The sequence below is a fragment of the Neobacillus paridis genome, assembly GCF_016765675.1.
Lineage (GTDB): Bacteria > Bacillota > Bacilli > Bacillales > Cytobacillaceae > Neobacillus > Neobacillus paridis.
This window is the reverse complement of sequence record NZ_JAESWB010000181.1, coordinates 173,014-288,356: the sequence shown is the minus strand read 5'-3', so window position 1 is coordinate 288,356 and position 115,343 is coordinate 173,014. Positions and strand designations below refer to the sequence as shown.

The window sequence follows — 115,343 nt, the reverse complement described above, 5'->3', positions numbered from 1 at the left end:
ACTCCCTCTTTAGTTGTGAAGAATAAGAACCAATCATCGACAAATTCCTCAACAGGAATAATCGCATTGATCCATTCATCCTTGTCAATTTCCAGCAGGTTAACGATTGGTATTCCTTTAGCCGTTCGGCTAAATTCAGGAATTTCATACCCTTTGGATCGATATACTTTTCCTTTGTTTGTAAAAAATAGAATCGTATCATGGGTAGAAGTCGTCATTAAATGTTCGACAAAGTCATCGTCATGTGTACCCATTCCTTGGATTCCCCGTCCGCCACGCTTCTGGGCGCGGTAGGTTGAAACCGGCAGACGTTTAATATATCCATTATGAGTAAGGGTAATAACAATATTTTCTCTTGGAATCAGGTCTTCATCATCGATATTCTCAATTCCGCCGGCAGCAATTTCTGTCCGCCGCTTATCATTAAAGCGTCCCTTAATTTCCAGCAATTCCTCACGGATGATATCAAGCAGTTTTTCCTCGTCGGCTAAAATTCCCTTCAACTCGGCAATCAATTTTACAAGCCCTTGGTACTCTTCTTCAATTTTTTCTCTTTCCAAACCGGTTAAGCGTTGCAGACGCATATCGAGAATCGCTTGCGCTTGTTTCTCTGAAAGATTAAATTGAGTCATTAAACCTTCCCGGGCAATATCCGTTGTGGCGGAATTACGAATGAGATTAATGACAGCATCGAGATTATCCAGGGCAACCCGCAATCCTTCTAAAATATGGGCACGAGCCTCTGCTTTGCGCAGCTCGAATTCTGTTCTTCTGCGAATGACGACTTTTTGATGATCCAGGTAATGGACCAGCAATTGCTTTAGACTCAATACCCTTGGGTGTCCGTTAACGAGCGCCAGATTATTGATTCCAAAGCTAGTCTGCATCGCTGTTAATTTATATAAGTTATTTAAAATGACATTGGCATTGGCATCTTTACGAACCTCAATTACAATTCGCATCCCTCTGCGGTCCGATTCGTCGCGAAGGTCCGTAATCCCTTCAATTTTTTTCTCACGGACCAGTTCAGCGATTCTTTCAATCAGTTTCGCTTTGTTCACCTGGTAGGGGATTTCATGAACAATAATCGTCTCTTTACCGTTCGATTTCTGTTCAATTTCGACCTTAGCTCTTAATGTGATGGAGCCTCTGCCGGTTTCGTATGCTTTCCGGATTCCGTTGCGGCCGAGGATGATTCCTCCCGTTGGAAAGTCCGGTCCGGGGATGATTTCCATCAATTCCAAGGTAGTAATGTCAGGATCATGGCTGAGAGCCAGCACTCCTTCAATCACTTCACCGAGCTGGTGAGGGGGGATATTGGTTGCCATCCCGACAGCAATTCCAGATGTTCCATTCACCAAAAGGTTAGGAAATCTAGATGGAAGTACAACAGGTTCTTTTTCTTCACCATCATAGTTATCTTGATAATCAATCGTATCTTTGTTAATATCTCTTAATAATTCCATTGAAATTTTCGACATTCTTGATTCGGTATAACGCATGGCGGCTGCAGAGTCGCCATCCACTGAACCAAAGTTTCCGTGGCCGTCTACAAGCATGTAACGATAGTTAAAGTCCTGTGCCATCCGTACCATTGTTTCATAAACGGCTACGTCACCGTGAGGGTGGTATTTACCGATTACATCTCCAACAATACGGGCTGATTTTTTATATGGTTTGTCCGCATGAATGCCAAGATCATGCATGGCATAAAGAATACGGCGATGAACCGGCTTTAGACCATCGCGGACATCCGGAAGGGCACGGGAAACGATAACACTCATCGCATAGTCAAGAAAAGATGTCCTCATTTCCTGACTGATATTAACTTCTTTTATTTGAGAATTTGGTGTTTCAGCCATATTTGGTACCTCCTATTGGGATTCCCTTACTAAAAAAGAAAAGGAGGATAGTGGTCACCCCTCTACCCTTAACCTTTTTATATCCATTCTCAAGCTTCTACGCACTAAATCACTAAGGAAGGTTCCTTAGAAGGATCAATGCAAAAATAAGCTTTTCTTGTTTCAAGGATATATACACTATCCTTATACATCCAGATTCTTTACATATTGAGCATTCTCTTCGATGAAATTACGGCGGGGTTCTACTTTTTCACCCATTAGCATTTCAAAGGTTTCATCAGCTTCGATGGCATCTTCAAGGCTTACTTGGAGCATCGTTCTGGTTGACGGGTCCATGGTTGTTTCCCATAATTGTTCAGGATTCATTTCTCCCAAACCTTTATAGCGTTGAATATTCGGCTTTGGCTGGCTTGGCAGCTGGGCAAATATCCGATCGAGATCTTTATCGTTATAAGCATATTCAATCCGTTTACCTTGCTGAACTTTATATAATGGCGGCTGGGCAATATACACATAACCTGCTTCTAAAATTTTTCTCATATAGCGATAAAAGAATGTTAGCAGCAGGGTGCGAATATGGGCACCGTCAACATCAGCATCCGTCATAATAACGACTTTATGATATCTGGCTTTGGAAATATCAAAATCCTCGCCAATCCCTGTTCCAATCGCCGTAATCATCGCTCTCACTTCATTATTAGAAAGAATTCTGTCAAGGCGTGCTTTTTCCACGTTGAGGATTTTCCCCCGAAGCGGCAAGATCGCTTGGAAATGACGGTCACGTCCTTGCTTTGCTGAACCTCCCGCAGAGTCCCCCTCAACGATATATAATTCACTTTCTGCAGGATCCTTGGAAGAACAATCTGCCAGTTTCCCAGGTAAACTCGACACTTCAAGCGCACTTTTCCGCCGGGTTAATTCCCGGGCCTTTTTGGCAGCAACCCGTGCTCTGGCAGCCATTAAGCCTTTATCAACAATTTTCTTCGCAACCACTGGATTTTCTAATAAAAATTTCTCAAAGGCGGCCGAAAAAATCGTATCCGTAATTGCTCTCACTTCAGAGTTGCCAAGCTTCGTTTTCGTCTGTCCCTCAAATTGGGGATCTGGATGCTTAATTGAAATAATCGCTGTCAGCCCTTCACGAACATCCTCGCCGGAAAGGTTCGTGTCGCTTTCTTTAATTAAACCGTTTTTTCGAGCATAATCGTTAATCACCCTGGTTAACGCCGTTTTAAACCCTGCTTCATGAGTTCCGCCTTCATACGTATGAATATTATTGGCAAAGGAGTAAATACTTTCCGTATAGCCCTCATTGTATTGCAGGGCAACCTCGACACTGATTCCGTCTCGTTCTCCCTCGACATCAATCGGCTCCTCATGAACCACTTCTTTGGTGCGGTTTAAATGCTCAACATAGGATTTAATACCGCCTTCATAATGATATTCATTACGTTTATTTTCGACACGTTTATCTTCAATCGTAATTTTAAGACCACGGTTAAGAAAGGCCAGTTCACGAATACGAGTAGCCAGAATGTCATAATCATATTCTAGTGTTTCCGTAAATATTTCTGGATCTGGCTTAAAATGGGTAATCGTCCCAGTTTTATCTGTTTCCCCAATTATTTTTAAATCGGCAACCGGGACACCGCGTTCATACTTTTGATAATGGATGTGACCATCCCGGTGCACAAACACTTCCAAAAATTCGGATAGGGCATTCACAACCGAAGCCCCGACACCATGCAGTCCGCCGGAAACTTTATAGCCTCCGCCACCAAATTTACCACCGGCGTGGAGGATTGTCATGATGACTTCAACTGCCGGCCGGCCCACTTTTTCCTGAATGCCAACCGGAATACCACGGCCATTATCCTTTACGGTGATGCTGTTATCCGCTTCAATCGTGACATTGATTTCAGTACAGTAGCCTGCGAGTGCTTCGTCAATGCTGTTATCGACTATTTCCCAAACGAGATGATGGAGACCTTTGCTGCTTGTTGAACCGATATACATTCCAGGTCTTTTCCGAACTGCCTCCAGCCCTTCTAAAACCTGTATTTGATCGGCGTCATATGCTTGCTCCTGAACTGCTTTTTGATCCATTGTCACTAGATTCACCTGCACTTTCTAAACGTAAGTAACTCTATATTTTTGAAAAAATTTAAATCTATCCTAATCGTTTATATTGACGTCTTTTTAAAGTACCTGAAGCAATTGACGATAAATAAATGTATTGATCGGTGACGATGACTGACTTATAGGGGTTCTTTGATAAATTCATCAGCTTTTGTTTGTGGCGGTCGATAAATTCCCTCAGCATTTCTGAATTCTGGACACTTTCTTTATCCAAAATGGCAATAATATCCTTTATCCTAATATTAAGGTTTTCGCCAATATGAATAAACATGTTCCACCTCAGTTCACCCTTCGCATTGTACCGGAAGTGACTTCAAATGCAGAAGCCTCTTTCAATGTTTGATGGTCAATCCCGTCAACGCTTGTTGTTGTAACGAATGTTTGAACCTTGCCTTGAATCGTATTTAATAAGTGTGATTGCCGGTAATCGTCCAATTCGGACAAAACATCGTCTAAAAGCAAGATCGGATATTCACCAATTTCCGCGTGGATTAATTCAATTTCCGCGAGTTTGACGGATAACGCCGTAGTTCGCTGCTGACCTTGTGAGCCAAAGGTTTGCACGTCGCGGTTATTCACGAAGAACAGCAAATCATCACGATGGGGGCCAAATAATGTAGTCCCCCTTTCTATTTCTCTACTTTTTACCTTTTCGAACTTTTCTTGATAGCTTGCTACCATTTTCGACAAGTCAAGCCTATCTAATACATCAACCGATGGTTTATATTGTATTTCAAGCGTTTCAAGTCCCCTTGAAATCCCTTGATGAATCGGTTTTGCCCAATTTTGCAGCAGCCGCAAGAATTCGAATCTCTTGGTAATAATCTTCACAGCCGTTTGAATGAATTGCTCTGTTAAGATTTCAAGCATTGTTTCGTCCGTCTGCTTCTTGATCTGCAACATTTTTAAAAAATGATTACGCTGCTGGAGAATTTTTTGATATTGACTCATATCATGTAAATAAATAGGGGACACCTGGCCTATTTCCATATCAATAAATCTTCTGCGAACTTGAGGGCTTCCTTTAACCAAATTAAGGTCTTCAGGGGCAAACATAACGACGTTCATATTACCAACGTATTGGCTTAATTTCCGTTGTTCTATATGGTTGCATTTTGCCTTTTTACCTTTTTTCGATATGACTAATTGAAGGGGTAATGAACCGTGCTGTTTTTGAACCCTACCTTCTATTTTAGCATAATCTTGATCCCAACGGATAAGATCTTTATCATTTGACGTTCTGTGCGACTTCGCCATCGCTAAAACATAAATGGACTCCATCACGTTTGTTTTCCCTTGGGCATTTTCCCCTAAGATGACATTTACTTTATTTTCAAATTCGATCAATAATTCTTCGTAATTGCGGTAGTTGGTTAAACTAAGCGATTCAATATACATGCAAACGTCATCCTCTTCAGAAATGCGTAAGCGCCGCAGTCAGGGGCGTGGAGCCAGTCAATCCGGCGGCGATATGATGTTTTTAGCCTTTGAAACATGGGCTGTAGATTATAGAGCTCCCAGGAGATGCAGCTAGACAAGGTTATTTGGTAATCACAAACTCACCAAAGCCGGGAATTTGGAGCTTATCACCGTCACGAAGCTTTCTTCCTCTCCGTTGATCCAATTCACCATTTATAAAAACTTCATGTTCACTTAAAAACCATTTGGCCATGCCGCCTGATTGAATTAGCTCAGCCAGCTTTAAGAATTGGCCTAATGTAATAAATTCTGTTTCCAGTTTTATTTTTTTAGGCAAATCATCACTCTCATTTCCCAAAAATATCAGTTAGGTGTTTTTAACAGTCTTTTTCCCAGACAAATTGTCTCAATACTTTATTTTACTAAAAATTTGCTTCTGTTTCAAAGATTACCTTGGAATGAAAGGACCGAGAAAAAAGCCACCTGAAAATAGTGGTGGCTTTGGATTATTAATACGTTCTAACCGGTAAAATCAACTGTAAAATCGTTTCGTCATTTAATGGACGAATGACAAACGGACGCATCGCGCCAGTAAAGCTAATGGTTATTTCGGTTCCTTCCAATGCTTTTAAAGCATCCATCATATATTTGGCACTAAAGGAAATTTTTAATTCTTCCCCGACGATGGACTCACTTTGAACTTCTTCTACTACCTTTCCTATTTCCGGTGTATTCGAGGTGATTTCAATAATGCCGCCCTCTTGTGTGGAAAATTTAACGACATTATTTCTGCCTTCACGGGCAAGTAAAGATGCACGGTCAATCGCTTGTAAAAATTCCTTCGTATTAACTGTAATTTCCGTCTTGCTATCGGCTGGAATTAATCTTGAAGTATCAGGATAATTGCCCTCTAACAATCTCGAGAAAAATAACAAATGCTTTGCTTTAAATAATATTTGATTTTCTGTAATCACGATATCAATCGGTTCATTTGAATCATCAATAATCTTACTTAATTCATTTAAACTTTTTCCAGGAATAACAATATTGTAACTAGCCTCATGGTCCGTTTCGATTTTCGCCTTGCGAAGAGCGAGACGATGGCTGTCTGTTGCAATACAGCTTAACTCACCGTTTTCTATCTTCCAGTTGACACCTGTCAAGATCGGGCGTGTTTCTGAAGTTGATACAGCAAAATGAGTTTGCCTGATCATTGCCTTCAAAAGATCGCCGGCAATTTGAAATTTATTATTTTCCTCAATTTGCGGCAGGTGAGGGTATTCCTCAGCATCAAGACCGATTAAATTAAATTCAGATTTACCAGAACGAATGACGGTTTGCAAATGATTTAAGACTTCAAGTTCAACAAAATCAGTTGGCAGCTTTTTCACGATTTCACTAAAAAATCTGGCTTGCAGAACAATCGCACCCGGCTGCTTTATTTCGACAATTTCATCCCCGGCTTCTTCTTTAGGGATAAATGACTCAATCGATATATCCGAGTCACTTCCCGTTAAGGTTACTCCCTCATTTGTTGCGGTTATTTTTATTCCCGTTAAGATCGGAATGGTCGTTCTTGAGGTAACTGCCTTCATAACATCTTGGACACTTTGAACAAGTCGGTCTCGTTGGATAATAAATTTCATTTTTTAATCCTCCGTTTTAGGCATATTTTTTTAGCATCAGCATATATTATTATTTTATAAAAAATAGGAGAAGTATTAGTAGGAGTTGTTAACATGTGGATAACCTATTTTTACAATGGAAACACAGCCTATCCACATGTGGACAGACTGTGCATATGTGTTTGAAAGTTATTCACAACTTCAACAACTAAGGATGTCCCGGTAAGACCAAGGCTGCCTTGGTTTCTTTAAATTTTCAATTGTTCATTGATTTCCTTCAGTTGCTTTTGCAGCAGTGAATCGGTTTGAAGCAGCTTGGAAATTTTTTCGTGGGCGTGAATCACCGTGGTATGATCACGGCCGCCAAACTCTTCTCCTATTTTGGGCAAGGAATAATCGGTTAATTCACGTGACAAATACATCGCAATTTGCCTTGGAAAAGCGACTGATTTTGTCCGTTTTTTGGCCTTAAAATCCTCAAGTTTTACGTTATAGTGCTCCCCGACAACTTTCTGGATTTCATGAATGGTAATGACTTTAGGCTTTGAGCTGGGAATAATATCCTTTAGGGCTTCAGCAGCTAAATCTGCGTTAATATCCTTATTAATTAGCGACGAATAGGCGACAACGCGAATTAATGCTCCTTCTAGTTCACGAATGTTGGAATCAATTTGATTGGCAATATAAAGCATGACTTCATTAGGAATGTCTAGGCCATCTGCCTTTGCTTTCTTTCTGAGGATGGCAATTCTAGTTTCCAAATCTGGCGGAGTGATATCGGTAATTAATCCCCATTCAAACCTTGATCTAAGGCGGTCTTCAAGCGTCGGAATTTCCCTTGGGGGCCGGTCGCTGGAAATGACAATTTGCTTGCTTTCCTCATGGAGGCTGTTAAACGTATGGAAAAATTCCTCCTGCGTTGATTCTTTCCCCGCTAAAAATTGAATATCATCAATGAGCAGGACATCAACATTGCGGTATTTATTGCGAAAGCTTTCCGCCCGGTTGTCGCGGATTGAGTTGATAAATTCATTGGTAAATTTCTCAGAAGACAAATATACCACCTTTGCCGTTGGATTGTGCTCCAATACATAATGCCCAATGGCATGCATTAAGTGGGTTTTTCCTAGTCCTACACCGCCATAAATAAAAAGCGGGTTATACGCTTTTGCCGGCGCTTCCGCAACAGCAAGGGAAGCAGCATGAGCAAAGCGGTTCCCGGAACCAATGACAAAGGTATCGAAAGTGTATTTGGGAATTAATACGCTTGTCGGAAAATCGTTGTGATCGTCATCCTTTTTCATCTTCTTTGGCGGCGTTCGCAGTTCTTGCTCTTCCTCTGGTTGATCCTGCGGAATGATAAACTTGGCCGTTAAGCTTTCTCCGGTGAGTTCATACAAAATCTCAGTTATTAAATCGGAGTACCGTTCCTCCAGCCAATCACGTGCGAATTCATTGGGAACATTGATGACAAGCTGATCGCCTTGAAGAGACTGGGCTTTCGTTGATTTAAACCATGTCTCAAAACTAGGCTTGCTTATTTTCTTTTCAATATTGGAAAGAGCTGCCTGCCAAAGGTCCGCAATATTTTCCAACGATTGTCCCTCCCTTATAAAAGTATTTATGTTGACATCGTCGTCTTTTCCCATAAAAAATAACTATAAATTTATTAATATATGAAAAGGTATTTTGTGGATAACATATAATAAGGATAGAATGCAGGATTTCGACAATATCCACTACCTGTGGACAAGATTTTACAGAACCTTGGGATAACATGTCCACAGGTTATCCACAAAATGTGGATAATTATTTTTTGGGTAGAAGTTATTCAGAGTGAAAACACAAATATAATAACAAATAATAGCAGGCTACGCAATGGTTTTTCTAAACTTATCCACAAGACGAACGATGTGTGTATAATAATTGTCCACAGGTTGATAATTTGTGAAAAACCTGTCAATATCTTGTGTGGATAGCAGAAAAATGTCGATTAATATCCACAATTAAATGTAAACTGTTCGCTAAAGAACACTATGATAAGAAATTGGAAATTTAGGTTAATGGTTGAAGGACAGTTGACAATATAATGAGGACATCTTTATAATAAATAAGACTGTCGTCTGAAATTGAAATGAGGACTTTTCCTTTTGGGAGGTGTCATATATGAAAAGAACGTATCAACCAAATAAACGGAAACATAGCAAAGTTCACGGTTTTCGCAGTCGCATGAGCTCCAGTAATGGACGTAAAGTTCTAGCTCGTCGTCGTCGTAAAGGTAGAAAAGTATTATCAGCTTAGACCACTGAAACGTCTCAGTGGTCTTTTTTCTAAGCAAAAAGTTTTCATACTGATTGAAGGTGTTAGGTAATGAAAAAGGAACTGCGGATAAAAAAAAATAAAGACTTTCAGACAGTATTTCAACAGGGCAGATCGTTTGCCAATCGCCAATTTGTGGTTTATTCATTGCCGAAGGAGGACCAAGACTTTTTTCGCATTGGTTTATCCGTTAGTAAAAAGCTTGGTAATGCGGTTACGCGAAATAAAATTAAAAGATATATTCGACAGTCCGTTTTTGAACTGAAGGATCAATTATTGCCGGGGTATGATTATGTAATTATTGCCAGGAAACCGGCAGCCGAAATGGACTTTTTTATGATAAAAAAAAGTTTAACGCATGTTTTTAAGGTAGGAAAGGTATTAAAGAACCGATAAAAAATGATCAAATTTACCGTTTTGTTAAAGCAATTTTAATAAAAAGATGTTAGAATTACCTTTGAAACCCATTACAGAAAAATATACATAATTTTTATAAATATCTATATTAACTCCGAGGAGGAAAAACTGGTTGAAAAAAAGAATTTTACTTGTATTTGGGATGCTTTCGATTTTCCTGCTGCTAACGGGGTGCAGCGAAGTAAACAAGCCGATTACCCCGGAAAGTAAAGGCTTTTGGAACGAGTATATTGTCTATCCCTTGTCCTGGCTGATTAAAGAAGTAGCTCATATTTTTGGCGGCAACTTTGGGATATCCATTATAATCGTAACAATTATAATCCGTCTGATTATTTTACCGCTTATGATTAAACAGACAAAAAGCTCAAAAGCGATGCAGGCCCTGCAGCCGGAAATGCAGGCACTGAAAGAAAAATATAGCTCCAAAGATCAAAAGACCCAGCAAAAACTGCAGCAGGAAACCATGGCGCTATTCCAAAAACATGGCGTCAATCCAATGGCAGGCTGTTTCCCGGTATTGATCCAAATGCCGATTTTAATTGGATTTTATCACGCGATTATGCGGACGAGAGCGATTGCCGAGGGCAGCTTTTTATGGTTTGATCTTGGTGACAAGGATCCATGGTATATTTTACCGATTGTCGCTGGTATCACAACGTTTATCCAGCAAAAAATGATGATGGCTGGCACGGCAAACCAAAATCCGCAAATGGCAATGATGCTTTGGATGATGCCGATTATGATTGTTATTTTTGCCATTAGCTTCCCATCAGCGCTTTCCTTATATTGGGTGGTCGGTAATATTTTCTCGATTGTGCAAACCTATTTTATTAAAGGGCCGGAGATAAAGGTGCAAGCAACCGGTAAAATGGGAGGAACTAAAAAGTGAAACAGGTAACTGCTACAGGACAAACCGTCGAAGAAGCAGTAGAGTCAGCTTTAGCCCAATTAAATGTAACAAAAGATCAAACAGATATTGATATAATTGATGAAGGAAAAAAGGGGATTTTCGGAATTTTTGGCTCACGTCCCGCTGTTGTCAAAGTTTCCGTGATCATGAACCCAATTGAAGAAGCAAAGAATTTTTTGAGTCAGGTCAGCGAACAAATGGGTTCTCCTGTTGATATTGATGTAAAACAGGAGGGCAAACTGGTGTATTTTACCTTAACTGGTGAAAAGATTGCATTGTTGATTGGAAAACGAGGACAAACCCTTAATTCGCTGCAATATTTAACCCAGCTGGTGATGAATCGGTTTTCGCAAAACTATGTGACCGTCATTTTAGATGCGGAGAATTACCGCGAGCGTCGGAGTGAAACATTAATTCAACTGGCCCAACGCTTGGCCCAAAAGGCTGTAAAGACGGGAAAAGAAGTAACCTTAGAGCCGATGCCTTCCTATGAACGAAAGGTCATCCACACCGCTTTGGCTGAAAATAGACGAGTAAAAACGAGTTCTGATGGCATAGAACCACACCGTTATATCGTTATTTCACCAGTAAGAAAATAAGTCAATCGTATTTTAAGACATCCTTCCGATTTGGGAGGATGTTTTTTTCTTCCCTTTTTTTGAATAGGTACTTGTTGATAACATTGCTTGAGTCATTCTGTTTGTTTTATTGTTATTCACATGTGGATAAGTTAAAATAGTACAAGATTCTTATTAACCTGTGGATAAAAGTATAAAAAACGGGTTTTTTTGTGATAAGCTATTCTTTTGGATAAATAATCGATTACTTTATATAATTTTTTTAATGTGAGGTGAAACGGAATGGACTTTGATACGATAGCAGCCATCTCAACGCCGATGGGGGAAGGAGCGATCGCTATTGTTCGCTTAAGTGGAGAAGCAGCCATCCTGATTGCCGATAGGCTTTTTAAAGGGGTGAATGGAAAAACACTTGCGGAACAAGGCAGCCATACGATCCATTATGGCCATATCCTTGACCCCAAAACCGGGGACGTAGTCGAAGAGGTCATGGTTTCCGTGATGAAAGGACCAAAAACTTTTACAAAAGAGGATGTAGTGGAAATCAATTGTCACGGTGGACTTGTCTCGGTGAATCGAGTGCTTCAGCTGGTATTAAGTCATGGTGCACGGCTTGCGGAACCGGGGGAATTTACCAAGCGTGCTTTCTTGAATGGGAGGATTGATTTATCACAGGCGGAAGCAGTCATTGACCTGATTCGGGCGAAGACAGATCGAGCGATGAATGTCGCTCTCGGACAAATGGAAGGAAGACTCTCGAGGCTGATACGCCGATTACGGCAGGAAATCTTGGAGATTTTAGCGCAAATTGAGGTAAACATTGATTATCCCGAGTATGATGATGTTGAAGAAATGACTCATTCATTGTTGTTGCCAAAGGCCGCTTATGTTCACGAGGAAATCAAAAAGCTGCTGCAGACATCGCAGCAAGGAAAAATTCTCCGTGAAGGTCTCTCCACCGTTATTGTCGGCAGACCGAATGTCGGTAAATCCTCGTTATTAAACAGCCTTGTACAGGAAAATAAGGCGATTGTGACGGATGTTCCTGGTACAACAAGAGATGTTATCGAAGAATATGTCAATGTCCGCGGTGTGCCGCTAAGACTATTGGATACGGCCGGTATCAGGGAAACTGAGGATATCGTCGAGCGAATCGGTGTCGAGCGTTCCCGTCAGGTGTTAAAAGAGGCGGATTTAATTTTACTTGTGTTGAATTATTCGGATCAGCTGACAAAAGAGGATGAAAATCTGTTCGAAGCAGTGAAAGGGATGGACACGATTGTCATTATCAATAAAACAGATCTGCCGCAGCAAATTGACCTCGAGCGGGTTCATGAGTTAGCAAAGGAACACCGGATTGTGACAACCTCATTGTTGCAAGACCGCGGGGTGGATGAGTTAGAGGAAGCGATTGCCTCGCTGTTTTTCAGCGGCTCTGTTGAGGCAAAGGACGCAACCTATGTATCCAACAGCCGGCATATTGCCTTATTGAACCAAAGTTTGCAGGCGATTGAGGAGGCCATCGCCGGCGCCCAAATGGGAACACCGATTGACATCGTTCAAATAGATTTAACGCGGACTTGGAATCTGCTAGGTGAAATTATCGGCGAAAGTGTCCAAGACGACTTAATCAACCAGTTGTTCTCGCAATTCTGTTTAGGAAAATAATTGGTTCAATTTTCTTGATTTCATGACTGGAAAAGGGAACCCATGGCCAAATACGGTCAATGAAGCAGGGGTTCATAGCCCGAAAAGAGAGATCCGCGGCCGCAAAGCTCAATGAAACACAATATTTTTCAGATAGGTACAAAGATGGACAACATAAATGAAATGATATTTAGTTTTCCGTGTAGCGGAAAAGGAGGAACACATCAATATGCAACAATATGAAGCAGGAAATTACGACGTTGTCGTCGTTGGGGCCGGACATGCCGGCTGTGAGGCAGGCCTCGCGGCGGCACGCATGGGTGCCAATACTTTAATGATTACAATCAACCTCGATATGGTGGCCTTCATGCCCTGCAACCCTTCTGTCGGCGGTCCAGCCAAGGGGATTGTCGTTCGGGAAATAGATGCTCTTGGTGGGCAAATGGGTAAAAACATTGATAAAACGTATATCCAAATGCGGATGTTAAATACCGGTAAAGGCCCCGCAGTGCGTGCCTTACGGGCTCAGGCGGATAAAAATGAATACCAGCGCGAAATGAAACGAACGCTGGAAGAAGAGCCCAACCTTACGTTAATTCAGGGAATGGTCGAAGAGCTGATTGTCGAGGATGGCGTCTGCAAGGGGGTTATCACAAAAACCGGAGCGATTTATCGTTCCAAAACCGTCGTCATTACCACCGGTACCTTCCTGCGCGGCGAAATTATTATCGGTGAATTAAAATACTCAAGTGGCCCGAATAATCAGCAGCCATCGATCAAACTGTCAGAACACCTGGAACGGCTTGGCTTCGAGCTTGTCCGCTTTAAGACAGGTACACCGCCAAGGGTAAACGGGAACACGGTTGATTATAGCAAAACGGAAATCCAGCCTGGTGACGAGGAGCCAAGAGCATTTTCCTACGACACGACCCAATTTATTACCGACCAGCTCCCATGTTGGTTGACTTATACGAATGAACATACCCATCGATTAATTGATCAGAATCTGCATCGGTCACCGATGTATTCCGGGATGATTAAAGGCACGGGTCCGCGCTACTGTCCATCGATTGAGGATAAGGTTGTCCGATTTAACGACAAACCGCGCCACCAGATCTTTCTTGAACCGGAAGGCCGAAATACGAAAGAGGTCTATGTTCAAGGCCTGTCCACCAGCCTCCCTGAAGATGTACAGCACCAGCTGGTGAAAACCGTCGCCGGTTTAGAAAACGCTGAAATCATGAGGCCTGGCTATGCGATTGAATATGATGCCATCGTTCCTACACAGCTGTGGCCGACGTTAGAAACAAAGGTCGTCAAAAACCTTTATACAGCTGGTCAAATCAACGGAACATCCGGTTACGAAGAAGCGGCGGGACAAGGGATCATGGCTGGAATTAACGCCGGTCTTAATGCCTTAGGCAAGGAAGAATTGGTGTTAAGCCGCTCTGAGGCCTACATTGGGGTGTTAATTGACGATTTAGTTACCAAAGGGACAAATGAACCATATCGCCTGCTTACATCGAGAGCGGAGTACCGTCTGTTGTTAAGACATGATAATGCCGACTTACGTTTAACGGAAATAGGTTATAAAATTGGCTTAATTGGTGAAGAACGCTACCAAGCATTTTTAGCCAAAAAAGCGGCAATTGATGCGGAGAAGGAAAGACTCCGATCAACCATCTTAAAACCGTCTGATAAAAATGTTCAAGAGCTAGTTCGCAGCATCGGCGGCAGCGAGCTAAAGGATGGAATCCGTGCCTCCGACTTGTTAAAACGGCCGGAAATGACCTATGAATTACTGGAGACTATCGCTAAGCCGGATTCTCCATTAAGTAATGAAATGAAAGAGCAAGTTGAAATTCAAATTAAATATGAGGGCTATATTGAAAAATCAATGCAGCAAGTGGAACGATTGAAAAAAATGGAGGATAAAAAAATTCCGGAAAATATTGATTATGATGCCATCTCCGGGCTTGCTACCGAAGCGAAACAAAAGCTTAAGAAGATTAGGCCATTATCGCTGGCCCAAGCATCAAGAATTTCTGGAGTTAATCCAGCCGATATTTCAATTTTACTTGTATACCTTGAGCATGGCCGAATTGCCAGAATTGCCAATGATTAAGTGAGTGAGGAAATTTACCCAATGAATAGTGAACAATTTACCACGATCCTGAAGGAAAAGGGAATCAGCTTGACAGAAAAGCAGCTTGATCAGTTTGAACAGTATTATCTGACCCTTGTTGAATGGAATGAAAAAATGAATCTGACGGCCATTACTGCCAAAGAAGATGTTTATTTAAAGCACTTTTATGATTCGCTGACGGCAGCATTTTACTTTGATTTTTCCAAGCCTCTTCGTCTTTGTGACGTTGGGGCTGGTGCCGGGTTTCCGAGCATTCCGCTAAAAATTGCTTTCCCGGATATTGAGGTAACGATTGTCGATTCGTTGAATAAGCGAATTTCCTTTTTACAACATCTTGCCAATGTATTAGGGTTGGAAAATGTCCGGTTTATGCATGACCGGGCGGAAACCTTCGGGGGCAATCCTAGCTATCGCGAGAGCTTTGATGTTGTTACGGCAAGGGCTGTTGCGAGAATGTCTGTATTAAGTGAGCTCTGTCTACCGCTTACAAAAGTGGGCGGTTACTTCATCGCCTTAAAGGCAGTCAATGCTGATGAGGAATTAACTCAAGCCAAAAAGGCGATCACCACGCTCGGCGGCAGGCTTGAAAACAAATTCACCTTTACTTTACCAATTGAGCAGTCAGAACGGAATATGATCATCCTTAAAAAGGAAAAGCCAACACCTAAGAAATACCCAAGAAAGCCTGGTACCCCGGCAAAGGCCCCCATTCAGTAGCACTCTAAAACAGCTATCGCTCTTGATAGGGAGTTGCTGCGGGACGAACGGTCAGAAAAACTGTTTGCGGTACTAACATATTTTTTGTAAAAATGGTATTCTATGCAGGAAGAATTATTTTGAAAAGAGAATAAGTAATAGGGAGTTTCGAAAGGTGGTGTTGGGGATGAAGAGTTCGTTTAGCCGCTTTTTTGGCCTCGGAGATAAAGGGGAACAGACGGTTGAGCTTGAGCAAGAGCTGGACGGTGAAAAAAATGAAGAAATCAAAAAAATTCCAATAGATCAAATTGTTCCTAACCGCTTCCAACCGCGTACTGTTTTTGATGAAGAGAAAATTGAAGAATTATCACGAACCATTCATATACATGGGATTATCCAGCCAATTGTTGTCAGGGAGTATGCTGCTAATCAATTTGAAATCATTGCCGGAGAGCGGCGCTGGAGGGCAATGAAAAAGCTGGGTTGGACTGAGGTGCCGGCAATCGTAAAAGATATGACGGATACGGAAACCGCCTCGATTGCCTTGATCGAAAATTTGCAGCGGGAAGAATTATCTCCGATTGAGGAAGCGATTGCTTACGGCCGACTGCTGGAACTGCATAATTTAACGCAAGAGGCATTAGCGCAGCGTCTCGGAAAAGGGCAGTCAACCGTGGCGAACAAACTGCGCCTCCTTAAATTACCGCAGCCGGTTCAAGACGCTTTATTAAATAAGGTGATCACTGAGCGCCATGCGCGTGCTCTTATCCCACTCAAGGATCCGGAAAAACAGGTAAAATTACTTGAGGAAGTCATTGAGAAAAATTTCAATGTCAAACAAACGGAAGATCGTGTAACCAAGCTGCTGCAGGAAAAGACGGCCAAACCGAAACCGAAGCGGAAGGCCTTTAGCAAGGATATGAGAATTGCCGTCAACACGATTCGTCAATCGCTATCAATGGTTACCGATAACGGCATTAAGCTGGATGCTGAAGAAGAAGAATTTGACGATTTTTACCAATTTACCATTCGGATTCCAAAGAAAAAATAATAGATTGAAATACATAGAGAGGCTGACTTTTGTGACAGTCTCTTCATTTTTTTTCTGCCTCCCTCAAAAGATTCCTCTCTTTCAGCGGATTATTTTTTGAAAAAAACCAACAACCCATCCATTTCGTGATAAAATAGAGAAATGGGAATTTTACTTTTTACACGGCATAGCAGATAATGGCGTGAATCGAGAAAATATTTGCTAGAGTGTAAGAAACATATTTTTTGAGAAATAAGGGTGGGTGACATCGTGGGTAAAATTCTTTCCATTGCGAACCAAAAGGGCGGAGTTGGCAAAACGACGACCGCTGTCAACCTAGGCGCCTGCTTAGCACATATCGGTAAACGAGTCTTAATGGTAGATATTGACCCGCAGGGGAATGCAACAAGCGGGATTGGAATTGAAAAAGCCGTGGTCGAACAGTGTATATACGATGTTTTAGTAGACGATGTTGAGGCAAAAGAAGTCATCAGGCCAACGGCAATTGACAATTTATATGCGATCCCGGCAACCATTCAACTGGCAGGGGCAGAAATCGAACTGGTACCAACTATTTCTCGCGAAGTACGGTTAAAACGGGCGCTTGAAGAGGTGAAAGATCAATTTGATTATATTATCATTGATTGCCCGCCGTCACTGGGGCTGCTCACACTCAATGCTTTAACCGCTTCTGACTCGGTGATCATTCCTGTCCAGTGTGAATACTATGCTTTGGAAGGGCTAAGCCAATTATTAAACACAGTTAGGCTGGTGCAAAAACATTTAAATCAGGATTTGAAAATTGAGGGCGTCTTATTAACAATGCTCGATGCCAGAACAAATCTTGGAATTCAGGTAATAGAAGAAGTTAAAAAGTATTTTCAAGATAGGGTTTATAAAACCATCATTCCTCGCAATGTGCGTCTAAGTGAGGCGCCAAGCCATGGGGAACCGATCATCACCTATGATGCCAAATCCCGTGGAGCTGAAGTGTATATAGATCTGGCAAAGGAAGTGGTTGCAAATGGCTAAAGGATTGGGAAAAGGCCTGGATGCTATCTTTTCCAACATGGAAGCCGGAAAAGATGAAACAGTTCAAGAGATTAGACTCAAAGAGCTTCGTCCAAACCCCTACCAGCCGCGAAAATCCTTCAACCAAGAAGCGATTGATGAATTAAAAGCATCAATTTTGGAACATGGAATCCTGCAGCCGCTGATCGTTAGAAAAAGTATTAGAGGCTACGAAATTGTGGTTGGGGAACGTCGTTACCGGGCCGCCAAGGAAGCAAAGCTCGCTAGTGTTCCGGCAGTTGTCAGGGAATTTTCGGAACAGCAAATGATGGAATTGGCGGTAATTGAAAACCTGCAGCGGGAGGATTTAAACCCGATTGAGGAAGGACAAGCTTACCAAACCTTGATGGAAAAACTAGACTTAACACAAGAGGAAGTAGCCAAACGTTTAGGAAAAAGCCGTCCGCATGTGGCCAACCATATCCGTTTACTATCACTGCCGCCGAAAGTTCAACAACTTATTTCCGATGGGAAAATTTCCATGGGCCATGGACGGGCCTTGTTAGGCTTAAGGAAAAAGAGCCATCTTCCAACGGTAGTAGAAAAGGTCATCAAAGAATCGATGAATGTCCGTCAGCTGGAAAAATGGATTCAACAATTAAATGAAAATGTTCCACGTGAAACAAAAAAGCCGGGAAAGAAAAAAGACGTTTTTATCGTCGAACGGGAGCATATGCTGCGGGAACGGTTTGGAACTACTGTAACAATTAAACAGAATAAAAATAAAGGGAAAATAGAAATTGAGTTCTTTTCCCAGGATGATTTAGAACGAATTTTGGAAATTCTCGAACAAGAGCATGATTCATAGTAAGCCATCTGTCGGATGGTTTATTTTTTTTCAATAATCCTTTTCTTTAGCAAGAAAACATGTTAGGTTTAAACTATTATTATTTTGACAAACAAGTTCAGGTGAATGTTGATGTTTTTATTAGGTACGATGGTGAATGGTTTATTGATTATTATTGGGACAGTCCTTGGAAGACTATTAAACCGCATTCCTGAGGGCATGAAAAATACCGTTATGTATGGAATTGGATTGTCGGTTATGGTTTTAGGGCTGCAAATGGGTTTGAAAAGCGATAATTTTTTAATTGTGATTCTCAGCCTTGTCTTCGGGGCAGTGATTGGAGAATGGCTGAAATTGGAAGATAAATTAAATGATGTTGGCAAATGGCTTGAACATAAGGTTGGAAACAACGGGAAAGGCAGCGTATCAGAAGGGTTTGTGACGGCTACATTAATTTTCGTGATTGGAGCAATGGCGATTCTTGGTGCCCTGGACAGCGGGATCCGCGGCAACCATGATATCTTGTACACCAAATCGCTGATAGACGGTTTTACCGCTTTAATCCTCTCCACTACACTTGGAATCGGTGTCATTTTTTCGGCCGTCCCTGTGGTCTTATATGAAGGTTTGATTGCAACATTTGCGACACAAATTAATCAATTAGTTCCGAAGCTGTTAATGCAGCAGTTTATTACCGAGATGACGGCAACGGGGGGAATTATGATTTTTGCCATCGGGCTCAATATGATTGGTTTAACGAAGGTAAAGGTTGCTAATCTTCTTCCAGGAATAGTCGTCGTCGCAATTATTGTCACGATTTTATATCATGTTAAAATTTAACAGGGACCTTTAACGGGTCCCTGTTTCATTGGTCTTTTCTTCTTGAATCATAGTTTTTTGATAAAGCAGTCCTGTCAGGTAGATCCCGTCAGCGATGGTTCTGGCCATTTTCATGACCAGGTTGAGACGGGTATTTTGTAAAACGAAAAATTCCATAAAACCGCTGACATTGACGATCCCTGTGATATGGATGTCGCCAACAGCCGGAAGTTCTTTATTGACACCGGCACCTGGCTTAACCGGACCGTTACCAACCTGGATCATGCCCACATTTTTCATCCGCCCGAGGCAGGCGTCAATACCAACAATAAAAGGGTTCGCGTGCTTCATTTGAATTTCCTTTAGTCTATCCTCAAGATTAACGGCATGAATCGGTTCATCAAGTGTTCCATATACATAAAAGGATGGCAGCCTTTTTTCCTCCAATAATGTGCCAATTAACGGACCTAATGAATCTCCTGTGGAGCGGTCTGTTCCGATACATAAAAGGACAATTGGACGGCTGGTGATTGTCGGGATATTGGCAAGTAATTCAGTGGCAAGACTTTGAACAGCATAGACATCATCATGGAGGATATATGTTTTCGCTTTTCGATCGAACAAGTGCGCTTTCAGATTCATTACGTCCACCCCTTAACAACGAAACATTTACATTTGCTTTAACATTATACGGAAAATTTAGAATTTCTATACGTAGCCAAGTTAAAAATGTTAAAAACACTTCACTATTCTCTGTTTAGAAAAATTGTTAAAATAGATGGGGAATGAAAGCTTTGAAAGTTGGTGTATAAATGGAGGATTTTACTACAGAAAAAGGATTTAAAAAAAATATCATTGATAAATTACAAAATGAAGATACATGGATAAGTCTCGGTCAAGGATTATTAAAGATTATTCTCATTATGGCCATTGCCAATATCATTATCCGAATCGGCAAAATAGCGATCCATAATGTTTTTAAACTGCGGAATCTTTCCCCGCTTAAAAATTCAGAGCGCAGGGAAGAAACATTGGCGAAGCTGTTGGATAATACGATTACCTATGTGGTCTATTTTATCGCCTTTATGATGGTTCTTTCCGTTTTTGGGATTAATGTTGAAGCGCTGATTGCCGGTGCAGGAGTTGTCGGTCTGGCAGTCGGGTTTGGCGCCCAAAGCCTGGTGAAGGACGTGATTTCCGGATTTTTTATCATTTTCGAGGACCAATTTTCGGTTGGCGATCATATTAGGGTAGGAGAATTTGAAGGGAATGTCGAAGCAATAGGATTAAGAACGACTAAAATAAAAAGTTGGACCGGAGAAGTGCATATATTGCCTAATGGCAGCATTACCCAGGTTACTAATTTTTCGATCAATAATAGCATCGCTGTTATCGATATTGCCATTGCTTATGGTGAAGATATTGAAAAGGCGCAAAAGGTAATTGAAGAGGCGCTTACAAAGATGCCAAACGAGTATGAAGAGTTAGTCGATACCCCGCAGCTGCTGGGGATTCAATCAATGGGCCAGGCAGAGGTGGTGCTCAGGATAATCGCCGAAACATTGCCAATGCAGCATTCCACTGTGGCAAGAATGATTCGCAAGGATATTAAAGTCATTTTAGACGATAATGGAATCAAGGTTCCGGCACCTAAATTTGTCATGTACCCTGATAAACAGCCAAAATAGAAAGGAGAATGCAAGATGGAGGAAAAGGTGTTTGCCCTAAATGATATTGTTGAGATGAAGAAGCAGCATCCATGCGGAACAAATCGCTGGAAGATCATCCGCATGGGTATGGATATCCGGATTAAATGCGAGGGCTGTGGCCACAGCGTGTTGATCCCCAGAAGAGAATTTTCCCGGAAAATGAAAAAGGTTTTAGTCAAGCATGAAGAATAAAATAAACTTCATGCTTTTTTTATTGTTCTTATGATTCGCCGATAAAATTACTTTTTCGCTGATAAAACTGACATATCGCCGATAAAAGGTCTCGTTTCACCGTTAAATACGAAAAATTCGCCGATAAAATTATAGAATCTATTTTTATAGTATTGAATACGAAAACAGCTCTATAGTTTTTCTAGATTAACAAGACAGTCATAGAGGGTGCTGCCTAAGCCATTATCCGATTCACGGCTGGAAGTTAAATTATTTACCGGTCCGCCAAACCTGCGCCAAATTCCCTCTTCGATATTAATCGTATTAGGGTGGGCTGCTGCTAGGATGGAAACAAATCCTTTAATTTCTCCGCGCTCATTCCAAACTCTGACTTGGTCGCCATTTTGCAGGCCTAAACCAGCCGCAATATTTGAGGCAATCTCGACTTTAAGCTTCACATTTCCTCCCAGTAAATGATAATGTTGCGAATGGTTGGAACGCAGAGGGTGAATCGTTAGTAGGCTATATGGATATTTCTGCGCCAGCTCCGGATTAGACCACTTCGATTCATCGGGAACCGAAAGCGTTAATAAGCCGGTACCCCCTTTTTGTTGAGCCAATTGCGAAGTAAATTCAAATTTACCTGATGGCGTTGCGAACTTCCTGTCCTGCCAAGGAATTTTTATTACCGGCAGTTCCAAAGTGCCTTTTTCCTTTAATTTTTCCAGGGTAAGGCCTTTTTCCTTGAGTGGTTTAAGCGTCATATTCAACCATTCATCCCGGGTAAAATGAAAATCCGCTCCAAACCCGAGCCGCTCGGCTAATTGCGTCCAAATCCACAAATCTGATTTCACTTCACCTGGGAGTTCTGTTACCAGCTGTGGGCCGTAATTGACATAATGGTGATACATCGAGGAATAATAAAAATCTTCTTCCTCAAAGGCCGTTGTTGTCGGTAAAACATAATCCGCCAGCTTGGCCGTATCAGTCATAAATTGCTCGATAACCACTAACGTCTCGACTGAAGAAAAAGCCCTTTCTACCACTGCTGAGTCGGGAACCTGCGTCAGCGGGTTGCCACAGGTTACGAAAATCATTTTGATTTCCGGATCCTTTGCGGTTAAAACTCTCTCGGCCTGTTTCATGATTGAAAACTGCCGCTCACTTTTGCGCCGGTTGGGAAGAGTCAAGTCCGCAAACGCAAAGCTTTGGCCAACTTGGATATTGGCATAATTGGCGCCGCCGCCGGGGATACCGATATTGCCGCTGACCGCGACAAGGGCATCGATCAGGCGGATGGTATTACCGCCGTTTTTATAGCGCTGCAGGCCCAGCCCCATAAAAGTTGCCGTTGGTTTGTCAGCATATAGATAAGCTAATTTTGTTATCGTTGCGGCTGGTACCTCTGTCATATCCGTTATTTTTTCAAGTGAAATCCCGTCCAACAGCTTCACTAAATCAGGAAATCCATAAGTGAATTGTTCAATAAACGCCTGGTCTTCGAGACCCAAACGCAGCATTTCTTTGATGACACCGGCTGCTAAAATTCCGTCCATTCCCGGTTTAATGGTAATATGCTCATCGGCCATTTTAGCGGTTGCGTTAAACAGCGGGTCAATCACATAGAGTTTTGCGCCTAGTTTTTTAACCTCTAGTAGCTTTTCATAAAAATGCATATTAGTACGGGCGGCATTCCGGCCCCAAATGATAATATTTTTACTGTTATAAAGATCATTCGGCTCATGGCTTAAGGCATTGCCAAAATCCCATTTTTGCGCTTCGATCCCGGAGCCCCAGCATAGTGAACCATATAGCTCGGTCACACCTCCATAGCAATTAAAGAAGCGCTGATCGAGATTTTTTAAAATCCCGTTATTGGCGTAATCATGGCTGTGCAGCACTGCTGTTGTACCATATTCTTCTTTGATAGCTGTTAATTTAGCGGCAATTTCATCGAGTGCCTGTTCCCAAGAAATCTGTTCGAATTGACCGTTTCTCTTTTTTAAAGGATATAGTAAGCGATCGGCTGAGTTGGCCCTTTTTTCCAGCATGCGGCCGCGCCCGCAAATTTTCCCTTTTGTAATCGGATGATCGGGGTCGCCTTCAATTTTTGCCACCCGACCGTCTTCGATGGTCACATGAAATCCGCAGCTATCCCAGCAATTTAACGGGCAGGCTGCCTTTATTACTGTCGCCAACATGTTCACCCCCGAAACGTTAACTTTTTAAATAAGGATAATACAATTTTTTTTAAAATACTATGATATTTTACTAGGACAGGTTCCTATGGGACAAAGTAGGAGGTATATCTGGAGTAAATGTCCCATAGAGCGGTGCTGTGGGACAAATGGAGCAGCTAAACAAGAGAAATTGTCCCATAGTGCAAAACTATGGGACAACGCTAAAATTACTTATTTATATTTCGGTATTTCCAGAACAAGTTTATAAGAATCTACTAAACTATATAAATTATACATTTGCGTAACTTGTTTTGCGGCCCAGCCAATATCTGAGGCGTATTGATGGGTTGCCTTGCCCGTAGCCACGGCCCCGCCAGGATTCCACCTCATTTTGTAAAGTGTGTCCTGTCCGGCATTAATATAGCCGTTAGCGATAAATTGTGCTCCGCCAATTATCGCCGCTTCTGGTGTAAACCAGCCGGCATTATAAGCAAATTGAGCACCGCTGTTAATGGCATCAGCATCATAAGCCCCGACTCCATACATATTGTAAACGGTTTTACCATTTACTTTAATTCCTTTGGCAAGTTCAGATTTCCCATTATTTGTTTCTAAGAGAGCATGGGAAATTAAATACATCTCGTTAACCCCGTATTTCTCTCCGGCAGATATAAAGGTTGCTGCTGTTCCTTGTAATACACCTTTCCCGGATAAAACACGCTGATTTACCTCATTGGCATTTAAGTTGGTTGTCACTGATAATTTAAGGAATTGCAGTGAATTTGCGGTGGTCCCAAGGAAGTTATTCGGATTCAAATAATAGGCAATATCCTCCGGACTGGCATTAACCCATGTTTTATTATAGGTGACTTTATACCAATCCTTATCGTCTTTGCCCTTTACAGTGGAGAGAATCTTGAAGGTTTCCTTGTCTTTTACCTGTCCCACATTCCAATAATCTGGACCTGCACCGCCTTTTACATTCCAGCTGGCTCCATTTACGATACCGCTTTCAGGATTCGTTAAAGTTAGAGCATCGGCCTGTAGAAACGTATCGTATTTTTTATCTGTTTGTGGATGGCTGGCGATCTCAAATTTGAGCATTTCAGACAAGCTTATATTGTAATTTTCATACACCTTTTCGATGTTCCCGCTCGTTGTATTGGGATTAAATGGTGCGGTTTTTGATAAAAATTGCGAGCTGACATAACCGGTTTTCCCATTTGCAGTTACCTTTGCCCAGCCGTCTTTCTCTGAAATAACAGTGACCATTGTTCCCCGCGCCAGTTGTGTAATAATCTCCGCATTTGTCGAAGCTTGAGCCCTCATGCGCAGGCTGGCTCCGTATTCAACATCTACATATTTAACATCTGTTTGAAAGTTATTTTGACTCGCTCCGTTATTGGTTGAAGGAGCAGAGCCAGAACCGGTATTCGTCCCGGAAGCCGGTTTTGTTGCGCTCAGAAAATCAGAACTGACATAACCAGTTTTTCCATATGCTCCAATTTTAGCCCAGCCTTTTGCTTCAGAGTAAACAGTGACCTGTACCCCCCGGGCCAATTTTAACAAGACAGATGCTGTGGTGGAGGCACTTTTTCGCATATTTAACGAGGAACCAAGGTTCACATTAACATATTTGGTAACTGTTTTCGGTTTTTTAGGCGTTTTCGCTGGTGTTCCAGTCACCTTTTTTTTAGCAATCAAAAAGGAAGAACGAACGAAACCTTGTTTTCCATTTACCTCAATTTTGGCCCAGCCATTTGCTTCTTGACACACCTTTACACTGGTCCCATTTCTGAGTCTCGCAATAATCACTGAATTTATCGAAGCACTTTTCCGCAGATTTAACGAACCGCTGGCTACATTGACATATTTCGTTAATGGAAGGCTATTTACTTGAGTTGTTTTTTGTGCAGCCTGAACAGCATTGTGAAAAGCAACTGTTGATATGACGACAAAGCAAAATGTGAAGATAATGGTTTTGTTTAAAAAATTACCAAGTAATGGAGGTCGTCTTGTACATTGTTCATTTGTCTCTCTCATAGTTCCCTCTTCAATAAATGACTTAAGTAAGGATAAAATTGTTTATTTTTGGCGATGATAAGAATTGCTTGTCTTAAATTTTACCATATTTGATAGTTAAATAGAAAACATTGTTGGAAATTGCTGAAAAATGTTAACAAACTCAGTAGATTGAGAGTTTGATCATTTCTTGTCTTTTTCCTGACAAATGCCTATAATTGTGAAAGGTATTTGTAAAGGGTGGGGCAAAACTTTTGTAAAGGGTATTTTGCTGCGAATGATGCTTTGACTAATCACACCGCCTTGATAAAAATTAACAGTATTTAAAATAGATAAAAATTTCTTGAGGAGTGAACGTGAATGGCTTTAACTGCTGGGATTGTCGGCCTGCCGAATGTCGGAAAGTCGACGTTATTTAACGCAATTACCCAAGCTGGTGCGGAATCAGCAAACTATCCTTTCTGTACAATTGACCCCAATGTCGGGATAGTTGAGGTGCCGGATTACCGGCTGCAAAAATTAACAGAGTTGGTCCATCCAAAAAAGACTGTTCCTACCGCGTTTGAATTTACTGATATCGCCGGAATTGTCAAAGGCGCCAGCAAGGGGGAAGGTTTGGGGAACAAATTCTTATCGCATATCCGCGAAGTAGATGCTATTTGCCAGGTGGTCCGCTGCTTTGCTGATGAAAATATTACCCATGTTTCCGGTAAAGTGGATCCGATTTCCGACATCGAAACGATTAATTTGGAGCTCATTCTTGCCGATATGGAAACAGTTGAAAAACGGATTGGCCGGGTGGAAAAAATGGCCAAGCAAAAGGATAAGGATTCGGTAGCCGAATTTGAAGTTCTAACGCTGTTGCGTGAGGCCTTTGAAGCGGAGAAACCGGCGCGTTCGGTTGCTTTTACCGAAGAGCAAATGAAGATAGTCAGACATTTGCATTTATTAACGATTAAACCTGTGCTCTATGTCGCTAATGTCAGCGAGGATGATGTTGCTGATCCATCCGAAAATGACTATGTAAAGCAGGTTCGTGAATATGCAGCAAAAGAAAATGCCGAAGTTATTGTCATTTGTGCCAAGATAGAAGAGGAAATTGCCGAATTGGAAGGCGAAGAAAAGCAAATGTTCCTGGAAGAACTGGGCATTGCTGAATCAGGGCTTGATCAGTTAATTCGCGCCGCTTATCATTTACTTGGGTTGGCAACTTATTTTACCGCTGGTGTGCAAGAGGTGCGCGCTTGGACATTTAGAAAAGGGATGAAGGCACCGCAATGTGCGGGAATTATCCACTCTGATTTCGAACGCGGTTTTATTCGCGCAGAAGTTGTTTCCTATGAGGATCTTGTAGCTGCTGGAAGCTATAATGCTGCCAAGGAAGCTGGTAAAGTCCGCTTGGAAGGGAAAGATTATGAAGTACAAGACGGCGATGTTGTCCATTTCCGTTTTAATGTATGATGAGAGTGTCAGGTGTGGTGCCTGACACTTTTTCGTTATTGAAAAAAGACTTATTAGCGATTTTGTCCCACTTATTAGCGAATTTAGCTGTTTAATTAGCGCTTTTCCAAAGTATATTAGCGTTTCGGAAAACAAATTGCTTTTCCATCCAGCCTATGTTATAATTTGAATTCGTGAGTAATGAATAATTGCTCCTTGCCCTTTTAAAAAAGAGGGGGCCGTTTAGACCAAAAGGAGGTGTAACCGTGATGAATAAGTACGAAATTATGTACATCATCCGCCCAAACATTGAAGATGAAGCAAAGAAGGCTCTTGTGGAGCGCTTTAATAACATTCTTCTTGAAAATGGTGCGGAAACAGCTGAATCAAAAGATTGGGGTAAGCGTCGTTTAGCTTACGAAATCAATGATTTCCGTGATGGATATTACGAAATCGTGAATACAACTTCCCCAGCAGCTGCAGTGCAAGAATTTTCTCGTCTTGCAAAAATTAACGAAGATATCATTCGTCATATCGTAATTAAAGAAGAAGACTAAGATTAATTTTATGATAAATTTTTTCCAAGCTTACATGTTTCACGTGGAACATATTGGAAAGAAAGGGAGTTGATTCCGATGATGAATCGTGTCGTGCTAGTTGGCCGTTTAACGAAGGATCCAGAATTGCGTTATACCCCTAGTGGAGTAGCTGTTGCTACCTTTACTTTGGCTTGCAATCGTCCATTTTCCAATCAGCAGGGTGAGCGCGAAGCAGACTTTATTAACTGTGTTGTTTGGCGAAAACCGGCGGAAAATGTCGCTAACTATTTGAAAAAGGGCAGCTTGGCTGGAGTTGATGGGCGCATTCAAACGCGAAACTACGAAGCTCAGGATGGACGCCGCGTCTATGTGACGGAAGTCTTGGCTGAAAGTGTGCAATTCCTTGAACCTAAAGGGTCATCCAGCAACAGAAACGGCAACGATTTTTACGGCACACCACCACGGGAGCCTCAAGGGTCTTCATATGGCGGCGGCAATCAGAATCAACAACGTCAAAATGCTAATCAAGGGTTTACAAGAGTGGATGATGACCCATTTGCAGGAAGCGGTCAAATTGATATTTCTGATGATGATCTCCCATTCTAATGTAACCTATAACGAACGGATTTATTAACTTCTAAAGGAGGGAATTTTCATGGCAGGAGGACGTAAAGGCGGACGTGCAAAACGTCGGAAAGTGTGCTATTTCACAGCTAATGGCATCACTCATATCGACTACAAAGATGTGGATTTACTTAAAAAGTTCATCTCTGAACGCGGAAAAATTTTACCACGTCGTGTAACCGGCACAAGCGCTAAATACCAACGCAAATTAACCGTTGCGATCAAACGCGCTCGTCAAATGGCATTACTACCATTTGTTGCAGGCGAATAAGAAAAGCGAAAGCGACCGTTTGGAGCTTGATAAAATAAATTAAAAAAAGGCACCCAATCAAGGGTGTCTTTTTTTGGCCGATAGCCAATAGGAAAGCATATAAACCTTCCCATTAAGCACATAAGCCCAACTCGCCTCTGTCGTCGCCTTAAAGGGTAGTCAATCGGCGAGTTGTCATTAACTAAGACTTTGTAAAATGAACGCACAGCAGCATAATAAAGGAAATGGCGATCATGCTGATTGCCCACAACCAGGCAAGCTGCATATTGCCTGAATCTATGGCGATATAAATGGCAGTAGGAATCGTTTGCGTTCTTCCGGGGATGTTACCGGCAAACATTAATGTCGCACCAAATTCGCCCAGCGCCCTGGAAAAACTTAATATTGCACCGGAAATGATCGCTTTAAGAGCAAGCGGAATTGAAATGGTGAAAAAGAGCTTTAGCTCATTAGCCCCGTCCACCCGGGCGGCATTTTCAATATCCTCATCAATGGCCTCAAATCCGGCTTTTGCTGATTGATACATCAGTGGAAAGGCAACAACTGTTGAGGCAATTACAGCGGCCCATTTTGTAAACATCAACGGCTGGTGCATGAGCAATTCAATAACTTGTCCAATCGGACTATTTCGGCCAAAAATTACGATTAATAAAAAGCCGACAACCGTTGGCGGCAATACTAACGGCAGAAGGAATCCTGTCTCCAGTAAAACCTTTCCTTTGAAATTCTTTCCAGCCATAATTTTTCCAAAAAATAGTCCAAAAATAAGTACCAAGATACCTGAAATAGATGCAATCTCGACAGAAAGTTTAATCGGTGACCAAAAGTTTGCTGACATTTCGTTATTTCAATCCCTTAAAGCCGTACTTCTTAGCATGATGAAACAAAATAATAAAGATTGTTTTTTCATCCATTTCTTCCTTTCCCGGTAAACCTATACTTCATTATAACCTGTTATCATTTCATTTTATAAGTTTATTCGTTAAGGAATGATGAAAGTTTCGAAAAATAGTTAAAATAGATAGGTTGAATAGAGTTTTAGATGTCGATAAAATAAGGATTAGGTTTCCAAATCATTTAGGGGTGAAGAAGTGAGAAATGCAGGTAAATTAACGGAAGGTGCCATTCTATTGGCAGCCTTCACAGCCATATTATTAATTACGATATATATACCGCTGGTTGGCTCGATCTTGAATTTTGTTTTGCCACTGCCATTTATGATGTTTGCGGCAAAAAATAATTTAAAAAATATTATCGCCTTTTTTATCGCCGCGGTGTTTATTTCATTCATCGCAGGCTCCTTTATGGGCCTAGGGTTCATGCTACTATATGGCATGATTGGTTCAAGTATAGGCTATTTATTGCAAAAAAATAAGAGCCGGACAACTATATTGATTTCCAGCTCCCTTATTTTGATGGCCGGATTGGTGATTACCTATGCGGTCAGCGTCGCCTTTTTTAAATTTGATATTATTCATGAGTTGACGGAGGCCTATAAACAATCGTTTAAAATGTCAGAGGATCTGTTAAGGTCAATGGGACAAGAAAGCCAATTGGCGCAAATCCATAAACAATATACGACGATGATTAAAACGCTGCAAGCGCTTGCCCCGAGTTTGTTGATTATGGTCTCAATTATATCCATATTTATCATTCAATGGATTTGTTTTCCGATTATTAAAAGATTCGGCATCAAGGTGCAGCCGTGGGGCAGCTTCCGGAACTTAACCCTGCCGCGCAGCCTGTTATGGTATTACATTATTGCAATGGCCATTCATCTCCTTGCCCACCCGGCAGAAGGCACATTTTTATATACTGCTGTCATCAATGCGAGATATATATTGGAAATGTTTATGGTGATACAAGGGCTGTCATTTCTCTTTTTTATCTTCTATCAGCGGTCTGTGACAAAAGGGCTGGGGGTCTTTATCGCAATTCTCGCTTTTATGTTTCCAACTATTCATTATATAATAATGTTATTGGGTATTACCGATTTGGGATTTGATTTTCGAAAGCGGTTTGAAAAAAAACAGTAAGACTTTCAAATAGGAGCTGAAAACGTTGCCGGCATTTATAGAAAAGAGGTCAATCCGATACCCTTTTTACGGTTTACTGGGCGTTGTAGTCATACTGCTTCTCGTCCTTTTCTTATATAATTGGATCTTGAGTCTGGCAGGGCTGGTATTAATGATCATCCCGGTCTATTATATGTTTATCGTAGACCGGCGCCAAAGACAGGAAATGGAAGAGTATATCGCCACTCTTTCTTACCGGATCAAAAGGGTTGGCGAGGAGGCATTGCTGGAGATGCCGATCGGGATAATGCTCATCAATGATGAATATTATATCGAATGGGCCAATCCTTTTTTGGCTTCTTGCTTTGATGAGGACACCCTGATAGGAAGATCACTTTATGATGTGGCCGACGATCTGATTCCGTTAATAAAACAAGAAATAAAGTCGGAAATTATCACTCTTCGTGAGCGGAAGTTTCGTGTTATTCATAAACATGAAGAGCGGCTGCTATATTTTTTTGATGTAACGGAGCAAAAAGAGCTGGAACAAATCTATCAGAATGAACGAACCGTGATTGCCATCATCTTTTTAGATAATTATGATGAGCTAACCCAGGGTATGGATGATCAAATGCGTGGAAGCATCAATAATTTGGTCACTTCTATTTTGAATAAATGGGCAAATGATAATGGGATTTTCCTCAAGCGGGTTTCATCAGAGCGCTTTATTGCGGTATTTAACGAGGAAATCCTCCATTCCCTGGAAAAGGGGAAATTCACCATCCTGGATGATATCAGGGAAATGACTTCAAAACATAATGTTTCCTTTACCTTGAGTATTGGAGTGGGAACAGGGGTCTCCTCGTTGCCGGAATTAGGCGTGTTAGCTCAGTCGAGCCTTGATTTGGCATTGGGTCGGGGCGGTGACCAAGTGGCAATTAAACTGCCAAACGGTAAGGTGAAATTTTATGGTGGGAAAACCAACCCGATTGAAAAACGAACAAGGGTAAGGGCACGGGTCATTTCTCATGCCATAAAAGATCTAATAACCGCAAGTGATAAAGTGATCATTATGGGCCATAAAAATCCGGATATGGATTCGATCGGTGCCAGTATTGGCATTTATAAGGTAGCCCAGATGAATCAAAAAGATGCCTATATTGTCGTGAATATGCAAGAGGTCGATAATGGTGTCAAACGCTTAATGGATGAAATCCGCACCCAAGAGAGGTTATATTCCCGGTTCATCGGCCCGGAAGAAGCGCTGGAAATTGCCACAGATAAAACCCTGTTGGTTGTCGTTGATACCCATAAGCCTTCAATGGTCATCGAAGAACGGCTGCTAAATCGCATTGACCATGTTGTCGTCATTGACCATCATCGCCGTGGCGAGGACTTTATTAGTAATCCATTGCTGGTTTATATGGAACCATATGCTTCCTCTACGTCGGAACTGGTGACTGAGTTCCTTGAATATCAGCCAAAACGCGCTAAAATAGAGGTAATTGAAGCGACTGCTTTGCTAGCTGGAATTATTGTCGATACAAAAAGCTTTACGCTGCGGACGGGCTCGAGGACATTCGATGCGGCATCCTACCTTCGGGCACATGGAGCTGATACGATCCTTGTTCAGAAGTTTATGAAAGAGAGCATAGATACATTTAAACAAAGATCAAAATTAATTGAATCTGTTGTTTTTTATCGTAACGGCATTGCCATTGCCAAAGGCGGCGAATTTGACGTACATGACCAAGTGATCATTGCCCAGGCGGCCGATACGTTACTATCGATGGATGGCGTCCTGGCCTCCTTCGTGATTGCCAAACGGAATGAAGATGTTATTGGCATCAGTGCCCGCTCCTTAGGAAATGTCAATGTTCAAATTATTATGGAAAGCTTAAAGGGCGGCGGGCATTTAACCAATGCCGCAACGCAGCTATCAGGATTAACCATAGCTGAAACAGAAGCGAAATTAAAGCAGGCAATTGACGAATATTTTGAAGGGAGCAAAAAAGAATGAAGGTTATTTTTCTAAAGGATGTCAAAGGAAAAGGAAAAAAGGGTGAAATCAAAAATGTTGCTGATGGCTATGCTCATAACTTTTTGTTAAAACAAGGCTTGGCAATTGAAGCAACAAAAGCTAATATCAGTTCTTTAGAGGCACAAAATAAAAAGCAGGAAAAGCTAGCTGCCGAGGAGCTGGCTGAAGCCAAGAAATTAAAGGAAAAATTGGATCAGATTACAGTGGAATTATCAGCTAAAGCAGGTGAAGGCGGCAGACTGTTCGGCTCCATTACATCGAAGCAAATTGCTGAAGAACTGCAGAAAAAGCATGGCATTAAAATTGATAAACGGAAAATGGAAATGTCCGATGCTATCCGCTCCCTGGGCGTTACCAAGGTTCCGGTGAAACTTCATCATGAGGTCACCGCTACCTTAAAAGTACATGTTAAAGAAGTGTGATTTTCCAGTTCAAATTTGGACAAATCATGATAGAATAGAGATAGACTCTTATCCATGTGATCGGTTTTAACTGGTCACTTTTCTTTTTGCAAGGCTTTGTTAAAACTTGTTTGCTGACTGCCGACTCATTCTATTTGACGACATCGGCGACAAAAGCCTTCACAGATCCCTTTTAAAAAATAATCCTTCTTCCAGGAGGTTTTGCTATATGAGTGACTTATTTGCTGACCGCATGCCTCCGCAGAATATTGAAGCCGAGCAAGCGGTTTTAGGAGCCATTTTTTTAGAACCGTCTTCTTTAACATTGGCTTCTGAAATTTTGATGCCTGAAGATTTCTACCGGGCTGCTCACCAAAAGATCTTTAACGTCATGTTAAAGCTGAATGATGAAGGCAAGGCAGTCGACCTAATAACCGTCACCGAGGAATTATCAGCCACGAACTTGATTGAAGATATTGGCGGTGTCAGCTATTTAAGCGAGCTGGCCGGCTCTGTTCCAACGGCTGCAAATATCGAATATTATGCTAGAATCGTAGAAGAAAAGTCTTTATTACGAAGATTGATCCGCACCGCCACAAACATTGCAACGGATGGATATACACGTGAAGACGAAGTGGAGACAGTTCTAAATGAAGCGGAAAAAAGCATTCTCGACGTGGCCCAAAGAAAGAACGCCGGGGCCTTCCAAAATATTAAGGATGTTCTTGTTCGGACATACGATAATATTGAGCTGATGCACAGCCGTGTTGGCGATATCACCGGGATTCCGACGGGATTTACCGAACTCGACCGGATGACCGCAGGATTTCAGCGCAATGATTTAATTATTGTCGGGGCTCGGCCATCTGTTGGTAAAACCGCGTTTGCCTTAAATATTGCCCAGAACGTCGCCATTAAGGCCGGTGAGAATGTTGCTATTTTCAGCCTTGAGATGGGGGCAGAGCAGCTTGTCATGCGGATGCTCTGCGCCGAGGGAAACATTGATGCTCAAAGGCTTCGTACTGGTTCCCTGACCGATGATGACTGGGGCAAGCTGGTCATGGCAATGGGCAGTCTGTCGAATGCGGGGATTTATATCGATGATACCCCTGGCATCCGGGTAAATGAAATTCGTGCTAAATGCCGTCGTCTCAAGCAGGAACATGGTTTAGGAATGATTTTAATCGATTACCTGCAGCTGATTGTTGGAAGCGGCAGGCCGGGTGAAAATCGCCAGCAGGAAGTTTCGGAAATTTCCCGTGCCCTGAAACAGCTGGCCCGTGAACTTGAAGTGCCTGTCATTGCCCTTTCACAGTTGTCCCGTGGTGTCGAGCAGCGCCAGGACAAGCGGCCGATGATGTCTGATATTCGTGAATCCGGAAGTATCGAGCAAGATGCTGATATTGTTGCCTTCCTCTATCGCGATGACTATTATGATAAGGAATCGGAGAATAAAAATATTATTGAAATCATCATTGCCAAGCAGCGTAATGGTCCGGTTGGGACGGTACAGCTGGCATTTGTAAAAGAATATAATAAATTCGTAAACTTAGAGAGACGTTTTGATGATTCCATGGTACCGCCTGGTGCTTAATACCTTAATACGAATGGTTTAGGGATAGCCGTCATTGGCTGTCCTTTTTTGTACGCAAATTTTGCAACGGGAGTGAACCGCCCTAACGGACTCGCTAATCGGGCAGGTTTCCATTTAGTGGGCATAATTTTCCTACGTGTGTGATCCGCTTTACCAAAGCCGTCGGTCATCAATAGGTTGCTATTTTAAAAGATTGTACGAACGAATTTAGCATTTATTATACAAAATGTTCGTGTTTTATTGATTTTTGCAGTTTATATTGGTACACTATAGGGGTGGAAAATATTAAATTACCTAAAAGCGAATATTTCGGAGGTGCCTTTCATGTCATCAGTTGTTGTTGTTGGAACACAATGGGGAGACGAAGGAAAAGGGAAAATTACCGATTTTCTGTCAGAAAATGCAGAGGTTATAGCTCGTTATCAAGGGGGAAATAATGCAGGTCATACGATTAAATTTGATGGTGTAACGTATAAATTGCATTTGATCCCATCAGGTATTTTTTATAAAGAAAAGATAAGTGTGATTGGAAATGGAATGGTCGTCGATCCTAAAGCGCTTGTTGAGGAACTGGCCTATTTACATGAGCAGGGCATTTCAACCGATAATTTGAGAATTAGTAACCGGGCCCATGTAATTCTGCCATATCATATCAGACTGGACGAAGTCGAAGAATTACGCAAAGGCGCCAATAAGATTGGTACAACGAAAAAAGGCATTGGTCCGGCTTATATGGACAAGGCTGCCCGCGTCGGCATTCGCATTGCCGATCTGCTTGACTATGAAGTTTTCGAAGCAAAATTGGAACAAAATTTGGCTGAGAAAAACCGCTTATTTGAGCGGATTTATGAAGTGGAAGGCTTTAAAAAGGAAGATATTCTTGATGAATACTATGAATACGGTCAGCAATTTAAACAATATGTTTGCGATACATCGGTTGTATTAAATGATGCTTTGGATGAAGGAAAACGCGTCCTATTTGAGGGGGCGCAAGGCGTAATGCTGGATATTGACCAAGGCACCTACCCATTTGTAACGTCATCAAATCCAGTTGCTGGCGGTGTGACTATTGGTTCTGGTGTAGGCCCTTCAAAAATTACCCATGTAGTTGGTGTTTGTAAGGCCTATACTTCCCGCGTTGGAGACGGTCCGTTTCCTACAGAACTGCATGATGAAATCGGCCAGAAAATTCGGGAAGTGGGTCGTGAATATGGTACAACAACTGGGCGTCCGCGCCGGATTGGCTGGTTTGACAGCGTTGTTGTCCGCCACGCACGCCGTGTCAGCGGTTTAACCGACCTCTCTCTCAATTCGATTGACGTCTTAACAGGAATTGAGACGCTAAAAATATGTACTGCCTACCGTTATAAGGATGAAGTGATTACCGATTATCCGGCAAGTCTGAAAGTTTTATCGGAATGTGATCCGATTTACGAGGAGCTTCCTGGCTGGACAGAAGATATTACTGGTGTTAAATCTTTAGATGAACTGCCTGTCAATGCCCGCCACTATGTGGAGCGCATCACCCAGCTGACAGGTATTCCACTGTCGACATTCTCTGTCGGTCCCGATCGGACGCAGACAAACGTTGTCCGCAGCGCCTGGAGACAGATCTAATTGTAATGAAGAGTTAAGAAACCTTCCGCGTTCGGAGGGCTTCTTTAACTTTAATTGGATGCTAAGAGGTAAAGTTGAGTTGCTAACGGACAGCAGCAGATTGTTTTCCGAAGCTTTGAAGGATAAAATAAGGTCGGTAGATGGGGGAAATGTCTTTCATCGGGGTAATGAAGGACAAAGCGTGTTAGAAAACCGAGGGAAATGTCTTTCATCGAGGTTATGAAGGACAAAACGTGTTAGAAAACCGAGGGAAATGTCTTTCATCAGAGTTATGAAGGACAAAACTGTAAGAAAAACAAGAAGAATTGTCTTTAATAAGATATCTTTAGGACGAAACTACAAGAAAAAGATAAAAAGAATTAAAAAAGTATTGCACTTTATACAATAAACATGCTATGATAAAAAACGTCGTCACAAACTGATAATAAAGTAGTATGAGCCATTAGCTCAGTCGGTAGAGCATCTGACTTTTAATCAGAGGGTCGAAGGTTCGAGTCCTTCATGGCTCACCATTTTTCATCAAAATTGGCCCCTTGGTCAAGCGGTTAAGACACCGCCCTTTCACGGCGGTAACACGGGTTCGAATCCCGTAGGGGTCACTAGAAAAGCGGAAGGCGCCCGCTAATCGGCGACAAGCATAAGACGGGCCGGCCTGAAGGTTGTTTTTTAACCTACTGGACGGATTGGCTTATGACCTTGAGCCGATGGAGCCTGTAGCTAGACATCGGCATTTGGCGGGTCGGTGAAAGACTGGCAAGGACGGTCTCCTTGCTGATCCGTCATTAATATTGGTCTGGTAGTTCAGCTGGTTAGAATGCCTGCCTGTCACGCAGGAGGTCGCGGGTTCGAGTCCCGTCCAGACCGCCACCATACATAACTTCGTACAGTAAAAAATTTATATGGCTCAGTAGCTCAGTCGGTAGAGCACGTCCGAATAAGCTACTTTGAATAAGCTTCAGCGTACCCATCGAGTTGTATCTTGAAGAGACCCTCTGAGATGGGGACGAAGGACGAGAACTATCAAGTTTTAGGAAACAATAACCTCATATGGCTCAGTAGCTCAGTCGGTAGAGCAAAGGACTGAAAATCCTTGTGTCGGCGGTTCGATTCCGTCCTGAGCCATCTATTCTAAAAAACGCTTGCAGATGGCAAGCGTTTTTTAGCTCCCTTCGGTTTAATCTAATTGTAAAATGCCCTTCAATTTCTAACAGTCACAAATCAATATATTCCAATCTATAAGTTTACGATGTCCCTCCCCTTAGTACTAGTAAAACCCTTGAATTATAGGTATTTTAGCCTGGTTGAATAAATGAATTATAGGTAGATTTTACTGGCATATTTCATAAAAAATAGGAAAATGTCAGCAATTATACATTTATATTACATTATTAAGACTGCAACATTTTTCGAAAAAAACTATGGTAAAGTAAAATAGGTTTGAAAATCTGGAAGACTTTGATCATGAGAGTACTAGTTTAAAAGGTTTAGGAGGATAAAATGGCCTTTTCAAATAAGCGATATTTAATATTAAAGACTTCAGTTATTTCAACACTGGCAGTCTCGACAATTGCATTTAGCACCGGTCCACTTGCCTTTGCTAACACAGATAAAACGGATGCCTATCAGGTTTATGTTAATGGTACATATGCCGGCAATATTAGCAATAAAAAGGTCGTCAACCCAATGTCTGAAAAACCAGAAGAGATCAGCAAATCTCAACCAACATCTGATCCCAAAGACCTATACATACCAGAAGGTGTTTTATCCAATACTGCTAAAGGCACTCAACCAATCAAAACCTTAAAGGATGTATTTCAGATAAAGATTCAAGCCGCGGCCATTGTGATTGATGGAAAGCCAGTAGTTTATCTAGATCGTAAAGAAACTGCCCAGGAGGTTATGAGAAACCTTATGCTTCAATATGTTTCCAAGGATCAATTAGAGGAGCTTGAAGCTAGAAAGTCTTCCCTGGATAAGGCTTTACCACCATTAAAGGATGATGAGACGCGGATAGTAGACGTTCATTTTTCTAAAAATGTTTTTGTCAGCGAACAGAACGTTGAGCCTGAAAAAATTTTGACGATTAGGGATGCCGTCACCTATTTGCAAAAAGGAACAGTACAAGATAGAAAATATACGGTTCAGAACGGCGATACACTTGAATCAATTGCCGGGCAGCATGGCTTAAAGCTAAAAGACCTCTTAGAATTGAACCCGCAGCTTTCAGAGAAAACACTTTTAAAAATTGGTCAAGAAATGAATGTTACCACACTTACCCCATTATTGGAGGTAATCGTGGAAAAGGAAACAAAGAAAAAAGAAACCATTCCGTTTGCTACCAAAACGGTTGAAAACTCAAGTTTAACCAAAGGGCATACAAAAATAACCCAAGAAGGCAAGGATGGGCTGCAATCGGTAATCTATAATATTACCGAACAAAACGGCACCGAAACCTATAAGGAAAAAGTTAGCCAACAAACTCTTAAGCAGCCGGTAAACCGTGTTGTTGTCAAGGGAACGAAGGTTATTCCTTCCCGAGGTGAAGGAGACTTTGCCTGGCCGACAGTTGGCGGCTATATTTCCAGTCAAATGGGGTATCGCTGGGGTAAATTGCATAAAGGAATTGACATTGCAAGGCCAAGTGACAGAACCATTAAAGCAGCCGATAATGGTGTAGTGGTGGCTGCTGGTTGGGGAAGCGGCTATGGAAATCGAATCATCATCGATCATCGGAATGGATTTCGCACATTATATGGCCATATGTCGTCGCTTAAGGTAAAAGCTGGGCAAGCCGTTTCCAAAGGGATGGCAATCGGTATTATGGGTTCCACGGGAAATTCCACAGGTGTCCATTTACATTTTGAAGTATATAAAAACGGTGGCCTAGTCAACCCTTTGAAATATATAAACAGATAAAATTAGAGAGATTCCACGCTAATGCGGGCGCAATCAATGTCTCTGGCTCATAATGCCGGAGGCTTTTTCATTTTAATCTGACGTCAGAGAAAATCAGCTAGGTACTTCACTTTTCGTTGTTAAATACTTCTAATTGATGAATTTAGGCGAAAATAATGGTAAAGTAAAATAGAATAGTTATGACTTTTCGCAATATGTAAGATAGATTAGAGTTTCACATTATGGAGAGGAGTAACGGTATGGAAAAGAAGATTCTCATAGTTGATGATGAAAAGCCAATTGCAGATATCCTCCAGTTTAATCTGAGAAAAGAAGGGTATCTCGTTTATTGTGCATATGACGGCAATGAGGCACTTAATTTAGTAGAAGAAGTACAACCTGACCTCATCCTTCTCGATATTATGCTTCCTGGCAAAGATGGTATGGAAGTATGCAGGGAAATAAGGAAAAATTATGAAATGCCAATTATTATGTTGACGGCCAAGGATTCAGAAATTGATAAAGTTTTGGGGCTTGAACTAGGTGCTGACGACTATGTGACAAAGCCATTTGGCACAAGAGAACTGATTGCCCGGGTAAAAGCAAACCTGCGCCGCCATCAGCAAGTGATTTCTCAATCCGAGACAGAAAATGATACGAATGAAGTTTCAATTGGCACGCTTGTGATCCATCCGGATGCCTATATTGTATCCAAACGCGGGGAAACAATTGAATTAACGCACCGGGAGTTTGAATTGCTTTACTATCTGGCGCAGCATATTGGTCAAGTCATGACTAGGGAGCATTTGCTGCAAACCGTTTGGGGCTATGATTATTACGGTGACGTTCGAACCGTTGATGTTACAGTAAGGCGTCTCCGTGAAAAAATCGAAGATAACCCAAGCCACCCAGCATGGATTGTCACTAGACGCGGGGTGGGATATTATTTACGGAATCCCGAACAGGAGTAATGACTTGTGAAAAAGGTTGGTTTCTTTCGCTCTATACATGTTAAAATTGTGATCATCTATGTCCTCCTTATTTTAGTAGCAATGCAAGTAATCGGTGTTTATTTTGTCAAACAGCTTGAGACAACCCTCAGGACCAATTTTCAAACATCGATTAAAGAACGGGTAAATTTGCTTGCTTATAATATTCGTGAGGAAATGGAAAAAGAAAGAACACCTGAAGATCCGACACTTGAAGATAGTATCGGCAAAATTCTTCGTGATTTTAAAGCAGTGGATATTTCAGAAGTGCAGGTAATTGAAGGCCGGTCGCTGAAAATTTTGGGGACATCTGAGACTAATAATCAAGGAGTTGTCGGGCAGCGAACGACAGAACTGCGAATTAAACAATCAATGGTGTTGGAAGAGGACCAAAGTGTGATTCAAATTGATCCCCAGACTGGTCATCGGATTTGGGTTCTCTCCACCCCCATCAAGTCCGGCAATAAAGTTCTTGGCGCCATTTATTTAGTGGCAAAAATAGAAAGTGTTTTTACCCAAATGAAGACGATAAATAGTATTTTTGCCAAAGGGACGGCAATTGCTTTATCAATTACCGCAGTGCTCGGAGTTTTGCTGGCTCAAACAGTGGCAAAGCCTATCGCTGATATGAAGAAACAGGCGTTGGCAATGGCGAAGGGGAACTTTTCCCGGAAGGTTAGAGTGTACGGTAACGATGAAATTGGCACGCTTGCGACAACCTTTAATCATTTAACCAAAAAACTGCAGGAAGCCCAAGCGATGACAGAGGGGGAACGAAGAAAGCTGTCATCGGTCTTGTCGTTCATGACGGATGGCGTGATTGCCACGGATCGGAAAGGCCGTGTGATCTTGATAAATGATCCTGCTACCGAAATGCTGGATGTTTCACGTGAAACAGTTCTTTCCCAGCCGATTGTCTCCGTTCTAGGCTTGGAAGGCACCAATACGTTTGAGGATCTACTAGAAGAAAAGGATTCCTTAATTTTGGATTATAGTACAAAAAATGGACCATATATTCTTCGGGCCAATTTTTCTGTGATTCAAAAAGAAACCGGTTTTGTCAATGGATTAATTGCTGTCCTCCACGATATTACCGAACAGGAGAAAATTGATGCTGAACGAAGAGAATTCGTCGCCAATGTTTCACATGAGTTAAGGACACCGTTGACGACGATGCGCAGCTACTTGGAAGCATTGGCTGATGGCGCCTGGAGCGATAAGGAAATTGCTCCGGGGTTTATAGAGGTGACACGAACCGAAACGGAAAGAATGATCCGTCTTGTCAATGATCTGTTGCAGCTATCGAAAATGGATAGTATCGACTATAAACTCAATAAGGAATGGGTCAATTTTGTCGTTTTCTATGACCGTATTATTGACCGGTTCGAAATGTCTAAGCAGCAAAATGTCACCTTTAAACGGATGCTGCCGAACCATGCCATCTTTGTGGAAGTGGATGAAGATAAGATGACACAGGTGCTCTACAACATTATCTCAAATGCCTTAAAGTATTCACCAGAAGGCGGACAGATCACCTTCGCGATCAAAGAAAAAGGCGACAATATCATTGTTAGTGTGACAGATGAAGGTGTTGGCATTCCAAAAGAGAGTCTTGGAAAAATATTTGATCGGTTTTATCGCGTCGATAAAGCTAGAACCCGTAAATTGGGCGGTACAGGACTTGGACTAGCCATTGCCAAGGAAATCATAAAGGTTCATGGCGGCAAAATTTGGGCAAAAAGCAGAGAAGGGAAAGGAACAACCATTGCTTTTTCGCTGCCGTATGAGAGTACTGAAGAGGATGAATGGTCATGAGATACGAAACAATCAAATCGGTTATTCTGACAATCTTAGTCTTGGTCAGTATTTTATTAACCTGGAATCTTTGGACATATCAGCCTGATTACGAAACAATGAAAAGCCGTAATTATGTCAATGAAGTAACCTTGAGTAAAAAACAGGAAGTCAAGAAAATTATCCGTCCCGACCTAGCAATGTTTCATATTAATGGCAAGCATTATGGCACGTATAATGATGGAGAATTGGAAAAAGTCATCAAGGAATTAAGCAAATGGACTTTTTTCGATTTAAAAAATTATACAGACAAGGTGAATAATTTTAATCAGTTGGTCCATGGCAGCGGTAATGCTGAAATCATTTTTCCCGATGAAGTACCAATTGAATTATATCGAAGTGTCCTAAACATCAAACAAAGGAAAGTCCCATCGTTTAACTTTGATCGAATTGTGATTAATGTGGAACATTCCGAAAAAGAAAACGGGATTGTCTATTTTGTTTCCTCGAAAAATCGCGATGTTTACATTAGTAATATTTCACTGGCTAATCTTAATGCTTTTTATCGCAGCTTTTTTAAAAATGGTGATGAGTATCCTGTCTATTTTGCTTATAATCCGACAAATACACGGACGATTTTTCTTCCTAAGAATGAAACAAAAATGATTATGTACAAGTATGTGCCGAAAACCCTTGATTCTGAGGAATTTAAGGAAGCGCTCTTTAGTGACCCAAGTTTTGTCAAAAAAAGTATACTAACCAACGGGGAAGAGTATACAAATGACTCAAGTAAATTGACGATTATAAATGATAAAAACATGTTGTCTTATGTAAATCCAACAGCAGAGGATAATTATACGGAAAATGCTTATGATTTGGTGAAGCGCAGCATTGATTTTGTCAATGAACACGGCGGGTGGACTGATCAATTCCGCTATGCTGCCAAGGATGAATATAAGCGAATGGTTACCTTTCGATTGTATAGCAAGGATGGCTTGCCAGTATTCAATGATGTAGGACTTTCGGAAATCACCGAGGTGTGGGGCCGAAATGAACTTAATAAATATATTCGTCCGAACATTTCCTTGGAGCTGCAATTAACAACAGAGGCCAAAAGCGTTATCAGTTCGTCAGGATATGAAGCGCTGGAAATGGTAAAAGATAGGCCAAACTATAAACCGGAGCTTCTTGAACAAATCGTATTAGGTTATCACATGGAAAAGGATCCGGAGGGGAGTAAGCTGATCCTCTTAAAGCCCGCCTGGTACTATCGCTACGATAATCAATGGGAAATGATTACAACGAAAGATGGGGGGGGACCGGGACATGGATTGGAGTAAAATTAAAACCATTTTTATCATTACGTTTTTGGTCCTGGATGTCTACCTTTTATATCAATTCCTGAAAATCCGTGATGCCAATAAATATGAGATTATGAGCGATGCTTCGTTTGAAGAAAAATTGAAGGCGGACGAAATTACCTTTGGCGAGCTGCCAAAAACATTAATTAAAGCGAAATATTTAGGTGCGACACCTAAAGTTTTTACCGCAGAGGATACGAAGAAATTAACAGGACAAAGGATTGCTTCAAAGGAACCGAGTACTGTTTTAATTGCAAATTTGGAAAAACCGCTGCAATTAAGTTCAAAGTTTGAACCTGCGGAACTGACGGCTTTTTTGAAGGGTCACGTGTTATATGGCGATCAATATCAATTTTGGGAAAAAAATGATAAGCAGCAGACGATTACCTATTTTCAACAATATGACAACCTCCCATTATATCATAATATTAATGGGATGATTTCTTTTAAGTTTAATGTGAAGAATCAGGTTGTTGCCTATCAACAAAGTTATTTGGAAGGAATAGAAGGTATGGCAGCTAAGAAGGAGGAAATTCTTTCTCCATTAAAGGTAATTGAAACGCTGCATCAAAAGGGACTCCTGAAGCCGAAAAGTAAAATTACCAAGGTTGAGCTTGGTTATTCGACACTCATTCAGTTAGCAGCATCCCAAGTTTTGGCCCCAACCTGGCGCTTTGAGGTAAATGGCAAGGAAAGTTTGTTTGTCAATGCCTTCGAAGGTCAGATTATTGATTTTAATAGTGATGAAAAAATGAGTGTGGAGTGAGTTAGCATGTCTTTACGTTACAGCATCCTGGCCAGCGGCAGTACGGGCAACGCCCTTTACGTCGAGTCAGACGAACATTCCTTTTTGGTAGATGCGGGTTTTAGCGGAAAGCAGATGGATGCTCTTTTTCAACAAATTGACCGTGATCCCAGCAAGCTTTCTGCGATTTTTGTCACCCATGAACATAGTGACCATATAAAAGGAATCGGCGTCTTGGCACGCAAATATAAATTACCGGTCTATGCCAATGAAAAGACATGGCAGGCCATGGAACACGCAGTCGGCGTCATTCCAACCGAGCAGAAGTTTGTGTTTAACATGGAATCGGTAAAAAGTTTTGGTTCGATTGAGATTGAATCATTTGGTGTTTCGCACGATGCTGCAGAGCCAATGTTTTATATCTTCCATCATTCCGGAAAAAAACTGGTGTTAATTACTGATACCGGATATGTCAGCGACCGAATGAAAGGAATCATCTCAAATGCCGATGTGTATGTGTTTGAATCGAATCATGATGTGCAAATGCTCAGGATGGGCCGCTATCCGTGGAATCTTAAACGAAGAATTTTAAGTGATGTCGGACACGTCTCCAATGAAGACGCGGCACTTGCGATGAGTGAGGTCATTGGCGACCGGACAAAAAAAGTGTATCTTGCCCACTTAAGCATGGATAATAATATGAAGGATTTGGCAAGAATGTCGGTGACCCAAACATTAGAAAGCCGCGGGATCATTGTAGGCGAACAATTTGGGCTTTATGATACAGACCCGAAGACCCCGACCATTTTAACGGCAGTATAGAATCGAAAAATGAGAATGCCATCGTAATTGTTTAATAAAGGTATTTGACAAAAGATTGATTAATTTAAAGTAAAGTGAAGGGGCTGTCCGAAAGTCCATTTTTGAGTAAAAAACACCGAAAATAAAAACCCAAGAATGCTGATATTATCAACATTCTTGGGTTTTTCTATTTTTAATTTTGGGGCTGAAAAACCACTTTTCGGACAGCCCCTTTTGTAAAGTTAATTGACCTGTTTATTTTTCTGGATCTGGAATAATATTGATCTTCTACAGAATGATATTAGGCTTCGTTAATTATTTTCTTTTAAAGACAATTTTTCCACCAACGATAGTGTAATCTACAGATGTCTCGGAGATGTTCTTAGGCTTGATTTTAGTAATATCCCGATCAAGCACGACCATGTCGGCTTTCTTGCCTACTTTCAATGTTCCCAGATCCTTTTCACGGAATATTTGGTAGGCAACATTTTTGGTCACTGCCTGAAGCATTTCCCGAACGGTAAGCGCCTGCGAAGCATTACGAACCATATTCTTATCTTGCTCACCCGGATATGGGCTGTTTCTGGTGACTCCTGTCTCGATCGAATTAAGCGGGCGGTAGTCAGGAGTCGGTGGGTAGTCGCTGGAGCCGGCAATCGTTACTCCTTTATCCCACATCTTCCTTGCCGGGTAAAATGCCAAAGCTCGTTTTTCACCAACCATAGATTTTTCCAACTCATAATATTGGTCTTTATAAAACCAGAATGGCTGTAATGATGCAATGACCTTTAAGGCCTTCATTCTAGGAATATCCTTATCTGAGATTGCCGAAATATGTGTGATCGTATGACGAGAATCCCGTACGCCATTGGCTTTGGCAGCTTTTTCAATTGCGTTGAGGCTCATGTTGACAGCACCATCACCAATCGCATGGATATGAACCTGTATCCCAGCTTTGTCCATAGCCGCAACCATTTTGTTGAATTCATCCACTTTCCAAACTGAATCGCCACGAAAGTTTGGACCCATTCCTGCATTTTTTGTATATGGTTCAAGGAATAGAGCGGTCTTTCCTTCGGTTACCCCATCGGCAAATAGTTTAGCCGTGTGTACTTGCAGCCAATCAGAATGATATTTTTGTTTAGCAGCTTTTATCGTTTTAACCACTTCTTTAGGATTGTCCCCCGGGTCGACAAAATAGGCGCCGGAGACACGCATCGTCAACTTTCCTTCCTTTTCCAATTCACCGATTGCATCAATAACCGGGACACCCTTTAATTGAAAGGTCATAACGCCAGTCATCCCATAGCTGTGCATTTCCTCTTGATATTTCAAAATGGCTTGTTTATATTGTTCTTTAGTTAACTTAAACAAATCACTGACTTTATTGACCAAATTCGTGGCACCTTCCCGTAAAACACCCCGTGGAGAGCCATCGGCATTGTGTTCAATCATTCCGCCTTTAGGCGCCTTGGTATTCTTCGTAATTCCGGCCATTTCAAGTGCCTTAGAGTTTACCCACACAGAATGTTGATCAATCGAATAGAGAATGACTGGTATATCGGAAACCACTGCATCAAGATCCTCTTTTTGTGGCCCTGGATTCGTCCCATCCGCTAGTTTAAATGGGCCATTTTGCCAGCCGTTACCTAAAATGATCTTATCATGAGGATGGTTCTTTCTGAAATCGGATACAGCCTTAATGTATTCTTGCTTACTTTTCAAAGTGGTAAGATCTACTTGAAAAAGCTTTGTAACCCAAAGTGACTCTATATGCGTATGGCCATCCATAAATCCCGGAGCAACCATCTTTCCCTTTAAATCAATAACCTTGGTGTTTTTATCCACATATTTTTGGACACCTTTGTACTGCCCACATAAATGATTTTGCCGTTCTTTGCAGCAATTGCCTGAGCTGTTGGCTGGCTTTTTTCCATTGTATAGACAATCCCATTTTTAAGAACTAGAGAAGCTTTTTCACCAGATGTTTTCGTTGATTTTGGACTGTCTTTGGTAAAGCCGCTTAATACTGGTAATATTGCCAAAAGAATGATGATTAAAAATGCTAGACTACGATTTTGTAGAATACCTTTCATTTGTTAAGCCCCCTTTAGTATAAGAAAATAAGCTTTTCTGTAAGGCTAGTTCGTTCTGTTTAGCAAGTTCCAACATATAGTCCTTATCCTCTGGTTAAAGCCCCCCTACACATTATTTAGACATTTCTGCAGGAATGTTTCACCTATATACTAAGGTTAAGCGTTTACAAAGGAAATAGATTTTTGAGCTATAGTTTTCGGCATTCTTCTATTAAAACATGTTTCAAATCATGAAACATGTTTCGATGAAAGAAAAATAATGAATGTATCAATGAAAAGGGATCATAAATAAAAACTCGCCGATTGGCGAGTCCGTAAAGGGGCATGAGGCGTAGGTGAATTTATGCTTTCCTGTTTGCTAAAAAGAGGCCATGGAAAAGACCGAGGTCGCTTTTAAATAAATTCCGTGAAGGGGTAATTTTTACTTTGCTGATTGCTCCATTATTTCGACCATATATTTATAAGAAATTAATTCAATAATACTAATCATGGAGATTCTTGATGTCAAATCTATTTCGTTATAATGGATATAATCCGAAAATATATACAGATTAATATGGCTCATGTTTTGTACAGGATTATTATTTGCTGATGTGATCGAGATAACAGTCGCTTTTGATTTAATATTCAATTGTTCAATATCCAAAATCAATTCTCTATCCTCTCCGCCATACGATAAAAAGAAGACAAGGTCATTGTTTCGAATTCCGCTTAATAGCATCTTGCGAAAGTAGTGGTCTTCTGGAAAAACAACTTCAAAACCGAGGCCAGAAAAAATATATTCAAAATAATGGGCAACACTTTTGTTTAAACCGCGTGCCATTACGATGAGCCTTGGCTTATTTTTAAGAAGATGAATAATTTTATCCACTTTTTCCTCATCAAGTACACGAACGGATTCATAAATATTTTTTAAATACTCAATTCGATAATTTTCCTGTGAGACAGTAAATGGATTCGTGTTTTTGATAAAGTTTGAATCTGTATATTTTAAAATGGCAGTAAATTCACTGTAGCCGGAAAAACCAATTTTTTTTAAAAAACGGCTCATGGTAGCAGAGGATACATAGCATTTTGCGGCCAATTCACGTATTGTGCTTCTCTTTACCTCTTCGATATTTCGAATGATATAATTATATAGTTCCTTTTCATTATTATTCAGAGTATTAAGGTGTTTTGATGTAATTTCAAAAAAGTCCATTTTTTCCGCCCCCAATAATCAATAGGAAAGGTTTTCATTATATTTTCAGCTTTTTATCATTTGATTTAAAAAAGAATTATATAGTTTATTTAACTTAACTAAACTAAATGTAACTACTTTCAAAATTTTAGTCAATCATTCTTTTTTCAGGAGGACGACCATGCTTGCGGATTATCGAAAAATTTTCAATAGATTAAATCAAGCCGTTTACGAGTTTTACCTGCAATATAACAAAGGTGCACAAAAAATAGATGAATACAACTTAACTGTTCAGCAAGAAAATATACTTCTCTATATCATGCGGAATCAAGGGGTGAGAGCAAATGATATCGCGGCAAATTTTTCAATTACAAAAAGTGCAGTTAGCCAAGTTTTATCAAAGTTAGGTAAAAGAAAATTTATAGTTCGTGAAAGTAATCCAAACAATCTTCGTGAATCTTTTATCTTTCTTGGGGAGGAAGGGAAAAAATATGCTCAATTAATTGCCGAAGCTGATGAGACATTTATTAAAAAATACTGCTCTCAGATAAAAGTGGAAGAACTGGAGCAAATGGTTCAAACAATGGAAAAGCTTAGTAGCCTTTTTAAGGAAAATAACGAAAGTTAAAATATGCAAAGGTGAGAACACTCTGTGCCTTTTTCAATCAGTATTTTCCCTTTGGCCTGAGTATAATTATATTAATAAGCCAAAATAAAAAGTATCAATCATATCGTAAGAGAGGAATGATGTAATTTGGGTTATTATGATGATCATTCACCGAACCGCTCCAGTGGACAGAAAGGTAAGGGTGGAATCTTTATTGCCAGCCTGGTAGGCGCCATTTTAGGTGCCATCTTGGTTATCATTGCCATTCCCGCTCTTTCCAACAATGGGCTTCTTCCCTATACAGTGCAGCCAAATCAAAAAACTGCCGAAACAACTACAGATAATACCGGACAACAGACGATACATAAGCAGGTTGCCTATGATGTAAAAACCAATACCACCAACGCCATTGATAAAACCGCTGCAGCTGTTGTCGGAATCAACAATATCCAATCAACGAGCTTTTGGTCGGATAGTGATAACGGCGATAATTCTGATGAAACAGCAGGAACCGGTTCAGGAGTTATTTATAAACAGGCCGGCGGAAAAGCCTATGTTGTCACAAACCATCATGTTGTTGAAGGTGCAACAAGGCTGGAAGTCAGTCTATCTGATGGAACAAAGCTGCCAGCCAAGCTATTGGGAAGTGATATTTGGTCTGACTTGGCGGTCCTTCAAATAGATGCAAACAAAGTAAAAAAAATCGCGGAATTTGGCGATTCTGACAGTTTAAAAATAGGAGAACCGGTGATTGCGATCGGCAACCCGCTTGGTCCGACCTTTTCTGGCTCGGTTACCCAAGGAATTATCTCCGGGCTAAACCGGACAATACCAGTTGACATTGATCAGGATGGTGTGGTTGACTGGCAATCGGAGGTTTTACAGACGGATGCCGCGATTAATCCGGGTAACAGCGGCGGAGCCTTGATTAATATGGCTGGTCAGGTCGTCGGGATTAACTCAATGAAAATTGCTCAGAATGCGGTTGAAGGGATTGGTTTATCGATTCCAATTAATTCCGCCAAGCCAATTATTGATGATCTTGAGAAATATGGCAGTGTCAAACGGCCTTATATGGGCTTGGACTTAAAATCAGTGGATGAAATTCCTGCCTACTATCAGCAGGAGGCGTTAAAGCTCCCGCGCGATATAACCTATGGTGTGGCGATTCGCCAAGTTGTGCCGGGCTCACCGGCGGCACGCGCCGGACTTCAAGAGTTGGATGTCATTGTCGAGATGGATGGTCAAAAAATCAATGATGTCATTGATCTTCGCCAACACTTGTATACGAAAAAGAATATCGGCGAGAAAATGACCATCAAATATTACCGCAATGGCAAGCTGCGGGAAACAAGTTTAACGTTAACTTCAGATAAAATACAATAGGAATGGTTGAAAACAGGAAGGTGTTTGACTCACTTTCCTGTTTTTCTTAATGCAGTATGATATAGTACGGGTAGTCAATGTCAATAATGAGGAAAGGTGAAAGAGTAAAATGATTTATTGCTGTGAGGAACATGTCGAGCTGGGTTTAGATATCATTGTGGATGAATATGAAACATTTCCGGTATTAACAAAAATTGATGTGGATAACTTATCAACAAGTTGTGAATTTTGCTCAAACAGGGCTGTATATTTTGTGGCGAACAAGTGATTTCATACAAGATGTGGATAAAAAATGTGCATATGTGGATAACTTCTGTGGATAAGTTGTTTGTAAGCTGTGCTTAATTCCATTTAAAAGGGTTGTGGATTGTGAATATCTCAATTATTACGGTTGGAAAATTAAAAGAGAAGTACTTGAAGCTGGGGATAGAGGAGTATCTCAAGCGGCTTTCCGCCTATGCCAAGGTGGAGATGGTTGAAGTTGCAGACGAAAAGGCCCCGGAGGAGTTAAGTGAATTGGAAATGCTCCAGGTGAAGCAAAAGGAGGGCGAACGAATTCTCACCAAAATTAGTGCGGATACCTATGTAATTGCTTTGGCGATTAAGGGGAAGATGCGCTCATCAGAAGAATTGGCCGAGTCGTTGGATCAACTGGCCACCTACGGTAAAAGTAAAATTGCCTTCGTCATCGGCGGATCACTGGGACTGAGTGACGAAGTCTTGCAGCGGGCGAATGAACAGCTGTCGTTCTCGCGGATGACCTTCCCCCATCAGCTGATGCGATTGATTTTGCTTGAGCAGATCTATCGGGCGTTTCGGATTATTAGGGGTGAACCGTATCATAAGTAAATGAGGTGTTAAAATATTGGTGAAAAAGTAATGGAGCGGGCTTTAGAAAAGTAAATTATATTTATAATGTCCTTGTTGGGTACATTTAGAAATGAGACGCTTAACCAAGGTTATTACTAAGAATGATGCAGGGGTAGAAGTTGAGAAAGATATTTAAAAGTTTTCATTAATTGGAATGCAAAATACGACTGCATAACAGTAATGATAGAAAACCTATTTGTAAATGTTGTTTTTCTCAGTTGAACTCCATAAGGTGGATGTAAATATGCTTAAAGAAGTCTGTGTAGACTTTTAACCAATACCGAAGGAGAAGTGAACGAAAGTGATAAACATAACCATTCCAAAACCAGATGTTTCCATTACTAAACAGAAGAACCCGGAATTAAGTAATATTTATGGATTTACAGAATTCCACCTCATTCCTAGAGATAAGGGTGGCATTTTTATGTTCTACAGTCATAACCAAGAGCTATTATTTGTTGGTAAGGCAAGGAAATTGCGGCAAAGAATTAAAAAGCATTTTGAAGATACAGTATCCCCAATTAAAATGCATAGGAATGAAGTTGCAAAAATCGATGTTTGTATTATCGAAGACCCTGTACATAGAGAGATTTATGAAACGTATATTATTAATGAATTCAAGTCGAAGTACAATATAGACAAGGTGTTTTTTAGGTGAAAATTTCATACAGGCAATAGATTTTCCAATAACGTAAGTGTAAAAAACCTCCCTATGATTTTTATAGGGAGGTTTTTTTGAATAAAAATGAATACAGAGCAGTATGGGATGTTAATTTATGTGTTGACAAACTATATAACTACTACTAAAATTAAAAATTATTTAGAAATAGTGAATTAAATTTAATCATTAGCAGGCTATGATTGCTATGGGTCACACTATAGCAGGAGCAGCTTCTGGAGAGATCGCAGGAATTTTGCGGCGCCGAAGGGTTCACAATCTCAGGCAAAAGGACAGAAGAGTACTGAATATTTATTTGTTGTGTTGATACTATTTAGCATACCAAATATTATTTATTATTCTTTTGGAAAAGAGATTGGATATCCTCCAATCTCTTTTTTTATGGTTTAAACTAAAATATTTTATTAGGAGGAGTTAGGATTGGCACAACAAGAATTAAAGAGGGATTTATCAAATCGGCATGTACAACTAATCGCAATTGGCGGTACCATTGGTACGGGATTATTCTTAGGGTCCGGTAAAGCCATTCAACTCGCGGGCCCATCCATCATCCTTGCATATTTAATCGTAGGAATCGCCGTTTTTTTTGTTATGAGGGCACTAGGAGAACTCCTGTTGTCTAAAGCAGGTTATCAATCTATTACAGATATTGCTGAAGACTATCTTGGACCACGATATGCTTTTGTAACCGGATGGACCTATTGGTTTTGTTGGATAATGACTGCTATGAGTGATGTGATTGCCGTTGGTGTTTATGTACAATATTGGTTCCATATTCCACAATGGATCCCTGCAATTGTCTGTTTGATCATTTTACTAGGACTCAATCTACTAACTGTAAAGATTTTTGGAGAATTGGAGTTTTGGTTTGCTTTAATAAAGGTAATAACGATTCTCGGATTAATTGTTATTGGGATTATATTACTGGTGATGGGATTCAAGACAAATCAAGGTATGGTTACGATTAAAAATCTTTGGGCACAAGGGGGACTTTTTCCAAACGGAATATCAGGCTTCTTACTTTCATTCCAAATGGTTGTATTTGCATTTGTCGGTGTGGAATTAGTAGGTGTCTCGGCAGCGGAAACATCCAACCCGGAAAAAAATATTCCATCGGCTATCAATAAAATTCCTTTAAGGATTCTATTTTTCTACGTTGGCGCACTTCTTGTCCTTTTATGTATTAACCCATGGACGGAATTAAATGCAGCAGAAAGTCCTTTTGTTAAAACGTTTAGTTTAGTTGGAATTCCGATTGCAGCAGGAATTATTAATTTTGTCGTATTAACCTCAGCAGCTTCTGCTTGTAATAGCGGAATGTTTTCAACAAGTCGTATCCTATATAGTTTAAGTAATAATAACCAGGCTCCATCTAAGTTTACAAAACTAAATAAAAATCATGTCCCAGGTAACGCATTATGGATCTCCACGGTAGTCCTATCGGTGGGAGCCCTTTTGACTAAGCTTATTCCAGAACAAGCTTTTGAAATCGTGACGACCATTAGTGCGATTTGTTTTATTTGGGTTTGGGGTGTCATTCTGATTTGTCATTTAAGATATAAGAAAACACGTTCAGATTTACAGGCAGAATCAAAATTTAAAGCACCATTCACACCATTTATTAATTACGTTGTCCTAATCTTGTTTGCCATCATTCTCATTATTATGCTGTTTGCTGAAGTTACACGGCCTGCCCTATTGTTGACGCCTCTATGGTTTATTCTATTATTTACATGGCATTCAAATAGGAAGAAGGAAGAAAAAAATATTAAATTATCTGCATAGGGTCAACCATAAGTTGACGGCTATTTCTTTACATACCATCCGACAAAACGAGGACCAAATTCAATTGAACTGCGACATTGGAATAGGCCCCCCAACAACATGGTCAGATCCAATGCTTGATGGAGTATTGCGCCACTGTATCTTTTTCATCTAGGCAAAGATTATCCCTCATTGTAATGGTCAACAAAAATACGATAAAATAAAGACAAAAGACAGTAGGGGTGAACGATTGAACGACCCTGAATACATTCTTAACCTGTAATAAATGCAGCAAGAATTGAATCAAAAAGGTTAGAAAAAATGGGGGGCACCCTACTCCCCGAACTAATGACCGGTGAGGTAAGGGGAACTATTGAAGGATGAAAATGGAGAAAGGGTGAATGGAATGAGCATGAATCAACCACAGTCTAATTACTCATATGCTGATTATCTTGAGTCTTCGGAAGAAATTCGATATGAAGTGATTGACGGGCAAATTATTAGTATGTCGCCAGCACCGACACCAAAGCACCAGCATGTTCAAAGAGAGTTATTAATTGAATTTGGTACGTATTTAAGGGGAAAAGAGTGCAGTGTATTTGGTTCTCCCATCGATGTGTGCCTTTTTGCGAATCAAACAACACCAAACGAAAAGATCAAGGATTGGGTTCAACCAGATATTGTGGTCATATGTGATCGTAATAAAATCAACCCACAAAATATTGTTGGTGCTCCCGATTTGGTGATTGAAATTCTTTCTCCCTCCACCGCTCGAAATGACAGAGTCATCAAATTCAATAACTATCAAAAGGCTGGGGTCAGAGAATATTGGATTGTCGACCCCTCAAACGAATACGTGGAAGTATTTCTGTTGCAGAACAATCGCTTTATTTCATCAGGTTTCTATACAAAAGAAGATTCCATAAAGGTCAACATATTTGAAGATTTAAGCATAGAACTTAAACATGTTTTTCAAGATGATAGTGGGAAGTAAACCATTCGGAGGAAGTGTTAGAGGAAGCTCACTTGAATAGTGAGATCTTTTGGATTCCTTTAAACTACAATTAGGAATAACAAAAGAGACATACGGGTTTAATGGAATCCTTGGTCCTTTTTGATAAAGCAAAAGAACCCGGTTCATAATAATGGCGAGTTTTAAAAACGCATGTGGTATTTTAAAAAGCATTATTTTATAACAGTTTATATTTTGAAGCACGACCTTTTCCTTCTAATTTTAATTTACCAGTATCGGAGGATGATTATGAACAGAACGAAATGGTTGCTCATTTGTCTTTCTCTTTTATTAGGATTAGTGGGTTGTAGTGCAAAAACGGATCGTCAAGTCGAAAAGATAATAGATAAGGAACATTTAACGAATGAAGAGAAACAGTTGGTAAAAGATTCCATGCTAATTGAATATGTAAAAGATACATATGGCAATATTGTTCAAATTACAGGTTTTGAAATCATTCCAGAAGAGCCGGAAGAAGCACCCCCTTATATTACGGTAAAGGTAAAAGACAGAGAGAAGGGATGGGTTGCCGAGATTTCATGTGAATTGTATTCAACTTCGAAAGGAAAAACAACATGCAAACCATACGACAATTATTTATTTAGGGCCTTGAGTGAAGGGGTTCAAAAGGAAGTGGAACCTGCTCTTAAGAAAGCATTTGGAGCGGAAAAAGGAAATGTAAGCTACTTTGCGTTTGCATCGGTAGACAATGCGCAAGAAAAACGGTGGAAGTTTCAGCAAAAGCCGGATTATGAGAAGTTAAAGGCTGAAGTTCCGATAAGCATCTATATTCATTCAACGGCAAAAGAATCGTCTATTGGAGATTATTCCAATCAACTGTTTACATTTATTCAAAGTCTTAAAAAACAAGAAGCAATACTGCTCGATTCGAACAATGGCATAAATTTTTATAAGGATGAAAAATTACGGGATCAATACGGAAATGTATATGCAAAAATCATAACACTTGATCAAGCAGACATAAAGGAAATGGAATCTCCTGAACAGCTGAAGAGCCATGTAAGAAAAGGCTATATGGATGGGTATAATGGCGAGAAAGAAAGGTTTGAAAGGAGAATGGGCGACCAATAGCTAACTTAGTGCTTAATGTTTTATGATAAAATGAAGACAAATATACATGAACGGAGTGATTAGATGCGTTGGATTGAGGTACAAGAACGTTTTCCAAATGAATGGGTTGTATTAGAAGTCATTAAACCGTATCACAAATAGAAGGTTTTTTTACTAATTTTGTAAATTGGGTTAAAATCGTTATTTCCCTTAAGAGATGGAGACGATTTTAACAAGGTCAAGATGTAGAGTGTTAATACCAGACGGATTAACACTCAGTTCACTATATTTTCAAATTCAATATGAAAAAAATTAAAAAAGGATTTAAGTAATTTGTCTAATATCTCAGAGTGATTATCCTTTCTCCATGCAATGGATGCTTCTAAAGATACATTTATATCTTCCACTTTACGCTGTATGACCCCGCCGCAAGGAGTACTGGATGAAGGTGTCAATGCTACCCCCATACCAGCAGCGACCAATGCCAAAACAGATTGGAGGTCATTGGCCTGAATCATAATTTTTGGTGCAAATCCGGCCATTTGGAAAATACTCATAAAAGTTTCGTAATACAATACACCTGCTGATTTAGGTGTCATGATAAAGGTTTCGTCCGCCAAATCACGAAGGTTAATGGAATGTTTGTTAGCAAGGGGATGTTTTTCCGGTAACGTAGCCAAAAAACATACTTTTGTTAATGGCCTTACATGAATTTTATTACTATTAACTGGAGCCGCTACAATACCGATGTCAATCCTTTTTTCATTTAAGGCTTTGATTTGATTGGCGGTATTCATTTGGTGTAATGTTATTCCAACATGAGGATAAAGCTCATGATATTTTTGAATGACTGGAATAAGATCCTGTACTGTTCCACTAAACCCAATTACTACTTCACCTTCTGCCCCAGTAGAAGATAATCGCGTGCTAACGCATGCTTGTTCAACTTGATCAAGGATTTGGTATGCTTTGTTTAGAAACACCTTTCCGGCATTTGTCAACTCAACATGTCGCTTTGTCCTATAAAACAGTTTGGCTCCAATTTCCTCCTCTAACTCTTGTATTTGCCTACTAAGAGGTGGTTGGGCGATGTGTAACCTTTCTGCGGCTCGACCAAAATTCAATTCCTCCGCAAGAGCAAGAAAATATCGGATATGTCTCAGTTCCATTTACTTTCCTCCTTCTTATTATTAATACCTATTAGGTATTAATACATCAATTTATAAGTATTTCTCTTAATTATTCTGATTATTTAAAATAAAGTCAAGAGAATAAAAAGAATGGGAGGGAAAGAAAGTGAAAGGAAAGGTTTCGGAGAATAAAAGATTTTTAATTGCATTACTTTTCTTGGGGTGGTTTATTTCTTCTCTTGACCGAATGTTTATTAACATTGCCATCCACCCTATAGCACAAGAATTACACTTAGATGCGGCTTCTATGGGAATAATATTAAGTATTTTTTATTTAGGGTATACCCTTATGCAACTTCCCGGTGGTTTGCTGGCCGATTTGTTTGGATCTAAGCGAGCAATCATTATATCGATTACTGCTTTTTCACTATTTGCTGGATTATCCGGTTTTGCTTGGTCTCTTGTATCCTTACTAATTATTCGTTTAATCTTTGGTCTTGGTGAGGGTGCCTTTCCAGGAGGAGCCACAAAACTAATGAGTGAACATTTTTCTAATGAAAAAAGGTCTCGTGTTCAGTCCATATTACTTGTCGCTATTGGTTTGGGTTCGTTCTTTGCCAGCATTGCCGGTGCGTATCTGATTACTTCAATTGGCTGGAGAAATGTTTATTTTCTTTTTGGAGCAATTGGAATAGGTATTGCGATGATATACTATTTTGCCCTTCCGTCCGTTAAAGAGAAGAGCCAACAGAAAGATCAACAAGACAAGAATATACCGATTAAAGAGTTGCTTCGTACAGCTGCCATTTGGAAAGTGGTAGTTGCGTTATTCGGCTTGTATACAGCTATGTGGGGTCTGATAAGTTGGGTACCTTCTTATTTAATAAATGTAAGAAAAATTGATTTGTTAAATACAGGAATCTATTCAGCCCTACCGGCTATTTCCACTATGCTTGGCTACTTAGCAGGAGGATGGCTGGTTGATAAGGTCTTTAATAATCGCGAGAGACTAATGATCATCATTGGAAATGCTCTTTCCGCCTTCTTTATCTATGCTATGTTTACGGCTGAATCGATAGCAGTGGTCGTCACATTTCAGGTATTAGCCGGATTTACTTTTCAGATTGCCTATATGGGGATCTTGTCCATTCCATTGAAATCACTCCCTTCTTCCATAATGGGATCTGCTTTCGGTCTGCTAAATACCGGTGCCAATCTAGCCGCTTTTGTTACTCCTGCTGTAATGGGGATTTTGATAAAACTATTTGATGGATCGTATGAAATGGCCTTTTACTATTTGATTCTTGGAAATATCCTGTCGTTGGGTTTGGGACTAACCCTTAAAAATAATCGCTTGGTACGAAATGAAAATTCAATAATTAATCAAGATAACACTCTTGATAAAAAAATTTGAGGTGGAATTGATATGTTAAAACATGAATTGCAAAATAGAATGGATCGCTTTCAAAAGACAATGGAAACACATTCTTTGGACTCCTACATCATTACGGCTGAAGAGGATATTTGGTACTTTACAAATATTACCTATAAGCCAGAAGAACGTCCATTTTTTCTTGTTATATCTCCCAATCAACAACCAGTATTAGTGGTGCCAAAACTTGAAGAAGCACATGTGTATAAAGGAATCCTAGACTGTAAGGTTATCACCTATTGGGAATACCCTTCACCTGTGGGAGAAAACTGGTATGAGGTATTGAATGATTTAATTAAAAGATTTGAAAGAACAGGAATAGAGGACAATGTGAAAACAGAGGTATTTTTAAAAATCAAAGCAAAGGAACTGATTCCAAGCAAGCTAGTCGTTGAGCAACGAAAAACAAAAAGTCTATACGAACTTGAAAAAATTAGATGGAGTGCAGGAATATCGGACAGAGCGATGGAAATGATTTTCAAATCAGTTTACACAGGGGCTGCCGTTGTTGAATCTTTTGCTTTGTCAGGAAGCATCCAATCCGAGCTTATGCGGACAAAGCAATTTGATCCACTCTCTACTTCACTCCTGACGGCAGTATGGCCAGCACCCGTTAGTTCCATGCCGCATAGTGTTCCCAACTTCGATGATCGACTGGGGAAAGGACCGAACGTGGCAATGGCTTATTTTAGAATAAACGGTTATGCCTCTGAATGTGAGCGAACCTTTTTCCTTGAAAAGCCAACAAAAGAAGAGGAGGAGTTATTTCACTACATGATGAATGCCCGACAAAGGTCATTGAATGTATTGAAAGCCGGGGTAAGAGCTGCAGATGTTGATTCCGAGGCAAGAAATTATCTTGTAAAGAATGGATTGGGAGGAAATCTGTTGCATCGGACTGGGCACGGTGTGGGCTTGGGGAACCATGAGGCACCTTTTGTGGCAGAAGGTAGTGATGAAATTTTGGAAGAAAATATGGTGATCACGATAGAACCTGGTATTTATATTGATGGAGTTGGAGGTTACAGGCACTCCGACACGATACTTGTGACAAAGGGAGGGTATGAATTTTTAACAACAGCCCCTACAGAACTAACTGATGTCATCATCAAAGGGTCTAAGTAGCTGCGGTGAACCGTATCATAAGTAAATGAGGTTTCTTCCGGAAAAGGAAAAAGTCAAAAAGGATGCAAATATCAATAGAAACTTGCACCTTTTTGGCCTTTATCTTTTATTTGGAAGAAAAGCATCTGTTCTTTAAATTCATGTATGGCAACCCCCACCTTGGAATAAGTGATCCGAGACATCACCTATCTTACTCATTTTGGGGGTCCTTGAGGTGTCTCCGGAATTTAAGGCGAAATGTTCATCATAGCGCCTGACGAATGCAATCACTCATTTTTATCATGGTATCCTTATCCTAATTGACGCTTAAAGGCTTTACTGGCGAAGAGGTAAGCGATAACCATGATGCCGACGCACCAGGCAAGCGCGATCCAGATACCATTGCCAATTGACCCTCCATACAAGAGGGCACGAATGGCATTTACGATGGAAGTCACGGGCTGGTTCTCAGCGAACACACGGACAATTTTTGGCATCGTTTCGGTGGGGACAAAGGCCGAACTGATAAACGGCAAGAATATCAGCGGATATGAGTAGGCTGTCGCCCCTTCCATCGACTTCGCTGTCAATCCGGGAATGACCGCCAACCATGTCAGCGCAAGCGTAAATAGCCCAAGTATTCCAGCTGCCGCGAACCAATGCAGGATATCAGCGCCCGAACGGAAGCCCATCAAGAGCGCAATAAGGATCACCACCAAGACAGTAAGTGCATTGGAAACAAGCGAGGTCAACACGTGTGCCCACAATATCGACGAGCGCTTGATCGGCATGGTAATGAAACGCGCCATCAGCCCGCTCTTTACATCATTAAACAGCCGCAGGGAAGTGTATGCAACACCGGATGCAATCGCCATCAGCAAGATCCCCGGCAATAAATAATTGACATAATTGTCCGTTCCTGTTTTGATAGCACCGCCAAACACATAGACAAATAACAACATCATCATAATCGGCGTAATCGCCACCGTGATAATGGTATCCGGGCTACGCATAATGTTGCGCATTAAACGTCCCAGTAATACAGCTGTTTTGCTTCTCATTTATTTCTCCTCCTTTTTGGCGATGATCGCAAGAAAAATTTCCTCCAATGTCGGCTGCTTCTCGATATACTCCACTTTCGCCGGGGGGAACATCTTTTTAAGTTCGGAAAGGGTCCCGGTCGTAATGATTTTTCCGTCATGCAGGATGGCAATGCGGTCCGCCAATTGTTCGGCTTCTTCCAGGTACTGGGTTGTCAGCAGGATGGTCGTGCCGCTGCCGGCAAGCTCCTTGACGGTATTCCAGACTTCAATCCGTGCTTCTGGGTCAAGCCCTGTCGTCGGCTCATCGAGAAAAATAACGGCTGGTTTCCCAATCAGGCTCATGGCAATATCAAGCCGGCGTTTCATCCCGCCGGAATATTGGTCCGCCCGTCGGTTGGCCGCATCAACCAGGTTGAATTTTGCAAGCAGATCGTCGGCGACGTGAGCGGGATTGGAAGCGCCGCGCAGCTTAGCGATCATTATCAGATTTTCCCTGCCTGTGAGCATGCCGTCTAAGCTCGAGAACTGCCCTGTCAGGCTGATGCTCTGGCGAACATGATCCGGTTGACGGCGGACGTCAAAGCCGCAAATGCTTGCTTCGCCGCCATCAGGCTTCATAAGCGTCGAGAGGATGTTGATCGTCGTCGTCTTGCCTGCTCCATTTGAGCCTAGCAGTGCGAAAATTTCGCCACGCTGCACCTCGAAATCCACCCCTTTTAAAACTTCCTTGTCTTTAAACGATTTTTTTAATCCTTTTACAGAAATCGCTGCATGGTTCATCCTTTTTCCTCCTTTAAAAGTCAGCGAAGCACCAGTTGCTTTGCTCCCCTACTTGGTATTACTAATATTCTGTAATACTTACTACAGGATTAAAAATATAACTGAATAGTGAAGGTGTTACATTCCTCTTTGTAACCAGCTATTCAGTCGGTTTTATCTATTGAAATTCCTTTTAAAGTCCCTTCCCTCCTTCAGCAAAGTTCTATTATTTAATCGCATCGTTGAGTTTTTGGCGCTGCTTATCAACCCATGATTTTGCATCAATGGCGAGAGCATCACAGAAGGCTGCCACGTCGTCGCCAGTCACTTCTTTAACGCGCTTGCCATCTGCTGCGGTTTCTTCAAGCAGTTCGATGATGTGGGTAAAGATAAATTTTGTTTCTTGCCAGTCCATCACGCCGCCAGTGTTCCAGAGATACTTTTGCATCGCTTTATAGGCGTTGTAGTAGTCTTCAGGCAAGGCTTTTGCGCGTTTTTCCATTTCACGCCATGCTTTCTTTTCGTTAAAATCGCCAAAAATTTTTTCCAAAATACTCATTATATGGCTTCTCCTTTTGGTTTCATTTTTTTCAGTTCATTCATCTTGCTTGAGATGAACTCCCATTTTTCCCAAAAAATTTTAAGCTGTTCTTGGCCTGCTTCGTTGAGTGTGTAAAATTTTCGCGGCGGCCCCATTGTGGAGGGCTTTTTCTCGATGTTCACTAGATTTTTTTTCTCAAGCCGCATGGTAATTGTATAAACTGTGCCTTCAACTACATCGGTGAAGCCAAGTTTTCGCAGCTGTTGCGTGATTTCGTAGCCGTAAGTTTCGCCACGGCTGATGATTTCAAGAACACAACCCTCAAGCACGCCTTTCAGCATTTCTGTGATATTTTCCAATTTTACACCTCTCTTTCTATTTTCCGTTTATTTGTTTAAAGTACGTTGTAAAGGATGTTTTCTGAATGGCAGGTATTCAGTATTACTAGCTACAACTATATAGTAGTACCGAATAGCACCTTTTGTCAATAAAATTTTCGGCTACAACCATTAAATTTGGTGGTTGTGGTTATCGTTTTTTAATTTACAAAAATAGGTATCTAAACCAGTCCGTACAAACAAGGTTTACATAGACTAATGATGTAACAAGACAAAATCCTATGGAGGTCATTTATTTATGAGAAATATTGGATTCGGTGGTTATCCATGCCCACCACAACCATGTCCGCCGATATACTGTCCACCTAAAGCATTTCCTACCCAGTACGATCCACCACTATTTGATCCACCACAACAATATGTAAAAACAAATTTGTTTAATAAAGTAGTAACACATGTACACCCTTCTCATACAACTACAGTAAACAAACACATGATTAATCATCAACACTATTTCCCGCACACAGAATCATGTGTAAATGAATGCTGTGAAACACATACAATGTGCGGTGTTCCAGTCAATCCCTGTTGTCCAACAATGCCATTTGGATACTAGCTTCTTCTCCCCTCACCGTTTAGGGTGGGGGGATTCGTATTGGGAAATTAGCTGGCAACCTGACAGGGGGCACTATGGTAAGCAAATTGTGGAATTATGGGATCTGGGGCAACCCATACCTGAGAATTCCCCGAACGAGAATGGCATGTTTTAAGAACAAAAAGCGCAAGCGCCTTCGGAACAAGCACAGCTAGTTCCTGAGAGGCTTATTCTTTTAGCAGCCTTCCTTAGTGGTCATTACCGTTGGGATCATCTAATTTATAGCCAATTCCGCGAAAGGTTTTGATATAAACCGTTTTTCTGTTTTTCTCGCCAATTTTTTCTCTTAAATGGGAGATATGGACATCCACTATCCTAGTTTCGCAGGAATAGTCATTCTTCCACACAGCATGAAGCAATTGGTCGCGGGATAGCACTTTGCCTTTATTTTGAGCTAAATAAAGAAGCAATTCAAATTCCTTTAATGTCAATTCCAGTAGATTTTCACGGAAGTAGGCTTCAAAATTATCGGGAAATATGGAAATTTCACCAATGCTGATTTGCTGAACATCCATGTCATTTCTGTTTGCAATTTCCAACTGATTCTTTGTCCTTCTTAAAATAGCTTTAACTCTGGCTACAACCTCTCTTGGACTAAATGGTTTAACGATATAATCATCCGCGCCAAACTCAAGCCCCAAAATTCTGTCAAGTTCTTCATCTTTGGCTGATATCATGATAATTGGAATCATGATCTTTTCTTGCCGGAGCTGCCTGCATACTTCCATTCCATCCAGTTTTGGAAGCATTAAATCCAATACGATGATATCCGGTTCTTCTGATATCGCAAGTTTCTTACCTTCCATCCCATCCATTGCAGTTATGACTAAAAACCCTGCACGTTCCAAGTTATATTGTAGCAAGGTAATAATGGATGGTTCATCATCAATAACTAGTATTTTATTTTTCATAAGATCCCCCATATAAGCTAAAGCTTATTGATCAAGATAACCTGTGGAAAAAAATATCGATATGGACGAGCATTGGCTTACCATATCTTATTTTATGAATCAATTGTTAATCCAGTATAAAGTGAATGTTAAGAATTAGTAATTATTGGGGTATTCTAATAATTATCTAAGGCAGACGAAGTCGATCCAAATTTACACAGAATTAATAGTTATTAACTAAACATTTACCTTTAATTTATTCTCCCTTAATACTTATTTACTATAGTAATCACTGTAAGGTAATTCAAAAAATTCATAAGTTAATAGGGGGAAATTTAGCAAATGAAAAGATTAAAACATCTAAGCCTGTTTGTCTTACTTTCCGCATTGATGGTGGTCATGGCTGCTTGTGGAAGCGGCAATGCAAAGACAGAAGGTAATGCCAGCAAAGAAGCACCTAAAACAGAGGAAAAGAAAGAATTATCCGGTTCGTTGGTCATTTCGGGCTCATCGGCCATGCAGCCATTGGTAGCAGCCGCTGCTGAAGAATTTATGGCTGAAAATCCAAACGTGGATATTCAAGTAAATGCTGGTGGATCAGGTACAGGCCTTTCACAGGTTGCAGATGGATCTGTTCAAATTGGCAACTCGGATGTTTTTGCTGAAGAAAAAGAGGGAATTCCGGCTGACCAGCTGGTAGATCATAAAGTCGCCGTCGTAGGGATGACTGCTGCGGTTAACCCTAACGTTGGCATTAAGGATATTAAAAAAGCAGATTTAATTAAAGTTTTTACTGGAAAAATTACAAACTGGAAGGAGCTCGGCGGTAAGGATCAAAAGATTGTTCTTGTAAACCGTCCCGACTCTTCAGGTACACGTGCTGTCTTTAATAAATTTGCCTTGGATGGGGCAACACCTGCTGAGGGAATTACAGAGGATTCTTCGAACACCGTCAAAAAGATTATTAGTGAAACAGAAGGAGCCATTGGTTACTTGGCATTTTCCTACTTTACAGATAGTTCTGTAACACCGCTGGCCATTGATGGCATTGAGCCAACTGCTGAAAACGTACAATCCGGCAAGTTCCCTGTGTGGGCCTACCAGCACTCTTATACAAAGGGGGAAGCAACAGGACTGGCTAAAGCATTTCTCGACTTTATGATGTCTGAGCATATTCAAAATGGTCTGCTGCAAGAGCAAGGATATCTACCAGTCACAAAAATGCTCGTAGAGCGTGATGCTAAAGGAAACCAAAAGAATATATAAAAATTTCGATGCCTGGTTCCGCTGCGTTTATGTGCTGAGGATCAGGCATCTTTTATAGCAGGAGGCAGATTTGAATGGTGGGAAAATTACAGAATATCACAACAATTTTAAATGTCATTCCAAGGATTTTCCAATTATTTTTGAATATATCCCTTGTTATACTTGGGGTAATATTGTCTGTTTTACTAGTTAAGGAATTAATGGTCTTTATACAAATTTTAATCGATGGAGGCAACAATGACTTTAAGCTGTTTCTTGCCAATATCCTAATCTTTTTCTTATATTTCGAGTTTATTGCCATGATTGTGAAGTATTTTAAGGAAAACTACCATTTTCCGATAAGATACTTGTTATATATTGGGATTACAGCAATGGTAAGAATCATTATTGTCGATCATGATCATCCTGTAAATGCCTTATTTTATTCCTTAATTATTCTAATCCTAATAATTGGCTATTTCATTATCAATTTAACACCTCGTGAAAGGTCCGATCATTCACTGTTTACTAAAAAAGAATAGTGTGTATAACTTATAATAATGGTAAAAAATAGAACTGCTCTTATTTTGTATAGTTATCGAAGTAACCTTGAATATAGATCATGGGTGTTCCTTTGTCCCCGCTGCCGGAAGTCAAATCTGATAATGAGCCAATTAGGTCGGTTAATCGGCGGGGGGTAGTGCCTTGGGCTTCCATTGCACCAACTAGGTTTTCATTTTTATTTTGGATATATTCAGAAATAGCTTGTTTCAGCTCTTTTCCACTAAGGTGAGAGAAGTTGTTATCTGCTAAGTATTTTAGTTTCACTTCATTTGGTGTGCCGTCAAGTCCTTCAGTATAAGCGGGCGATACAACCGGATCGGCGAGCTCCCAAATTTTACCTACCGGATCTTTGAATGCCCCATCACCGTAAACCATTACTTCCACTGTTTTTCCTGTCACTTCTTTGAGCTTGGCCTGAATATTATCGACGATTGGCTGACAATTATTAGGGAATAGCTTGACACTGTCTTCCGTTGCTTTATTGGATCCAAGCAGGCCATAGGTCTCGTTAAATCCACTACCATTGATTGATTCCTTAAGAATATCATCCAGACCATAAACATTTTTAGCACCATTGGTTGTTAAAATACGTTTTGTTCTAAAACGGGAATGAATATCACAAGTTAAAACATTTTTGGTAAAGTCTAAAATGGTTTTTGGATTGTTTGAGAAGATAACTTCACAATTTGCGCCTTCCGCTTCTATTAAACTTTTATAATAATCAATATAGTCAACACCAGTGAATGGATGTTTGTTATAACCGAAATGCTTGCGGAAATCAGCTTCTGATAGTACATCTGTCCAAGGGTTGATTCCTTTTGTATCCAGTTCGTCAATATTTACCAGGTGATTCCCCACTTCATCAGAGGGATAACTTAACATTAAAACGATATTCTTTGTTCCTCTAGCAATCCCTTTTAAGCAGTTAGCAAAACGGTTGCGACTGAGAATTGGAAAAGTCACACCAACGGTTTCTTCCCCAAATTTACCCTTAATATCTGCTGCAATATCTTCAATCGTCGCATAGTTCCCTTGCGCACGGGCAACAATCGATTCCGTAACCGTGACAATATCCCGATTCTCAATCGAGAAACCTTCTGCCATTGCTGTATTTAATACAGTATTCACCACAATTTCTTCGATGTTATCCCCTTTTTTAATGATCGGTCCGCGAAGTCCTCGTACTACTGTTCCAACTACTCTTTCCAATATAATCTCTCCTTGATCAGAGTCTTATTTTGTTAAATTTAGTACTACCTTTTAATTCGATTTAACTATAACCTTTTTAATGATATTAGTAAAATTAATGTTTATAATATTTGATATAAGGAGAGTTTATATGATTGGAAAATTAGATTTATATCGTATTTTTAACGTTGTAAGCCGAAATAAAAGTTTCTCAAAAGCTGCCCAGGAGCTATATATGACACAATCTGCGATTAGCCAATCCATCTCAAAGCTGGAGAATGAATTAGATATACAGCTTTTCTATCGAACATCAAAGGGCGTAGAATTAACAAATGAAGGCAATCTATTATATGAGCATGTGGACTCAGCAATAGGAATGATTGATGTAGCGGAAGGCAAATTATTAGAATTCAAACAATTGAAGATCGGGGAATTACGGATCGGGGTTGGAGACACAATCTCACGTTACTTTCTGTTACCCTATTTGGAGAAATTTCACTTCAGATACCCCGGAATCAAATTAACGATACTGAATGGAACATCAACAGAAATTTGTACTTTTATTAAATCTGGCAGGGCGGACTTAGGAATATGCAATTTACCGATACAAGATGAGCACATCCAAGCTATACCATGTAAGGAGATTCAAGATATTTTTGTTTGTGGAGAAAAATATAAACGAATGACGAAGAATCCGATTAGTTTTGAGTATTTAATGAAAATGCCGCTGATATTTCTTGAAAAAAAGTCAAATTCAAGAATCTTTGTAGAAAACTTTTTGAAAAGGAGGGGATTTCAGGTTTCGCCTGTATTCGAACTCGGGTCATATGATTTATTAATAGAATTTGCAAAAATAAACTTAGGCATTTCGTGTGTCATAAAGGAGTTTTCAAAGGGTTACATAGAAAGAGGAGAATTATACGAGGTATTGCTAGAAAATGAGCTTCCAAAAAGGAGCATTGGCATTTGCTATTTAAAAAATGTTTCGTTATCACGTGCTGCGAAAAGGTTTATCGAAAGTATTTGAAAAAGTGCCTGGCACCACCCACATGTTGTCGAAACTTCGACATTATTCGGGGCGTGCCTTATTCAAGGATCTTTTGTCCATCCTTTGACGGGAATTTTGGCAAAAAAAGGGAGGCCCGTAACTTTCATGTGCTCCCCAAACACTAAATTATTACTTTATAAGTTTCGTTCGTTTTTAAATAAGACTTGGTAAGTCTAGGAAAGGGATTCTAAGGACATTCCTATGATATGTTAATTAGCCACACAATCATTGTTTTTACTAGATATGTTCTTATTGCTCGGCAAATGAGAAAAAAGGGACCTTCTTAGTCCTAGAATTCCAAGTATTTGGATTCCTTTTTTATTTACCAATTTCCAGTAGTTTCTGTAAACTAAAAAAAAGCTGTCTTGGAAAAGGTATTATTAAAAGACCTTCTGAGGCAACCTCTATTTTATTATTGGTGCCTATTAGGTAAATTATTAAAAATTAGATTTTGCCCAGCTTTTATTAGGCATTGGTGGAGCTAACCATTCTAACCCTTTAGTAGCAGCTTGATGCATTTTCTGGTATGAAGAACTGTTAGATCCCTTTAGGTATACTTCATGGTGCGGTGCTTGGTCATGTTCGCCTGATAATTTGTAATTACCATTACTATAAAATTCAGCATTAACATAGTAATCGATATCTAAAGATGTAACCAATGGATTTCCAACAGCGTAAGTAAGCTTGAATGTAATTTTTGACTTACCAAGATTTAGATTTTCTATATCTATTCCTGATGAGGAAGCTGTTCCGCTTTTTAGAAATTTTTTATTTTTGTCATAACCATGAGTTGTTCCAACAGATCTATTTAATCCTACTGAATTCCCTGCGGAACAAAAACAAATATTAACATCTGCTCTTGTTCTATAAGATGAAGCAGTTGCATTGTAACCTCTATCATCACCAGTAAACCAGCGATATTTAGAAAATAGATTTGGGTTTTCAACCCAATAATCAGCTAAAAATGTAGTATATCTAAGAGTCCATTGTTTTGTTGAGGCTGCTGCCGTTTCAAGTGAAAGAAATTTATATCCTTGAGTCTGAATGTTAATATTACTTATTTCTTTCACAATATTTATTTCATCATAATATGAGTCTTCTTTCTCTTCGGCAGTTAAAATAATATTATTCTTTTTAATTGATTCATCTAATTCCTTAATTCTATCCTTATCCATTAATTTTTTAGCAACAATGCTATACGTATAATTATCATCATGATTTATAGTAGGGTCTGTAAATTCACTATTATTAACGGTAGGCGATTTAAAACTGGTGTATAAGAAAAAGATGCAAGAAGCAAACTCAAGAAAAAGGCTGAGATTATAGCAAGTATTAAATTTCGTAACATATTATACATCCTAAAATTTTGGTATCATTTTCCATTAAATTGCACTATAATAGGGAAAGGTACTATCTAATCATTTTGGTCAAGAGTAATATTATATTAATAATACCTTAATTCTGTTAGGGGAGGACCATTATGGATAAAATTATTTTATTTGATGGGGAATGTAACCTTTGTGATCATAGTGTCCAATTCATAATTAAGCGAGACGATAAAGCTTTATATAGGTTCGCATCAATTCAAAGCAGTGTAGGAAGAGAAATTTTATTAAATTATAATGTTGATGAAAATACTGACAGTTTTATACTTGTTGAAAACAATCAATGTTATTATAAGTCTTCAGCAGCATTAAGGGTGTGTAAAAATCTAAATGGGGCTTGGAAATTCCTTTCAATTTTTCTGTTTTTACCAAGTGGATTTCGCGATTTTTTTTATGATGTAATTGCAAAGAATAGATATAAATGGTTCGGAAAAAAGGATAGTTGCATGCTTCCTTCACCTGAGATTAGAAAACGTTTTTTATAAAGTAATCACAGTATTAAAATTTCCACGACGGTACTAGGGGGAACATGTTCTTTGAATTAAATATAACATGTGTATATCATTCAGTATATAATATATATTTATTTAAAACTGTTTAGAAATTACCGGTTAAACAGGTGGTGAACTGTCCCACAAATGGGTGTGTCTTTTTAAATAAATTCCTAAAAACCGTAACTAAATGATCGAGCAAAAATTAAAAGAGGTTGAAACGAATACATTTCAACCTCTTTCTATTTAAATTATTCGGCATCCATAAATGGATAGGCAATTTCTGCGGTTGGAGCAAAGTTTTCTTTGATCACCCGCGGGCTGGTCCAACGAACCATGTTAAAGACAGAACCTGCTTTATCGTTTGTACCGGAACCGCGAGAGCCGCCGAATGGCTGCTGGTCAATCATCGCGCCGGTTGGTTTATCATTGATATAGAAGTTTCCGGCTGCGCCCGATAAACGGCGCTCCAGGTGAATAATCGCTTCACGATCTTGTGCAAAGATGGCCCCTGTTAGGGCATAGATAGATGCTGTATCAACAAGCTCTAAAGTTTCTTCTAATTGATCATTTTCATAAACATAAATGGTTAATACCGGTCCAAAGATTTCTTCTACCATTGTTTTGAAGTTTGGATTGGTTGTCACAATGATGGTTGGTTGAACGAAATAGCCAACTGAATCATCATAAGTGCCACCGGCAATAATTTCTGCTTCTTCAGAAGCGGCGGCATAGTCGATATAGCCTGTAATCGAATCAAACGCTGGTTTATCAATAACAGCACCCATGAAGTTGGTAAAGTCTTGAATATCGCCGACTTTAAGCTTCGCCGTTTCTTTCAGTAAACCAGCTTTCACTTCTTCCCATAAGCTGGCAGGGATGTATGCGCGGGAAGCGGCTGAACATTTTTGACCTTGATATTCAAACGCACCGCGAACGAGATTGGCTACCACTTTGTCTACTTGTGCAGACTCATGAACAAAGACAAAGTCTTTGCCGCCTGTTTCGCCAACTAGACGAGGATATGATTGATAGTTGGCAATGTTCTCGCCGACTGTTTTCCAAATGGTTTGGAACGTGCTTGTTGAACCGGTAAAGTGGAATCCGGACATCCGTGGGTCTGTTAATACCACTTCCGATACTTGTGAACCACGGGAAGGAACAAAGTTAATGACTCCTTTTGGTAACCCTGCTTCTTCCAATATACGCATAAAGTAGTAGTTTGATAGTAGGGCAGTTGTTGCCGGTTTCCAAACAACGACATTCCCCATAATCGCTGGTGCTGATGGTAAGTTCGCGCCAATCGATGTGAAGTTAAATGGAGATATCGCCAATACAAAGCCATCTAATGGACGGTAATCGGTACGATTCCAAATATTTTTCATGCTGCTTGGTTGAATTTGATAGATTTGGTTTGCACAGTCAACGTCATAACGTAAGAAGTCTACCAATTCTTGGGCAGCATCAATTTCTGATTGATAGGCCGTTTTGGATTGTCCTAACATGGTGGAAGCATTGATGAGATCGCGGTATGGACCAGAGATTAAATCAGCCGCTTTTAAGAAAATCGAGGCGCGGTGTTCCCAAGGCATATTGGCCCATGCTTCTTTCGCCGCCATCGCTGCTTCAATAGCATCACGCAGCTCTTTTTCCCCTGCTTGCGAATAGTTTGCTAAAACATGTTGATGATCATGTGGCATAACCACTTGCTTTATTGTATCTGTCTTGACATCTTCTCCATTAATAATCACAGGAATATCGATCACGATTTCAGATTGACGTTTTAATTCTGCCTTTAATGCTTCCCGTTCTTTTGTACCTGGAGCATAGGTATAACCAGGCTCATTTTTAGGTGTTGGGATTTTAAAAATTCCGTTACTCATTCTTTCACGTTCCTTCCTGTTTAAATTCTCTATTGCTATTAAAAAATTTACATATTTCATTTAATTATTATAACATAATTTTTCTACTAATGCGCTTTCTTTTGCCCCTTACTCAATCTGTACTCCTGCAGTATCTAGCATTATTCCAAACAATCAGGATTTTGCCAAATTCATCAACAGAATTCGGATGGTGACAGAGGCTCTAAAAATACAACCATTAAGGTTTATCATGTACATATTTTGGCAAGTCTAGTAACATAGTATTAAAATCTTAAGCTACTATTATAACTGGTAAGTTAAAAGAATTCGATAAAGTGAAACTTCCATCAGTGGGGTTTTCTTCATCCCCCACTGATGGTTAGTCCCGTTCTACTGACTCTAATCAAGGCAATCGCCTTGATAAGACTCATTACGAACCCGATTGGTTCAACTAAGCCGCTGAAAAAAAACGCAGCGGCAAGTTTCACTGTATCTTACCAATCGGACCTTTACGGGCAGTTGATCCCCCACCTAGATTCCTTCTAGACTTTGACTCTCCGAGGTGGGGGTCTTACCGACCGTTAAGGCGGGATAAATATTTATAATCCGCACGGAGGACATTGATGTTTGAATCATTAACGGTTTCAGAAATTAAAAGTTTTTTTACTTCGTCTAATTATCGTAAGGGGCACAGCTATTATATGCAAGGCAAAGTGAAAGAGCTGGCCTACGACCCTGGTAGAGAAGCTTGGTATGCGGTGGTCAAGGGGTCAAAGCGTTACCGGGTGGTTGTTTATGAGAGTGCGCTTGGTCTTGAGTGCGAATGCAATTGCCCAGCCTTTGATAGGTATGATCAGGAATGTAAGCACGTGGTCGCCGTGATGCTTGAAATTCAAGAACAGTTGGCTGATGACGGGCCTGTTTCCTCCCGAGATAGGAAGCTTCAAGCCATTCTAGAAGAGCGGGAGAGGATGCAAGAGGAGTATGCCAGACAACAGCAGGAAAGGCAATCCATTTATGTAAAGCAGCTCACCAATCAATTTATTGCTGTGCTGTCAAACCAGCAGGAAAATATCTACCAAGGTGATTTGACAGAAAAGCAGCTATTGTTGGTGGAGTGGATTTGTAAAGTCAAACAAACGTATCAACACACCGTTCTCTCGTTAGAAATGAAGGTAGGCCATAAGCGAACGTATGTGGTGAAAAATATCGTGGATTTTCTCCGGGCTATCAAGTTGAAAAATCAGTATCCGTTCACGAAAACTTTTTCCTACGACCCGACTGAATATACGTTTACTGATAGCGATCAGGAAATCATTGACCTGCTGCAGGAGACGATTAAATATGAAGAAATGTACCGAAGCCTGCAATCTCCCTATGCTTACGGTACGACTTCAGATGTACGAGCGATAACGATTTCTCCCTTGCTCGCGGACCAGCTAGTAGAAAAGCTTGCGGCAAGGCCGATCACATTTCAAAGTAGGGACAATGTTTATCATCAGTTGAACTTCCATATACATGAACTTCCTTTTTCCATGCAACTGGATAAAGGCAGCAAAGCAGCCTTTCAATTAGATGTTTCTGAATTTGGGTTTGTTGATTACCTTGATCTGTATGGTTATGTGGTGAAGGACAATACGCTTTATAAACTCACAGCGATACAACAAACGTTTGTCAAAGAAGTAAAGAAACTTGTCCAGCTGGCGAGTACCCCTGTTATCCCCATTAGTCAGGAGCAGATTGTGCCGCTTCTTTCTTACGCCGGTCCTGTGTTGAATGAGGTGGGGCGACTTGAGATTGCGGATAGTATCTCAACGAAAATAATGAAGTTCCCACTAAAAGCTAAGGTATATGTGGACTGTATCGATGATCTCCTGCACGTGACGCTGGAGTACCATTACGGTGACCACATGATCAATCCCTTTTTGCACCAGCCTGTAAAGCCAGAGATGGATGCCATCTTAATGAGGGACAGTGAAAAGGAACAAATGATTATGAATGTCCTCGAATCGACTCAGCTGAAGTCGAATGGGCAGCTACTTTACTTGGAAGGGGAAGCGGAAATTTTTGAATTTTTATATGAAATCCTTCCAAGATTAGAGGAGATGGCAGATATTTTCTTAACGAAACAAGTTAAATCCCTTATCCTTCCAGAACAGCGGAGCCCTGTGACTCATGTCGATGTGGATTCTTCCGGTAATTGGCTGGACGTCAGCTTTGTAATGGATGGGATTGAGCAGGCGGATATTGAGCAGATCCTTTTGTCTGCCATTGAAAAAAAGAAATACTACCGCCTGCCTAACGGTGCATTTGTGCCACTTGAATCAGAGGAATTCCAACCCATCCGGAACATCCTGCATGATTTCCATATTAAGCCGGCGCAGTTGAATCAAGAGTCCTTCCGGCTGCCGCTTTATAGAGGGATGGAACTGGAAGAACTGGTTGCAGGAAAAAAAGGGAGTAAGGCGAAATTTGGAAAATTATTTCGGCAATTGCTTACCCGCCTAAAAAATCCGGAGGAACTGGACTTTGAGGTTCCCGCTTCATTGCAGGCTGAGCTGAGGGATTATCAAAACTACGGCTATCAATGGCTGCGGACTTTGCAATATTACGGATTTGGCGGGATTTTGGCGGATGATATGGGCTTGGGTAAAACGCTGCAGGCCATCGCATTGTTAGCAGCAGATCAAGAGAAACAGGAGGATCATCAGCCATCGCTTATTGTGGCGCCTGCTTCACTGGTCTATAATTGGAAAAATGAACTGGAGAAATTTGCACCGTCCTTACGAGCGGAAGTTTTGATTGGGTCTCCAGGGGAACGGTCGGATATGCTGCAGTGTGCCACCCCTCCCGATATTTGGATCACCTCCTATCCAACGCTGCGTCAAGACAGTGACTATTATCGGCAGCATGCCTTCCGCATGTTGATCTTAGATGAAGCACAGGCGATTAAAAATCATGCAACCAAAACAGCGAAGGCTGTACGGGATATTCAGGCAGCTACCCGGTTCGCGCTTAGCGGGACGCCGATTGAAAATTCCATTGATGAGCTTTGGTCGATTTTTCAAACGATTATGCCGGATTTCTTTCCGAACCAAAAGGCTTTTCGCCAGCTGCCGACGGAAAAGGTAGCAAAAATGATTAAGCCATTTTTACTGCGAAGGGTAAAAAGGGATGTATTAAAGGAATTGCCGGATAAAATTGAAACAGTCCATGTTTCCGACCTTACGAAACAACAAAAAGAGCTGTATCTGGCCTATTTGGAGAAAATTAAAACAGAAACGGCAGATTCGCTTCAGGGAGAAGGTTTTCAAAAAAGCCGAATGAAAATTCTTGCCGGGTTAACAAGACTCCGTCAATTATGCTGCCATCCTTCATTATTTTTAGAAAATTATAAAGGAGACTCAGGCAAGCTCCAACAACTCATGGACCTTGTTGTAAATGCTCTTGAAAATGGTAGGAGATTACTGATTTTCTCGCAATTTACGAGTATGTTGCAGATCATTCGTGAATCATTGGAAACGGCCGGCATTACCTTCTTTTACCTAGACGGACAAACCGGTTCAAAGGAACGGGTTCAATTGGTTGAACGGTTTAATAATGGGGAAGTGGACATCTTTCTTATCTCCTTGAAGGCTGGAAACACAGGACTGAACTTGACGGGAGCGGATACGGTTATTTTGTATGATCTTTGGTGGAACCCGGCTGTCGAAGAACAGGCTGCGGGACGCGCCCATCGAATGGGACAAAAGAATGTTGTCCAAGTCATTCGCTTAATTACAAAGGGCACCATTGAGGAAAAAATGTATGAACTCCAAGAGCGGAAGAAAGAACTTATTGAAACCGTCATGGAACCAGGTGATCAGGCCCTGTCGAGAATTACGGAAGAGGATATACGGGAGATCTTGAATATATAGATCTATTTGCACTATAGATCCCCAAGACATGCTGAATCCCTCAAAAGTCACGAGCGTTTTCGGCTCATTTATAAATTTGGATTTTTCCAAAGGGTGCAATTCCACTGTCCCTCTCCGAAGTTTGTTGAATCTATCGGCATTTTTCGGTGCGTGCCAGGCCCTGTTCTTTGAGTGGGGGTTCTTTCATCCCCCACTTTTTGTGTTCCATAATACCATGGCTAACTTTATCGGACAAAAATTAAGAATTTGTTAAGCTTGGAATGGTAAAGTTAATCCAACATGTACGATTGAGATAAATAGTTGATTGGAGGATTAGCTGATGGTAAACCCGAGAAAATTAAAGATTTTACTTGCTGCCTCGGTGATCGGATTAGGAACGGTTAGTTACATCCCACATACTTATGCGGAAAGTCAAACAAAGGTCCAAACTGCACTGGAGGAAAATCTGCTGTCAAAGCTAGAAATGAAAGGACTACAGCTTGATCAGGCGTTCTCCCCCGATGTAAAGGCGTACTCTGTTACGGTGGATAATGAGGTTCAGGAGATAAATTTGCTTTTAAAAAGCAATCATTCGGGCTCTCAAATTACCGTTAATGGGAAGCCTGTGGGAAATGGTACTTATGGCACTTATTCACTAAAAACGGGGGAAAATATTTTCATCATCACCGTCCAAGACGGCACGGGTGCCTCTGGTACTTATAAGCTTACCGTTACCAGAAAACAAAATGGAAATAACTTGCTGAAACACATCAGACTATCAAATGGGGTGCTGTCCCCTAGTTTTTCTTCCAGTATTACAAGTTATAATATTGAAGGGTTGAAGGACAAAACGAAGTTGAAACTAGTTCCGACCGCCGCCGTGACAACATCAACCATTAAAGTCAACAACAAGTCAGTTTCAAACAATGGTATTACGGTGGATATTCCTGCCGGCGAAAGCGATATCCGCATTACCGTTACTGCAGAAAACGGAAAAACGAAAACCTATACCTTACATGTCAAACGATCGGCGAGTAATGATCCGTCACCGGCAAAATCAAACCCAGGCACGGGGGCAACTAAGAAACCTGCCGCCGGTTCTTCGTCCGGTACAGGCATAGCAAACAATCAAAAAGGTTCCCAAGCTGTTTCAGGACAGAAAACGACAACAGGTACAACCGAACAGACCACAACCAGTACCGAACAAAAAACAACTAAGGCGATGCTGTTCTCTCTCAGCGTTTCTACAGGCACGTGGGATAGCTCTTTTGTAAAGGACGAATTTACTTACCATATTGCTGTCACGAAAGGAACAAAGAAAGTCACCATTTCCCCTGTGGCAGCATATAGCAGTTCAACGATAAAAATCGAAGGAGACACGAAAAAAACCATTCAGTTAGAAGCCGATAACAAAACAGTTGTTTCGGTGGTAGTCAAATATAGTGACGATGACCGAAAAACCTATGTCCTTGTGTTTGATCGAAAATCATCATAATATACCAGGTGCCATAGGAGTATGGATATGGCACCGGGAATTACCGGACAAGCTAGTGCCTCTCGTCTGATGTTCAGCATGGGCCGTGATGAAGTTCTGCCGAAGATGTTTTTTACCTATTTACATCCAAAGTTTAAAACGCCAGTTCTTAATATTTTGTTGATATGTACGATAAGTGTTGTCGGGGCACTATCGCTTCAGATTTCCCTTGTTGCCGAATTAATGAATTTTGGCGGATTAACCGGCTTTATGTTCGTCAACCTGTCTGTCATCGTTTATTATTACTTCCGTAAAAAGGAGAAAAAGTTCATTCGCTATTTCCTAATTCCGGCCCTAGGGTTTATCATTTGTTTTTATTTGTTTATCCATCTTTCCGGAATCACCTTAACAACAGGCTTTGCGTGGCTGGCAATTGGATTGATTTATTCACTCATCAGCACGAAGGTATTGAAAAAAGCCCCGCCCATTATGGAGGGTTTGTAAAAGAGATTTATGGGATATTTTGTTTAAGAAAGTGCAGTGGGGTTTTGGCGATCCGCTGCACTTTTTTTCTCTGCAAACCAGAGAGTGGAAGGGAAAAAGAGCGCATGGGGCGGCTTGGTGACACAAACTAGCGATCAATATCCTACATTTCTTACTGAGGCTTTCACTAACCCCAAAAATATAAGTGCCTGACACTGTCTGTTATTTTAAGAAATTCTTCTAAACAATTAGGTGGTGCAGGCACTTCCTATTGATTTAAGCTTTATATTTTGGTACACCATAGATTATGAATCCAGGAATGATTGATAAACACCAGGAGGGATCTGCATTGGAACTAAGACAACTAATGTATTTTATTGAGGTGGCCAAGCATAACAGCATTACCAAAGCAGCGGAACATTTGCATATTTCTCAACCGGCTTTGAGTAAGTCGATTATGTCATTGGAAAACGAATTGGGGACAAATTTAATGATCCGTTCCAATAAAACAAGCCATTTAACGGATGCTGGAAATGTGGTATTGGAATATGCCCAAAAAATGACGGCACTGGTAGATGAAATGCAATTAACCCTCAGTGATTTGACGAATCTCTCTATAGGACAGTTAAACATTGGATTACCACCCTTTATTGGAAGCTTATTTTTCCCACAGGTTATGGCGAAATTTCACCGGGCATACCCCAATATTAAAATGGATATTACCGAATATGGTGGGGCCAGGGTGGTGAAGAGTGTCGAAGAAGGTGAATTTGAGCTTGGTGTGGCCGTACTGCCTCTAGATGAGCAGATCTTTAATGTCTACCCCATTGTCGAGGAGGAAATGAAGCTGATTGTCCATCAGAGCCATCCGTTAGCGACACGTCAGGAAGTAAATATAAAGGACTTAAAGGATGAGGAATTTATTTTTTATCATGAGGAATTTGCCTTAAACGAAATAATTCGCAATCACTTTTTTATTATTGCTGGATTTGAACCCAACATCCTGTTTAAAAGCTCCCAGTGGGATTTGATGTCAGAGATGGTTGCTGCCAATTTGGGATTAACGATTTTGCCGCAGTCCATCTGTGAGCGGCTGTTGGCCAAGGACATTGAAATTCTCAGCCTGAAACCAACCGTCATGTGGCGGCTCGCTGTCATTACCAAAAAGGGACGCTATCTTTCCAATGCAGGCAGGACATTTATTGAATTCATTTTAAACGAAAGATTATAATTCAAAGTTATGAAACATATTCTTAATATGTATTTTACGAATGGCGGAAAACGTCGTAATATTGACTCTTAGTTCATATACAGCTATGGAAACTTACACATAAAGGAAGGTTATCTTACATTGAAACTAGGAATCATTATTATACAAGTATTATTTTTACATGTTTTTCTCTTTTTGGGTGTGGTATTAAAACAAGTCATACCCCTGCCAATCCCCGCCTCCATGTTCGGGTTAGGTCTGCTGTTTCTCGCTCTAAGCTGTCATATCATAAAAATCGAATGGGTGGAACAAGGGGCAACTTGGTTAATGGCAGAATTACTGCTATTTTTTATTCCTTCAGCAGTGGGAATTGTCAATTACCAGCAAATCATCAGTATGCAGGGAGTAGAAATTGTTGTACTGATTGCTGTTAGTACCATGATTGTAATGGGGATGACTGCCCTGACTGCTGAAAAAATTACGGCCAGGAAGAGGAGTAGTGAACAGCATTGATGATGGTTGTATTTACGTTAGCGACATATATCATTTATATATTTGCCAAAAAAACCTATGGAAAAATAGCCATTCCTTTTTTTCATCCATTATTGTTGGCGCCGATTCTATTGATTGTACTTATTTCCATCACACATGTCTCAGCTAATCAGTACTTACAGGATTCGAAATGGCTGTCACATATGCTTGGCCCTGCCACGGTAGCTTTTGCCGTGCCTATATATAAGAACCTGCCAATTGTAAAAAAATATATTGGCACCATCATTGTCAGCATTACTGCTGGAACACTTGTAGCGATTTTTACAACATTGCTGTTATCAAAATTGATTCATTTAAAATATGATTTTATTATCTCCATCCTGCCACGGTCGATTACGACTCCGATCGCAATTGAGGTGTCAAAGGAAATTGGCGGCTTGCCAACCCTGACGACTGTTTTTGTGATTATAACCGGTGTCATTGGTGGTGTTGTTGGCCCAAGTGTTCTCAAATGGCTGTCCATTAAAACCCCGATTGCCAGAGGTCTCGCCTTGGGGATGGGAGCACACGGTGTCGGTACCAATAAGGCGATGGAATACGGAAAACAAGAGGCAACATTCTCTTCCTTAGCGATGATTTTTGCCGCTTGTATCACCTTGGTTTGGGGTGTGCTGCTGATTCCTTACTTACTAAGCTGATGCAGCTCCATGAAGAAGTTGATGGCAGATGGGAAGGGTCAGTTCCTTCATACGTTAAGGTAAAAGTGAACTGGCCCCTTTTTGGTGAGTGGACTTAAGATTATAAATTATTTTCAGTTCATCTCTGTTAATCTGGTAGCGATGGCGGTAACAAATTCTTCCGTTACTTTAGGAAGATACGACTTTAATGCCTGATTGACCAGTGGCCCCATTGGTCCACTGGCAGTGATTTCAAGCAGGCCCGTTATTCTTGTTTTGTTAGGAGCAGTTGCTTCTGCCAAGAAAAATCCCTCACCTGTGAATTTCTCATTGATGCCTTTTAAATTGAAGCTAACCTTTGTCGGTTCCACCCATTCTTTTATCGTTACCATCAGACTGATTCTTTTCTTAATAAATCCAATAATACTATTAAATTCCCAACTGGACTGACGGTTCGTGTATCTCCGATGTTGAATATATCCTGGTATAAGCGGCGCCCAGTTATCCATATCCTTAACAAACTCCCAAACCTTTTGAATCGGTAAATCCACCTCAACTTGATACATCCCGTTTGGCATACCTTTTCCTCCTTTCCATTGCAATATCAGACGTTCATTTATTTATATGTTTTTGTGGTCAAAGGGGGATTTGTACCGCGTTAGTTCTGGCGAGTTTTAATATTGGAGGCATAATTTTTCAATATGTGTTATAAATGTGAAGAATCTACCATATTTTTATAAAAATGCAACAAAATATTTTACAAATTTGTGAACTGTTATATAATACATATAAGGGTTTTGAAAACAACTAAAACAGATGATGTTAGAACAAAGTCCCAACCAATGGAAGAATATAGGTTGAGCTTTGTTTTTCTGTTTGTTTGAGTCTTGCAGCGGTCTCTTATTTTTTCAACATATAAATAGCTTATTAACTATATTAAATGTTTCAAATCTATAAATAATAGTGATAGACTATAATAAGGTTATAAATGATTCAGGAAAGATGCGTGACCAGGTTGCGCTCTAGCATGTTTGACGTCTAACCGGGGGAAACTGCACCTTTTCTGCAAATCTTAGGGGATAAGGATGGGGAAAATGAGTAGCAAACAAACTGAGACAGACGTTATCTTAATTGGTGCCGGAATCATGAGTGCCACCTTGGGGACGCTCTTGAAGGAATTGGTACCGGACTGGAACATTACTGTGTTTGAGAAGCTCGATAATCCTGGGGAGGAAAGCTCTAACGAGTGGAACAATGCGGGAACGGGGCATTCTGCATTATGCGAGCTAAACTACACTGTCGAAAAACCGGATGGTTCCATTGATATTAGTAAAGCAATTCGAATCAATGAACAGTTTCAGGTTTCCAGGCAGTTTTGGTCTTATCTTGTAAACAGCAAATTGATACGTGATCCACACGAATTTATCATGCCGCTGCCTCATATGAGTTTAGTACAAGGGGAAAAAAATGTATCATTTTTGAAAAAACGTTTTCAAGCGCTAACGAACAATCCTTTGTTCCAAGGGATGGAGTTTTCCGATGATCCGAAAAAATTAAAAGAGTGGATTCCGCTTATTATGGAAGGTCGCACATCGAAGGAGCCTATCGCGGCTACAAAAATCGACTCTGGCACTGACGTTAACTTTGGAGCTTTAACGCGGTGTTTGTTTGACCACTTAAAGAATCAAAACGTAGATATTAACTATAGACATCAAGTTGAGGATATAAAACGAACTGAAAGCGGTTCATGGGAATTGAAGGTATGGAATATCGATACTGGCAGCATTGAACGCCATTCGGCCAAATTCGTCTTTATCGGTGGCGGCGGCGGATCCTTGCATTTACTGCAAAAAACCGGTATTCCTGAAAGCAAACATATTGGCGGTTTTCCGGTAAGCGGACTATTCCTCGTATGCAACAATCCGGAAGTTATCAAGAAGCACCATGCAAAGGTATACGGAAAAGCTGCAGTTGGTGCTCCGCCAATGTCTGTGCCGCACCTTGATACACGATATATCGACAATAAAAAATCGTTGCTATTTGGACCGTTTGCCGGGTTCTCACCTAAATTCTTAAAAACCGGTTCAAATATGGATTTAATCCGGTCGGTAAAACCGAACAATGTGATCACGATGCTGGCAGCTGGTGCAAAGAACATTCCATTAACAAAGTACTTGATTCAACAGCTTTTGTTATCGAAAGAAAAACGGATTGAAGAATTGCGGGAATTTATTCCGAATGCCAAAAGCGAAGATTGGGATATCGTCGTCGCCGGCCAACGTGTACAAGTTATTAAAGATACAGTTGCCGGCGGCAGAGGAACGCTTGAATTTGGCACGGAAGTTGTCAGTGCCGCTGATGGTTCAGTCGCGGCATTACTCGGCGCCTCTCCAGGTGCTTCTACGGCCGTTCACGTTATGCTTCAAGTGATTAAAAAATGCTTCCCGCAGCATCTAAGTGAGTGGGAACCAAAAATAAAAGAAATGATTCCATCTTATGGCCTGTCACTGGCAGAAAATCCCGAACTTTTCCACGAGGTTCAGACTTCAACCGCACGGGCACTTGGCCTGAGCGAAAAAGTTCAGTTACAGGTAACGGCCAATTTTTAGATAATAGAGGGGCTGCCCAAAGGTTTTTACGCCTAACCTTTGGACAGCCCCTTTTGATTTCGAAAATTTGGCGCTTAATCGAGATCCGGTTAGTCCTCGCTAATACCTGCAATTCCTTTAAATACCTCACAGGCGATTTCAATATTTTCATCACGAAAATCATATTCAGATGTGTGAATATGAGGATAATCCTCCCCATTTCCGACGAAAAAGAAGGCCGCTTTGGCTACTTTAGCATAGTGACCAAAATCCTCGGAAGGCCGCAGTGCTTCTTTCATTTCATAAAGGGCGATCCCCTTCTTTTTGGCAACAGCACGAACCTTATCCACGCACTCCTTATCATTTTTCGTTTCAGGGAATGAGTCACTATATTCAATCTTAACTTTTAAACCAGCTTTTGCAGCTTCCTCATGAGCCAGTTTTTCCAAGCTGCCGCGGAGTTCTTCCAAATCTGCTTCATATAAGGCCCGAATCGTCAACAGCAGTTCCCCTTTGGACGCAGACATGCCGAATGCTCTTTCCCCAACGTTAATTTGGACAATGGTGCAAAGTAATAAATCTTTCCTGTTTTCCGTCAATCCAGGAATCGCATCAATGATTTTCGCAATCGCAAACGAAGGATTAATCCCCGTTTCCGGTTGGCTTGCATGAGCCGGTGCCCCTTCAAATTTAATAATCATCCCGGTGGAAGCACATTGAATATTGCCATCAAGGACATTTACCGATTGGAATGGCATCCCACTCATATTGTGATAACCATAAATTTCTTCAATCTTTTCGTCTTTTAACATCGACAGACATTGAACCGCGCCATTGCCGACTTCTTCAGCAGGCTGGAATAGGAAGAAAATGTTTTTGTCAGCCCCTTTTTGGTCGACTTCCAAGGCAAAGCCTGCTAATGTAGCGGAGTGACCATCATGTCCACATTTATGTGCCTTTCCCGGGAATTTTGAAGCCCATGGGAGATCAATGACCTCATCCATCGGCAAGGCATCAAAATCAGCTCGGAAGGCAATATTCGGTTTATTATTGCCAGCCTGATAAATAGCATAAAACCAATTTCCTTTATCAACAATTTTCAGGTTGCTCGTATGAGTTTGCAAGAATTCTAATAAATGTTGCTTTGTCCATACTTCTTCATTGGAGAGCTCTGGATGTTCATGTAATTCATGCCGTAATTGAATCGCTAAAGCTAAATTCCTTTGATCCATTTGAAATCACTCCTAATATAGCTTTGATGGCTTGTTGGCTCGAACCTGTCAGCAAACACCTAAGTTTATTGGCAAGTCCCCCACCCTTTCGTAAGCGTGGATGGATATCATGTCATATAGTCAAAAATTTCGATGTGCGGGAATTTTTTTAAGTCCCGTTCTTATTTCATCGGTAACCAAACATGAATAAATTATATTGATTATCGAATTTTTAAGCAAGGGACAAACACGCCGCAAATGGTATTACTGATTTAGTAATTTGACAAATAACTTCTGAAACAAGCGTTTAGCTTTCAAACCAGAACCTCCTGTTAAAACTGGGAGGACGAAAAAGGCTGTCTTAAAAGGTGTGCCAGACACCATTGAGACAGCCTCTTTGTATAATTTTATAATTTGGTATTGTAGAGACGACCTGACTACGAACTTGTGCGGCTGAAATTTTCACTGTTCCTAGAAGTAGCCTAAGTACCCTGACAGCAGATATTTTCCTAGTCTCGGTCAAGTAGAAGCAGTCTAGATGCCCGAACAGCAGATATTTTCCTAGTCTCGGTCAAGTAGAGGCAGTCTAGATGCCCGAACAGCAGATATTTTCCTAGTCTCGGTCAAGTAGAGGCAGTCTAGATGCCCGAACAGCAGATATTTTCCTAGTCTCGGTCAAGTAGAGGCAGTCTAGATGCCCGAACAGCGGATGTTTTCCTAGTCTCGGTTAAGTAGAAGCAGTCTAGGTGCCCGGACCACAGAAATTTACCTTTTGGGATATCCTCGCTCTATTTAGTGGTTTCGGGCCTGCCCCAGTGCTTCTCGTTTCATCGTCCGCCGCCAAGAAAAGAACGGTTTTCTTGGCAATAGCAAGCCCTTGTATTTTCTTGAATGATATTCCAATATTCCCTCCCCTAAAGCGACAAAGGAAAACATCGATAAGGTGATCATCAGCGAGCTGAATAATGGCACCCATGGGTAGGCATCCATATCAATTAACACATCAAACAAAAACATCGGCCAAATCAGTGCAGTGTTATCAATTAAGTAAGAACCGTCTATTTGCTGTAAAAAAGTCTGTGAAATGAATATTCCAAAGATGCCAAGCTGCCCCAGCAAAAATAACATGCTGCCCAAATGCTGGATAAAATAAGCGACCCACTGCGGGTAGCAGCCTGGCCAATAATATCGTTTCCACAAGCCCCAAACCCGTGAACCCGATACAATCCCTGCTTCATAAAAGGTTTCTTTTTGAATAAGTGAAACCCCTTTATATACCACTTCCCCGACTTTTCCTAATTCAAAAATAACCAAAAAGCTGATCATCCAAAACGCCCGGTGTGGTGAAAGAATAAAGAAGGGAATCGTTGAAATGATCACAAGATAAAAGAATACGGGTATGCGGGAGAATAGGTAATTCCATCCCTGCAATAGGACCCGGAAAAATTTCACGTGGGCGGCGGCGACACCGAAGGGAAGCGCCAGCAAAAAAGTAATCAACGAAATCGTAAACACAGTTGTTAAGGTACTGCGGGTGCCCATGATCAAGGCACTGTAGATATCTCGTCCCTTCTTATCAGAACCTAATGGGAATTCCTTACTTGGTGGAAATGGCGGCAGGATAAAATCCAAATTGCTCTCCGGCCCGACAATATAGCTATGAGGGGTGACATCTCGGTCAACATTGGGCAAATACGGTCCAAACAAAAAAATGAAGGCGATGAAACCGCAGCCGATAATGCCAATCCATAAAGAGAGTATTCTCCTCATGAAGCCCTGCCCCCTTTTTTAGGATTAAGAAAATATTCCAAGATTTGGCCAGTCCATTGGGCAGCCAGCAACAGAACCATCACTAATAAACTAAAGCCAATGACAGCAGGCACGTCAATTGGCAATGCCTGTCCAGCGGCAAACTTGCTCTTCAATTGGATGGCTGCTATTAATCGATAACCTATTCCATGGTACGATGTTAAAAATTCTACGACGAACATGCCGGAAAATAATAGTAAAATAATTGGCATATAGTGCTGCAGCAATTTGGGATAACAATTTTTTAGCATATGCTTCCAAAGGATGGTACGGTCAGGAACCCCTTTTGCCTTTGCGGTATGAACATAGCCCTTTTCTTCTTCCTCTTCTAATGCTTGAAACGTATACCTGGCAATCACAAACGCTGGATACATGCTTAAAAATACGATCGGAAATAAAAAGCTGTACCATTCCTCATTCCCATACATCCGCAATCGTGGAAAACCGTGACTCATTGCTAAAGATAACAGGGTCTGGACAAGGAAAACCAGAAAAAAATCAGGCACGGCCTGCCCCAGCCAGGTCGATCCCCTGCCGAAAAAACGCCCTAGTTTGTTTCGCTGCAGCCGATAATCAAATACACCTTTTGTAATACCGAGAAGGATGCTGAGAAACATGGCAGGAATCAAAACGACCATACTGCGTTTAAAGTAAAGCCACAGTTCAACCTCAACAGGCTGGTTAAAAACCGTCGTTCCAAGGCTTTTTGTCGTTTTCACTTCTTCTGCGTAATGATAGATATTGTTTTTATAGTTATCCCAAGTAAAATGGTAGGACATCACATCTTTAACACCCACTCGTTGGGATTGTGTATCTCTCGGCAATAAAACAATTAAGATCACAATGAGTGCCATACTAACCCAAAGTAAAAGGCTGCCAAAAAGGCGAAAAAAGAGATTCATATATTTATATACCTCCAAAAATTGGGGATAAAAGTATGCTGATTTCATTGTATTACAGATTAGTCTGTTAATTCAAACTATATCCAATTTCTATCTCTTTGGTTGGGAACTCTTGCTAATTTATTGAAAAATATTAGTATTTTTTTGAAGATGATTCTAACTTGAATAGATATTTGATAGAATATAAAAATGTTTTTAATATAGCAATTTTAGATTGAGGTGGCACGATTGAATCGATTGACCAATAAAGAAATCCTGTTTATTGGCTTTATGTTATTCTCGATATTATTCGGCGCAGGAAATTTAATTTTTCCGGCATATTTAGGACAGGCTGCTGGCGAAAATGTCTGGGCAGCGATTATTGGCTTTATTATTTCAGATGCGGGCCTTGCCGTATTAGCGTTTATCGCGATTGCCAAATCAGGCACATTCGAATCTTTATTAAATAGGGTTCATCCAGTTTTTGCGTTCCTTTTTCCAATCGTCATTTATCTATCAATCGGGCCGGGGCTGGCCATTCCTCGCGCAGGCAGCCTTGCGTATGAAATGGGAGTCAAACCCTTCTTACCTAATGTAATTGGCTCCTCACCGTTAGCACTTTTGGTTTATACAGTGGTCTTTTTTAGTATCGTCTTTTGGTTTGCAAAATCGCCATCGAAATTAATAGATAGAATTGGGAAGGTTTTAACACCGACTTTGTTAGTGTTAATGATTGTTATTTTTATCAAAGCGTTATTTACAGACATGGCTCAATTTAAAGAAGCTGCTTTAGCTTATAAAGAGAATCCAATTTCACAAGGCTTTTTAGATGGATATCAAACAATGGATGCACTGTGTCCGTTAATTTACGGAGTCCTTTTTACGACAATTTTTAGAAATAAGAACATTACCAAGCCGTCCTTGCAGGTAAATTATCTCGTCCGATTTGGACTCATATCCGGGCTACTTTTATCGATCTGTTATCTGATTATTGCCTACTTGGGGGCTTCAGCTTCGATAACGGGAAAAGTGGATAATGGAGCCATTGTATTAAGCGTGGTATTACAGCAATTGTTTGGGACTAGTGGAACAGTTGTATTAGGAGTCATTTTTACCTTAGCCTGTTTAAGCGTTTGTATTGGCTTGATCACATCATGTGCTCAATTTTTCTCCAGCCTTTTCCAAAAATTATCGTATATTCAATGGGCGATCCTTTTATGTGTAATCAGCGGCTTAGTAGCGAATCTTGGTCTATCTCAGATATTGAAAATATCGGTACCGATCTTGGGCTTATTGTATCCAATGGTTATTGCCTTAATTATTTTGGGCCTGGCGCATGATCGATTACCTTTTCATCAACGTCCGGTGTATGTTATGACCATTGGACTAGTCGGCTTATATAGCTTGGTGGAAGTCATCAACTCACAATGGTTGCATGGTTCCCTTTCAGTATTATTATCGAATGTTCCTTTACAAAATATGGGCTTTGGCTGGGTGATTCCCGGATTGCTTGGCTTTACAATAGGTTGCCTTGTGGAAAAATATAAGTCGACTACGGAAACAATGGAGAAGAAAGCAGCCTAAAGTGCCCCTGTAACTTCCGAATAAATGAAGAAAAACAAAAATGGAGCCTTACAGCTAAGAATAGGCTCCATTTTCATGTTTATAGTTTTGGTAAAAAATATGTCCATCACAGGCGGATGTTTGTCCATTTCAAATATTGTTCAAAACTATACAATTGATTTGTAACAATATTTTTGAAGCAATCAATTAATTTCCTTGAAAAAGTATTCGCCTGGTCTTGCCCTTTTGGCAAGGCGGCTCTAACAGCCCGAAAAGCGCTGGTCTTGTAGCATTCGGTCAAGTAGCCGGGCTCTAACAGCCCGAAATGGATGTCCATAAAGGTTGATACTCGAAATATTTTAATTTTATAATTGGAGCAGAGGTATCAACTACAGAAATGAGTGTGGAGTGACAATGGCGATTTTAAAAAATGATTGGGCACCTTTGCTTGAGGGAGAGTTCAAGAAACCATATTACCAACAGTTACGAAAAAATTTGCTGCATGAATACCAAACGCGTGTGGTCTATCCGGACATGTATGATATTTACAATGCGTTGCATTACACTCCGTATAATGACACGAAGGTCGTCATTATTGGCCAGGATCCTTATCATGGACCGGGGCAGGCACATGGATTAAGTTTTTCCGTTAAGCCTGGCGTAGGCATTCCGCCATCCTTGCAAAATATCTATAAGGAGCTGCAGACTGATTTAGGATGCTATATTCCTAATAACGGTTATCTCGTAAAGTGGACGGAGCAAGGGGTACTAATGCTCAATGCGGTATTAACCGTCCGGGCGGGAATCCCCAATTCACATAAAGGCCTTGGCTGGGAGATGTTTACGGACAAAGTGATCGAAACATTGAATCAAAGAGAAACGCCGGTTGTGTTTATTCTTTGGGGTAATTTTGCTCAACAAAAACAGCAATTGATCACATCGTCACGGCATTATATCATCAAGTCGCCTCACCCAAGTCCATTTTCCGCCAATCGGGGCTTCTTTGGCAGCCGACCCTTTTCCCGCACGAATGCAATCTTGCGGAAACTGGGCATGCAAGAAATTGATTGGCAAATACCAAATCTGTAGCTTGCTAATTTTAGAGCCTGGGGCATTATAGCTCGAAAAATCAATGAGCTAGGTTACCTACCCCCCCTCTGAATAAAGCGTTATTAATTAGAGGTCATATAACCAGGTCCATCGTCTCCCAAAAAATTTAACGACAGCTGGAGCTCCCAAGTTCAAAAAATAGGGGCGCCATTTTGATATTATTCAAAATGGCCCCCGTCTTGATTAACTGGCAGATCTTTTGATTCGAGCTTCCTTTTGATTAGCCATTTTCTGATAAACAAGCGCTAGTAACATTGCCGGGATAGTGCATGTAATCATCCCGATAAAAGCGTATTGTGGTTCGATTGCGTATAAATAACCGCCGAATATCGTGAAAACTGCTGTACTCCAGCTAAGTGCCAGCGCCGAGTACATCCCTTGCGCCATTGAGACCTGTTCGTGCGGGACATTTTTAATGAGGTATTTCATAAAGGCATAATGTGCCGTCGCGAATGAGCATGCATGCAATGTTTGGGCAATGCAGAACATCACGACATTGGGAAAGGCAAATACCAGGATCCAACGAACGGTCGATCCAAGTGCCGCCAATGTAAGTAACGAGCCTGCTGAAAATTTCCCGAAAGCCCGGTCGGCAATGGAAAAGAAAATGATTTCAGCGATGACGGCAATGTTTAAAATCACGCCAATTAAATATTGGGGCGCATGAATGTCTTGTAGGAAGATGTATCCATAGCTGTAATAAGAAGCGTGTGCCGCTTGCAGTAAAATCACAATGACGAGCACCAGGCCAAAGTATTTAACGCGAAATAATCGCAGCATGCCGCCTTTTTTTGCTTGTTCAGTTTGTGGTTTTTCTGATAAAACTGCGGGTGCAGGCATAAATCCAAGCAACACAAATACGCTTGTACCGATTAACAGCGCCCATAAAATCACTTCGTCCCCAAACTTCCCTGTAAAGACAGTTAAGATCATGCCGGCTACGACAAAGCCGATCGAACCCCAAGAACGGCTTTTTCCGTAATCTCTCAGCTGCTTGCTCTGTGCAAGGACTCCGGCCGCACTATCCAAAGCGGGCATCAAGGTGGGATAAACAATATGTAAAAGTAAGGTGATCATTAGCAGGCTGGTGAAGGTAGCTGTCGGTATGTAACCAAGAATGGCAATAAGCGTACCGAGGGTCATTGCCTTTAGCAAAGTTCGGCTGCTAAATTTCACTGATAAATAAGGAAAGGCAAATAAGGTCGATAGTCCGCGGACAACCAGCCCCAAGCTCATAATCAAACTGGCTTGGGAAATCGTAATTCCCTTTGTATGAATCATCCACCCGGTCCAATAGGGAAGAAAAACCCCCCATGTTAAATAAAAACTAAAAAACTGTCTGCTCATCCAGCGTTGTGTATTCATCATAGAACCTCCCAATGATTCTATCATATCAGGAAAATACAATTTTATAAAAGCAATAAAAAGGCCTTATGAAGGACAATAGCTGCGACAAAACTTGGTTAGCTGTCTTTCATTCCGGCCATGAAGGACAAATCTCGCAACGAAACCCGGTCAACTGTCCTTCATCTCCGCCATGAAGGGCAAATCACCCCGTTTTTTGCAGCGATGATTGGCTGGCTTGGGGTGTTTCTAACGGGCAGTGATGCCTCCTCCAACGCCTTGATTGGCAGTATGCAGACAATTACCGCACATCAACTTGGGCTTGATCCGGTTATGATTGCTGCCTCGAACTCAACTGGCGGGGTGAGGGGGAAAATGATTGATGCCCAAAGTATTGTTGTCGCAACCTTTTACGAGGATTGGACGGAAGGAGCTAGTGCTGTCAGTTTTTCTTCCATAGTCTTGCATTGTCGGCGTTAGTGGGGATTCTGGTCATGCTGCAAGCCTAGGTGTTCCCATGGATGATCTCCCCATATTAGATTGCTTGGAGCTCCTTATTGAATGAGGGGATCTTTATCTTTTTAAATTTGAAAAAATAGGCTGCATATGAGTAACATAAAAATGATAGCATCTCTGACGAAGCCCAATAAAGCAACGTACGGAAGTGAAGACATGAAATATCGAAAAATAGTCCATGGACGGCTGGACAAGCGTATAAACCGGTTTATCGCCGAGGTATTTATAAGCGGAGTAAGAGAAACGGTTCATATCAAAAATACCGGCGCTTAAAAGAACTACTGCAACATAATGTTGAGGTCCTCTTGGAGGAGAGTGACAATCCCAATAGGAAAACAAGATTCTCGCTGATTGCAGCAGCGAAAAACGGCGGCTGGGTAAACGTTGATTCTCAAGCTCCCAATCAGACCGCCTTTGAGGCTCTAGAAGCGGGAAAAATACAGGAAATAGGTTGCGTTAACTCGCTTAAAAGAGAAGTGACCTTTGGCGCTTCCCGATTTGATCTTTATTTTGAAAAGCAAAATGAAAAAGGATTTATTGAAGTAAAAGGTGTAACGCTAGAGAAAAATGGAGTTGCGTTGTTTCCGGATGCCCCAACCTCAAGAGGGGCAAAACACGTATTAGAATTGGCAAAGGCAGTTCATGAGGGATATACAGGGGCGATTCTGTTTGTCGTACAAATGAAAGGCTGCCATGCGTTTTCCCCAAACCGGGAAATGGATCCCGCTTTCACGGCTGCCTTATTCCAGGCAGCAAGCGAGGGTGTGCAGATTTTGGCCTATGACGCGATTGTGAAAGAGGATGAACTGGTTTTGGACCAGCCGCTTCCGGTTTACTTATCGCGCCTATGACCTTGGTATCTGATAGTGAATTTACTGTCGGATGAGGCTTTTTTTACTGTCAAATAACCATGTATAACTGACGGATAGCACCTTTTTACTGCTAGATAGCCATGTTTAATTGACGTATCGCACTTTTTTTACTAATTAACTGGAACCTTACATTACAAAAAACAGCGGGATTATAGTTTTGGACCCCGTTGTTTTTTGTGTAATCTTAGTCTATATTAACAAGTTCTCAAAGTTGAAAAACGTATAATTATTTGTTAATATTTAGATGTTAAATAATTAGATATCTTAATAAGGGGAAGGGAGAAATACGAATGAGACTGAAGGGGAAAGTAGCGATTATTACTGGCGGAGCTTCCGGTATTGGGGAATGCATGGTTGATTTATTTAGCAGTGAGGGTGCGATTGTGATTGCTGCAGATATTAATGAGGCAGCTCTGGAAAAGGCTAATCAAAAGAAAAATGTTTATGGGATGAAATTAAATGTCGCTTCCGATGAAGAATGGCAGGTATTAGCGAAGGAAGTAAACGACCGTTTTGGAAAAATTGATATCTTGGTTAACAATGCCGGGATTGCGTCGGAAAAACCATTCCAGGAGATCAATTTGGATGATTGGCAGAAAATGCTGGCGATTAATGGTTTTGGTCCCTTTGCTGGCATGAAACATGTGGCACCGTATATGGCGGCGCAAAAGCAAGGCTCAATCATCAATATTTCTTCTTATACCGCACAAATCGGTCAGGGATATAATCATTATTCAGCATCGAAAGGAGCGGTACGGGCGATTTCAAAAGCTGCTGCAACTACTTTTGGCTGGCAGGGAGTGCGTGTGAATGCACTGTTCCCGGGAATCATTGAAACCCCAATGACAAAAGCTTTAAGTACATCAAAGGAACTTCTCGGTCAGTTAATCCAAGCAACACCGCTGCAGCGATTAGGCAAGCCGGAGGATATTGCTAATGCGGCCCTATTCTTGGCATCTGATGAATCATCCTACATCAACGGTGCCGAAATTGTAATTGACGGCGGATTCTCAGCGCAATAATGGGTGCTTAATATAGGCCCTTAACTAGATTAGGGGCCTATATTATAGAAAGTAGGGAAATAGTTAGATGAAGGAACAAACAATTTTTGAGCTTATTCATTTTATGGATAAGGTGACCGATAATCTAATCATTCAATGGAATAAACAGTTCAATGAAGACCTCGGAATCTCCCATATTCTTGTTCTCACCCATCTGCTGGAAAATGGAAAAAGCCGGCCTTCTGATATTGCCAAGTCTTTAGGATTAACCCCACCTACCTTAACCCACCTGTCGGAAAAACTTGTGAAGAGAAATTTAGCCGTACGAGTCCTGGACGAGTCCGATCGGCGCATAATCTATTTGGACATTTCCGATAAAGGCATAGCCATGGTACATAAAGCCAATAAGGAAGGCGTTGCCCTTAGGGAAAATCTTTTTCAAAAGTTGACGAAGCAAGAGCTAGAGCAATTGTTAAAAATTTATGAGAAACTGAACGGGGCATTATGAGTTTCTCGGTTTTGGTTTAAAACATCTGTTAAAATCCTTAACGAAAAAGCTGATCAAATTGATAAGATCAGCTTATTTCCTTTTTGGCTCCTGTTTTTAATAAGAAAACAGTTCTTCTGCAGAAATACTTAATCCGTCAAACAGATTGGACAATATATTGTCTTCTCTCCCATAGGTATTCCAACGCTGATAGATTCCTTCAGGATATAAAATTGCAGTTTTATTTTAAAATCGCAGATAACTTCATATAAATCGCAGATAACTTCGCAAAATCTGCAGATATATTTAAAAAATTGCAGATATACCAAAAAGGAGAGCAGACCGTACCTGCTCTCCAATTACCCCTATTATTTTTCCCCTTTGTTCTAGGATCCAGCTTTAGCGCCTAGCTAGTTTTCATCCCCGATTAGTCTTCCTTGAGTATCTTGCGCAAAGCGATAGCCTTAAGCAGCTCGAGGTCAAATAACCTTTTACCCAAAAAGTCAAAAAGCGAACCTTTAGGGTAAAATAACATTTGTTTGTCGGAGCTGGCCACTAAGGAAAGCTACTGAGAGAATAAGTTTCACAGGAACAAGCTGTGCTTGTTCCGAAGGTGCTTGCGCTTTTCTTAAATTAATAGATTAATTACGAATGAGATAGTCAAAGGCACCTAAAGCGGCCGTTGCGCCTGATCCCATTGAAATAATAATTTGATTATAGGCACTGTCGGTACAATCCCCTGCAGCAAATACGCCAGGGAGGCTTGTAGCACCGCGCTTATCAACAATAATTTCACCAATGCGGTTACGTTCAACCGTTCCTTCGAGCCACTCGGTATTTGGTACGAGGCCGATTTGAACGAATACACCCTGCAATTCAATATGATGTTCTTCGCCAGTAGCTCGGTCAACATAGGTAATCCCGTTCACTTTATCAGTTCCGGTAATTTCCTTAGTTTGTGCGTTCTTGACGACCGTTACGTTTGGCAGGCTGAACAGACGATCCTGCAGGACAGAATCTGCCTTCAGCTCTGGAGCAAATTCAATCACTGTGACGTGCTTGGCGATACCGGCGAGATCAATCGCCGCTTCAATTCCGGAGTTACCGCCGCCAATAACTGCAACATCTTTGCCTTCAAATAACGGACCGTCGCAGTGTGGGCAGTAGGCAACGCCTTTGTTTTTAAACTCGGCTTCGCCGGGCACGTTCACATTACGCCAGCGGGCACCTGTTGATAGGATGACGGTTTTGCTTTTTAAGACAGCACCGCTTTCCAATTCAACTTCAATCAGGTCTTTCTTTTCTATGCGTTTGGCACGCTGCGAATTGATAATATCAACATTGTATTCTTTCACGTGCTCCTCAAGGCTTGCAGCCAGTTTCGGACCCTCTGTATATTTTGTTCCAATAAAATTCTCAATTCCGAGTGTATCCAAAATTTGGCCGCCAAAGCGTTCCGCGACAACACCTGTACGGATGCCTTTACGTGCTGCATAAATCGCGGCACTGGCACCAGCTGGACCACCGCCGACCACCAAGACATCAAAAGGTTCCTTGTTAGAAAGCTCGGAGGCATCAACTGTGCTACCCAACTTAGCGAGAATTTCCTCCAGTGACATCCGGCCGCTGCCAAACTCTTCTCCATTAAGGAAAACAGTTGGTACCGCCATGATGCCTCTCGCTTCTGCCTCTTCTTTAAAGGCTGCACCGTCGATCATTGTGTGCGTTACACCAGGATTGAGGACGCTCATGATGTTGAGCGCCTGAACCACATCAGGACAGTTATGGCAAGTTAGGCTGACGAATGTTTCAAACTGATATTCGCCTTGCAAGCTTTTTACCTGATCGATTAGCTTCTGATCAACCTTTGGAGCTCTGCCGCTTACCTGCAGCAAAGCCAGCACTAAGGAAGTGAACTCATGTCCAAGCGGAATACCGGAAAAAATGACCCCGGTATCCTCGCCAATACGGTTTACGCTAAAACTTGGTGTTCTCTCTAATGTTGCATGCTCTATTTTAATTTTTGGCGACATCGTTGCCAGCTCATCAACAAGAGTTAACATGTCTTTTGATAATTCGTCAGAGCCAGCACTGACCTTCAGCACGATATCGTTTTCCATTAATTGAAGATACTGTTCAAGCTGTGCTTTAATTTCTGCATCTAATATCATGGAATGCACTCCTTAAATTTTACCTACAAGATCAAGGCTTGGCTTAAGGGTTTTCGCTCCTTCTTTCCATTTTGCCGGGCAAACTTCACCTGGGTTGTTGCGTACATATTGTGCTGCTTTAATTTTGTCAATCAATTGGCTGGCATCACGGCCAATACCGTCTGCATTAATTTCAACAGCTTGGATGACACCGTCTGGGTCGATGATAAATGTACCGCGGTCAGCAACGCCTTCCCCGTCTCTTAATACCTCAAAGTGGTTGGAAAGGACATGTGCAGGGTCACCAATCATCGCATAAGTAATTTTGCCGATAGCATCTGATGTATCATGCCATGCTTTATGTGTGAAATGAGTATCTGTTGAAACAGAGAATACTTCCACGCCAAGTTCTTGAAGTTTTGGATATTGCTCTTGAAGGTCTTCCAGTTCAGTTGGGCAAACGAAAGTAAAGTCTGCCGGGTAGAAGCAAACGACACTCCAATGACCTTTGAAATCAGCTTCTGTTACTTCGATGAACTCACCGTTTTTGTAGGCTTGTGCTGTGAATGGTTGTACTTCTTTTCCAATAAGGGACATAATGAAATTCCTCCTAGATTTGATATTTTTAAATCATAGATAGCTTGTCCAATAATGATTGGATTAAGTTATCTATAATTATTTTTAATTTATATTAATTATTATAAACTTACGATTTAATTTGTCAACCGAAAAGTAATAATAATTTTAATTAGATACTAATTGTTACATAGTTTATCCACTTTGTAAAAGAATACACCTTTATGGACAAAGTTTTTCTGTACAAGTGCATAACTGAGAATAGAACAGGTTAAAAGAGATAATCAACCTAATTATGTTAAAAATCACACTAATTTTAATAATCGGCGGACTACACAAATCTTTCCCCGCTTATAGTTGTAATCGATATAATAGGAATGAAGAGCCTGCTACCCTGCTTGAAGTTAAGAAATGAGAATGGTCATAACAGGAAACTGTTTAGGATAAAGAGGAGGAGAAGAATTGATCGAGGAAAGTAAAAAATATCCGAAAAGGAAAACCTGGGTATTTCGTATTGTACTGAGTTTACTGATCATGTCAGTGATTTACGCCATTTTTATGTTTTTCATCACCCCATCAGGCCCTGCCCAACATAAGTTTGAAAGAGTGAAGAGTGATTATGTATTGATGATTTTACAATGTATTTTCGGCTGTATCGTGATCTTTCTTCCTTCAAGGGTGGAGCGGCGGTTTCATATTGATATACCAGACATAATGGAAATTATCTACTTTATTTTTTTATTTTGTGCGATTTATCTTGGGGAAGTCCGTAATTTTTATTTTAGAATTCCCTATTGGGACTTGATTCTCCATTGCTTCAGTGCTGTTATGTTAGGGGCATTGGGATTTGTCCTGGTAAATTTCTTTAATGAAACGGATAAGCTTAACATTGAGTTAAGTCCTTTTTTTGTTGCCTTATTTTCCTTTTGCTTTGCTCTCGCCAGCGGGGCGGTCTGGGAGATTTACGAATTTGTCGCTGACAGCCTGTTAGGGACAAATATGCAAAAATTTATTACCGCCGATGGAACGATTCTTTTTGGTCATGAGGCGCTTGCTGACACAATGGAAGATATTATTGTTGATGCTTTGGGGGCATTGGTGACCACAACAATAGGATATTTTCATTTGCGAAAATTGCAGCGAAACCGGAATCAGCCATATAAATTAGCAAGATAATCCTGGCGGTTGGTGTCGGCACGGTGGTGAAAATGAAACAGGCCGGATTGTGTTTTACTGATAAATTTAGTAAGGGGTTATTGGAATTTGGAATGTTGCTAATTTTGTCATAAAATTTTAATAGAGTAATATGTAATAAGTATTACTAAGTGGTATAATAAAAATACAATCGCTTACATATTTAAACTGTAATCGCAGAATATTGGAGGTCTGCAATATGGATTTTTTTGAAATTACAGCGAAACATATTCATTCATTAAATTTAAGTGAGAAGGATTTGTATAAATATATCATTCGGAATATGGAAGAGGTACGGGGGAGCACCATTCGTGAGTTGGCTGCCAAATGCTATGTATCTCCGGCAACGATCATACGTTTCCTCAGAAAAATCGGCTTTTCCGGATACAGCGAATTTATTGCCATCCTTAAATATACCGATACGGACATGAAGGAAAGTCATAACCCTTTTGTGGTGCCACAGGAAGATTATCGAATAGAATACTTAAAAAATATCTATGAATCTGTCCGTGTACTGGATAATGACAAAGTCGATAAAATTATTCAGCTTTTGAAGGAGAAGCCTAGATTGATCGTGATGGCTCGGGGGTTAAACAAAAGTGTAGCCCATTATTTTGAGTATGTTTTTTCCGGCTTTGGGTTTGAAGTTATTTTCCCTGAGGATCACTACTTCCGGCAAATGCTTCTAAACGGCATCCGTAACACAGACCTCGTGTTTTTCTTGACATACGGCGGAGAAGATAAGGAATTGATCAGGGAAATTGAACTATTAAATATAAAATCAAAAGCCACCGTTGTCTCGATTACATCGGCAAATAATAACCCTGTCCAAAATATGAGCCATATTAATTTATATGTGTTTGCTGATTGTATCCAGGTTGGCGGCATTGACATGACTTCCCGTATTTCAATGATTGCGATTATTGAATTACTTGCCTATAAATATATGGAGGAAATTGCCGAGAATAAGGAAACCAGCAAGCATATCTCCAATATCAGTTTAAATGAGGAATTGGGTGAAGCCCTGTTAATATAGAAAAAAAGTATTTTTAAAAAGGTCTCAAATTATGACTTCATAGTTTGAGGCCTTTTTTTATTGCCTTAAGATTGTCGAGATGACTAGCTGCATCCTGGATCGATGAAACATGTTTCATGGTTTGAAACATGTTTTTGACATGGGGGTAAAACCCGCTGATTTACGGGAATTTGTTTCGTCAATTGAAACTTTTTTAAAGGATTGAGCCCTTGATTCTAAAGCCCCAAAATCTATTTCCAAGTGCTTGATTCCGCACTAAGATAAGGGTGTAAACATTACTGCAGGAATGTTGAAGGAATAAATTTAGCTTGGTTGACGAAAGGAGAAGATTAAATGGAACGGATATTTAATAGCTTGATATTTTGTCAGCCAATGCATAAGGAGTAAAAACGATGGAAAATAAAAAAAAGCTTCGTTTATTTGACTCGGTCCTGATTGCAGTAACAATTGTTCTAGTAGCTGAATCTGTTGCACCGGCCGCATCCATTGGGCCGTCACAATTTTTCTGGTGGGCGTTGCTGTTACTCGGTTTCTTTTTACCATATGGTTTAGTTTCGGCAGAGCTTGGTACGGCCTACAATGACGAAGGCGGTATCTTTGATTGGGTGAAACGAGCATATGGCCCGAGGAATGGCGGCCGGGTTGCCTGGTATTATTGGATCAACTATCCGCTCTGGATGGGATCACTGGCCGTATTATTTCCAACCATCATTACGCAAATTAGCGGTTATGAATTCGGAACAGTCAGTTCCATTATGATTTCATTGGTATTTATTTGGGGTGTAACCGTTATCAGTTTATTCCGCGTCAGTGACAGCAAATGGATCTTGAACTTAGCGGCATTATTCAAAGTATTCATCATGATCAGTCTGGGCGGAATCGGCATTTATTTCGCCGTAACACAAGGTGTAGCTAATACGTTTAACGCAAAAACACTGTTGCCTTCACTTGATATAAACAGCCTTTCATTTATTTCGGTTATTATCTTTAACTTCCTCGGATTTGAAGTAGTCGCAGCAATGTCAAGTGAAATGAATGATCCGCAGAAGGATATACCGAAAGCACTGGTCTTGGGCGGCTTAATGATTGCAGTATTCTATATTTTGGCAGCATTCGGAGTTGGGGTTGCCATTCCATTTGACAAACTGACAACCGATAGCGGCTTAATCGACAGCTTCACGATTTTACTTGGTGCAAAAGGCGGCTGGTTTGTAACAATTGTCGGCTTGATGTTCCTGTTTACCTTAGCGGCGAACTTAATTTCCTGGGCTTACGGGGTCAACTATGTTGCCCTATATGCCAGTGAAAACAACTGTTTTCCGAAGATTTTTAAATGGAAAAACGAAAAGACTGAGATGCCTATTGGCGCTCCGATTGTCAATGGTATCGTGGCATCGGTGCTGGTCTTAATTGCACCTCTGATGACCCAGTTAGGACTGGAGGATATTTTCTGGAGCTTCTTTGCCCTTAACCTGGTTACACTGCTGGCATCTTATATTTTGATGTTCCCTTCATTCTTAAAACTGCGGAAAATCGATCCTGATCGGGAACGTCCTTTCAAAGTCAAAGCAAATGGCCCGATGTTAAAGATCATTACTTATGTACCGCTTGTATTATTGATAGTTTCGGTTGTTTTCACCGTCGTACCATTGAATGCAAGTAAAGACGAGATTATGTTCAAACTTCCTCTGATGATTGGCACCATCATTTCCATCATTGTCGGGGAATTAATTGTAAATCACAGTATAAAACAAAAAAATAAACAAGGAGTTGGACACGATGAGAACATTGCTTAGCACACCAAAAAAAGATGGATATCGCATGCCTGGTGAATTTGAGCATCATGACGGCTGTTGGATGATTTGGCCGGAGAGACCTGATAACTGGCGCTATGGCGCAAAACCGGCACAACATGCTTTCGTTGAAGTGGCGAAGGCGATTGCCCAATTTGAGCCAGTAACCATGTGCGTCAGCAAGGAACAATATGTCAATGCCCGCCATATGCTTCCTGAAAATATCCGGGTTGTCGAAATGGCATCCAACGACTCTTGGATGCGTGATGTAGGACCAACCTTTGTCGTCAATGATGAAACCGGCGATGTCCGCGGTGTTGACTGGGCCTTTAACTCTTGGGGCGGATTTGTTGATGGACTTTACTTTCCTTGGGACGAGGATGACCGCATAGCCGAAAAGGTTTGTGATATTGAAGGGATAGACCGTTATCGCTTAAATAACTTTGTCCTTGAGGGTGGCTCGATCCATGTTGACGGCGAAGGCACATTAATTACCACGGAAGAATGCCTGCTTAGCCCGGGACGTAACCCTCATTTAACGAAGCAAGAAATCGAAGATACGTTAAAAGAGTATTTAAATCTGGAAAAAGTAATTTGGCTGAAACGTGGGATTTATCTCGATGAGACCAATGGCCATGTTGATAATATCTGTAATTTTGTGCGCCCTGGAGAAGTCGTATTAGCGTGGACCGATGATAAAGACGACCCGCAATATGAAATTTCTAAAGAATGTTATGACATTTTAACCAATACAACGGACGCCAAAGGCCGCAAGTTAATCGTTCATAAATTGTATGTTCCATCTCCTGTGTTAATTACTAAGGAAGAAAGCGAAGGGGTAGACAGTGTAGACGGGACCCTGCCGCGTGTTGAAGGCGACCGCTTAGCAGCCTCTTATGCTAACTATTACACGGCCAACGGCGGCGTTATCGTTCCATTATTCGGCGATCCAAATGATGAGAAAGCCTTGGAATTGTTTCGAGAAATCTATCCTGAACATAAAGTAGTAGGTGTTTATGCGCGTGAAATCCTGCTTGGCGGCGGCAACATCCACTGCATTACCCAGCAGCAGCCTTCAGGAATCCCAGCAGGAGTGAAGAAAGAGAAAGAATTGGTTTTGGCATAATAAATGATGTCTCACGTCCCATTTCGAAAATGAAATGGGATGTGAACTCCCAAAAGCTATATTGAAGTAGAGAGAGGTAAAAACTGAATGTCAAGAATTGTTATTGCACTCGGTGGAAATGCACTAGGAAATTCACCTTCGGAGCAAAAACGGGCCATCGATGATGCTGCCCATGCACTGGTCAATCTGATAAAAGATGGGCATGAAATCATTGTGAGCCATGGCAACGGCCCGCAGGTGGGCATGATCCAACTAGCTTTTGAGAAATCTTCACAGCTGGACGGCAAAGTGGCTCCAATGGATCTTCCAGAATGTACGGCCATGAGTCAAGGATATATCGGCTTCCATTTGCAAAATGGGATTAAGAAAGAACTGAGAAAACAAGGGATGCCATGGCATGTTGAAACGATTGTGACACAGGTAGTCGTTGATCAAGACGACCCGGCTTTTGCCAATCCAACCAAGCCAATCGGCAGTTATTATGATGAGGAGACTGCCAAGGCTTTAATGGAAAGCCATCCTGGCGAGGTATATGCCGAAGATGCCGGCAGAGGCTGGCGCAAGATGGTACCATCGCCAAAACCAATTGATATTGTCGAACGTGATTCGATTGTCAACCTGCTTGACCAGGAATTTATCGTCATTGCCTGTGGAGGAGGTGGTATACCGGTCATTAAGGACGAAAACGGCGATTACCAAGGAGTATCAGCTGTTATTGATAAAGATTTTGCTTCGGCAAAATTAGCTGAGCTTGTCGACGCTGATTATCTCTTTATCTTAACGGCGGTTGACAGAGTGGCGATCAACTGGGGCAAACCAGATCAAACAGAGCTGGCACAGCTTACAATTGAAGAAGCAATCAAATATTGTGAAGAAGGACAATTTGCTCCGGGAAGTATGTTGCCAAAAGTGCAGGCAGCGATCCAATTTGCCCAAAGCGGCAAAAATAAAAAAGCCGTGATTGCTTCTTTGGAAAAAGCCTCGCTGGCAATGAAAGGCTCCACCGGAACATTAATCACAGCTAATGTAGGCTGATTTTGTAATCATAAATCCTTATAAATACGTTACTAATAGAAAAATAGTTTTTGAAACTTAGGAGGAATAAACCATGACAGCAAAAGACTTTATCGATACGAACGATTTTACCAAGGAAGAATTAATGAACATTGCTAATCTATCACTTGCACTTAAAAAATGTATTAAAGCCGGCTATTATCCACAGCTTCTGAAAAATAAAACATTAGGGATGATTTTCCAACAATCATCAACTAGAACACGTGTATCGTTTGAAACAGCAATGGAACAGCTTGGCGGCCATGCTCAATATTTAGCACCAGGTCAAATCCAACTTGGCGGCCATGAAACGATTGAAGATACAAGCCGAGTGCTTTCCAGATTAGTAGATATCCTAATGGCCCGTGTTGAAAGACATAAATCTGTCGTCGATTTAGCAACACATGCTACGATTCCGGTCATCAACGGGATGTCCGACTATAACCACCCAACCCAAGAAATGGGCGACATTATCACCATGATTGAGCATCTTCCGGAAGGCAAAAAGTTAGAAGACTGCAAGGTTGTCTTTGTTGGCGATGCTACACAAGTTTGTGCTTCCCTTGGCTTTATTACAACGAAAATGGGAATGCGTTTTGCCCAATTTGGACCAAAAGGTTTCCAATTAAGAGAAAACCATATTAAGATTATGGAAGAAAACTGCAAAGTATCAGGCGGCAGCTTCTTAATCACTGAAGATGCCGATGAAGCACTGAAAGATGCCGACTTTGTTTATACAGATGTATGGTATGGCCTATATGAAGCGGAATTATCAGAAGAAGAAAGAATGTCAATCTTCTATCCAAAATATCAAGTAACCATGGATCTAATGAAAAAAGCAAACCCAGGTGCTAAATTCATGCACTGCCTGCCTGCTACTCGCAATGAGGAAGTAACCGATGAAGTTATCGATTCTGATTTTTCAATAGTATTTGACGAAGCTGAAAACAGACTGACAGCTATGCGAGGATTACTTGTTTACTTCTTAGGTTTGAGCAAACAAGATGTTGAAAAAGAAACAGAAGCAAAATTTGAATTGGAACAAGCATTACAGGCAGCCTTTAAAACAGATAAGGAATTAGTTCTTTCCTAAGTCTTAGGTGGATAGGTTCGAGGCTGCTATAAATGGTGTCAGGCACCGCACCATAGTGCCTGACACCGACAGCTTCCAGCTTTAAAAAATCCGGATCAACTGACGGCGTATCGGGGTTTTTTAAAGCTGTTTGTTTATTCATTGGGAAGAATATTTCTTGTTATGACGCTTGAAACAGAAAATAAATTTTAATATGATGAATTGGTAAGTTTACTTTGATTTTGACCTGTGGCAGATAATATCTGCGCTTGATTTAAAAGCAACCGGGGACACCTCTATCATAAAAGGGTTGATGAAATTGGAAAAAGAAATATTCTTCAAGGTTGACAATGAACAGCTATTTCAAAAGGTAAAGCGGGCTATCATGCAGCTCATCAAACATTCCGCTTCGCAGAATCTAAACCGGCTTCCCCCTGAAGCAGAACTGGCTGTAATCTTGGGGGTAAGCAGAACCGTCATTAGAGATGTTCTGGCCGACTTGGAATCAAAGGGCTTTATCAGCCGCCGCCGAGGAATCGGTACGATTATTAATACCCATGTGCTGGAGGCAGGAGCCCGCCTTGATATCGATCAGGAGATACTCGAGGTTTTGGCTCAAAAAGGATACAAGCCTTCGGTTGGAAATATTCATTTTGAAAAAATATCCGCCGATGAAAATATTGCTGCCCGGCTAAAGGTGGACCCCGGTGAAGAAATTCTTCAGGTCGAAAGTGTCATCAATGCTGACGGCTTGCCTGCGGTTCACATTACGGATATGCTGCCGCTTCGAATTATCCAGGTATCATATGAGGTTCAAGATTTTGAGAGATCGATTTTTGATTTTATGAAGGAGAAGTGTTCGGAACAAATTGAATCGGATCTGTCCCACGTCAAACCAGTAAATGCTAATGCCAAACTGGCTGAAATTTTTCAGGTGGAGATCGGCCGTGCCCTTCTCTTTTTGGACGAAGTGGGCTATACAGCCAGCAATGTGCCCGTCCTTTTGTCGCAGGAATACTTTCATCCGGCTATATTTGATTTTTCGGTATTCAGAAGGAAATTATAAGGTGAGAAAGCGGCTTCAAAATCCGTATTTCTGCTTTAGAGGACAGAAAGCGGCCTTCTATATGCCCACAAAATTCATTTTTCTGCTATACCCGTTCTTTTTGCTAAAACCAGACTTTGGAAATTACCTCCATAGTATGGTTTTTTTATTGGGGATTTTTACAAAATAAAGACACAATTAATACAAATATTTTATAAGAAAAATATTCTACAATGAAGTTAAATAGGAAATATTCATTTTTCCATGTTGAGTAAGGAGGAATTAGCTTGAATTCTTCACAGGGAACATTGAAACGGTCATTGGGGATGATGGCGATTGTATTTCTGGGCCTTGCCTATATGTCACCCTTTGCCGTTTTCGATACTTTTGGAGTAGTATCAGCTGAGACACATGGACATGTTCCTGCCTCGTATGTCTTAATAACTATTGCAATATTATTCACGGCACTAAGCTACGGGAAAATGGCGCAGCTATTTCCTGAAGCAGGTTCTGCCTATACGTATGCAAAAAAAACGATCAGTTCGGAGCTGGGATTTCTCGTTGGCTGGTCGGCCTTGTTAGATTATTTATTTTTACCGATGATTAATGCCCTGTTATCCGGGATTTATTTATCCGCAAGTTTTCCCCATATTCCCGTCTGGGTTTGGATTGTCAGTTTTGTGTTCATCATTACCGTTATGAATATTGCCGGGATTAAAGTAGCCGTTTCGGCCAATACCTTATTTGTTATTTTTCAATTTTTGGTCGCTGTTCTTTTTATCATTTTAACCGCCCGGGCCATTATAAGCGGTGAAGGTAGCGGCAGCTTTACCGTAAATCCTTTCTATTCCCAGGATATCAGCTTGCGCCTGTTATTCTCCGGTGCTTCCATTCTGGCGTTATCGTTTCTTGGTTTTGATGCCGTTACCACGTTAGCTGAAGAAGCGATTAACCCGACGAAAACGATTCCGCGGGCGATCTTTCTGATTGCCTTAATCGGCGGCATCTTTTTTATAACGGTCACCTTTTTTATGCAAAATCTATACCCGGATGTTTCGCTATTGAGCAATATTAACGGAGCCTCCCCGGAAATTGCCAAGCATATCGGTGGCATCATGTTTCAATCTATTTTTACCAGCGGCGCCCTTACGTCGGTAATTGCATCCGGTTTAGCAGCGCAGACAAGTGCCTCACGCTTGATGTATGCCATGGGCCGGGATGGCGTTCTGCCAAATAAATGGTTTGGCTATATTCATAAAGAAAGGCAGACACCTGTATATAATATTATCTTTATCGGCATTTTGGCGCTGAGTGCCTTATTTTTAAACCTTGTTACGGCTACGTCGCTGATTAATTTCGGCGCCTTTACCGCATTTACGTTCGTGAATCTGTCCGTTATTGTTTATTATTTAAAAAATAAATCGACGTTAGGTTGGAAACGCTTTATTGGGTATGGGCTGTTCCCGTTGATTGGCCTGGCCTTCACGATTTATTTATGGTTCAGCCTTGATCGGCTGGCGATTATTTTTGGATTTTCCTGGCTGGTCATCGGGTTTGTAGTTCTACTGTGGATCACCAAAGGATTTAGGGTGAAACCGCCGGAATATGAATTTGTCGACAATTAAGGGAATGGCGGCATACGGCAGGTATATTGATTGTGGGCGCAAGTAAAGTTGTCGCATCCATAAGATAAATGGCGCTATGCGCAAGTAAACGAGGGTTATCCGCAAGTAAATTTTGCCAGTGACTGGATTTGACGTATAATCAATTATTGAGTAAGCAGTTTTCCGTTTTTTGAGGAGGTTTTACAATGATCGATGCGATCAATGAGATCACGAAAGAGGAATTAAACGCACTGGCGGAAAATAAATTATTGGTCAATAAATGGTTGTATGACAATCCGGCAGATTTATTTAAGAAAATACAGGACTACATCGAAATCGATCACTTTAGTTTACTTAGTTTCATATCAGCGTTAAATGCCGGGTTTCATATCATTCTTTATGGCCCACCGGGGACAGGAAAGACAACGCTCTCAGAGATCATTCCGAAATTGCTGTATCGAGCCTACCCTGATATGAACACGGCAAGCAGTGACTGGAATGTTGGAAAAGTAATCGGCGGGCGGAACATCCAATATGCAAAGAAGCCTGATGGAGGATATCAGGAACTGATTGTGCCCACGAATGGTGTCATTACCGATGGGATTATCGATTGTTATCAGAAAATGTTGCTGACGGAGGATTATATCACCACCTTTACCGTCATTGATGAGTTTAACCGCACGGATATGGATGCCTGCTTGGGACCGTTATTTACGGCATTGGGTTCGGAAAATAAAGTGTTAAAACTAGCCTACCAAAAAGGGTTCAATCAATATCTTCATGAAATCATCATCCCGAATCGCTTTCGAATGATTTGCAGCATGAATAAGTATGACCGCACCTTCACATCCGAGCTTTCCGAAGCCTTAACGAGGAGATTTAAATGGATTTTTATCGGTCCGCCGGAAGATCGGCAGAAGGAAAATGCCTTAATCATTAATTTGCTTACCAGCAAGAAAGGTCCGTTACAGGATGTCGAGCTGCCGGAGGAATTGATTGAAGTCCCGGACTACGAATCGATCCAGTACTTTGAGGAAGAAGTACTGGCAAAACTAAATCAAATCATTAATGATATTAGAGTGTACCTTCCGCTCGGAACATCATTCCTGATTGATGCCTATAAAATTGCCTTTCATTATTTTAAAATACGACGGGGCTTAATGAGCAGTGAAATTTCCTTATTGGGGATCGATCCCGATGAGTCGGAAAAGCTGCTGAAAAACGATACTACCTATCGCCAATTATTGGACAATATAACCGATCAAGATAAAAAGCAGCAGTTTGCCAATCTGCTGGCCGCCATTTTCACTGAGGTTATCGATGCGGCCCTCTGCATGACGGTGATTCCCGCCTGTGAAGCGTTAGTGGAAGAACCGGATAAGCTGGACGAAGTGAAAATGATCGTAAATAGGTACCCGCACAGTTTCATCGAACTACAGAGAATTGAAAGTATATAATTTTGGGGTTAAGCAAAATGTTAGATAAGCTGAACTATTTCCCGAGACGAAATATCTTTGAAGAAACCCAACATCTTGTCGCCTCGTTTTTCTCTGCGGGTGATTATCAAACGGACTATGACGATATCACCAAAAGTCTACTAACGGATGAAGCGGACGACGAGAATAAGGCGTTTTACTATTCCTTATTTTTATTATGCCTGGTGGCAAACTTGGAAAAGACGAACAAGCTGATCCACAAAATCATCAAGAGTCTGAGGCAGCATCGCCGGGAAGTGCATTTTTTTGCAGAAGATTTATCGAGCGGCGAGCTGGATATCGACAGGTATATCCAGCTGAACAAATTGGTGAAGAACCCCGAGAAACAATACCCTTTGAAAAAAATGCAGACCACCTTTCAGGTGCCGGAATACCAAATAACTGCCAAGATTATCGCCAATTTACTTCACTTAATCGAATTCAGCTTAAAACAAATCGATGTTCATCAGGAAACGGCTGTCATTAAAGAGACGATCAGCTTAGGAAAGACGCTGCGCCAGTTTCAGCTCGTCCTAAAACAACGGTATAAGGTCAGTTTTTCTCATAAAGATACCTATATCAGGTTGAAGCATAAAGTGAGGAAGCGCTACAGAAACAGGAAAATCATCAATCCGATTTACAATGAACTGATCCAATTATATGAAAGTTTGCTGTCATTAAAAGGGCTGGCGAAGCTTCCGATCAATAAAATTGACTTTCGGATGTTTAATGAGAAATTTGATGATCGATTATTTGAAATTTGGCTGTTTTACAAGGTCGCCTTGTTTTTGGGCGATAGGGTGAAAAAGGCCTCTGGGCTGAAATTTTACCCGTTATTTAAGGCGAGAAAGGAAAACCTGCCGGCCGTCGAAATCTATACTGATCATGAAACGTATCAGGTGTGGTTCCAGAATCGCAAACGGTTTATCCAACATGCCGATATCAAATGGGCCTATGTCGATCAGGCTGGGAGAGAAAGGTCACTCGATGCCATACCGGATATCGTCGTCATCAGAATCGATCCGGCTGATCAGCAAAATCCGCCGGCGATCTTGGGCACGCCCATCCTGATTGACGCGAAAAATCGCAGCTGGGATATCGAAGCAGATTTTGTCTCAATCAAGCCGGAAATTACGCATTTAGTCTATGTTTGGGATAATTTTAAAAATTTATTCCACGACGAGTTCAAAGCGATTTTAGTGGCCCATAATCCTGACCAATATGGCGAACGGGATTTTTATCATAAGGATTACAAGGATGATGTTCGCATCAAGGTGATGTCCCTGCAATTAACCGAGGGCAATTTAACGAATATTGATAGCGGCTATCTAAATGGTTTCAGTATGTATCTGGATGGTGATCAAGAATGACTAGTTTTGTGTTTGCCGAATACAATCGACTGAAGGCCGATGCCGAGCGGATCAAACGATTTAAGTCGGCATCCGTGGAGGAAGGCCAGCGGACATTTATTTTTACAACCAATATCAAAACGCTTTCCACCTACTTAAACTACATTGAGGATGTCTATGCTAAAACAGCAGCGGTGGAGGCCGATAAACAGAAAAATAAGCATTTAGATAAAGTGAAATTTAAAAATCCCTACCACCAGACTGAACAGGAATATGTGACGAGAAGTGATATTGTCAAAAAGGCGATTGATTATTTTCATAACAAAAAATGCCCGAATGTTTATATTCTTACCTGGCTTTTGTTATTGAAAGTGCGGGAAAGTGATTTGAAGTCAGCGGGCAGTCAGCAGCCCTATATTATGGCTAGATTCCATGATATCTTTAGCAAATTGCCCTACTCCCATAAATTTCGGCTAACCAAGTATGTTAAAAATATTGAACATCGGACGGGGTTTGATGCCAAGGAAGTTTTTTCAACCAATCCCCTGCTGACTTCGATTATTCTATATGGGGACAGGGAATTGTATGAGGCCTATTTTACATCATTAACCAAAAAAGAGGATATTACCGATTTTATTAATGATGTTTTGAGTGACGGAACTTCTTCACCCATCGCCCAAAGAATCAGCAACTTCCAATATAGTGCCTTAAAGGAAGAGGCCCGTTACTTTTATTTAAGCTTTTTATTAAGAGAAACCGTTAAATCATTTCAATTAAAACTGCTGCAGCAGCAAGAAACGGATATTAATCATTTGCTGAAGGAATTTGTCGATCATATTCCCGTTGATAAGGATCTATACCCGGATTGGCTAATGGAAAAGCCCGCCGCAGGAGCTGCCACCATCCATGATTTAACTGAATTTCTCTACCACGAACTCAGCGAACCGGAATTTAATGAAATTCTGCATAGCATTTCCATCGGGACGGGGATTCCTTTTGTATAAAAATGTCAGGCGCCGTAACGAGGTGCCTGACCATTTTTTTAGTTGTTTTTCTTGGCAAGGAAAAGCAATTCAGTGATCGGTGTCTTTTTCTGGTTTTTCCGGCTTTCAAAGTTGTAAATTTGGTTGAGATTGACGACCTTGAACTCGCTGAAATGGGCTGGATTTTGAAAAAAGTCACTGATGACTTGAATGCTGTCTTCAATCGCCTCGCGATTATGATTGCTTTCACTATTGGAATAGCTGATGGCAATATAGTCTGAGTTTGATTTCATCACCAATTGGAATAACAGCTCCTCGAACGTACTCCGGCGATTATAATTGGTATAATCATACTCTTTCCCAAGGCGGTACTCCCCCGACGCCCCAATAATTCCTTTTTCGTATTCGGTTAAATCAGGAATCGTATGATACTTAGCAATCAGATTTAATAGATGATAGTTTGAATCATACAGCCGCCAATTGTATGGCGGGTCAAGATACAGGACGCTGGAAGCAGCATCGATCTCTCCAATCAAATTGAAGGTATCCTGCTGATAGACAAGATGCTCTCTGTCACTTGTAATCACCTCCGGAATCACCAAGCGAAATTCCTGCAGCGTATTTGGCCGATAAGTCTTGTAAAAGGCCTGGTAGGTGGCACTCGTATTTGAAAACAAGGCAACCGACTCCAGCAGAGAACAAAGCAAATAATAGTATTCCTGTTCGGAAATAATCCGATTCCGGAACCAATACAGAATGATATTTAAAATCAGGTCGATCCGTTCACCATGTTCCTTTGTGAAAAACATCCTTCGGCCAATATGGTTATTGCGGTTTTTCAACTTCAATAATTTTTCATAGATCCCGACAAGCTTGGCATGCACATAGGCGTCTTGCTGCACGATTTCACTTTCGCATAAGCTGCCGATTAATGATAATCCATTGGTAAACTTAGCCATCGCAAACGGCTTTTCCCCGAACGATTCAAAATAGGCGGTGACTTCATCAACGGTTTTTTCGATTTTTGCCTTTTCTTCCGGTCCCGCGGCCTCAAGCTTTGCAATTAGCTTTTTTAGTGCAGTTGCCTGTGCCTTAAGGCTTTTCCAGGTGACAAGATTGACATACTCAGAATTGGCGCCCTCTTCACAGTAATTGCGAAAAATAAAATTCTCTTCGGTTATCGTGAAGTCCGCCCCATCATCAGAGGAATAGTCGCGTCGATCGGCAAGAAACGATAAATAGGTTAACACCATCACAATCCGATCATAGTCTTCGGTTAAATGTTCCGGGTGAAAAACTTGGCTGTTTAAGGCCACAAGCTTATTCATCAAACTGGTGAAATCAGCGGAATCCACGGCTTGCTTCAACCGCCGGCAGCTGTAAAAATCATCGTTCACATCACTGAACAATCCTTTAAACGCCGGGTACTGATTATTTTCGATATAGGCTTTTCCCAATACAAAGGAAACATCATTAATATCATTAGCGATAATCCGATAACCCTTTTGTTTGAAAAATTTTCCGACGTTATTGGTACCGGCAAAGGCATCGAAAAGGGTCTGAAAATCGCCGCCGGTAAATTCAACTATTTCCTTATAAATAGAATCAAGGACCCGATCCTTGTTTCCCATATATTTGTTCATGAAAACCACCTATATTTGACAGGATATAATAAATTCCTTCGCCGTAACCCTATTTGGTTTTTGGCCAAAGTTGCGGTACATATGATCCACTTGGTTGATGTTGACGTGTTGATAATGCTTTTGACAAATTCCGATGATATCGTCAATTTCCAGGATACACTGGGACGTATTGGAGTAACTGATCACACAATTTAACCGATAAAAGCTGCATTTTTGCAGCATCTGGTCGAATTCTTCATACGCCTTCGTTTTAATGCAAAAATTGGATTGATAGCGGTCCGTGCGATAACGTCCGTTAAATTGGATATCAGGATAGTCATATTTTACCAGTGTTTCGGGAATGTGATAAAACCGCGAATAATGCGCGTTCGTATAAGGTGGATCGATATAGACGGTGCCGATCTCGGCCAAAATTTGCGCGTTTTTATCCGAGAGAAGCTCTGCATAGTCTTCGTTGAACGCTTTATTTTCAATCCGGCCATTTGTTAAAAACATTTTGATTTCGGTAATTTTCTCATTAAATAATGTTTGCACGAGCAAACGTTTTTTACCGATAATTTTTTTCCTTTCCCGCAGGTTAATCTTCAACCGCGAGCGGTCTGTGGCTTCCTGAATGATTTGCGGCTGGGCGAAATGGTCACCGACGCTGCAAACAATATTGTGGAGTACATACAGTAATGCCGAAAGATAAATATCTTTTTGCTTTGCGGTAATTTTTCCCGTTTCATAAAGCCGGTCAATCGCATAGCGAATACTGTCGATTTCGATACACTGCTCCAAACTGAAATACGGATTGCCGTAATAGGTACTAAATAGAATATAAGGAAAAACAACTGCCTTTGTTTGATATTTTTCAATATGCGCTTCGGTAAAATAGCTTAAACAATCAGCAAATGAAGCATGCTTGTTTTGGTAATCGGTGTAAAACGGAGAATGGTTATACAGCTCAATAAAATCATTGAAATCCGCATCATTGTATTGATGCAGCCTTCCTAGTAATTCCCGTTCATACTGAATCGGAGTTTGAAAGATTTCTAGAAGCGTCTGTTTATTATCGTGATAGAATTCGCTGGTAAAAATGATGTCGTCATTGAGACTGTTCAGGTCGTTCATACTCGTATATTCAATTAGCGCTTTGGCGGTTATATAGCTGTATTCCTGGATATCATTCGTGTAAACAATGAATTTTTCCTTTAAGGCCTGTCCAACGACATTCGAACCGGCGAATAAATCAAGAACCGCCTTGTCCGGCGGGGTGAGTTCTTCAATCACGTTGACGATCTCATGTAGCAGCTTCGTTTTAATTCCCAAGTACCTGATAAGTATATGAATCATCTTATTGTCCTCCAAAAAATTGCAGATATCTGGTGAAAAAATGCAGATAACCAGTGAAAACCAGCAGATATATTTTAAAAAGAATCGTGTTTAGTTACGTTTTGAAACGCTCTAAACTTTAATTATAGGGGAAATTTGTGCAAAAAAAAACCGTTTGAAACGGAAAACAGTTTTATCCAATTGTCCATATATTTTCCTGAATATGTGTGTTTTAAAAATGTGGCAAAACTTTGAATTTATCAATTCTGGATGATGATATTTGATGATTTGTGATTGTTTTTGAAACGGCCATTTATTATAAAGTCAGGAAATGAGATTTGGTTCCATATTTTCTCTGTGCCTTGTATTCTGTAAAAATTAGCCGTTACGAAGGAAACATACGCTAACGCGCAAAAGAAAGCTATGACGAGAGATTTGCTGGTTTCTAACTCTCATTATGATACTGACGGAGCATATGGGACGTTTCTAAATTGTGTAATACCCATGTAAATCTGCATGGTTAAAATATATATCTATGGATCTAGAGGAGGAATTTTTACAATGCCAGTAAATTTAAAAGGAAAAAGTTTCTTAACCTTAATGGATTTCACACCGGAGGAAATCAGATATCTGCTTGATTTGTCACATGATTTAAAAGCAAAGAAACGTGCCGGAATTTACAATGATGTCCTCAGAGGGAAAAATATTGTGCTGTTATTTGAAAAGACATCAACCAGAACAAGATGTGCCTTCGAAGTGGCCGCATTGGATGAAGGCGCACGTGTTACATTCCTTGATTCCAACAGCTCCCAAATGGGGAAAAAGGAATCGCTTGAAGATACAGCAAAGGTTCTTGGCCGTTTCTATGATGGCATTGAATACCGCGGCTATGACCAAAAGGTAGTCGAGGATTTAGCCAAACACTCAGGAGTTCCGGTATGGAATGGTTTAACCGATGTGGATCACCCAACACAAATCCTAGCAGACATGCTGACCATCGAAGAACATGTGGCAAAACCATTAAACAAGACAAAAGTAGTCTTTGTGGGGGATACCCGAAACAATATGGCCTATGCCTGGATGTATGGCTGTGCCAAAATGGGCATGCACTTTGTGGCCTACGGACCAAAGGAATTGCACCCATCACCAGAAATCATCGAAAAGGCTCAGATCGTTGCCAAAGAAACTGGCGCCATCATTGAAGTATCTGACAACATTGAAGCGATTAAAGGCGCAGACGTTCTCTACACTGATATTTGGGCATCAATGGGCGAAGAAGACCAGCTCGCTCAGCGTGTAGAGCTTCTTACTCCATTCAGAGTGAACGAGGATATGATCGAGGCAACTGAAAACCCAGATGTGATCTTCATGCACTGCTTACCATCCTTCCATGACTTCGAAACGAAGGTAGCCAAGAATGGAAAAGACACAATGGGTCTTGATATCAGAGAAGTAACCGATGAAGTATTCAGAGGCAAACACTCCGTTGTCTTCGATGAAGCAGAAAACAGAATGCACACCATTAAAGCAGTTATGGTGGCAACTCTATAATTTAAGATTATGCACAATGAAGACTGCCAGAGCAGTAACTGTATAATTTTAGAATTTTAATATAAAGGTTGGGGTTTATCCGCCAGCCTTTATATTATGCCCAATTTGCAGAAGATTGATAGAAAGAGGAGTCGAAATATGTCAAGAATTGTAATAGCGCTTGGAGGAAATGCGCTTCAGGCCAATCCAAAAGATACATCAGCGGAAGCACAGCTTTTCACTTGTAAAGAAACAGCAAAACCAATTGTTGATTTAATCGAGGAAGGACATGAAGTCATTGTTGCCCATGGAAACGGCCCGCAAGTAGGTCAGATCGTGGCAACGTACGAAGCGGCCAACACAATCGATGACGGCAAACCGGTGATGCCATTTCCAGAGTGCGGTGCCATGAGTGAAGGCTATATTGGCTATCACCTGCAACAGGCAATCAGGGAAGAAATGAGGGCAAGAGGCATCCAACGCGACGTGGCCTCGATCATCACTCAAGTGGTTGTAGATCCTAACGACCCTGGGTTTAAAAATCCTACCAAACCTGTTGGTTCCTTCTTTTCACAAGAACAAGCTATGAAGCTTCAAGAAGAAAAAGGCTATGTGATGAAGGAAGATGCCGGTCGCGGCTATCGAAGAGTAGTGGCCTCCCCAGCCCCAATTGCGGTGGTAGAAGAAAAGATTATTAAAACAATGGTAGATGCCGGCCATGTGGTCATCACCGTTGGCGGCGGCGGTGTGCCTGTCATTGAAAAAGAAGATGGCACCCTCGAAGGCGTAGCTGCGGTTATCGATAAAGACTTAGCATCTGAAAAACTTGCCGAACTGCTTGATGCCGACGAACTGGTCATCTTAACAGCGGTAGAACAAATTGCCATTAACTTTAACAAACCGAACCAAAAGAACCTTGCTAGCATCACATTAGAAGAAGCACACAAGTATATTGAAGAAGGACATTTTGCCCCTGGCTCGATGTTACCAAAAGTAAAAGCAGCGATGCAATTTGCAAAATCCAAAATGGGCAGAAAGTCAATTGTCACTTCACTTAACAAAGCAAAAGACGCACTCCAAGGAAAAACCGGAACCGTCATTATACAATAATGAAGGAAGGGCACCCGCTGTTGTGGGTGCCCTTTTCGGGGTATCTACACTCATTATGGCAATATCTACACTTTTTCTCAAAATATCTCCATTAACTATAATTAATTATTGGCTTGCATGACTAAGCCATCAAAAAATTGCTTGAGAGACACTTTGCCTCCGGTTGATGATTTTCCTTGCAAGAAGAGAATCTCTTTGTGGATATCCTTATACCCATAGAGCGTGTTAGCATACTCCATCGTTAATTCATTTTCAAAATCATCCTGGCACAGATTAGCAAGATTTACCATACCCTTTTTTATCGCTCGTCTAACCCGCTGAAAAATAATTTTCTTTTCATGAGGGTCTAGAGCAAAATGTTGATCGAAATTGATCGAGTTAAAAGAGATATTTTGTTCGATCATCACTTGGCAAATATTTAAGATATCAGCCGAACCCGCTTCCGAAGTTATTCCTAAAAACCCCAGAATAGATCGTACCTTCTTTTTTGTTTCATTAAAATGATTTGAATGTAAATCTGTAAAGCTTTCTGAAGAGGATCCTAATAAGTTTTGAATTTTTTTCAGTTTTTGTTCCATCAATATACTTTGTTTTACGCGATCAACGATGGTCCGAACTTCAATAATATTGATGGGTTTATCGATAAAAAATTCGATTCCAGC

Annotated in this window: 102 protein-coding genes, 4 tRNA genes, 1 pseudogene and 1 riboswitch (2 of these 108 only partly in view); of the genes and pseudogenes, 74 read left to right on the top strand and 33 right to left on the bottom strand. The window is 40.9% G+C overall.

What is annotated here, in order from left to right; all coding sequences use genetic code 11:
* The 7 genes from gyrA to dnaA all read right to left on the bottom strand — a co-directional run.
* Positions 1-1,862 carry the 5' portion of a DNA gyrase subunit A gene (gene gyrA, locus JK635_RS14350; protein ID WP_202654641.1) on the bottom strand. It extends 697 nt beyond the left edge of the window, so the window shows 1,862 of its 2,559 coding nt (coding positions 1-1,862); its start codon is at positions 1,860-1,862; its stop codon lies beyond the left edge, outside the window.
* 183 nt (positions 1,863-2,045) lie between these two features.
* Positions 2,046-3,968, bottom strand: a complete 1,923-nt coding sequence (gene gyrB, locus JK635_RS14345; RefSeq protein WP_202654640.1) for a DNA topoisomerase (ATP-hydrolyzing) subunit B — start codon at positions 3,966-3,968, stop codon at positions 2,046-2,048.
* 64 nt (positions 3,969-4,032) lie between these two features.
* Positions 4,033-4,272: an extracellular matrix regulator RemB gene (gene remB, locus JK635_RS14340; RefSeq protein WP_202654639.1), complete on the bottom strand. Its 240-nt coding sequence runs from the start codon at positions 4,270-4,272 to the stop codon at positions 4,033-4,035.
* An 8-nt stretch (positions 4,273-4,280) separates the two neighbouring features.
* On the bottom strand, positions 4,281-5,399 hold the full coding sequence (gene recF, locus JK635_RS14335) for a DNA replication/repair protein RecF (RefSeq protein WP_202654638.1): 1,119 nt from the start codon (positions 5,397-5,399) through the stop codon (positions 4,281-4,283).
* 142 nt (positions 5,400-5,541) lie between these two features.
* On the bottom strand, positions 5,542-5,757 hold the full coding sequence (gene yaaA / locus JK635_RS14330; RefSeq protein WP_202654637.1) for a S4 domain-containing protein YaaA: 216 nt from the start codon (positions 5,755-5,757) through the stop codon (positions 5,542-5,544).
* 172 nt (positions 5,758-5,929) lie between these two features.
* A complete protein-coding gene (dnaN, locus tag JK635_RS14325; RefSeq protein ID WP_202654636.1) occupies positions 5,930-7,066 on the bottom strand; it encodes a DNA polymerase III subunit beta in 1,137 nt (378 codons plus the stop codon).
* Positions 7,067-7,293: 227 nt separating this feature from the next.
* On the bottom strand, positions 7,294-8,640 hold the full coding sequence (gene dnaA, locus JK635_RS14320) for a chromosomal replication initiator protein DnaA (RefSeq protein WP_202654635.1): 1,347 nt from the start codon (positions 8,638-8,640) through the stop codon (positions 7,294-7,296).
* A gap of 571 nt (positions 8,641-9,211) precedes the next feature.
* On the opposite strand from dnaA, the gene rpmH reads away from it, so the two are divergent.
* The 11 genes from rpmH to JK635_RS14265 all read left to right on the top strand — a co-directional run bounded on the left by rpmH (position 9,212) and on the right by JK635_RS14265 (position 19,486).
* On the top strand, positions 9,212-9,346 hold the full coding sequence (rpmH, locus tag JK635_RS14315) for a 50S ribosomal protein L34 (RefSeq protein WP_199420775.1): 135 nt from the start codon (positions 9,212-9,214) through the stop codon (positions 9,344-9,346).
* 69 nt (positions 9,347-9,415) lie between these two features.
* Positions 9,416-9,760 (top strand): ribonuclease P protein component, encoded by a 345-nt coding sequence (gene rnpA, locus JK635_RS14310; RefSeq protein WP_202654634.1) that lies wholly within the window; start codon positions 9,416-9,418, stop codon positions 9,758-9,760.
* 133 nt (positions 9,761-9,893) lie between these two features.
* The gene (gene spoIIIJ, locus JK635_RS14305) at positions 9,894-10,670 is read left to right on the top strand and encodes a YidC family membrane integrase SpoIIIJ (protein WP_202654633.1); all 777 of its coding nucleotides are present in this window, start codon (positions 9,894-9,896) and stop codon (positions 10,668-10,670) included.
* Complete coding sequence (jag, locus tag JK635_RS14300; protein ID WP_202654632.1) at positions 10,667-11,290, top strand: RNA-binding cell elongation regulator Jag/EloR; 624 nt, start codon at positions 10,667-10,669, stop codon at positions 11,288-11,290. Before spoIIIJ ends, jag begins: the two co-directional genes overlap by 4 nt.
* Before the next feature lie 261 nt (positions 11,291-11,551).
* Complete coding sequence (gene mnmE, locus JK635_RS14295) at positions 11,552-12,937, top strand: tRNA uridine-5-carboxymethylaminomethyl(34) synthesis GTPase MnmE (protein WP_202654631.1); 1,386 nt, start codon at positions 11,552-11,554, stop codon at positions 12,935-12,937.
* Between the two features lie 208 nt (positions 12,938-13,145).
* Positions 13,146-15,041: a tRNA uridine-5-carboxymethylaminomethyl(34) synthesis enzyme MnmG gene (gene mnmG / locus JK635_RS14290; RefSeq protein ID WP_202654630.1), complete on the top strand. Its 1,896-nt coding sequence runs from the start codon at positions 13,146-13,148 to the stop codon at positions 15,039-15,041.
* Between the two features lie 21 nt (positions 15,042-15,062).
* Positions 15,063-15,779 carry a 16S rRNA (guanine(527)-N(7))-methyltransferase RsmG gene (gene rsmG / locus JK635_RS14285; RefSeq protein WP_202654629.1) on the top strand — a complete coding sequence of 239 codons (717 nt, stop codon included), beginning with the start codon at positions 15,063-15,065 and terminating at the stop codon, positions 15,777-15,779.
* Positions 15,780-15,945: 166 nt separating this feature from the next.
* Positions 15,946-16,809, top strand: coding sequence for a nucleoid occlusion protein (gene noc / locus JK635_RS14280; RefSeq protein WP_202654628.1), 864 nt, complete (start codon positions 15,946-15,948; stop codon positions 16,807-16,809).
* Positions 16,810-17,058: 249 nt separating this feature from the next.
* Positions 17,059-17,820, top strand: a complete 762-nt coding sequence (locus tag JK635_RS14275; protein WP_202654627.1) for a ParA family protein — start codon at positions 17,059-17,061, stop codon at positions 17,818-17,820.
* Positions 17,813-18,667 (top strand): ParB/RepB/Spo0J family partition protein, encoded by an 855-nt coding sequence (locus JK635_RS14270; protein WP_202654626.1) that lies wholly within the window; start codon positions 17,813-17,815, stop codon positions 18,665-18,667. Before JK635_RS14275 ends, JK635_RS14270 begins: the two co-directional genes overlap by 8 nt.
* A 111-nt stretch (positions 18,668-18,778) precedes the next feature.
* Positions 18,779-19,486: a DUF554 domain-containing protein gene (locus JK635_RS14265; protein ID WP_202654625.1), complete on the top strand. Its 708-nt coding sequence runs from the start codon at positions 18,779-18,781 to the stop codon at positions 19,484-19,486.
* A 9-nt stretch (positions 19,487-19,495) separates the two neighbouring features.
* Here the strand turns inward: JK635_RS14265 and yyaC are convergent, their stop codons facing one another.
* Positions 19,496-20,107 carry a spore protease YyaC gene (gene yyaC / locus JK635_RS14260; protein WP_202654624.1) on the bottom strand — a complete coding sequence of 204 codons (612 nt, stop codon included), beginning with the start codon at positions 20,105-20,107 and terminating at the stop codon, positions 19,496-19,498.
* 170 nt (positions 20,108-20,277) lie between these two features.
* Here yyaC and JK635_RS14255 point away from each other — a divergent pair, with 170 nt between their 5' ends.
* Positions 20,278-21,153, top strand: a complete 876-nt coding sequence (locus tag JK635_RS14255) for a mechanosensitive ion channel family protein (RefSeq protein WP_202654623.1) — start codon at positions 20,278-20,280, stop codon at positions 21,151-21,153.
* A gap of 15 nt (positions 21,154-21,168) precedes the next feature.
* Positions 21,169-21,366 carry a DUF951 domain-containing protein gene (locus JK635_RS14250; RefSeq protein WP_202654622.1) on the top strand — a complete coding sequence of 66 codons (198 nt, stop codon included), beginning with the start codon at positions 21,169-21,171 and terminating at the stop codon, positions 21,364-21,366.
* Between the two features lie 170 nt (positions 21,367-21,536).
* On the opposite strand, the gene JK635_RS14245 is transcribed toward JK635_RS14250, so the two are convergent.
* A complete protein-coding gene (locus JK635_RS14245; RefSeq protein ID WP_235888107.1) occupies positions 21,537-23,546 on the bottom strand; it encodes a molybdopterin-dependent oxidoreductase in 2,010 nt (669 codons plus the stop codon).
* A 210-nt stretch (positions 23,547-23,756) separates the two neighbouring features.
* Positions 23,757-25,568: an SH3 domain-containing protein gene (locus JK635_RS14240; protein ID WP_202654621.1), complete on the bottom strand. Its 1,812-nt coding sequence runs from the start codon at positions 25,566-25,568 to the stop codon at positions 23,757-23,759.
* A 339-nt stretch (positions 25,569-25,907) separates the two neighbouring features.
* Between JK635_RS14240 and ychF the strand changes: the two genes are divergently transcribed.
* From ychF to rpsR, 4 genes are all read left to right on the top strand, one after another.
* Complete coding sequence (gene ychF / locus JK635_RS14235) at positions 25,908-27,008, top strand: redox-regulated ATPase YchF (RefSeq protein ID WP_202654620.1); 1,101 nt, start codon at positions 25,908-25,910, stop codon at positions 27,006-27,008.
* A 248-nt stretch (positions 27,009-27,256) separates the two neighbouring features.
* Entirely contained in the window at positions 27,257-27,544 is a 288-nt protein-coding gene (rpsF, locus tag JK635_RS14230) for a 30S ribosomal protein S6 (RefSeq protein ID WP_202654619.1), read from the top strand.
* A gap of 78 nt (positions 27,545-27,622) precedes the next feature.
* The gene (gene ssb / locus JK635_RS14225; protein WP_202654618.1) at positions 27,623-28,132 is read left to right on the top strand and encodes a single-stranded DNA-binding protein; all 510 of its coding nucleotides are present in this window, start codon (positions 27,623-27,625) and stop codon (positions 28,130-28,132) included.
* A gap of 49 nt (positions 28,133-28,181) precedes the next feature.
* A complete protein-coding gene (rpsR, locus tag JK635_RS14220; RefSeq protein ID WP_202654617.1) occupies positions 28,182-28,421 on the top strand; it encodes a 30S ribosomal protein S18 in 240 nt (79 codons plus the stop codon).
* Positions 28,422-28,602: 181 nt separating this feature from the next.
* Here rpsR and modB read toward each other — a convergent pair whose 3' ends face one another.
* Positions 28,603-29,259, bottom strand: a complete 657-nt coding sequence (modB, locus tag JK635_RS14215; protein WP_202654616.1) for a molybdate ABC transporter permease subunit — start codon at positions 29,257-29,259, stop codon at positions 28,603-28,605.
* Positions 29,260-29,512: 253 nt separating this feature from the next.
* Between modB and JK635_RS14210 the strand changes: the two genes are divergently transcribed.
* From JK635_RS14210 to yycJ, 15 genes are all read left to right on the top strand, one after another.
* Positions 29,513-30,457, top strand: coding sequence for a YybS family protein (locus tag JK635_RS14210; RefSeq protein ID WP_202654615.1), 945 nt, complete (start codon positions 29,513-29,515; stop codon positions 30,455-30,457).
* Positions 30,458-30,482: 25 nt separating this feature from the next.
* A complete protein-coding gene (locus JK635_RS14205) occupies positions 30,483-32,456 on the top strand; it encodes a DHH family phosphoesterase (protein ID WP_202654614.1) in 1,974 nt (657 codons plus the stop codon).
* The gene (rplI, locus tag JK635_RS14200) at positions 32,453-32,899 is read left to right on the top strand and encodes a 50S ribosomal protein L9 (protein WP_202654613.1); all 447 of its coding nucleotides are present in this window, start codon (positions 32,453-32,455) and stop codon (positions 32,897-32,899) included. Before JK635_RS14205 ends, rplI begins: the two co-directional genes overlap by 4 nt.
* Before the next feature lie 208 nt (positions 32,900-33,107).
* Positions 33,108-34,472, top strand: a complete 1,365-nt coding sequence (dnaB, locus tag JK635_RS14195; protein WP_202654612.1) for a replicative DNA helicase — start codon at positions 33,108-33,110, stop codon at positions 34,470-34,472.
* Positions 34,473-34,796: 324 nt separating this feature from the next.
* The gene (locus JK635_RS14190) at positions 34,797-36,089 is read left to right on the top strand and encodes an adenylosuccinate synthase (protein WP_202654611.1); all 1,293 of its coding nucleotides are present in this window, start codon (positions 34,797-34,799) and stop codon (positions 36,087-36,089) included.
* A gap of 436 nt (positions 36,090-36,525) precedes the next feature.
* Positions 36,526-36,601 (top strand) — tRNA-Lys (locus JK635_RS14185).
* Positions 36,602-36,616: 15 nt separating this feature from the next.
* Positions 36,617-36,688, top strand: a tRNA-Glu gene (locus tag JK635_RS14180).
* A 191-nt stretch (positions 36,689-36,879) separates the two neighbouring features.
* Positions 36,880-36,956 (top strand) — tRNA-Asp (locus JK635_RS14175).
* 182 nt (positions 36,957-37,138) lie between these two features.
* Positions 37,139-37,211, top strand: a tRNA-Phe gene (locus JK635_RS14170).
* Positions 37,212-37,586: 375 nt separating this feature from the next.
* The gene (locus JK635_RS14165; RefSeq protein ID WP_202654610.1) at positions 37,587-39,005 is read left to right on the top strand and encodes a peptidoglycan DD-metalloendopeptidase family protein; all 1,419 of its coding nucleotides are present in this window, start codon (positions 37,587-37,589) and stop codon (positions 39,003-39,005) included.
* 239 nt (positions 39,006-39,244) lie between these two features.
* On the top strand, positions 39,245-39,955 hold the full coding sequence (yycF, locus tag JK635_RS14160) for a response regulator YycF (protein WP_202654609.1): 711 nt from the start codon (positions 39,245-39,247) through the stop codon (positions 39,953-39,955).
* A gap of 6 nt (positions 39,956-39,961) precedes the next feature.
* Positions 39,962-41,788 carry a cell wall metabolism sensor histidine kinase WalK gene (gene walK, locus JK635_RS14155; protein ID WP_202654608.1) on the top strand — a complete coding sequence of 609 codons (1,827 nt, stop codon included), beginning with the start codon at positions 39,962-39,964 and terminating at the stop codon, positions 41,786-41,788.
* Entirely contained in the window at positions 41,785-43,107 is a 1,323-nt protein-coding gene (locus JK635_RS14150) for a YycH family regulatory protein (protein ID WP_202654607.1), read from the top strand. Before walK ends, JK635_RS14150 begins: the two co-directional genes overlap by 4 nt.
* Positions 43,094-43,894 carry a two-component system regulatory protein YycI gene (locus tag JK635_RS14145; RefSeq protein WP_202654606.1) on the top strand — a complete coding sequence of 267 codons (801 nt, stop codon included), beginning with the start codon at positions 43,094-43,096 and terminating at the stop codon, positions 43,892-43,894. Before JK635_RS14150 ends, JK635_RS14145 begins: the two co-directional genes overlap by 14 nt.
* A 6-nt stretch (positions 43,895-43,900) precedes the next feature.
* Complete coding sequence (yycJ, locus tag JK635_RS14140; RefSeq protein WP_202654605.1) at positions 43,901-44,695, top strand: exodeoxyribonuclease YycJ; 795 nt, start codon at positions 43,901-43,903, stop codon at positions 44,693-44,695.
* A 294-nt stretch (positions 44,696-44,989) separates the two neighbouring features.
* Here the strand turns inward: yycJ and JK635_RS14135 are convergent, their stop codons facing one another.
* From JK635_RS14135 to JK635_RS14130, 3 genes are all read right to left on the bottom strand, one after another.
* Entirely contained in the window at positions 44,990-46,522 is a 1,533-nt protein-coding gene (locus JK635_RS14135; RefSeq protein WP_368857095.1) for an amidohydrolase, read from the bottom strand.
* On the bottom strand, positions 46,492-46,770 hold the full coding sequence (locus JK635_RS24305) for a hypothetical protein (protein ID WP_235888106.1): 279 nt from the start codon (positions 46,768-46,770) through the stop codon (positions 46,492-46,494). The genes JK635_RS14135 and JK635_RS24305 overlap by 31 nt, the downstream gene beginning before the upstream one ends.
* A 421-nt stretch (positions 46,771-47,191) precedes the next feature.
* Positions 47,192-47,971, bottom strand: a complete 780-nt coding sequence (locus JK635_RS14130; protein ID WP_202654604.1) for a MurR/RpiR family transcriptional regulator — start codon at positions 47,969-47,971, stop codon at positions 47,192-47,194.
* Positions 47,972-48,131: 160 nt separating this feature from the next.
* On the opposite strand from JK635_RS14130, the gene JK635_RS14125 reads away from it, so the two are divergent.
* From JK635_RS14125 to JK635_RS14090, 8 genes are all read left to right on the top strand, one after another.
* Positions 48,132-48,578, top strand: a complete 447-nt coding sequence (locus tag JK635_RS14125; RefSeq protein ID WP_202654603.1) for a MarR family winged helix-turn-helix transcriptional regulator — start codon at positions 48,132-48,134, stop codon at positions 48,576-48,578.
* Positions 48,579-48,704: 126 nt separating this feature from the next.
* A complete protein-coding gene (locus tag JK635_RS14120) occupies positions 48,705-49,943 on the top strand; it encodes a S1C family serine protease (protein WP_202654602.1) in 1,239 nt (412 codons plus the stop codon).
* A gap of 109 nt (positions 49,944-50,052) precedes the next feature.
* Entirely contained in the window at positions 50,053-50,211 is a 159-nt protein-coding gene (locus JK635_RS14115) for a CxxH/CxxC protein (RefSeq protein ID WP_202654601.1), read from the top strand.
* Positions 50,212-50,312: 101 nt separating this feature from the next.
* Positions 50,313-50,792 carry a 23S rRNA (pseudouridine(1915)-N(3))-methyltransferase RlmH gene (rlmH, locus tag JK635_RS14110; RefSeq protein ID WP_202654600.1) on the top strand — a complete coding sequence of 160 codons (480 nt, stop codon included), beginning with the start codon at positions 50,313-50,315 and terminating at the stop codon, positions 50,790-50,792.
* 322 nt (positions 50,793-51,114) lie between these two features.
* Entirely contained in the window at positions 51,115-51,471 is a 357-nt protein-coding gene (locus JK635_RS14105; protein ID WP_202654599.1) for a nucleotide excision repair endonuclease, read from the top strand.
* A gap of 226 nt (positions 51,472-51,697) precedes the next feature.
* Positions 51,698-51,778: riboswitch (glycine riboswitch) on the top strand.
* A gap of 134 nt (positions 51,779-51,912) precedes the next feature.
* Positions 51,913-53,277, top strand: a complete 1,365-nt coding sequence (locus JK635_RS14100; protein ID WP_202654598.1) for an amino acid permease — start codon at positions 51,913-51,915, stop codon at positions 53,275-53,277.
* 352 nt (positions 53,278-53,629) lie between these two features.
* Positions 53,630-54,250 (top strand): Uma2 family endonuclease, encoded by a 621-nt coding sequence (locus tag JK635_RS14095; RefSeq protein WP_306792947.1) that lies wholly within the window; start codon positions 53,630-53,632, stop codon positions 54,248-54,250.
* Between the two features lie 267 nt (positions 54,251-54,517).
* Entirely contained in the window at positions 54,518-55,360 is an 843-nt protein-coding gene (locus tag JK635_RS14090) for a hypothetical protein (RefSeq protein WP_202654597.1), read from the top strand.
* A gap of 254 nt (positions 55,361-55,614) precedes the next feature.
* Here the strand turns inward: JK635_RS14090 and JK635_RS14085 are convergent, their stop codons facing one another.
* The gene (locus JK635_RS14085; protein ID WP_202654596.1) at positions 55,615-56,508 is read right to left on the bottom strand and encodes a LysR substrate-binding domain-containing protein; all 894 of its coding nucleotides are present in this window, start codon (positions 56,506-56,508) and stop codon (positions 55,615-55,617) included.
* 127 nt (positions 56,509-56,635) lie between these two features.
* Here JK635_RS14085 and JK635_RS14080 point away from each other — a divergent pair, with 127 nt between their 5' ends.
* Together JK635_RS14080 and JK635_RS14075 are read left to right on the top strand one after the other, a co-directional pair.
* Positions 56,636-57,883 (top strand): MFS transporter, encoded by a 1,248-nt coding sequence (locus tag JK635_RS14080; RefSeq protein WP_202654595.1) that lies wholly within the window; start codon positions 56,636-56,638, stop codon positions 57,881-57,883.
* Between the two features lie 12 nt (positions 57,884-57,895).
* Positions 57,896-59,026: a M24 family metallopeptidase gene (locus JK635_RS14075; protein ID WP_202654594.1), complete on the top strand. Its 1,131-nt coding sequence runs from the start codon at positions 57,896-57,898 to the stop codon at positions 59,024-59,026.
* A 290-nt stretch (positions 59,027-59,316) separates the two neighbouring features.
* On the opposite strand, the gene JK635_RS14070 is transcribed toward JK635_RS14075, so the two are convergent.
* The 4 genes from JK635_RS14070 to JK635_RS14055 form a co-directional block, all read right to left on the bottom strand.
* The gene (locus JK635_RS14070) at positions 59,317-60,066 is read right to left on the bottom strand and encodes an ABC transporter permease (RefSeq protein ID WP_202654593.1); all 750 of its coding nucleotides are present in this window, start codon (positions 60,064-60,066) and stop codon (positions 59,317-59,319) included.
* On the bottom strand, positions 60,067-60,828 hold the full coding sequence (locus JK635_RS14065; RefSeq protein ID WP_202654592.1) for an ABC transporter ATP-binding protein: 762 nt from the start codon (positions 60,826-60,828) through the stop codon (positions 60,067-60,069).
* Between the two features lie 205 nt (positions 60,829-61,033).
* Positions 61,034-61,366 carry a DUF1048 domain-containing protein gene (locus JK635_RS14060; RefSeq protein WP_202654591.1) on the bottom strand — a complete coding sequence of 111 codons (333 nt, stop codon included), beginning with the start codon at positions 61,364-61,366 and terminating at the stop codon, positions 61,034-61,036.
* Positions 61,366-61,707 (bottom strand): PadR family transcriptional regulator, encoded by a 342-nt coding sequence (locus tag JK635_RS14055; protein ID WP_202654590.1) that lies wholly within the window; start codon positions 61,705-61,707, stop codon positions 61,366-61,368. Before JK635_RS14055 ends, JK635_RS14060 begins: the two co-directional genes overlap by 1 nt.
* 277 nt (positions 61,708-61,984) lie before the next feature.
* On the opposite strand from JK635_RS14055, the gene JK635_RS14050 reads away from it, so the two are divergent.
* A complete protein-coding gene (locus tag JK635_RS14050; RefSeq protein WP_202654589.1) occupies positions 61,985-62,302 on the top strand; it encodes a CotD family spore coat protein in 318 nt (105 codons plus the stop codon).
* Between the two features lie 227 nt (positions 62,303-62,529).
* Here JK635_RS14050 and JK635_RS14045 read toward each other — a convergent pair whose 3' ends face one another.
* A complete protein-coding gene (locus JK635_RS14045) occupies positions 62,530-63,252 on the bottom strand; it encodes a response regulator transcription factor (RefSeq protein WP_202654588.1) in 723 nt (240 codons plus the stop codon).
* 321 nt (positions 63,253-63,573) lie between these two features.
* On the opposite strand from JK635_RS14045, the gene JK635_RS14040 reads away from it, so the two are divergent.
* Together JK635_RS14040 and psiE are read left to right on the top strand one after the other, a co-directional pair.
* Positions 63,574-64,497, top strand: a complete 924-nt coding sequence (locus JK635_RS14040; protein WP_202654587.1) for a phosphate ABC transporter substrate-binding protein — start codon at positions 63,574-63,576, stop codon at positions 64,495-64,497.
* A gap of 74 nt (positions 64,498-64,571) precedes the next feature.
* Positions 64,572-65,018, top strand: coding sequence for a phosphate-starvation-inducible protein PsiE (psiE, locus tag JK635_RS14035; RefSeq protein WP_202654586.1), 447 nt, complete (start codon positions 64,572-64,574; stop codon positions 65,016-65,018).
* Positions 65,019-65,058: 40 nt separating this feature from the next.
* Here psiE and JK635_RS14030 read toward each other — a convergent pair whose 3' ends face one another.
* Positions 65,059-66,249, bottom strand: a complete 1,191-nt coding sequence (locus JK635_RS14030) for a coenzyme F420-0:L-glutamate ligase (protein WP_202654585.1) — start codon at positions 66,247-66,249, stop codon at positions 65,059-65,061.
* 130 nt (positions 66,250-66,379) lie between these two features.
* Here JK635_RS14030 and JK635_RS14025 point away from each other — a divergent pair, with 130 nt between their 5' ends.
* The gene (locus JK635_RS14025) at positions 66,380-67,255 is read left to right on the top strand and encodes a LysR family transcriptional regulator (protein ID WP_202654584.1); all 876 of its coding nucleotides are present in this window, start codon (positions 66,380-66,382) and stop codon (positions 67,253-67,255) included.
* 458 nt (positions 67,256-67,713) lie between these two features.
* Here JK635_RS14025 and JK635_RS14020 read toward each other — a convergent pair whose 3' ends face one another.
* The gene (locus tag JK635_RS14020) at positions 67,714-68,451 is read right to left on the bottom strand and encodes a DUF3238 domain-containing protein (protein WP_202654583.1); all 738 of its coding nucleotides are present in this window, start codon (positions 68,449-68,451) and stop codon (positions 67,714-67,716) included.
* Between the two features lie 305 nt (positions 68,452-68,756).
* Between JK635_RS14020 and JK635_RS14015 the strand changes: the two genes are divergently transcribed.
* Positions 68,757-69,146: a thiol-disulfide oxidoreductase DCC family protein gene (locus tag JK635_RS14015; RefSeq protein WP_202654582.1), complete on the top strand. Its 390-nt coding sequence runs from the start codon at positions 68,757-68,759 to the stop codon at positions 69,144-69,146.
* Positions 69,147-69,403: 257 nt separating this feature from the next.
* Here JK635_RS14015 and pruA read toward each other — a convergent pair whose 3' ends face one another.
* Positions 69,404-71,035 carry an L-glutamate gamma-semialdehyde dehydrogenase gene (gene pruA, locus JK635_RS14010; RefSeq protein WP_202654581.1) on the bottom strand — a complete coding sequence of 544 codons (1,632 nt, stop codon included), beginning with the start codon at positions 71,033-71,035 and terminating at the stop codon, positions 69,404-69,406.
* A 602-nt stretch (positions 71,036-71,637) separates the two neighbouring features.
* On the opposite strand from pruA, the gene JK635_RS14005 reads away from it, so the two are divergent.
* The 6 genes from JK635_RS14005 (at position 71,638) to JK635_RS13980 (ending at position 79,267) form a co-directional block, all read left to right on the top strand.
* Positions 71,638-74,931, top strand: coding sequence for a DEAD/DEAH box helicase (locus JK635_RS14005; RefSeq protein WP_235888104.1), 3,294 nt, complete (start codon positions 71,638-71,640; stop codon positions 74,929-74,931).
* A gap of 319 nt (positions 74,932-75,250) precedes the next feature.
* Complete coding sequence (locus JK635_RS14000; protein ID WP_202654579.1) at positions 75,251-76,405, top strand: cadherin-like beta sandwich domain-containing protein; 1,155 nt, start codon at positions 75,251-75,253, stop codon at positions 76,403-76,405.
* Between the two features lie 27 nt (positions 76,406-76,432).
* The gene (locus JK635_RS13995; RefSeq protein ID WP_235888103.1) at positions 76,433-76,888 is read left to right on the top strand and encodes an APC family permease; all 456 of its coding nucleotides are present in this window, start codon (positions 76,433-76,435) and stop codon (positions 76,886-76,888) included.
* Between the two features lie 328 nt (positions 76,889-77,216).
* Positions 77,217-78,098 (top strand): LysR family transcriptional regulator, encoded by an 882-nt coding sequence (locus JK635_RS13990; protein ID WP_202654578.1) that lies wholly within the window; start codon positions 77,217-77,219, stop codon positions 78,096-78,098.
* A gap of 120 nt (positions 78,099-78,218) precedes the next feature.
* Positions 78,219-78,590, top strand: a complete 372-nt coding sequence (locus tag JK635_RS13985) for a CidA/LrgA family protein (protein WP_202654577.1) — start codon at positions 78,219-78,221, stop codon at positions 78,588-78,590.
* Positions 78,590-79,267: an LrgB family protein gene (locus tag JK635_RS13980; protein ID WP_235888102.1), complete on the top strand. Its 678-nt coding sequence runs from the start codon at positions 78,590-78,592 to the stop codon at positions 79,265-79,267. The genes JK635_RS13985 and JK635_RS13980 overlap by 1 nt, the downstream gene beginning before the upstream one ends.
* A 113-nt stretch (positions 79,268-79,380) precedes the next feature.
* On the opposite strand, the gene JK635_RS13975 is transcribed toward JK635_RS13980, so the two are convergent.
* Entirely contained in the window at positions 79,381-79,824 is a 444-nt protein-coding gene (locus JK635_RS13975) for an SRPBCC family protein (RefSeq protein WP_202654575.1), read from the bottom strand.
* Positions 79,825-80,340: 516 nt separating this feature from the next.
* On the opposite strand from JK635_RS13975, the gene JK635_RS13970 reads away from it, so the two are divergent.
* Positions 80,341-81,855 carry a malate:quinone oxidoreductase gene (locus tag JK635_RS13970; protein ID WP_202654574.1) on the top strand — a complete coding sequence of 505 codons (1,515 nt, stop codon included), beginning with the start codon at positions 80,341-80,343 and terminating at the stop codon, positions 81,853-81,855.
* 89 nt (positions 81,856-81,944) lie between these two features.
* Here JK635_RS13970 and JK635_RS13965 read toward each other — a convergent pair whose 3' ends face one another.
* The 3 genes from JK635_RS13965 to JK635_RS13955 form a co-directional block, all read right to left on the bottom strand.
* A complete protein-coding gene (locus JK635_RS13965) occupies positions 81,945-83,066 on the bottom strand; it encodes a M20 metallopeptidase family protein (protein WP_202654573.1) in 1,122 nt (373 codons plus the stop codon).
* Positions 83,067-83,837: 771 nt separating this feature from the next.
* The gene (locus tag JK635_RS13960; protein WP_202654572.1) at positions 83,838-84,815 is read right to left on the bottom strand and encodes a hypothetical protein; all 978 of its coding nucleotides are present in this window, start codon (positions 84,813-84,815) and stop codon (positions 83,838-83,840) included.
* Positions 84,812-85,756 (bottom strand): ABC transporter permease subunit, encoded by a 945-nt coding sequence (locus JK635_RS13955; RefSeq protein ID WP_202654571.1) that lies wholly within the window; start codon positions 85,754-85,756, stop codon positions 84,812-84,814. The genes JK635_RS13960 and JK635_RS13955 overlap by 4 nt, the downstream gene beginning before the upstream one ends.
* 228 nt (positions 85,757-85,984) lie before the next feature.
* Between JK635_RS13955 and brnQ the strand changes: the two genes are divergently transcribed.
* Together brnQ and JK635_RS13945 are read left to right on the top strand one after the other, a co-directional pair.
* Positions 85,985-87,319 (top strand): branched-chain amino acid transport system II carrier protein, encoded by a 1,335-nt coding sequence (brnQ, locus tag JK635_RS13950; protein ID WP_202654570.1) that lies wholly within the window; start codon positions 85,985-85,987, stop codon positions 87,317-87,319.
* A 393-nt stretch (positions 87,320-87,712) separates the two neighbouring features.
* Complete coding sequence (locus JK635_RS13945) at positions 87,713-88,387, top strand: uracil-DNA glycosylase (RefSeq protein ID WP_202654569.1); 675 nt, start codon at positions 87,713-87,715, stop codon at positions 88,385-88,387.
* Positions 88,388-88,591: 204 nt separating this feature from the next.
* On the opposite strand, the gene JK635_RS13940 is transcribed toward JK635_RS13945, so the two are convergent.
* Positions 88,592-89,773: an MFS transporter gene (locus tag JK635_RS13940; RefSeq protein WP_202654656.1), complete on the bottom strand. Its 1,182-nt coding sequence runs from the start codon at positions 89,771-89,773 to the stop codon at positions 88,592-88,594.
* A gap of 120 nt (positions 89,774-89,893) precedes the next feature.
* On the opposite strand from JK635_RS13940, the gene JK635_RS13935 reads away from it, so the two are divergent.
* The 5 genes and pseudogenes from JK635_RS13935 to JK635_RS13920 all read left to right on the top strand — a co-directional run bounded on the left by JK635_RS13935 (position 89,894) and on the right by JK635_RS13920 (position 92,649).
* Positions 89,894-90,232 (top strand): L-lactate permease, encoded by a 339-nt coding sequence (locus JK635_RS13935; RefSeq protein ID WP_202654568.1) that lies wholly within the window; start codon positions 89,894-89,896, stop codon positions 90,230-90,232.
* Positions 90,233-90,358: 126 nt separating this feature from the next.
* Positions 90,359-90,594, top strand: a pseudogene (locus JK635_RS24300) (hypothetical protein); the annotation flags it as partial.
* A complete protein-coding gene (gene sfsA / locus JK635_RS13930) occupies positions 90,574-91,119 on the top strand; it encodes a DNA/RNA nuclease SfsA (RefSeq protein ID WP_235888114.1) in 546 nt (181 codons plus the stop codon). The pseudogene JK635_RS24300 and the gene sfsA, both read left to right, overlap by 21 nt.
* Positions 91,120-91,430: 311 nt before the next feature.
* Positions 91,431-92,162 carry an SDR family NAD(P)-dependent oxidoreductase gene (locus JK635_RS13925; protein ID WP_202654567.1) on the top strand — a complete coding sequence of 244 codons (732 nt, stop codon included), beginning with the start codon at positions 91,431-91,433 and terminating at the stop codon, positions 92,160-92,162.
* A 67-nt stretch (positions 92,163-92,229) separates the two neighbouring features.
* Positions 92,230-92,649, top strand: a complete 420-nt coding sequence (locus JK635_RS13920) for a MarR family winged helix-turn-helix transcriptional regulator (RefSeq protein ID WP_202654566.1) — start codon at positions 92,230-92,232, stop codon at positions 92,647-92,649.
* Between the two features lie 620 nt (positions 92,650-93,269).
* On the opposite strand, the gene ahpF is transcribed toward JK635_RS13920, so the two are convergent.
* The gene (gene ahpF / locus JK635_RS13915; RefSeq protein ID WP_202654565.1) at positions 93,270-94,799 is read right to left on the bottom strand and encodes an alkyl hydroperoxide reductase subunit F; all 1,530 of its coding nucleotides are present in this window, start codon (positions 94,797-94,799) and stop codon (positions 93,270-93,272) included.
* Positions 94,800-94,811: 12 nt separating this feature from the next.
* A complete protein-coding gene (gene ahpC, locus JK635_RS13910) occupies positions 94,812-95,375 on the bottom strand; it encodes an alkyl hydroperoxide reductase subunit C (RefSeq protein WP_202654564.1) in 564 nt (187 codons plus the stop codon).
* Positions 95,376-95,816: 441 nt separating this feature from the next.
* Between ahpC and JK635_RS13905 the strand changes: the two genes are divergently transcribed.
* From JK635_RS13905 to JK635_RS13855, 11 genes are all read left to right on the top strand, one after another.
* Positions 95,817-96,530, top strand: a complete 714-nt coding sequence (locus tag JK635_RS13905; protein ID WP_202654563.1) for a DUF2238 domain-containing protein — start codon at positions 95,817-95,819, stop codon at positions 96,528-96,530.
* Between the two features lie 217 nt (positions 96,531-96,747).
* Entirely contained in the window at positions 96,748-97,584 is an 837-nt protein-coding gene (locus JK635_RS13900) for a MurR/RpiR family transcriptional regulator (protein ID WP_202654562.1), read from the top strand.
* Positions 97,585-97,976: 392 nt separating this feature from the next.
* A complete protein-coding gene (locus tag JK635_RS13895; RefSeq protein ID WP_202654561.1) occupies positions 97,977-99,380 on the top strand; it encodes an APC family permease in 1,404 nt (467 codons plus the stop codon).
* Positions 99,364-100,503 (top strand): agmatine deiminase, encoded by a 1,140-nt coding sequence (gene aguA / locus JK635_RS13890; RefSeq protein ID WP_202654560.1) that lies wholly within the window; start codon positions 99,364-99,366, stop codon positions 100,501-100,503. Before JK635_RS13895 ends, aguA begins: the two co-directional genes overlap by 17 nt.
* 87 nt (positions 100,504-100,590) lie before the next feature.
* Positions 100,591-101,538: a carbamate kinase gene (arcC, locus tag JK635_RS13885; protein ID WP_202654559.1), complete on the top strand. Its 948-nt coding sequence runs from the start codon at positions 100,591-100,593 to the stop codon at positions 101,536-101,538.
* 73 nt (positions 101,539-101,611) lie between these two features.
* A complete protein-coding gene (gene ptcA / locus JK635_RS13880; RefSeq protein ID WP_202654558.1) occupies positions 101,612-102,649 on the top strand; it encodes a putrescine carbamoyltransferase in 1,038 nt (345 codons plus the stop codon).
* Positions 102,650-102,947: 298 nt separating this feature from the next.
* A complete protein-coding gene (locus JK635_RS13875; RefSeq protein WP_202654557.1) occupies positions 102,948-103,694 on the top strand; it encodes a GntR family transcriptional regulator in 747 nt (248 codons plus the stop codon).
* Positions 103,695-103,999: 305 nt separating this feature from the next.
* A complete protein-coding gene (locus tag JK635_RS13870; protein WP_202654655.1) occupies positions 104,000-105,298 on the top strand; it encodes an APC family permease in 1,299 nt (432 codons plus the stop codon).
* Between the two features lie 185 nt (positions 105,299-105,483).
* Positions 105,484-106,734 (top strand): AAA family ATPase, encoded by a 1,251-nt coding sequence (locus tag JK635_RS13865; RefSeq protein ID WP_202654556.1) that lies wholly within the window; start codon positions 105,484-105,486, stop codon positions 106,732-106,734.
* Between the two features lie 17 nt (positions 106,735-106,751).
* On the top strand, positions 106,752-108,122 hold the full coding sequence (locus tag JK635_RS13860; RefSeq protein ID WP_202654555.1) for a hypothetical protein: 1,371 nt from the start codon (positions 106,752-106,754) through the stop codon (positions 108,120-108,122).
* The gene (locus tag JK635_RS13855) at positions 108,119-109,105 is read left to right on the top strand and encodes a hypothetical protein (protein ID WP_202654554.1); all 987 of its coding nucleotides are present in this window, start codon (positions 108,119-108,121) and stop codon (positions 109,103-109,105) included. The genes JK635_RS13860 and JK635_RS13855 overlap by 4 nt, the downstream gene beginning before the upstream one ends.
* 38 nt (positions 109,106-109,143) lie before the next feature.
* On the opposite strand, the gene JK635_RS13850 is transcribed toward JK635_RS13855, so the two are convergent.
* Together JK635_RS13850 and JK635_RS13845 are read right to left on the bottom strand one after the other, a co-directional pair.
* On the bottom strand, positions 109,144-110,727 hold the full coding sequence (locus tag JK635_RS13850; RefSeq protein WP_202654553.1) for a DNA adenine methylase: 1,584 nt from the start codon (positions 110,725-110,727) through the stop codon (positions 109,144-109,146).
* A gap of 9 nt (positions 110,728-110,736) precedes the next feature.
* Positions 110,737-112,062 (bottom strand): DNA adenine methylase, encoded by a 1,326-nt coding sequence (locus JK635_RS13845; protein WP_202654552.1) that lies wholly within the window; start codon positions 112,060-112,062, stop codon positions 110,737-110,739.
* 540 nt (positions 112,063-112,602) lie between these two features.
* On the opposite strand from JK635_RS13845, the gene argF reads away from it, so the two are divergent.
* Both argF and arcC (JK635_RS13835) read left to right on the top strand, forming a co-directional pair.
* Positions 112,603-113,592, top strand: coding sequence for an ornithine carbamoyltransferase (gene argF / locus JK635_RS13840; RefSeq protein ID WP_202654551.1), 990 nt, complete (start codon positions 112,603-112,605; stop codon positions 113,590-113,592).
* 138 nt (positions 113,593-113,730) lie between these two features.
* Entirely contained in the window at positions 113,731-114,681 is a 951-nt protein-coding gene (gene arcC / locus JK635_RS13835; protein ID WP_202654550.1) for a carbamate kinase, read from the top strand.
* A gap of 101 nt (positions 114,682-114,782) precedes the next feature.
* On the opposite strand, the gene JK635_RS13830 is transcribed toward arcC (JK635_RS13835), so the two are convergent.
* Positions 114,783-115,343: the 3' portion of a DNA-binding domain-containing protein gene (locus JK635_RS13830; protein ID WP_202654549.1), read on the bottom strand. The gene runs 282 nt beyond the window's last position; 561 of the gene's 843 nt are visible here — the last part of the coding sequence; the start codon falls outside the window, past its right edge; the stop codon is at positions 114,783-114,785.

Bases quoted from the DNA above. Each gene is read 5' to 3' on its own strand.
- JK635_RS14070 (WP_202654593.1), bottom strand. From the start codon at position 60,066: ATGAGAAGCAAAACAGCTGTATTACTGGGACGTTTAATGCGCAACATT.
- JK635_RS13865 (WP_202654556.1), top strand. From the start codon at position 105,484: ATGATCGATGCGATCAATGAGATCACGAAAGAGGAATTAAACGCACTG.
- JK635_RS14005 (WP_235888104.1), top strand. From the start codon at position 71,638: ATGTTTGAATCATTAACGGTTTCAGAAATTAAAAGTTTTTTTACTTCG.
- dnaB (WP_202654612.1), top strand. From the start codon at position 33,108: ATGAGTGACTTATTTGCTGACCGCATGCCTCCGCAGAATATTGAAGCC.
- ahpF (WP_202654565.1), bottom strand. From the start codon at position 94,799: ATGATATTAGATGCAGAAATTAAAGCACAGCTTGAACAGTATCTTCAA.
- ssb (WP_202654618.1), top strand. From the start codon at position 27,623: ATGATGAATCGTGTCGTGCTAGTTGGCCGTTTAACGAAGGATCCAGAA.
- dnaN (WP_202654636.1), bottom strand. From the start codon at position 7,066: ATGAAATTTATTATCCAACGAGACCGACTTGTTCAAAGTGTCCAAGAT.
- JK635_RS14245 (WP_235888107.1), bottom strand. From the start codon at position 23,546: ATGTTGGCGACAGTAATAAAGGCAGCCTGCCCGTTAAATTGCTGGGAT.
- JK635_RS13960 (WP_202654572.1), bottom strand. From the start codon at position 84,815: ATGAGGAGAATACTCTCTTTATGGATTGGCATTATCGGCTGCGGTTTC.
- JK635_RS13935 (WP_202654568.1), top strand. From the start codon at position 89,894: ATGAAGGACAAATCTCGCAACGAAACCCGGTCAACTGTCCTTCATCTC.
- JK635_RS14270 (WP_202654626.1), top strand. From the start codon at position 17,813: ATGGCTAAAGGATTGGGAAAAGGCCTGGATGCTATCTTTTCCAACATG.
- JK635_RS13850 (WP_202654553.1), bottom strand. From the start codon at position 110,727: ATGAACAAATATATGGGAAACAAGGATCGGGTCCTTGATTCTATTTAT.
- JK635_RS13855 (WP_202654554.1), top strand. From the start codon at position 108,119: ATGACTAGTTTTGTGTTTGCCGAATACAATCGACTGAAGGCCGATGCC.
- JK635_RS14190 (WP_202654611.1), top strand. From the start codon at position 34,797: ATGTCATCAGTTGTTGTTGTTGGAACACAATGGGGAGACGAAGGAAAA.
- JK635_RS14090 (WP_202654597.1), top strand. From the start codon at position 54,518: ATGAACAGAACGAAATGGTTGCTCATTTGTCTTTCTCTTTTATTAGGA.
- JK635_RS14115 (WP_202654601.1), top strand. From the start codon at position 50,053: ATGATTTATTGCTGTGAGGAACATGTCGAGCTGGGTTTAGATATCATT.
- JK635_RS13900 (WP_202654562.1), top strand. From the start codon at position 96,748: ATGGATTTTTTTGAAATTACAGCGAAACATATTCATTCATTAAATTTA.
- rnpA (WP_202654634.1), top strand. From the start codon at position 9,416: ATGAAAAAGGAACTGCGGATAAAAAAAAATAAAGACTTTCAGACAGTA.
- noc (WP_202654628.1), top strand. From the start codon at position 15,946: ATGAAGAGTTCGTTTAGCCGCTTTTTTGGCCTCGGAGATAAAGGGGAA.
- JK635_RS13945 (WP_202654569.1), top strand. From the start codon at position 87,713: ATGGCGATTTTAAAAAATGATTGGGCACCTTTGCTTGAGGGAGAGTTC.
- JK635_RS13845 (WP_202654552.1), bottom strand. From the start codon at position 112,062: ATGATTCATATACTTATCAGGTACTTGGGAATTAAAACGAAGCTGCTA.
- JK635_RS13965 (WP_202654573.1), bottom strand. From the start codon at position 83,066: ATGGATCAAAGGAATTTAGCTTTAGCGATTCAATTACGGCATGAATTA.
- JK635_RS13925 (WP_202654567.1), top strand. From the start codon at position 91,431: ATGAGACTGAAGGGGAAAGTAGCGATTATTACTGGCGGAGCTTCCGGT.
- JK635_RS14250 (WP_202654622.1), top strand. From the start codon at position 21,169: ATGGAGGAAAAGGTGTTTGCCCTAAATGATATTGTTGAGATGAAGAAG.
- yyaC (WP_202654624.1), bottom strand. From the start codon at position 20,107: ATGAATCTGAAAGCGCACTTGTTCGATCGAAAAGCGAAAACATATATC.
- rpsR (WP_202654617.1), top strand. From the start codon at position 28,182: ATGGCAGGAGGACGTAAAGGCGGACGTGCAAAACGTCGGAAAGTGTGC.
- rsmG (WP_202654629.1), top strand. From the start codon at position 15,063: ATGAATAGTGAACAATTTACCACGATCCTGAAGGAAAAGGGAATCAGC.
- JK635_RS14075 (WP_202654594.1), top strand. From the start codon at position 57,896: ATGTTAAAACATGAATTGCAAAATAGAATGGATCGCTTTCAAAAGACA.
- JK635_RS14255 (WP_202654623.1), top strand. From the start codon at position 20,278: ATGGAGGATTTTACTACAGAAAAAGGATTTAAAAAAAATATCATTGAT.
- JK635_RS14000 (WP_202654579.1), top strand. From the start codon at position 75,251: ATGGTAAACCCGAGAAAATTAAAGATTTTACTTGCTGCCTCGGTGATC.
- arcC (WP_202654559.1), top strand. From the start codon at position 100,591: ATGTCAAGAATTGTTATTGCACTCGGTGGAAATGCACTAGGAAATTCA.
- remB (WP_202654639.1), bottom strand. From the start codon at position 4,272: ATGTTTATTCATATTGGCGAAAACCTTAATATTAGGATAAAGGATATT.
- JK635_RS14060 (WP_202654591.1), bottom strand. From the start codon at position 61,366: ATGAGTATTTTGGAAAAAATTTTTGGCGATTTTAACGAAAAGAAAGCA.
- JK635_RS14045 (WP_202654588.1), bottom strand. From the start codon at position 63,252: ATGAAAAATAAAATACTAGTTATTGATGATGAACCATCCATTATTACC.
- JK635_RS13970 (WP_202654574.1), top strand. From the start codon at position 80,341: ATGAGTAGCAAACAAACTGAGACAGACGTTATCTTAATTGGTGCCGGA.
- ptcA (WP_202654558.1), top strand. From the start codon at position 101,612: ATGACAGCAAAAGACTTTATCGATACGAACGATTTTACCAAGGAAGAA.
- JK635_RS13895 (WP_202654561.1), top strand. From the start codon at position 97,977: ATGGAAAATAAAAAAAAGCTTCGTTTATTTGACTCGGTCCTGATTGCA.
- JK635_RS13860 (WP_202654555.1), top strand. From the start codon at position 106,752: ATGTTAGATAAGCTGAACTATTTCCCGAGACGAAATATCTTTGAAGAA.
- modB (WP_202654616.1), bottom strand. From the start codon at position 29,259: ATGTCAGCAAACTTTTGGTCACCGATTAAACTTTCTGTCGAGATTGCA.
- pruA (WP_202654581.1), bottom strand. From the start codon at position 71,035: ATGAGTAACGGAATTTTTAAAATCCCAACACCTAAAAATGAGCCTGGT.
- JK635_RS13870 (WP_202654655.1), top strand. From the start codon at position 104,000: ATGATGGCGATTGTATTTCTGGGCCTTGCCTATATGTCACCCTTTGCC.
- JK635_RS14020 (WP_202654583.1), bottom strand. From the start codon at position 68,451: ATGGATAAGGATAGAATTAAGGAATTAGATGAATCAATTAAAAAGAAT.
- JK635_RS14065 (WP_202654592.1), bottom strand. From the start codon at position 60,828: ATGAACCATGCAGCGATTTCTGTAAAAGGATTAAAAAAATCGTTTAAA.
- ahpC (WP_202654564.1), bottom strand. From the start codon at position 95,375: ATGTCCCTTATTGGAAAAGAAGTACAACCATTCACAGCACAAGCCTAC.
- gyrB (WP_202654640.1), bottom strand. From the start codon at position 3,968: ATGGATCAAAAAGCAGTTCAGGAGCAAGCATATGACGCCGATCAAATA.
- yycJ (WP_202654605.1), top strand. From the start codon at position 43,901: ATGTCTTTACGTTACAGCATCCTGGCCAGCGGCAGTACGGGCAACGCC.
- JK635_RS13975 (WP_202654575.1), bottom strand. From the start codon at position 79,824: ATGCCAAACGGGATGTATCAAGTTGAGGTGGATTTACCGATTCAAAAG.
- JK635_RS14145 (WP_202654606.1), top strand. From the start codon at position 43,094: ATGGATTGGAGTAAAATTAAAACCATTTTTATCATTACGTTTTTGGTC.
- ychF (WP_202654620.1), top strand. From the start codon at position 25,908: ATGGCTTTAACTGCTGGGATTGTCGGCCTGCCGAATGTCGGAAAGTCG.
- argF (WP_202654551.1), top strand. From the start codon at position 112,603: ATGCCAGTAAATTTAAAAGGAAAAAGTTTCTTAACCTTAATGGATTTC.
- recF (WP_202654638.1), bottom strand. From the start codon at position 5,399: ATGTATATTGAATCGCTTAGTTTAACCAACTACCGCAATTACGAAGAA.
- JK635_RS14165 (WP_202654610.1), top strand. From the start codon at position 37,587: ATGGCCTTTTCAAATAAGCGATATTTAATATTAAAGACTTCAGTTATT.
- JK635_RS13940 (WP_202654656.1), bottom strand. From the start codon at position 89,773: ATGAATACACAACGCTGGATGAGCAGACAGTTTTTTAGTTTTTATTTA.
- rpsF (WP_202654619.1), top strand. From the start codon at position 27,257: ATGAATAAGTACGAAATTATGTACATCATCCGCCCAAACATTGAAGAT.
- arcC (WP_202654550.1), top strand. From the start codon at position 113,731: ATGTCAAGAATTGTAATAGCGCTTGGAGGAAATGCGCTTCAGGCCAAT.
- JK635_RS14015 (WP_202654582.1), top strand. From the start codon at position 68,757: ATGGATAAAATTATTTTATTTGATGGGGAATGTAACCTTTGTGATCAT.
- JK635_RS14050 (WP_202654589.1), top strand. From the start codon at position 61,985: ATGAGAAATATTGGATTCGGTGGTTATCCATGCCCACCACAACCATGT.
- JK635_RS14125 (WP_202654603.1), top strand. From the start codon at position 48,132: ATGCTTGCGGATTATCGAAAAATTTTCAATAGATTAAATCAAGCCGTT.
- JK635_RS24305 (WP_235888106.1), bottom strand. From the start codon at position 46,770: ATGAAAGGTATTCTACAAAATCGTAGTCTAGCATTTTTAATCATCATT.
- JK635_RS13955 (WP_202654571.1), bottom strand. From the start codon at position 85,756: ATGAATCTCTTTTTTCGCCTTTTTGGCAGCCTTTTACTTTGGGTTAGT.
- JK635_RS14150 (WP_202654607.1), top strand. From the start codon at position 41,785: ATGAGATACGAAACAATCAAATCGGTTATTCTGACAATCTTAGTCTTG.
- rpmH (WP_199420775.1), top strand. From the start codon at position 9,212: ATGAAAAGAACGTATCAACCAAATAAACGGAAACATAGCAAAGTTCAC.
- JK635_RS14025 (WP_202654584.1), top strand. From the start codon at position 66,380: ATGATTGGAAAATTAGATTTATATCGTATTTTTAACGTTGTAAGCCGA.
- mnmE (WP_202654631.1), top strand. From the start codon at position 11,552: ATGGACTTTGATACGATAGCAGCCATCTCAACGCCGATGGGGGAAGGA.
- JK635_RS13980 (WP_235888102.1), top strand. From the start codon at position 78,590: ATGATGGTTGTATTTACGTTAGCGACATATATCATTTATATATTTGCC.
- JK635_RS14085 (WP_202654596.1), bottom strand. From the start codon at position 56,508: ATGGAACTGAGACATATCCGATATTTTCTTGCTCTTGCGGAGGAATTG.
- yycF (WP_202654609.1), top strand. From the start codon at position 39,245: ATGGAAAAGAAGATTCTCATAGTTGATGATGAAAAGCCAATTGCAGAT.
- JK635_RS14265 (WP_202654625.1), top strand. From the start codon at position 18,779: ATGTTTTTATTAGGTACGATGGTGAATGGTTTATTGATTATTATTGGG.
- aguA (WP_202654560.1), top strand. From the start codon at position 99,364: ATGAGAACATTGCTTAGCACACCAAAAAAAGATGGATATCGCATGCCT.
- JK635_RS14130 (WP_202654604.1), bottom strand. From the start codon at position 47,971: ATGGACTTTTTTGAAATTACATCAAAACACCTTAATACTCTGAATAAT.
- JK635_RS14240 (WP_202654621.1), bottom strand. From the start codon at position 25,568: ATGAGAGAGACAAATGAACAATGTACAAGACGACCTCCATTACTTGGT.
- JK635_RS13920 (WP_202654566.1), top strand. From the start codon at position 92,230: ATGAAGGAACAAACAATTTTTGAGCTTATTCATTTTATGGATAAGGTG.
- JK635_RS14040 (WP_202654587.1), top strand. From the start codon at position 63,574: ATGAAAAGATTAAAACATCTAAGCCTGTTTGTCTTACTTTCCGCATTG.
- mnmG (WP_202654630.1), top strand. From the start codon at position 13,146: ATGCAACAATATGAAGCAGGAAATTACGACGTTGTCGTCGTTGGGGCC.
- JK635_RS13995 (WP_235888103.1), top strand. From the start codon at position 76,433: ATGGCACCGGGAATTACCGGACAAGCTAGTGCCTCTCGTCTGATGTTC.
- psiE (WP_202654586.1), top strand. From the start codon at position 64,572: ATGGTGGGAAAATTACAGAATATCACAACAATTTTAAATGTCATTCCA.
- rplI (WP_202654613.1), top strand. From the start codon at position 32,453: ATGAAGGTTATTTTTCTAAAGGATGTCAAAGGAAAAGGAAAAAAGGGT.